The sequence below is a fragment of the Roseomonas indoligenes genome (genome assembly GCF_017813365.1).
GTDB lineage: Bacteria > Pseudomonadota > Alphaproteobacteria > Acetobacterales > Acetobacteraceae > Roseomonas > Roseomonas indoligenes.
In genome coordinates, this window is record NZ_JAGIZA010000003.1 from 266,691 (window position 1) to 374,789 (window position 108,099).

General features: G+C 70.2%; 115 protein-coding genes and 3 tRNA genes (2 of these 118 running past the window's edge). 42 read left to right on the plus strand and 76 right to left on the minus strand.

Annotation, left to right across the window (positions count from 1 at the left end):
• The 5 genes from J5Y10_RS06320 to J5Y10_RS27735 form a co-directional block, all read left to right on the plus strand.
• Window positions 1-656, plus strand: partial view of an acyl-CoA dehydrogenase gene (locus tag J5Y10_RS06320; RefSeq protein WP_408901574.1) — the 3' portion only. Its footprint begins 571 nt before the window's first position; the window shows 656 of its 1,227 coding nt (coding positions 572-1,227); its start codon lies off the left edge, out of view; it ends in the stop codon at window positions 654-656.
• A 71-nt stretch (window positions 657-727) separates the two neighbouring features.
• Entirely contained in the window at window positions 728-2,017 is a 1,290-nt protein-coding gene (locus J5Y10_RS06325) for a class I SAM-dependent RNA methyltransferase (RefSeq protein WP_209371928.1), read from the plus strand.
• Between the two features lie 52 nt (window positions 2,018-2,069).
• Complete coding sequence (locus J5Y10_RS06330; RefSeq protein ID WP_209371930.1) at window positions 2,070-3,053, plus strand: MBL fold metallo-hydrolase; 984 nt, start codon at window positions 2,070-2,072, stop codon at window positions 3,051-3,053.
• Window positions 3,054-3,229: 176 nt separating this feature from the next.
• Entirely contained in the window at window positions 3,230-4,021 is a 792-nt protein-coding gene (locus J5Y10_RS27730) for an enoyl-CoA hydratase (protein WP_245214363.1), read from the plus strand.
• A gap of 2 nt (window positions 4,022-4,023) precedes the next feature.
• On the plus strand, window positions 4,024-4,377 hold the full coding sequence (locus tag J5Y10_RS27735; RefSeq protein ID WP_342452864.1) for a CoA transferase: 354 nt from the start codon (window positions 4,024-4,026) through the stop codon (window positions 4,375-4,377).
• 31 nt (window positions 4,378-4,408) lie between these two features.
• On the opposite strand, the gene J5Y10_RS06340 is transcribed toward J5Y10_RS27735, so the two are convergent.
• On the minus strand, window positions 4,409-5,332 hold the full coding sequence (locus J5Y10_RS06340; RefSeq protein WP_245214364.1) for a LysR family transcriptional regulator: 924 nt from the start codon (window positions 5,330-5,332) through the stop codon (window positions 4,409-4,411).
• Between the two features lie 74 nt (window positions 5,333-5,406).
• On the opposite strand from J5Y10_RS06340, the gene J5Y10_RS06345 reads away from it, so the two are divergent.
• Window positions 5,407-6,270 (plus strand): NmrA/HSCARG family protein, encoded by an 864-nt coding sequence (locus J5Y10_RS06345; protein WP_209371932.1) that lies wholly within the window; start codon window positions 5,407-5,409, stop codon window positions 6,268-6,270.
• Window positions 6,271-6,302: 32 nt separating this feature from the next.
• Complete coding sequence (locus J5Y10_RS06350; protein WP_209371934.1) at window positions 6,303-6,776, plus strand: SRPBCC family protein; 474 nt, start codon at window positions 6,303-6,305, stop codon at window positions 6,774-6,776.
• 207 nt (window positions 6,777-6,983) lie between these two features.
• Here J5Y10_RS06350 and J5Y10_RS06355 read toward each other — a convergent pair whose 3' ends face one another.
• The 8 genes from J5Y10_RS06355 to J5Y10_RS06390 are packed head-to-tail and all read right to left on the minus strand — an operon-like array spanning window position 6,984 to window position 13,492.
• The gene (locus J5Y10_RS06355) at window positions 6,984-7,355 is read right to left on the minus strand and encodes a HesB/IscA family protein (protein ID WP_209371936.1); all 372 of its coding nucleotides are present in this window, start codon (window positions 7,353-7,355) and stop codon (window positions 6,984-6,986) included.
• Window positions 7,356-7,366: 11 nt separating this feature from the next.
• Window positions 7,367-7,729, minus strand: a complete 363-nt coding sequence (locus J5Y10_RS06360) for an SUF system Fe-S cluster assembly protein (RefSeq protein WP_209372251.1) — start codon at window positions 7,727-7,729, stop codon at window positions 7,367-7,369.
• 19 nt (window positions 7,730-7,748) lie between these two features.
• The gene (sufU, locus tag J5Y10_RS06365; RefSeq protein ID WP_209371937.1) at window positions 7,749-8,210 is read right to left on the minus strand and encodes a Fe-S cluster assembly sulfur transfer protein SufU; all 462 of its coding nucleotides are present in this window, start codon (window positions 8,208-8,210) and stop codon (window positions 7,749-7,751) included.
• Window positions 8,210-9,451: an aminotransferase class V-fold PLP-dependent enzyme gene (locus J5Y10_RS06370; protein ID WP_209371938.1), complete on the minus strand. Its 1,242-nt coding sequence runs from the start codon at window positions 9,449-9,451 to the stop codon at window positions 8,210-8,212. Before J5Y10_RS06370 ends, sufU begins: the two co-directional genes overlap by 1 nt.
• A complete protein-coding gene (gene sufD / locus J5Y10_RS06375) occupies window positions 9,451-10,740 on the minus strand; it encodes a Fe-S cluster assembly protein SufD (RefSeq protein WP_209371939.1) in 1,290 nt (429 codons plus the stop codon). Before sufD ends, J5Y10_RS06370 begins: the two co-directional genes overlap by 1 nt.
• A gap of 10 nt (window positions 10,741-10,750) precedes the next feature.
• On the minus strand, window positions 10,751-11,500 hold the full coding sequence (gene sufC, locus J5Y10_RS06380; RefSeq protein ID WP_209371940.1) for a Fe-S cluster assembly ATPase SufC: 750 nt from the start codon (window positions 11,498-11,500) through the stop codon (window positions 10,751-10,753).
• 23 nt (window positions 11,501-11,523) lie between these two features.
• Window positions 11,524-13,020: a Fe-S cluster assembly protein SufB gene (sufB, locus tag J5Y10_RS06385; RefSeq protein WP_209371941.1), complete on the minus strand. Its 1,497-nt coding sequence runs from the start codon at window positions 13,018-13,020 to the stop codon at window positions 11,524-11,526.
• Window positions 13,021-13,030: 10 nt separating this feature from the next.
• Entirely contained in the window at window positions 13,031-13,492 is a 462-nt protein-coding gene (locus tag J5Y10_RS06390; RefSeq protein ID WP_209371942.1) for an SUF system Fe-S cluster assembly regulator, read from the minus strand.
• Between the two features lie 216 nt (window positions 13,493-13,708).
• Between J5Y10_RS06390 and J5Y10_RS06395 the strand changes: the two genes are divergently transcribed.
• A complete protein-coding gene (locus J5Y10_RS06395; protein ID WP_342452854.1) occupies window positions 13,709-14,395 on the plus strand; it encodes an NUDIX hydrolase in 687 nt (228 codons plus the stop codon).
• 198 nt (window positions 14,396-14,593) lie between these two features.
• Here the strand turns inward: J5Y10_RS06395 and J5Y10_RS06400 are convergent, their stop codons facing one another.
• The 6 genes from J5Y10_RS06400 to J5Y10_RS06425 form a co-directional block, all read right to left on the minus strand.
• A complete protein-coding gene (locus J5Y10_RS06400) occupies window positions 14,594-15,490 on the minus strand; it encodes an MBL fold metallo-hydrolase (protein WP_209371943.1) in 897 nt (298 codons plus the stop codon).
• Window positions 15,487-16,383 carry a DMT family transporter gene (locus J5Y10_RS06405; RefSeq protein ID WP_209371945.1) on the minus strand — a complete coding sequence of 299 codons (897 nt, stop codon included), beginning with the start codon at window positions 16,381-16,383 and terminating at the stop codon, window positions 15,487-15,489. Before J5Y10_RS06405 ends, J5Y10_RS06400 begins: the two co-directional genes overlap by 4 nt.
• Window positions 16,383-17,324 (minus strand): DMT family transporter, encoded by a 942-nt coding sequence (locus J5Y10_RS06410; protein WP_245214365.1) that lies wholly within the window; start codon window positions 17,322-17,324, stop codon window positions 16,383-16,385. Before J5Y10_RS06410 ends, J5Y10_RS06405 begins: the two co-directional genes overlap by 1 nt.
• Window positions 17,317-18,144: an HTD2 family dehydratase gene (locus J5Y10_RS06415; protein ID WP_342452855.1), complete on the minus strand. Its 828-nt coding sequence runs from the start codon at window positions 18,142-18,144 to the stop codon at window positions 17,317-17,319. Before J5Y10_RS06415 ends, J5Y10_RS06410 begins: the two co-directional genes overlap by 8 nt.
• A gap of 102 nt (window positions 18,145-18,246) precedes the next feature.
• Window positions 18,247-19,884 carry a Na+/H+ antiporter gene (locus J5Y10_RS06420; protein WP_209371947.1) on the minus strand — a complete coding sequence of 546 codons (1,638 nt, stop codon included), beginning with the start codon at window positions 19,882-19,884 and terminating at the stop codon, window positions 18,247-18,249.
• Between the two features lie 9 nt (window positions 19,885-19,893).
• On the minus strand, window positions 19,894-21,525 hold the full coding sequence (locus tag J5Y10_RS06425; RefSeq protein WP_209371949.1) for a hypothetical protein: 1,632 nt from the start codon (window positions 21,523-21,525) through the stop codon (window positions 19,894-19,896).
• Between the two features lie 267 nt (window positions 21,526-21,792).
• Here J5Y10_RS06425 and J5Y10_RS06430 point away from each other — a divergent pair, with 267 nt between their 5' ends.
• From J5Y10_RS06430 to J5Y10_RS06445, 4 genes are all read left to right on the plus strand, one after another.
• Entirely contained in the window at window positions 21,793-22,518 is a 726-nt protein-coding gene (locus J5Y10_RS06430; RefSeq protein WP_209371951.1) for a class I SAM-dependent methyltransferase, read from the plus strand.
• Window positions 22,519-22,607: 89 nt separating this feature from the next.
• Window positions 22,608-23,591, plus strand: coding sequence for a glycosyltransferase family 2 protein (locus tag J5Y10_RS06435; protein ID WP_209371953.1), 984 nt, complete (start codon window positions 22,608-22,610; stop codon window positions 23,589-23,591).
• On the plus strand, window positions 23,588-23,923 hold the full coding sequence (locus J5Y10_RS06440; protein WP_209371955.1) for a DMT family transporter: 336 nt from the start codon (window positions 23,588-23,590) through the stop codon (window positions 23,921-23,923). The genes J5Y10_RS06435 and J5Y10_RS06440 overlap by 4 nt, the downstream gene beginning before the upstream one ends.
• Window positions 23,920-24,351, plus strand: a complete 432-nt coding sequence (locus tag J5Y10_RS06445; protein WP_209371957.1) for a DUF3574 domain-containing protein — start codon at window positions 23,920-23,922, stop codon at window positions 24,349-24,351. Before J5Y10_RS06440 ends, J5Y10_RS06445 begins: the two co-directional genes overlap by 4 nt.
• Window positions 24,352-24,390: 39 nt before the next feature.
• Here J5Y10_RS06445 and J5Y10_RS06450 read toward each other — a convergent pair whose 3' ends face one another.
• The 4 genes from J5Y10_RS06450 to J5Y10_RS06465 all read right to left on the minus strand — a co-directional run bounded on the left by J5Y10_RS06450 (window position 24,391) and on the right by J5Y10_RS06465 (window position 26,627).
• Window positions 24,391-24,603 (minus strand): hypothetical protein, encoded by a 213-nt coding sequence (locus J5Y10_RS06450; protein ID WP_209371958.1) that lies wholly within the window; start codon window positions 24,601-24,603, stop codon window positions 24,391-24,393.
• A gap of 327 nt (window positions 24,604-24,930) precedes the next feature.
• Window positions 24,931-25,152, minus strand: coding sequence for a DUF1150 family protein (locus J5Y10_RS06455; protein WP_209371959.1), 222 nt, complete (start codon window positions 25,150-25,152; stop codon window positions 24,931-24,933).
• A gap of 112 nt (window positions 25,153-25,264) precedes the next feature.
• Complete coding sequence (locus tag J5Y10_RS06460) at window positions 25,265-25,702, minus strand: Hsp20 family protein (protein WP_209371960.1); 438 nt, start codon at window positions 25,700-25,702, stop codon at window positions 25,265-25,267.
• A 142-nt stretch (window positions 25,703-25,844) separates the two neighbouring features.
• The gene (locus J5Y10_RS06465; RefSeq protein ID WP_209371961.1) at window positions 25,845-26,627 is read right to left on the minus strand and encodes a tetratricopeptide repeat protein; all 783 of its coding nucleotides are present in this window, start codon (window positions 26,625-26,627) and stop codon (window positions 25,845-25,847) included.
• Between the two features lie 119 nt (window positions 26,628-26,746).
• Between J5Y10_RS06465 and def the strand changes: the two genes are divergently transcribed.
• From def to truA, 3 genes are read left to right on the plus strand one after another with little or no spacing between them, the layout of a single operon-like run.
• Entirely contained in the window at window positions 26,747-27,286 is a 540-nt protein-coding gene (gene def / locus J5Y10_RS06470) for a peptide deformylase (RefSeq protein ID WP_209371962.1), read from the plus strand.
• Between the two features lie 20 nt (window positions 27,287-27,306).
• Window positions 27,307-28,212, plus strand: a complete 906-nt coding sequence (gene fmt, locus J5Y10_RS06475; protein ID WP_209372258.1) for a methionyl-tRNA formyltransferase — start codon at window positions 27,307-27,309, stop codon at window positions 28,210-28,212.
• Between the two features lies 1 nt (window position 28,213).
• Window positions 28,214-28,978, plus strand: a complete 765-nt coding sequence (truA, locus tag J5Y10_RS06480; protein ID WP_209371963.1) for a tRNA pseudouridine(38-40) synthase TruA — start codon at window positions 28,214-28,216, stop codon at window positions 28,976-28,978.
• A 40-nt stretch (window positions 28,979-29,018) separates the two neighbouring features.
• On the opposite strand, the gene J5Y10_RS06485 is transcribed toward truA, so the two are convergent.
• The 3 genes from J5Y10_RS06485 to J5Y10_RS06495 form a co-directional block, all read right to left on the minus strand.
• On the minus strand, window positions 29,019-29,723 hold the full coding sequence (locus tag J5Y10_RS06485; protein WP_209371965.1) for a PEP-CTERM sorting domain-containing protein: 705 nt from the start codon (window positions 29,721-29,723) through the stop codon (window positions 29,019-29,021).
• Between the two features lie 200 nt (window positions 29,724-29,923).
• Window positions 29,924-31,363 carry an NAD-dependent succinate-semialdehyde dehydrogenase gene (locus tag J5Y10_RS06490; protein WP_209371967.1) on the minus strand — a complete coding sequence of 480 codons (1,440 nt, stop codon included), beginning with the start codon at window positions 31,361-31,363 and terminating at the stop codon, window positions 29,924-29,926.
• Window positions 31,364-31,377: 14 nt separating this feature from the next.
• A complete protein-coding gene (locus tag J5Y10_RS06495; protein WP_209371969.1) occupies window positions 31,378-32,919 on the minus strand; it encodes an acetolactate synthase large subunit in 1,542 nt (513 codons plus the stop codon).
• A 205-nt stretch (window positions 32,920-33,124) separates the two neighbouring features.
• Here J5Y10_RS06495 and gabT point away from each other — a divergent pair, with 205 nt between their 5' ends.
• From gabT to mobA, 3 genes are read left to right on the plus strand one after another with little or no spacing between them, the layout of a single operon-like run.
• Window positions 33,125-34,474, plus strand: coding sequence for a 4-aminobutyrate--2-oxoglutarate transaminase (gabT, locus tag J5Y10_RS06500; protein WP_209371971.1), 1,350 nt, complete (start codon window positions 33,125-33,127; stop codon window positions 34,472-34,474).
• A gap of 4 nt (window positions 34,475-34,478) precedes the next feature.
• A complete protein-coding gene (locus J5Y10_RS06505; RefSeq protein WP_209371973.1) occupies window positions 34,479-34,877 on the plus strand; it encodes a hypothetical protein in 399 nt (132 codons plus the stop codon).
• A 34-nt stretch (window positions 34,878-34,911) separates the two neighbouring features.
• Window positions 34,912-35,481 (plus strand): molybdenum cofactor guanylyltransferase MobA, encoded by a 570-nt coding sequence (mobA, locus tag J5Y10_RS06510; RefSeq protein WP_342452856.1) that lies wholly within the window; start codon window positions 34,912-34,914, stop codon window positions 35,479-35,481.
• 20 nt (window positions 35,482-35,501) lie between these two features.
• Here the strand turns inward: mobA and J5Y10_RS06515 are convergent, their stop codons facing one another.
• Together J5Y10_RS06515 and mobB are read right to left on the minus strand one after the other, a co-directional pair.
• A complete protein-coding gene (locus J5Y10_RS06515) occupies window positions 35,502-36,482 on the minus strand; it encodes an aldo/keto reductase (RefSeq protein WP_209371975.1) in 981 nt (326 codons plus the stop codon).
• 61 nt (window positions 36,483-36,543) lie between these two features.
• Window positions 36,544-37,053, minus strand: coding sequence for a molybdopterin-guanine dinucleotide biosynthesis protein B (gene mobB / locus J5Y10_RS06520; RefSeq protein ID WP_209371977.1), 510 nt, complete (start codon window positions 37,051-37,053; stop codon window positions 36,544-36,546).
• A 130-nt stretch (window positions 37,054-37,183) separates the two neighbouring features.
• On the opposite strand from mobB, the gene J5Y10_RS28370 reads away from it, so the two are divergent.
• Window positions 37,184-38,185, plus strand: a complete 1,002-nt coding sequence (locus J5Y10_RS28370) for an NADP-dependent oxidoreductase (RefSeq protein ID WP_209371979.1) — start codon at window positions 37,184-37,186, stop codon at window positions 38,183-38,185.
• A 27-nt stretch (window positions 38,186-38,212) separates the two neighbouring features.
• The gene (locus J5Y10_RS06530) at window positions 38,213-39,649 is read left to right on the plus strand and encodes a M20 family metallopeptidase (RefSeq protein WP_209371980.1); all 1,437 of its coding nucleotides are present in this window, start codon (window positions 38,213-38,215) and stop codon (window positions 39,647-39,649) included.
• Window positions 39,650-39,751: 102 nt separating this feature from the next.
• Here the strand turns inward: J5Y10_RS06530 and J5Y10_RS06535 are convergent, their stop codons facing one another.
• From J5Y10_RS06535 to J5Y10_RS06550, 4 genes are all read right to left on the minus strand, one after another.
• Window positions 39,752-40,438: a hypothetical protein gene (locus J5Y10_RS06535; protein ID WP_209371981.1), complete on the minus strand. Its 687-nt coding sequence runs from the start codon at window positions 40,436-40,438 to the stop codon at window positions 39,752-39,754.
• Between the two features lie 44 nt (window positions 40,439-40,482).
• Window positions 40,483-41,958 (minus strand): amidase, encoded by a 1,476-nt coding sequence (locus J5Y10_RS06540; RefSeq protein WP_209371982.1) that lies wholly within the window; start codon window positions 41,956-41,958, stop codon window positions 40,483-40,485.
• Window positions 41,959-42,024: 66 nt separating this feature from the next.
• A complete protein-coding gene (locus tag J5Y10_RS06545) occupies window positions 42,025-42,501 on the minus strand; it encodes a DUF3429 domain-containing protein (RefSeq protein WP_209371983.1) in 477 nt (158 codons plus the stop codon).
• 77 nt (window positions 42,502-42,578) lie between these two features.
• Window positions 42,579-43,286 carry a pirin family protein gene (locus tag J5Y10_RS06550; RefSeq protein ID WP_209371984.1) on the minus strand — a complete coding sequence of 236 codons (708 nt, stop codon included), beginning with the start codon at window positions 43,284-43,286 and terminating at the stop codon, window positions 42,579-42,581.
• 299 nt (window positions 43,287-43,585) lie between these two features.
• Here J5Y10_RS06550 and J5Y10_RS06555 point away from each other — a divergent pair, with 299 nt between their 5' ends.
• The 5 genes from J5Y10_RS06555 to J5Y10_RS06575 all read left to right on the plus strand — a co-directional run bounded on the left by J5Y10_RS06555 (window position 43,586) and on the right by J5Y10_RS06575 (window position 48,086).
• Entirely contained in the window at window positions 43,586-44,266 is a 681-nt protein-coding gene (locus J5Y10_RS06555; RefSeq protein WP_209371985.1) for a DUF3833 family protein, read from the plus strand.
• Window positions 44,267-44,351: 85 nt separating this feature from the next.
• Window positions 44,352-44,873: a SixA phosphatase family protein gene (locus J5Y10_RS06560; RefSeq protein ID WP_209371986.1), complete on the plus strand. Its 522-nt coding sequence runs from the start codon at window positions 44,352-44,354 to the stop codon at window positions 44,871-44,873.
• 73 nt (window positions 44,874-44,946) lie between these two features.
• Entirely contained in the window at window positions 44,947-45,522 is a 576-nt protein-coding gene (locus tag J5Y10_RS06565) for a thermonuclease family protein (RefSeq protein WP_209371988.1), read from the plus strand.
• 269 nt (window positions 45,523-45,791) lie between these two features.
• A complete protein-coding gene (gene gltA, locus J5Y10_RS06570) occupies window positions 45,792-47,102 on the plus strand; it encodes a citrate synthase (RefSeq protein ID WP_209371990.1) in 1,311 nt (436 codons plus the stop codon).
• Window positions 47,103-47,531: 429 nt separating this feature from the next.
• A complete protein-coding gene (locus tag J5Y10_RS06575) occupies window positions 47,532-48,086 on the plus strand; it encodes a hypothetical protein (protein ID WP_245214366.1) in 555 nt (184 codons plus the stop codon).
• Window positions 48,087-48,122: 36 nt separating this feature from the next.
• On the opposite strand, the gene J5Y10_RS06580 is transcribed toward J5Y10_RS06575, so the two are convergent.
• From J5Y10_RS06580 to ffh, 10 genes are all read right to left on the minus strand, one after another.
• Window positions 48,123-48,199, minus strand: a tRNA-Arg gene (locus J5Y10_RS06580).
• A 34-nt stretch (window positions 48,200-48,233) separates the two neighbouring features.
• Window positions 48,234-48,310: transfer RNA gene (locus J5Y10_RS06585), tRNA-Arg, on the minus strand.
• 49 nt (window positions 48,311-48,359) lie between these two features.
• Window positions 48,360-49,472, minus strand: a complete 1,113-nt coding sequence (gene leuB / locus J5Y10_RS06590) for a 3-isopropylmalate dehydrogenase (protein ID WP_209371992.1) — start codon at window positions 49,470-49,472, stop codon at window positions 48,360-48,362.
• Window positions 49,473-49,489: 17 nt separating this feature from the next.
• On the minus strand, window positions 49,490-50,101 hold the full coding sequence (leuD, locus tag J5Y10_RS06595) for a 3-isopropylmalate dehydratase small subunit (RefSeq protein WP_209371994.1): 612 nt from the start codon (window positions 50,099-50,101) through the stop codon (window positions 49,490-49,492).
• On the minus strand, window positions 50,101-51,516 hold the full coding sequence (gene leuC, locus J5Y10_RS06600) for a 3-isopropylmalate dehydratase large subunit (RefSeq protein ID WP_209371996.1): 1,416 nt from the start codon (window positions 51,514-51,516) through the stop codon (window positions 50,101-50,103). The genes leuD and leuC overlap by 1 nt, the downstream gene beginning before the upstream one ends.
• A gap of 65 nt (window positions 51,517-51,581) precedes the next feature.
• On the minus strand, window positions 51,582-52,019 hold the full coding sequence (gene rplS, locus J5Y10_RS06605) for a 50S ribosomal protein L19 (RefSeq protein ID WP_209371998.1): 438 nt from the start codon (window positions 52,017-52,019) through the stop codon (window positions 51,582-51,584).
• Between the two features lie 24 nt (window positions 52,020-52,043).
• Complete coding sequence (gene trmD / locus J5Y10_RS06610) at window positions 52,044-52,784, minus strand: tRNA (guanosine(37)-N1)-methyltransferase TrmD (RefSeq protein ID WP_209372000.1); 741 nt, start codon at window positions 52,782-52,784, stop codon at window positions 52,044-52,046.
• Window positions 52,781-53,368 carry a ribosome maturation factor RimM gene (rimM, locus tag J5Y10_RS06615; protein ID WP_209372002.1) on the minus strand — a complete coding sequence of 196 codons (588 nt, stop codon included), beginning with the start codon at window positions 53,366-53,368 and terminating at the stop codon, window positions 52,781-52,783. The genes trmD and rimM overlap by 4 nt, the downstream gene beginning before the upstream one ends.
• An 18-nt stretch (window positions 53,369-53,386) precedes the next feature.
• Window positions 53,387-53,731, minus strand: coding sequence for a 30S ribosomal protein S16 (gene rpsP, locus J5Y10_RS06620; protein ID WP_209372004.1), 345 nt, complete (start codon window positions 53,729-53,731; stop codon window positions 53,387-53,389).
• 33 nt (window positions 53,732-53,764) lie between these two features.
• On the minus strand, window positions 53,765-55,165 hold the full coding sequence (gene ffh, locus J5Y10_RS06625) for a signal recognition particle protein (protein ID WP_209372006.1): 1,401 nt from the start codon (window positions 55,163-55,165) through the stop codon (window positions 53,765-53,767).
• Window positions 55,166-55,570: 405 nt separating this feature from the next.
• Between ffh and J5Y10_RS06630 the strand changes: the two genes are divergently transcribed.
• A complete protein-coding gene (locus tag J5Y10_RS06630) occupies window positions 55,571-55,771 on the plus strand; it encodes a hypothetical protein (RefSeq protein ID WP_209372007.1) in 201 nt (66 codons plus the stop codon).
• Between the two features lie 553 nt (window positions 55,772-56,324).
• Here J5Y10_RS06630 and J5Y10_RS06635 read toward each other — a convergent pair.
• The 9 genes from J5Y10_RS06635 to J5Y10_RS06675 form a co-directional block, all read right to left on the minus strand.
• Entirely contained in the window at window positions 56,325-56,558 is a 234-nt protein-coding gene (locus tag J5Y10_RS06635) for a helix-turn-helix transcriptional regulator (RefSeq protein ID WP_209372009.1), read from the minus strand.
• A 90-nt stretch (window positions 56,559-56,648) separates the two neighbouring features.
• On the minus strand, window positions 56,649-57,341 hold the full coding sequence (locus tag J5Y10_RS27750; protein ID WP_342452857.1) for a PEP-CTERM sorting domain-containing protein: 693 nt from the start codon (window positions 57,339-57,341) through the stop codon (window positions 56,649-56,651).
• Between the two features lie 612 nt (window positions 57,342-57,953).
• Window positions 57,954-58,029: transfer RNA gene (locus tag J5Y10_RS06645), tRNA-Glu, on the minus strand.
• A 48-nt stretch (window positions 58,030-58,077) separates the two neighbouring features.
• Window positions 58,078-58,773: a hypothetical protein gene (locus tag J5Y10_RS06650; RefSeq protein WP_209372011.1), complete on the minus strand. Its 696-nt coding sequence runs from the start codon at window positions 58,771-58,773 to the stop codon at window positions 58,078-58,080.
• 121 nt (window positions 58,774-58,894) lie between these two features.
• Window positions 58,895-60,688 carry a single-stranded-DNA-specific exonuclease RecJ gene (recJ, locus tag J5Y10_RS06655; RefSeq protein WP_209372013.1) on the minus strand — a complete coding sequence of 598 codons (1,794 nt, stop codon included), beginning with the start codon at window positions 60,686-60,688 and terminating at the stop codon, window positions 58,895-58,897.
• Window positions 60,689-60,695: 7 nt separating this feature from the next.
• Complete coding sequence (gene glpX, locus J5Y10_RS06660; protein ID WP_209372015.1) at window positions 60,696-61,703, minus strand: class II fructose-bisphosphatase; 1,008 nt, start codon at window positions 61,701-61,703, stop codon at window positions 60,696-60,698.
• Entirely contained in the window at window positions 61,700-62,986 is a 1,287-nt protein-coding gene (locus tag J5Y10_RS06665) for a homoserine dehydrogenase (protein ID WP_209372017.1), read from the minus strand. The genes glpX and J5Y10_RS06665 overlap by 4 nt, the downstream gene beginning before the upstream one ends.
• Window positions 62,983-64,209, minus strand: coding sequence for an LL-diaminopimelate aminotransferase (locus J5Y10_RS06670; RefSeq protein WP_209372019.1), 1,227 nt, complete (start codon window positions 64,207-64,209; stop codon window positions 62,983-62,985). Before J5Y10_RS06670 ends, J5Y10_RS06665 begins: the two co-directional genes overlap by 4 nt.
• A gap of 46 nt (window positions 64,210-64,255) precedes the next feature.
• A complete protein-coding gene (locus J5Y10_RS06675; protein WP_209372021.1) occupies window positions 64,256-64,765 on the minus strand; it encodes a hypothetical protein in 510 nt (169 codons plus the stop codon).
• Window positions 64,766-64,978: 213 nt separating this feature from the next.
• Here J5Y10_RS06675 and J5Y10_RS06680 point away from each other — a divergent pair, with 213 nt between their 5' ends.
• A complete protein-coding gene (locus tag J5Y10_RS06680) occupies window positions 64,979-67,246 on the plus strand; it encodes a PHA/PHB synthase family protein (RefSeq protein WP_432761249.1) in 2,268 nt (755 codons plus the stop codon).
• Window positions 67,247-67,258: 12 nt separating this feature from the next.
• Here J5Y10_RS06680 and J5Y10_RS06685 read toward each other — a convergent pair whose 3' ends face one another.
• From J5Y10_RS06685 to J5Y10_RS06700, 4 genes are all read right to left on the minus strand, one after another.
• Complete coding sequence (locus tag J5Y10_RS06685; RefSeq protein ID WP_209372023.1) at window positions 67,259-67,909, minus strand: hypothetical protein; 651 nt, start codon at window positions 67,907-67,909, stop codon at window positions 67,259-67,261.
• Window positions 67,910-67,958: 49 nt separating this feature from the next.
• Window positions 67,959-68,504, minus strand: a complete 546-nt coding sequence (locus tag J5Y10_RS06690) for a hypothetical protein (RefSeq protein WP_209372025.1) — start codon at window positions 68,502-68,504, stop codon at window positions 67,959-67,961.
• A gap of 164 nt (window positions 68,505-68,668) precedes the next feature.
• Window positions 68,669-70,015: an ATP-binding protein gene (locus J5Y10_RS06695; RefSeq protein ID WP_209372027.1), complete on the minus strand. Its 1,347-nt coding sequence runs from the start codon at window positions 70,013-70,015 to the stop codon at window positions 68,669-68,671.
• Between the two features lie 13 nt (window positions 70,016-70,028).
• Window positions 70,029-70,748 (minus strand): response regulator, encoded by a 720-nt coding sequence (locus J5Y10_RS06700; protein WP_209372029.1) that lies wholly within the window; start codon window positions 70,746-70,748, stop codon window positions 70,029-70,031.
• Window positions 70,749-71,001: 253 nt separating this feature from the next.
• Here J5Y10_RS06700 and J5Y10_RS06705 point away from each other — a divergent pair, with 253 nt between their 5' ends.
• Window positions 71,002-71,670 carry a DNA-3-methyladenine glycosylase family protein gene (locus tag J5Y10_RS06705; RefSeq protein WP_209372031.1) on the plus strand — a complete coding sequence of 223 codons (669 nt, stop codon included), beginning with the start codon at window positions 71,002-71,004 and terminating at the stop codon, window positions 71,668-71,670.
• Here the strand turns inward: J5Y10_RS06705 and J5Y10_RS28375 are convergent.
• Window positions 71,667-71,798, minus strand: a complete 132-nt coding sequence (locus J5Y10_RS28375; protein WP_280855061.1) for a hypothetical protein — start codon at window positions 71,796-71,798, stop codon at window positions 71,667-71,669. The genes J5Y10_RS06705 and J5Y10_RS28375 overlap by 4 nt on opposite strands.
• Before the next feature lie 192 nt (window positions 71,799-71,990).
• On the opposite strand from J5Y10_RS28375, the gene J5Y10_RS06710 reads away from it, so the two are divergent.
• The 4 genes from J5Y10_RS06710 to J5Y10_RS06725 all read left to right on the plus strand — a co-directional run bounded on the left by J5Y10_RS06710 (window position 71,991) and on the right by J5Y10_RS06725 (window position 76,546).
• Window positions 71,991-73,508, plus strand: coding sequence for a circularly permuted type 2 ATP-grasp protein (locus tag J5Y10_RS06710; RefSeq protein WP_432761250.1), 1,518 nt, complete (start codon window positions 71,991-71,993; stop codon window positions 73,506-73,508).
• On the plus strand, window positions 73,508-74,449 hold the full coding sequence (locus J5Y10_RS06715) for an alpha-E domain-containing protein (protein ID WP_209372033.1): 942 nt from the start codon (window positions 73,508-73,510) through the stop codon (window positions 74,447-74,449). The genes J5Y10_RS06710 and J5Y10_RS06715 overlap by 1 nt, the downstream gene beginning before the upstream one ends.
• Before the next feature lie 102 nt (window positions 74,450-74,551).
• Complete coding sequence (locus J5Y10_RS06720; protein ID WP_209372035.1) at window positions 74,552-75,550, plus strand: asparaginase; 999 nt, start codon at window positions 74,552-74,554, stop codon at window positions 75,548-75,550.
• Window positions 75,551-75,679: 129 nt separating this feature from the next.
• Window positions 75,680-76,546: a type 1 glutamine amidotransferase gene (locus J5Y10_RS06725; protein ID WP_209372037.1), complete on the plus strand. Its 867-nt coding sequence runs from the start codon at window positions 75,680-75,682 to the stop codon at window positions 76,544-76,546.
• 31 nt (window positions 76,547-76,577) lie between these two features.
• On the opposite strand, the gene J5Y10_RS06730 is transcribed toward J5Y10_RS06725, so the two are convergent.
• Both J5Y10_RS06730 and J5Y10_RS06735 read right to left on the minus strand, forming a co-directional pair.
• Window positions 76,578-78,902, minus strand: a complete 2,325-nt coding sequence (locus J5Y10_RS06730) for an FdhF/YdeP family oxidoreductase (protein ID WP_209372039.1) — start codon at window positions 78,900-78,902, stop codon at window positions 76,578-76,580.
• Window positions 78,902-79,996 (minus strand): catalase family protein, encoded by a 1,095-nt coding sequence (locus tag J5Y10_RS06735; protein ID WP_209372041.1) that lies wholly within the window; start codon window positions 79,994-79,996, stop codon window positions 78,902-78,904. Before J5Y10_RS06735 ends, J5Y10_RS06730 begins: the two co-directional genes overlap by 1 nt.
• Window positions 79,997-80,140: 144 nt before the next feature.
• Here J5Y10_RS06735 and J5Y10_RS06740 point away from each other — a divergent pair, with 144 nt between their 5' ends.
• On the plus strand, window positions 80,141-80,338 hold the full coding sequence (locus tag J5Y10_RS06740; protein WP_209372043.1) for a hypothetical protein: 198 nt from the start codon (window positions 80,141-80,143) through the stop codon (window positions 80,336-80,338).
• Between the two features lie 68 nt (window positions 80,339-80,406).
• Here the strand turns inward: J5Y10_RS06740 and alaS are convergent, their stop codons facing one another.
• From alaS to J5Y10_RS06755, 3 genes are all read right to left on the minus strand, one after another.
• Window positions 80,407-83,055: an alanine--tRNA ligase gene (alaS, locus tag J5Y10_RS06745; protein ID WP_209372045.1), complete on the minus strand. Its 2,649-nt coding sequence runs from the start codon at window positions 83,053-83,055 to the stop codon at window positions 80,407-80,409.
• 327 nt (window positions 83,056-83,382) lie between these two features.
• The gene (locus tag J5Y10_RS06750; protein WP_209372047.1) at window positions 83,383-83,991 is read right to left on the minus strand and encodes a transposase; all 609 of its coding nucleotides are present in this window, start codon (window positions 83,989-83,991) and stop codon (window positions 83,383-83,385) included.
• A 65-nt stretch (window positions 83,992-84,056) separates the two neighbouring features.
• Window positions 84,057-85,139, minus strand: coding sequence for a GTP pyrophosphokinase (locus J5Y10_RS06755; RefSeq protein ID WP_209372050.1), 1,083 nt, complete (start codon window positions 85,137-85,139; stop codon window positions 84,057-84,059).
• 282 nt (window positions 85,140-85,421) lie between these two features.
• Here J5Y10_RS06755 and J5Y10_RS06760 point away from each other — a divergent pair, with 282 nt between their 5' ends.
• Entirely contained in the window at window positions 85,422-86,618 is a 1,197-nt protein-coding gene (locus tag J5Y10_RS06760) for a M20 aminoacylase family protein (protein ID WP_209372051.1), read from the plus strand.
• A 110-nt stretch (window positions 86,619-86,728) separates the two neighbouring features.
• Here J5Y10_RS06760 and J5Y10_RS06765 read toward each other — a convergent pair whose 3' ends face one another.
• The 9 genes from J5Y10_RS06765 to J5Y10_RS06805 form a co-directional block, all read right to left on the minus strand.
• Window positions 86,729-88,315 (minus strand): ABC transporter substrate-binding protein, encoded by a 1,587-nt coding sequence (locus tag J5Y10_RS06765; protein WP_209372052.1) that lies wholly within the window; start codon window positions 88,313-88,315, stop codon window positions 86,729-86,731.
• A gap of 166 nt (window positions 88,316-88,481) precedes the next feature.
• Window positions 88,482-89,519 carry a recombinase RecA gene (recA, locus tag J5Y10_RS06770; protein WP_209372053.1) on the minus strand — a complete coding sequence of 346 codons (1,038 nt, stop codon included), beginning with the start codon at window positions 89,517-89,519 and terminating at the stop codon, window positions 88,482-88,484.
• Window positions 89,520-89,693: 174 nt separating this feature from the next.
• Complete coding sequence (locus J5Y10_RS06775) at window positions 89,694-91,217, minus strand: ATP-binding protein (RefSeq protein WP_342452858.1); 1,524 nt, start codon at window positions 91,215-91,217, stop codon at window positions 89,694-89,696.
• 47 nt (window positions 91,218-91,264) lie between these two features.
• Window positions 91,265-92,320, minus strand: a complete 1,056-nt coding sequence (locus tag J5Y10_RS06780) for an EscU/YscU/HrcU family type III secretion system export apparatus switch protein (RefSeq protein ID WP_209372055.1) — start codon at window positions 92,318-92,320, stop codon at window positions 91,265-91,267.
• Window positions 92,320-93,096, minus strand: coding sequence for a flagellar biosynthetic protein FliR (locus J5Y10_RS06785; RefSeq protein ID WP_209372056.1), 777 nt, complete (start codon window positions 93,094-93,096; stop codon window positions 92,320-92,322). Before J5Y10_RS06785 ends, J5Y10_RS06780 begins: the two co-directional genes overlap by 1 nt.
• 13 nt (window positions 93,097-93,109) lie before the next feature.
• Complete coding sequence (gene fliQ / locus J5Y10_RS06790; RefSeq protein WP_209372057.1) at window positions 93,110-93,382, minus strand: flagellar biosynthesis protein FliQ; 273 nt, start codon at window positions 93,380-93,382, stop codon at window positions 93,110-93,112.
• Entirely contained in the window at window positions 93,382-93,675 is a 294-nt protein-coding gene (gene fliE / locus J5Y10_RS06795; RefSeq protein ID WP_209372059.1) for a flagellar hook-basal body complex protein FliE, read from the minus strand. Before fliE ends, fliQ begins: the two co-directional genes overlap by 1 nt.
• Window positions 93,675-94,082 carry a flagellar basal body rod protein FlgC gene (gene flgC / locus J5Y10_RS06800; RefSeq protein WP_209372061.1) on the minus strand — a complete coding sequence of 136 codons (408 nt, stop codon included), beginning with the start codon at window positions 94,080-94,082 and terminating at the stop codon, window positions 93,675-93,677. The genes fliE and flgC overlap by 1 nt, the downstream gene beginning before the upstream one ends.
• Before the next feature lie 27 nt (window positions 94,083-94,109).
• A complete protein-coding gene (locus J5Y10_RS06805) occupies window positions 94,110-94,517 on the minus strand; it encodes a flagellar basal body rod protein FlgB (protein ID WP_209372063.1) in 408 nt (135 codons plus the stop codon).
• Between the two features lie 94 nt (window positions 94,518-94,611).
• On the opposite strand from J5Y10_RS06805, the gene J5Y10_RS06810 reads away from it, so the two are divergent.
• Genes J5Y10_RS06810 through fliP form a run of 3 tightly spaced genes read left to right on the plus strand, consistent with a single transcriptional unit; the run spans window position 94,612 to window position 95,837 of the window.
• A complete protein-coding gene (locus J5Y10_RS06810; protein ID WP_209372065.1) occupies window positions 94,612-94,869 on the plus strand; it encodes a hypothetical protein in 258 nt (85 codons plus the stop codon).
• A gap of 21 nt (window positions 94,870-94,890) precedes the next feature.
• Window positions 94,891-95,124, plus strand: coding sequence for a flagellar biosynthetic protein FliO (locus J5Y10_RS06815; RefSeq protein ID WP_209372067.1), 234 nt, complete (start codon window positions 94,891-94,893; stop codon window positions 95,122-95,124).
• 11 nt (window positions 95,125-95,135) lie between these two features.
• Window positions 95,136-95,837: a flagellar type III secretion system pore protein FliP gene (gene fliP, locus J5Y10_RS06820; protein ID WP_342452859.1), complete on the plus strand. Its 702-nt coding sequence runs from the start codon at window positions 95,136-95,138 to the stop codon at window positions 95,835-95,837.
• A gap of 230 nt (window positions 95,838-96,067) precedes the next feature.
• Here fliP and speE read toward each other — a convergent pair whose 3' ends face one another.
• The 9 genes from speE to J5Y10_RS06865 all read right to left on the minus strand — a co-directional run bounded on the left by speE (window position 96,068) and on the right by J5Y10_RS06865 (window position 103,932).
• A complete protein-coding gene (gene speE, locus J5Y10_RS06825; protein WP_209372068.1) occupies window positions 96,068-96,934 on the minus strand; it encodes a polyamine aminopropyltransferase in 867 nt (288 codons plus the stop codon).
• 72 nt (window positions 96,935-97,006) lie between these two features.
• Window positions 97,007-97,453, minus strand: a complete 447-nt coding sequence (gene speD, locus J5Y10_RS06830; protein ID WP_209372069.1) for an adenosylmethionine decarboxylase — start codon at window positions 97,451-97,453, stop codon at window positions 97,007-97,009.
• A 157-nt stretch (window positions 97,454-97,610) separates the two neighbouring features.
• On the minus strand, window positions 97,611-100,364 hold the full coding sequence (locus J5Y10_RS06835; protein WP_209372070.1) for a hypothetical protein: 2,754 nt from the start codon (window positions 100,362-100,364) through the stop codon (window positions 97,611-97,613).
• Entirely contained in the window at window positions 100,364-100,930 is a 567-nt protein-coding gene (locus J5Y10_RS06840) for a protein phosphatase CheZ (RefSeq protein ID WP_209372071.1), read from the minus strand. The genes J5Y10_RS06835 and J5Y10_RS06840 overlap by 1 nt, the downstream gene beginning before the upstream one ends.
• Window positions 100,923-101,303, minus strand: a complete 381-nt coding sequence (locus J5Y10_RS06845; protein ID WP_432761251.1) for a response regulator — start codon at window positions 101,301-101,303, stop codon at window positions 100,923-100,925. Before J5Y10_RS06845 ends, J5Y10_RS06840 begins: the two co-directional genes overlap by 8 nt.
• Window positions 101,304-101,319: 16 nt before the next feature.
• Window positions 101,320-101,949 (minus strand): MotE family protein, encoded by a 630-nt coding sequence (locus tag J5Y10_RS06850; protein ID WP_209372073.1) that lies wholly within the window; start codon window positions 101,947-101,949, stop codon window positions 101,320-101,322.
• Window positions 101,949-102,365: a DUF6468 domain-containing protein gene (locus J5Y10_RS06855; RefSeq protein WP_209372074.1), complete on the minus strand. Its 417-nt coding sequence runs from the start codon at window positions 102,363-102,365 to the stop codon at window positions 101,949-101,951. The genes J5Y10_RS06850 and J5Y10_RS06855 overlap by 1 nt, the downstream gene beginning before the upstream one ends.
• Window positions 102,362-103,405 (minus strand): flagellar motor switch protein FliM, encoded by a 1,044-nt coding sequence (gene fliM / locus J5Y10_RS06860; RefSeq protein WP_209372075.1) that lies wholly within the window; start codon window positions 103,403-103,405, stop codon window positions 102,362-102,364. Before fliM ends, J5Y10_RS06855 begins: the two co-directional genes overlap by 4 nt.
• Window positions 103,402-103,932: a flagellar basal body-associated FliL family protein gene (locus J5Y10_RS06865; protein ID WP_209372077.1), complete on the minus strand. Its 531-nt coding sequence runs from the start codon at window positions 103,930-103,932 to the stop codon at window positions 103,402-103,404. Before J5Y10_RS06865 ends, fliM begins: the two co-directional genes overlap by 4 nt.
• Before the next feature lie 171 nt (window positions 103,933-104,103).
• Here J5Y10_RS06865 and J5Y10_RS06870 point away from each other — a divergent pair, with 171 nt between their 5' ends.
• From J5Y10_RS06870 to flgH, 4 genes are read left to right on the plus strand one after another with little or no spacing between them, the layout of a single operon-like run.
• On the plus strand, window positions 104,104-104,850 hold the full coding sequence (locus tag J5Y10_RS06870; RefSeq protein WP_209372079.1) for a flagellar hook-basal body complex protein: 747 nt from the start codon (window positions 104,104-104,106) through the stop codon (window positions 104,848-104,850).
• A 23-nt stretch (window positions 104,851-104,873) separates the two neighbouring features.
• On the plus strand, window positions 104,874-105,659 hold the full coding sequence (gene flgG / locus J5Y10_RS06875) for a flagellar basal-body rod protein FlgG (RefSeq protein ID WP_209372081.1): 786 nt from the start codon (window positions 104,874-104,876) through the stop codon (window positions 105,657-105,659).
• A complete protein-coding gene (gene flgA / locus J5Y10_RS06880; protein ID WP_209372083.1) occupies window positions 105,659-106,594 on the plus strand; it encodes a flagellar basal body P-ring formation chaperone FlgA in 936 nt (311 codons plus the stop codon). Before flgG ends, flgA begins: the two co-directional genes overlap by 1 nt.
• Entirely contained in the window at window positions 106,594-107,340 is a 747-nt protein-coding gene (gene flgH, locus J5Y10_RS06885; RefSeq protein WP_209372085.1) for a flagellar basal body L-ring protein FlgH, read from the plus strand. Before flgA ends, flgH begins: the two co-directional genes overlap by 1 nt.
• Window positions 107,341-107,398: 58 nt before the next feature.
• Here flgH and J5Y10_RS06890 read toward each other — a convergent pair whose 3' ends face one another.
• Window positions 107,399-107,590: a CsbD family protein gene (locus J5Y10_RS06890; protein ID WP_245214369.1), complete on the minus strand. Its 192-nt coding sequence runs from the start codon at window positions 107,588-107,590 to the stop codon at window positions 107,399-107,401.
• A 107-nt stretch (window positions 107,591-107,697) separates the two neighbouring features.
• On the opposite strand from J5Y10_RS06890, the gene J5Y10_RS06895 reads away from it, so the two are divergent.
• Window positions 107,698-108,099 carry the 5' portion of an SOS response-associated peptidase gene (locus J5Y10_RS06895; RefSeq protein WP_209372087.1) on the plus strand. The gene runs 354 nt beyond the window's last position, so the window shows 402 of its 756 coding nt (coding positions 1-402); its start codon is at window positions 107,698-107,700; its stop codon lies off the right edge, out of view.

Here is a 108,099-nt window from a genome sequence, read left to right on the forward strand (position 1 = left end):
TCGCCGACGTCTTCGTCGTCTGGGCGAAGGACGACGAGGGCCTGCTGCGCGGCTTCATCCTGGAGAAGGGCATGAAGGGCCTCACCGCCCCGAAGATCGAGGGCAAGATGTCCCTCCGCCCCTCCGTCACCGGTATGATCATGATGGACGAGGTCTTCGTCCCCGAGGAGAACAAGCTGCCGGGCGTGAAGTCGCTCGCCGGTCCCTTCTCCTGCCTCAACCGGGCCCGCTACGGCATCGCCTGGGGCGTGATGGGCGCCGCCGAGGATTGCTGGCACCGCGCCCGCGACTACACCATGGGCCGCAAGATGTTCGGCAAGCCCCTGGCCCAGACCCAGCTGATCCAGAAGAAGCTGGCGGACATGCAGACCGAGATCACCCTCGGCCTGCAGGGCGTGCTGCGCCTCGGCCGGCTCTTCGACGAGCACAAGGCCGCGCCGGAGATGATCTCCATGATGAAGCGGAACAACTGCGGCAAGGCGCTCGACATCGCCCGGGTCTCCCGCGACATGCATGGCGGTAACGGGATCGTGGACGAGTACCACGTGATCCGCCACGTCATGAACCTGGAGACGGTGAACACCTATGAGGGCACGCACGACGTGCACGCCCTCATCCTCGGCCGCGCGCAGACCGGGCTGAACGCCTTCGGCTGATCCGCGCCGTCCATTGCGTTGAGAAGGGGCGGTCCCTCGGGGCCGCCCCTTCCTGTTTTCTGGAAGCCATCATGCGCGTGACAGTCGAGGCCATCGGCGCCGCCGCCGACGGGATCGCCCGCGACGAAGCGGGCCGCCCACTCTTCATCCCCTTCGCCCTGCCCGGCGAGACGGTGGAGGCCGCGCCAGGCCCCATGCGCGGCGAGGGCCGCACCGCCGCGCTGATCACGGTGGAGGCCCCCTCCCCCGATCGCGTCGCGCCCCCCTGCCCGCATTTCGGCATTTGCGGCGGCTGCGCCGTGCAGCACTGGGCGCCGCCCGCGGTCGCCGCCTGGAAGGCCGCGCGCGTATCGGAAGCCCTGTCCCGCGCCGGCTTTCCCGGGATCACCGTGGACCCGGCCGTCCCCAGCCCGCCGAACACCCGCCGCCGCGCCGACTTCGCGCTCCGCCGCCGTTCCCAGCAGGAGGGCAGCGGCATCACTGTCGGCTTCCACGCTCGCGGCAGCGCGGAGCCCTTCGACATGGCGACCTGCTTCGTCATCGACCCACGGCTGCTGGCCCTGGTGGCCCCGCTGCGGGCGATGCTGGCCGGCCTGCCCGCCCTGCGCCGCGCCGGCTCGGCCATGGTGAACCTGCTGGACAGCGGCCCCGACCTCTGGCTCCGCACCGACGGCGTGCTGACGCCGGCAGACCGCACGAAGCTCGCGGCCTTCGCCGAGGCGAACGGCATCGCCCGCATTGCCTGGTCGAAGGAGGGCACGCGCGACGTGCCGGAGATCGCCGCCCAGTCCGGCACGGTGCAGGCCAATCTTTCCGGCGTGGCGGTCACCCCGGCCCCGGGCGCCTTCCTCCAGGCCACGCCGCACGGCGAGGCCGCCATCGTCGCCGCCGTGCTGGCCGGCCTGCCGAAGCGCATGCCCGGCAAGCCCCGGATCATCGAACTGCATGCCGGCCTCGGCACCCTGACCTTCCCCCTCGCCGCGCGGGGACGGGTGGATGCCTTCGAAGGCGCACCGGAAGCCGCGGCCGCCCTCCACACCGCCGCAGGCCGCGCCGGCGCCAGGGTGAGGGCGGAGCGCCGCGACCTCGTCCGGCAGCCGCTTCTTCCCGCAGAGCTCAAGGGCGCCGCCGCACTGGTGCTGGACCCGCCTTTCGCCGGTGCAGCGGAGCAGGCCGCCATCCTCGCCCGCAGCACGGTGCCGCGCGTGATCTACGTGTCCTGCAACCCCGCCGCCCTGTCGCGGGACCTGGCGCCCTTCGCCCGCGCGCCGGGCTGGCGCGTCGAGAGCGCGGTGGCGGTGGACCAGTTCCTCTGGTCCACCCAGGTGGAGGCCGTCGTCACCCTCGCGCGCGGGCCTTGATAAAGCCACAGGCATCCAGAACTCTTCGGTTCCGCCCGAAGGATACGGACCCATGGATCGACGCGCGCTTCTCGCCGCCGGCCTCGCCGCCCCCGCCCTGATCGCGGAGGCGCGGGCGCAGACCCAGGGGGCTGCGCCGGTTGCCCCGCCGCCACCACAGCAAGCGCCGGGCTTCTACCGCTTCCGCGTCGGCGGGTTCCTCGTGACCATGGTTCATGATGGCCAGGGGGCGCGGCCCAACCCGACCCAGGGCTTCGTCCGCAACGCCTCCCCGGAGGATGTCGCCGCCTCCCTCCGCGCGCAGGGGTTGGACCCCGCGCAGATCACCATTCCCTTCACCATCCCGGTGGTCCGCACCCCGCGCGGCACGGTGATGTTCGATACGGGCAACGGCCCCCAGACGGCCGCGGACAGCCGCATCGGCCAGCTCCAGGCCAATCTGTCGGCGGCAGGGATCGACCCCGCCTCCATCGACATCATCGCCTTCACGCATTTCCACGGCGATCATGTCGGCGGCCTGCTGGACGGCGCCGGCAACGCCGCCTTCCCCCGCGCCCGCGTGGTGGTTCCGGAGAAGGAGTGGGCCTACTGGATGGACGAGACCCAGGCCAGCCGCGCGCCGGAGGCGATGCGCCCGGCCTTCGCCAATGTCCGCCGCCGCTTCGCGCCCTACGACGCCCGCATTGAGCGGATCGAGGACGGCGCCGAGGTCCTGCCCGGCATCCGCGGGCTGGAGACAGCGGGCCATACCCCCGGCCACATGTCGTTCCAGCTCTCGGATAACAACGCCTCGCTGTTGATCCTCGGCGACCTGACGAACCGCCCGGAACTGAACCTCACCAATCCCGGCTGGCACCTGGTCTTCGACATGGATCCGGCGATGGCGGAGGCGACCCGGCGCAAGGTCTTCGACCGCGTCGCGGCCGACCGGACGCCCTGCGTTTCCTACCACTGGCCCTTCCCGGCGCGCGGGACGGTGGTGAAGGAGGGGAATGGCTACCGGATGCTGCCTGCCGACTGGTCCAGCGTGGTGTAGCGACAGGGCGGGGGAGGCCCGGCCTCCCCTGGGGAAGGGTTGCGGAGAGCACGGGCTGAGTCCTGTACCGGCATCTGATCCATCCCATTCTGGGCTGGATGGATGCGGAGTATTGGTTTGTTCGGGGCCTGGTCGGCTCATAGCCTCGGCGCCCTGCCCTGTCGGAGAGGCCAAGAATGGACGCCACGGTCCCGAACTTCGCACACAGCGTGATCACGCGCGACGGGCGAGGCGTCTACACACTCCAGATCCACGGGGCGAAGCGCCTCAACATCCTGTCCACGCCGGTCATCACGGGGCTGACCGAGGCGGCCCGCTGGATTGGCGGGCAAGCGGATGCGCGGGCCGTCATCATCCGCGGCGCGGGGGACGACGCCTTCGTCGGCGGCGCCGACATCTTCGAGATGGCGGAACTGGATGTCGCGGGGGGCCGCGCCTTCATCACGCGCCTGCGCCGCCTGTGCGAGGCGGTCGCCGACATCCCGGTCCCGACCGTCGCGCGCATCCCCGGATTCTGCCTCGGCGGCGGGCTGGAGCTGGCGGCGGCCTGCGACATCCGGCTCGGCTCGCGCGACGGCATCTTCGGCATGCCGGAGGTCCGTGTCGGCATCCCCTCAGTCATCCATGCCGTGCTGCTCCCGGCGCTCATCGGGCCGGGCGCGACGAACTGGCTCCTGCTGACCGGCGAGACGGTCGATGCCGAGCAGGCGATGCGCTGGGGCTTCCTGCAGTTCGCCTGCAAGACGGGGGAGCTGGACGCCCTCGTGGAGCGCACGGTGGCGCCCATCGTGGCGAGCGGCCCTCGGGCGGTGCGCGCGCAAAAGCAACTGCTCCGCTACTGGCAGTCCTCCACGGTGGAAGCCGGGCTGGACCGCAGCGTGGAGGTCTTCGGCGATGCCTTCACGACTGCCGAACCGAGCGAGTACATGGCTCCGTTCCTCGCCCGCAGGAACGGCAAGGCGCCGTGACGGTGGGCGCCGACGTATTCGTCTCGAACGTGCGTCCCCAGGCGCTCGCCCGGCTCGGACTGGCGGCAGAGGCGCTCCTCCCGCGCAACCCGCGGCTGATCCATGCCGCCTTGGGCTTCGGGCAGGGTGGCCCCTATGCGGCGGCACCCGGCCCCGGCAGCACCCTCCCTCCCGGGCAATCCGGTGAGGGCGTTCGGGCGCACCCCAAGGCTCGGAGATGCCCGACCGGGAGGACAGGCCGCGTGTTCAAACGATCCGCCTCGGGGGTGGGATTGTTGCGGCTATCTCCAATGGTAACCAGCACCGAAAAGACGGTCCGGACAAGTTCCGGTCGAACATGGTCCGCACCGGCCTAGGCCGTAAAGGACCTGGAAACCCTCGGGTGCCTCAACCCCCGATATAGGCAGCCAGTTCGTCGGGAACCCCTTTCGGGAAAGCGTCCTTCAGGTGTTCGAGGAAGGCGGAGACACGCGCGCTCAGCAGCCGCCGCGATGGGTAGAGCGTCCAGAGCGCGATTTCCGGCGCGTCCGCATCGCCCCATCGGACCAGCCTTCCGGCCGCCAGGTCGTGGCTCACGAGCGAGACCGGAAGGCGCCCGGCGCCGACGCCCGCGCGGACGGCATCGCGGACCATGACGAGCGATGACAGGCCGAGGACCGCCTCGATGGCGATGCTCGATCGTCCGCCCGGCACCGTCACGTTCCAGGCCGCAGTCCGGTCGCCCGACCCGCGCACGACCGCCGGAACGGCCGAGCCGTCAGCCGGCCGGATGAGGGCCGGGTTGGCCACGACGACCAGCCGGTCGCGCAGGAAGACTCGCCCGACCAGGCTCTCGTCCGGATCCGGGTTCACGCGGATGACGAGGTCGTACCCCTCCTCCACCATGTCGACGGCCCGGTCCTCCGTCGTGACCTCGAGGCGGACCTCCGGAAATTTCAGCGCGAACTCCGCCGCCAGCCTGCCCATCGCAGTCTGGGAAAAGAGCAGCGGTGCGCTGATCCGCAGCCGGCCCCGAGGCCTGTCCACACCCGACGCGATCGCCGCCGCCGTCTCCTCCAGTTCCGTGAGCAGCGCCCCCGCCCGCTCGTGCAACGCCCGCCCCTCCTGGGTGAGCCTCAGCGCGCGCGCGCCGCGCTCGAACAGCCGCAGGCCGAGGCTTCCCTCCAGTTCCGTCACACGCCGGGACAGGGTCGCCTTCGGGCGCCCGCTGGCGCGCGCGGCCCGGCCGAACCCTCCATGCCGGGCGACGAGATTGAAGTCGGCAAGGGCGAGAAGGTCCATGTGTTCCACCGGCGGGACGGTCTGTCCCAATCTATCGTCTCCCGGGGCCGATGTGGACCGATCATCTTCGGACCGTCCACCGACACCAACCCGGAGTGATCCTCATGACCATCCTCGTCACCGGCGCCACCGGCAGCATCGGCCGCCACGTCGTCACCCAGCTCGCGGCCCGTGGCGCCGAGATCCGCGCCCTCGTCCACGATCCCGCGAAAGCGAACCTCCTCGCGGGCGTCGAGATCGCGCGGGGCGACCTGCTCGACATCGGCTCCCTGCGGCAGGCCCTCCAGGGCACCTCCACCCTCTTCCTGCTGAACGCTGTGGTGCCCGACGAATTCACCCAGGCCCTCGTCGCCCTCAACCTCGCCCAGGAGGCGGGCGTCGAGCGGATCGTCTACCTCTCGGTGATCCACAGCGACCTCTACGTGAACGTGCCCCACTTCGCCGCCAAGTTCGGCGTGGAGCGAATGATCGAGCGGATGGGCTTCTCCGCCACCGTCCTCCGCCCCGCCTACTTCATGCAGAACGACATGATGGTCCGCGACGTGGTGCTGAACCACGGCGTCTACCCCATGCCCATCGGCGGCAAGGGCCTCGCCATGGTGGACACGCGCGACATCGCCGAGGTCGCCGCGCTCGAGCTGCTTCGCCGGGACCGTGCCGCGGGTCCCCTTCCCTCCGACCGCATCAATCTCGTCGGGCCCGACACGCTGACCGGCTCCGAGGTCGCCGCCATCTGGTCGGAGGTGCTGCATCGCCCGGTGGCCTATGCAGGCGACGACACCGCCGGCTTCGAGCGGAACCTCCAGGGGTCCATGCCGCCCTGGATGGCCTACGACATGCGCCTGATGAGCGAGCGCTTCCTCACCGACGGGATGATCCCCGAGCCCGGCGACGTCGCCCGCCTCACCGCGCTGCTCGGCCGCCCCCTCCGCTCCTACCGCGACTTCGCCACCGAAGCCGCGGCATGACGCCACCCGATCCCGCAACAGGAACAGCCGCCATGATCTATTCGACCGCCACCGTCCCGGTGAACCCGGAAGGCGAGACCCCGCTGAGCCGCGCGCAGACCTGGGCCGGCCTCGTCCTCAAGGCCCGCGACGCCCGCCTCTTCCTCCCGCCCGGCCTTTGCACCCGCTGCGACGTGGTGGAGGAGAGCGCGACGCACATCGTGCGCGAGGCCACGATCGCGGGCGCCGACCTGCGCGAGATCATCGCCTTCGAGCCGGAGAGCAAGGTTACCTTCTTCCAGGCCACCGGCCCGCGCGAGGGCGTCATCGTCAACGAACTCTTCGAGGACGAGGCCGGCGCCCTGCAGCTCCGCTTTTACTGCTACCTCGGGCTGCGCGGCGGCGAGCCGGACGGCCCCGAGGAGAGGGCCGAGCAGGCGCAGTTCGACAGCGACAAGGGCTACAGGGCAGCCCTGCTCTCCACGCTGAAGCGCACCCGCGAATTGCTGGCCAAAGACCGGATCTGATTCCGGCGGCGTGTGCCGGCACGGGGCGGGACGGCTGCACCGGCCGTGGCAGAGGTTCCGCCCCTGCCTGGAGGAAGTTCAGAATGGACTACATCGACAGAGCCGGCACCTGGCTCCGCTCGTGCGAGCGGCTTGTCCTCCCCCGCGTGCAAGTCACCAAGCGACGGACCCTCGCCCGTCCGCATTGGGACCGACATCAAGGTCACGTCACACGTGGAAGCTCTCGCCGCAGCCGCAGCGGCCCTTCTCGTTCGGGTTGGTGAAGGTGAAGCCGGCCGACATCGCCTTCTTCTCGTAGTCCATCACCGTCCCGATCAGGAACAGGGTGGCCTTGCGGTCAACCAGCACGGTCACGCCCTTGTCGGTCACGGTCTCGTCGCCCGGCCCGGCGGCATCGACGAATTCCATCTGGTAGGACATGCCGGAGCAGCCCTTGGTGGAGACGGCAACGCGCAGCAGCTTCTTGCCGTCACCCTTCTCGTACATCGCGCGCAGCCGCTCCGCCGCCGTATCGGTCAGCGTCATCAGCGGCGGCAGGGCCCGGCGCGCCTTCGGGGCCTCGGTGGTCGTCGTTCCCATGGCTCCCTCCCTCAGTAAACGTTGAGTGCCAGCTTTGCGTCCTCGCTCATGCGGGACGGGTCCCAGGGCGGATCCCACACCACCTCCACCTTTGCGGAGGTGACGTTGGGCACGGTCTTCACCGCCTCCTCCACCATCCCCGGCAGTTCCTGTGCGGAGGGGCAAGAGGGCGTGGTGAGGGTCATGTCCACCTTCACCGCCCCATCATCGCCGATCTCCACGGCATAGATGAGGCCGAGCTCGTAGATATCCACGGGGATCTCGGGGTCGAACACGGTCTTCAGCGCGTCCAGCACCGCGACCTCGCTCACCCGCGTCGCGGGGATCGGGCCTTCGGGCGACCAGGCCTCGTGGGTCGTCCCGCCGTCGGTCATGCCCGAGGCTGCCATGGGTTCACTCACTGGAAGCCTCCTTCCCGCCATCGAGGGCGGTGTTGAGGGTGTGCCAGGCCAGCGTCGCGCACTTCACCCGGCTCGGGAACTCATGCACGCCTGACAGGGCCTGGAGGCGGTCCATCTCATCCTCCATCGCGGCGCCGCAATCCGGGCAGGTGCCGGTCATCGCCATCTCGCGGAAATGCGCCGCGAGATCGCGTGCCTCGGCCGCCGTCTTGCCACGCACCGTCTCCGTCATCAGCGAGGCGCTGGCGGTGGAGATGGCGCAGCCCCGCCCCTGGAAGGCCGCGTCCGCGATGCGGTCGCCATCCATGCCCAGGAACAGCTCGATCCGATCGCCGCACATCGGGTTGTCCCCGCGCGCGGATAGGTCGGGGGTTTCTAGCCGCCGAAAGTTCCGGGGCTTCCGCCCGTGGTCCAGGATCAACTCCTGGTATAGGTCGCGCAGGTCATCGAACATCAGGAGAAGAACCTCCTTGCCGAGGTGAGCGCCTCCGCCAGGAAGTCGATCTCCTCATGCGTCGTGTACATCCCGAAGGAAGCACGGCAGGTGCTGTCGTGCCCGATACGGACATGCAGCGGCTCCGCGCAGTGCCGGCCGGCGCGCACCGCAATGCCCACGCGGTCCAGAAGGGTGGACAGGTCGTGCGCGTGAGCGTTGCCGAGGGCGAAGGAGAAGACCCCGCCCCGGTCCTGCGCGCGCCCGATCACCGTCAGCCCCTCGATAGTAGAAAGCTTCGCCATGGCGTGGTCCACCAGCGCGCGCTCATGCGCCTCGATGGCCTCCATCCCGATCGCGGTGACGTAGTCGATCGCCGCGTGCAGACCGACGGCCTCCACGATCGGCGGCGTGCCCGCCTCGAACTTCGCCGGCACGGGCGCAGCGCGGAATCCCTCCCGCGTCACCTCGGAGATCATGTCGCCGCCGCCCATGAAGGGCGGCATGGCGTCCAGCAGCTCCATCCGGCCCCAGAGGACGCCAATGCCCGTCGGGCCGTAAAGCTTGTGGCCGGTGAAGACGTAGAAATCCGCGTCCAGCGCCCGGACGTCCACGCGCCGGTGCACCGCGGCCTGGGATCCGTCGAACAGCACCTTCGCGCCATGCGCATGGGCCAGTGCCGCGATGCGCGCCGCGGGCGTCACCGTGCCCAGCACGTTGGACATGTGGGTAATGGCAACCAGCCCGACCTTCCCGTCGGCCAGCTTGGCCTCCAGGTCCGCCATGTCCAGCTCGCCGGCATCCGTGACGTTGGCGATCCGCAGCTCGATCCCGTGGTCCTGCGCCAGCATCTGCCAGGGCACGAAGTTGGCGTGGTGCTCCATCTCGGAAACCACCACCGCCTGCCCGGGCTTCAGCACCCCGCGGCCGAAGGAATGGGCCACGAGGTTAATGGCGGCCGTGGAGTTGGAAGTGAACACCACCTCCCGCGCATCGCCCGCGTTCAAGAACCGCGCCACCGCTGCGCGCGCCGCCTCATAGGCGGCCGTGGAGGCCTCGCTCAGCTGGTAGGCGCCGCGATGCACGTTGGCGTAGCTCGTCTCGAACATCTCGCGCATGGCATCGATCACTGCGCGCGGCTTCTGGGCGGAGGCACCGGAGTCCAAGAACACCAGCGGCTTGCCATGCACCTTGGACGACAGGATCGGGAAATCCTGCCGGATCCGCTGCACGTCCAGCGCGGGTCTCAAGCTGCCATCCATCACGCGGCCTCCCCGTGCTGCGCCCACCAACCCGCGACGGCCTCGTCCAGCGCCTCGCGCGCGGCCTCGTCCGCCACGACCTCCACCGCCTCCTGCAGGAAGGCGCGCACCAGCATGGCGCGAGCCGGCCCTGCGGGGATCCCGCGGGAGCGGAGGTAGAACAGGCTGTCCTCGTCCAGCGCGCCGGCGGTCGCGCCATGGCTGCACTTCACGTCGTCAGCGTAGATCTCCAGCTGCGGCTTGCTGTCGATCTCCGCCTCCTCCGAAAGCAGGAGGGCCTGGTTCATCTGGTAGCCGTCGGTCTTCTGCGCCTCGCGCCGCACCAGGATCTTACCCTGGAACACGCCGCGGGAGCGCCCGGACAGCACCGTCTTCACCGTCTGCCGGCTGGCGCAGTTCGGCGCCGCATGGTCCAGCGCCGTCGTCGTGTCGGCCAGCTGGCCGTTCGCCACCAGCTGCGCGCCGTTCAGATGCGCGGCCGCCCGCGGCCCGAGCAGCGCCAGATGCGTCTCGCTGCGGCTGATCTTCCCGCCCGCGTTCAGCACGAAGCCGTCATAGGTGCCGCCCTCTGCCACGCGCACCCCGAGATGGGCGAGGTGATAGGCGCTCTCCGCCTCGCGCTGCACGCGGACATGGGTCAGCACGGCATCCTCGGCCACCTCGATCTCGAAGACCGGGTTGTGCAGATGCGCGGACCCGGCCGGTGAGAGCGCCGTCTCCAGCAGCACCAGCCGCGCACCGCGCGCGAGGCGGATGAGGTGGCGCGGATGCACCGTCGCGGCCGTCTCGCCGGAAACGAGGGACAGCAGCTCCACCCGCCCGGCATCCGTGCCCGCCGGAACTTCCAGGACTAGGCCATCCTCGAAGAGCAGCGTGTTCAGCGTCACCATCGGCTGGGAAGCGGAGGCCACGGTGTTCAGCCGCGGCGCCACAGTCTCGATCACCTCCGCCAGCGATCCCGCCACCAGCCCGTCCAGCGAGGAGAGGTCGGCGCGGAACCGCCCGTCCACGAACACGGCCCGCCGGTCGGCGCGCGCGGGCGGAAGCGCCACCGCCTCGTCCACCGGGGTCAGCGCCTCGCGGAACTCCCCGCGAAGCATCGGGGCGAGATCAGTGTAGCGCCAAGCCTCCAGCCGGCGGCTGGGCAGCCCGGCCGCGGTCAGCGTCTCGGCGGCCGCGTCGCGCAGCGCGCGCAGGGCGGGGATGTCGGCGCCCGGCAGGCGCCCGGCCAGTCCGGCATAGCGGTGCAGGAAGGCCGCCGCATTGCTGGTGGGGGAAACGCTGTTCATCGCATCCCCCTCAGGCGGCCTCGCCGAGAACGCCGGCGTAACCCTCGGCCTCCAGGCGATGCGCCAGCTCCGGCCCGCCAGAGGTCAGGATGCGGCCATCGGCCAGCACATGCACCCGGTCCGGCACGATGTGGTTCAGCAGGCGCTGGTAGTGGGTGATGACGAGGGCGGAGAAGTTCGGCCCGCGCATGGCGTTCACGCCGTCGGAGACGATCTTCAGCGCGTCGATGTCCAGCCCGCTATCCGTCTCGTCGAGGATCGCGATCTTCGGCTGCAGCAGCGCCATCTGCAGAATCTCGTTCCGCTTCTTCTCGCCGCCGGAGAAGCCGACATTCACGCCGCGCTTCAGCATGTCCTCCGGCATGGAGAGCTCCTTCATGCGGGCGCGCGCCAGCTTCAGGAACTGCATCGCGTCCACCTCCGGCTCCCCGCGCGTGCGGCGGATGGCGTTCAAGGCGGTGCGCAGGAAGTTAGCATTGCCCACGCCGGGCAGTTCCACCGGGTACTGGAAGGCCAGGAACAGGCCGGCGGCGGCGCGCTCCTCCGGCTCCATGTCCAGCAGGTCCTGCCCGTTCAGCGTCACGGAGCCGCCGGTGATCTCGTATCCCTCGCGGCCCGAGAGCGCGTAGGACAGGGTGGACTTCCCGGCGCCGTTCGGCCCCATGATGGCGTGGATCTCGCCATCCGGCACCTCAAGGTTCACGCCCTTGAGGATCGCTTTGCCATCGACCTCGGCGGTCAGGTTCTCGATACGCAGCATGTCTCTAACTCTCCGCGCCGGGCTTACCCGACGCTCCCTTCCAGGCTGATCTGCAGCAGCTTCTGCGCCTCGACCGCGAACTCCATCGGAAGCTCCTTCAGCACCTCGCGGCAGAAGCCGTTCACGATCAGGCCCACGGCGTCCTCCTGCGACAGCCCGCGCTGCCGGCAATAGAACAGCTGGTCCTCCGCGATCCGGCTCGTCGTCGCCTCGTGCTCGGTCTTGGCCGTCATGCAGCGGTTCTCGATGTAGGGCACGGTATGCGCCCCACACAGATCGCCGATCAGCAGGCTGTCGCACTGGGTGAAGTTGCGCGCGTTCGCTGCCTTCGGGCTGATCCGCACCAAGCCGCGATAGGTGTTCTGCCCCTTGCCCGCCGAGATGCCCTTGGAGACGATCGTGCTGCGGGTGTTCTTGCCCAGGTGGATCATCTTCGTGCCGGTATCGGCCTGCTGGTGGTTGTTGGTGATCGCCACCGAGTAGAACTCGCCCACCGACTCCTCGCCCTGCAGGATGCAGGACGGGTACTTCCAGGTGATGGCGGAACCCGTCTCCACCTGCGTCCAGCTCACCTTGCTACGGCGGCCACGGCAGGCCGCGCGCTTGGTGACGAAGTTGTAGATGCCGCCCTTCCCGTTCTCGTCGCCCGGGTACCAGTTCTGGACCGTGCTGTACTTGATGGAGGCATCGTCCATCGCGACAAGCTCCACCACCGCCGCGTGAAGCTGGTTCTCGTCTCGCTGCGGGGCCGTGCAGCCCTCCAGGTAGGAGACGGTCGAGCCCTCATCCGCGATGATCAGGGTGCGCTCGAACTGCCCCGTGCTCTTCGCGTTGATGCGGAAGTAGGTGGAGAGCTCCATCGGGCAGCGCACGCCCTTGGGGATGTAGACAAAGCTGCCATCCGTAAAGACCGCGCTGTTCAGCGCCGCGAAGAAGTTGTCGGTGTGCGGCACCACGGTGCCCAGGTACTTCCGCACCAGATCCGGGTGGTTTTGCACCGCCTCGGAGATGGAGCAGAAGATGATCCCCTCCTTCTCCAGCCGGCCCTTGTAGGTGGTGGCAACGGATACGCTGTCGAAGACCGCGTCGATCGCGATCGGCAGGCGGCCGTCGGACGGACTCTCGCCCGCGCCCTCCACGCCGGCCAGGATGGCCTGCTCCTTCAGCGGGATGCCGAGCTTGGCATAGGTCTTCAGCAACTCCGGATCGACCTCGTCCAGCGACTTCGGCCCGACCTTCTCCTTCGGCGCCGCGTAGTAATAGGCGTCCTGGTAGTCGATCGGCGGATAGGTCACGGCCGGCCAGCGCGGCTCCTCCATGCCCTTCCAGGCCTCAAAAGCGCGCAGCCGCCAATCCAGCAGCCAGGACGGCTCGTTCTTCTTCGCGGAGATGAAGCGGACGATGTCCTCGTTCAGCCCCTTGGGGGCGAACTCCATCTCGATGTCGGTCTCGAACCCCCACTTGTAGGCGCCCTGCGTGGCGTCCCGGACGGTATCGAGGGTCTCTTCGACGGCAGGCATGTCAGATCCCTTACTCGGCCGCCAGATGGGCGGTGGGGGAAACAGGGGCGCGGCGATGGGCATCCGCGCAGGTGGGCCGGGCCAGGTCGGCGATGGTCACGGCGGAGAGCGCGGCGCGCACCGCCTCGTTCACGGGGTTCCAGCGGCCGTGGATGGGGCAGTGCCCCTCCGCCTCGCAGCCACCGGTGCCACCCTCCACGCAGGCCGTCAGGGCGATCGGGCCGTCCATCGCCACCACAACCTCGGCGAGGTTGATGGCGGTGATCGCGCGCGCCGCCCGGTGCCCGCCCCGTGCCCCGCGCTGGGCCTCGACGAGCCCGGCCTGGGAGAGGATGCGCAGCACTTTCGCCACCGTCGGCTCGGCTATGCCGGTCGCGGCGGAAAGGGAGGGGGCGGTGTGCAGCCCGCCCTCCTGCCCCAGCCGGGCGAGGAGGACGACCGCGTAATCCGCGAGTTTGGACAGGCGAAGCACGGTGATGTCGGACCGGAGAATGGATACCAGACCCCAGCGGTCCGGTATGGGGTGGAAATGCGTCCTCGCCCGCACACTGTCAAGGAGCCCGCGCCGGCGTGCCCGGCAAAAACAACGACTTGCGAGTGATTCGCGGCTGGCATGCGGCGGCGCCATGCCTTCCGCCCCGCCGACCCGCGGCCTAGAAGAGCGGGAAGAAGCGTACAGGCAGGCCCCGTGACGGAATCCATGCGCCCCACCGACTTCACCGCCGCCGGTGAGGCCCCTCCCACCAAGCCCGTCCACCCCAGGGATGCCGCCACGCTCCTGCTCTGGCGCGAATCCGGCGGGCACCTTGAGGTGCTGATGGGCGTGCGCAGCGTGAAGCACCGCTTCATGCCCAGCCGCCTCGTCTTCCCCGGCGGCCGCGTGGACCTGGAGGACCGCACGACCCCCGTCCTCTCGGACCTGCACCCCCCTACCCGCCGCGCCCTGGAACACCGTGCCCCGTCCCGGCTGGCCCGCGCCATCGCGGTTGCCGCCGCGCGGGAGCTGATGGAGGAAACGGGCCTTCTCCTCGGCCGTATGGAGAATGGCCGCCTCCACGCCGACCTCGCCCCGATGCGATACCTCTGCCGCGCCGTCACCCCGGCGATGAGCCCGGTCCGATTCAACGCCCGGTTCCTGATGGCCCCGGCCGAAACCGTCAGCGGCGAACTGGCCGGCTCCGGCGAGCTGGAGCACCTGGAATACCACCGCGTGGATTCCACCCCGGCCCATGACATGGCACCGATCACCGCGAAGGTGCTTGGCGAGTTCCGGGACCTCATGGCCCTGCCCGAGGCGGAGCGGGAAACCCGCCCCCTGGTCTGGTACCAGGGCCGCGACACCCGCCGGCTGGAACGCGCCCAGGCCGGCGGCTAAAGCCGGCGCGCCGCCCCGTCCCCGGGAGTACCAGTCAGCCTTCCGGCAACTCCCCCACCGCGATCCGCCGCAGCGCCTCACCCAGGTCGAAGCATTCCGTCGCGCCTCGTGGGATGGGCCAGCCAGACCTTCCGGCGCGCGCAGAAGGCCTCGAAGGCGGTCTGCCAGGTCAGGGTGAAAGGTAGCGCAACGCCATCCTCAGGCCACCGCCCGGAACTGCCCTTCCTCCTCCCGCGCCGCCCCTTCCCGCGCCAGCTTCAGCAGGTGCGCCAGCAGGCTGCGCGCCGCCGCCGGCACCAGCCGTTCCTCCAGGGACGAGCCGTAGACCGTCCGCACCAGCTCCGTCGCGGAGACCGGCCCCGGCGCCGCGCGCAGTGCCGAAAGCACCGCCGCCTCCCGCTCCCGCCGATGCGCGATGAGCGCGGCGATATAGGTGCCGGGATCGTCCTGCGCCGGCCCGTGCCCGGGCAAAAGCAGGCTGTCGCCGCGCGCCGCCACCCGGTCCAGCGAGCGCATGTAATCCGCCATGTCGCCATCGGGCGGGGAGACGATGCTGGTGGACCAGGCCATCACATGGTCCGCGCTGAACAGCACCCCCGACGGCGCCAGCGCCGCATCCGCCTCCAGCGCGAAGCAGAGGTGGTTTGCGCAATGGCCGGGCGTGTGCAGCGCCGTCAGCCGCCAGCCCTCCCCCTCCACAACGGCGCCGTCGGCCAGGCGGGTGTCGGGCGAGAAGTCGTGGTCGCCGCCCTCTCCCTCGGATGGCGGGGTCAGGTGCGGCCCGAAGCCCAGCGTCTCCGCCCCTGTCACCGCCTTCAGCGGCGCCGTGCCGGGCGAGTGGTCCCGGTGCGTGTGTGAAACGAGGACCCGCGTCACCCGCTCCCCCGCTGTCGCTGCCAGCAGGGCATCCAGATGTGCCGCATCCACCGGGCCAGGGTCCAGCACCGCCACCTCGCCCCGCCCGATGAGGTAAGTGTTGGTGCCGCGGAAGGTGAAGGGCCCGGGGTTGTTGCAGATCACCCGCCGGATGCCCGGCGCGATCCACTCCACCTCTCCAGGGACCAGGGGATCGTCACGCCGGAACACAGGGTTCATCGCGCCCTCCTGAACTCGCTGCGGAGGATCAGGACACCTGCCCCCACGATCAGAACGCTGCCCGCCAGCATAGGCAGGCCGGGCAGCTCGCCCCAGAGCATCCAGCCCAGCAGCGCCGCCCAGAGCAGCCCCGTATAGGTGTAGGGCCCGAGGGAGGAGACCTGCGCGCTGGCGAAGGCCTCCGTATTCAGCACCTGGCCCACCCCGCCGATCACCCCGATCAGCACCAGCATCCCCAGATCCGGCCAGGAAGGAGTGGTCCAGAAGAAGGGGAGCGCCAGCCCCGTCATCGCCGTCATCATCAGGGCCTGCCAGAGCACGATGGTGGTGCTCGCCTCCGTCGCCGAGAGCTGCCGCACCAGCATGGTGGAGAGCGCGGCGAAGAACCCGCCCATCGCCGCCGTCAGATAGCCCACCAGCATGCCCGATCCGCCGGTGGTACCGGTGCCCGCGCCGAGTTCCGCCCCCTTGCCCGCCGCGATCGCCAGCACGCCGAGGAAGCCGATGATCACCGCACCCCAGCGCGCCGGCCCTGGCCGCTCCCCCAGCCAGGGGATGGCGAGGAGGATGACGAAGAGCGGCTGCGTGTAGTTCAGCGCCGTCTGCTCCGCGAGCGGCAGGAACGACAGCGCGAAGAAGGAGCAGCCCATGGCCACCATGCCCGTGAAGGCCCGCCCGGCATGCCCCACCAGCCGCCGCGTCCGCAGCAGCGCCCCCATCCGCAGCCCCGCCACCAGCACGATGGGCAGGGAGAAGAAATTCCGGAAGAACATCAGTTCCAGGAAGCTGTATCGCGGGCTCAGCGCCTTCACGCAGGCGCCCATGACCGCGAAGCAGGCGGTGGCGCCGAGCATCATCAGCGCGCCGCGGCGGGCATCGTGCCGCAACGGCATCAGCCCACCCCTGCCAGGCCGGGGCGGGCGGCGATCTCCGCCGCGCGCGCCAGCCGCGCCCGCACCCTCTCCCGGTATAGGTTGTACAGCCCTGCCGCGACCACCACGGACGCGCCCAGCACGGTCGTCGTCGCCGGCACGTCGCCCCAGACCAGCAGCCCGACCACGGTGCCCATCACCAGCGTCGAGTACTCGAAGGGCGCCAGCAGACCCACCGGCGCCAGCGCGAAGCCCCGGGCGAACAGGAAATGCGCGCAGGCGTTGCCGAAGCCGAGGATCAGGATCGCCACCACCCCGCCCGCGGAAGGCCAGCCCAGCGGGGGGAACAGCGGCAGCACCGCGATCCCCACGGGCACATGCGCCACCATCAGCCAGAAGGTCACGCCCGCCGGACGATCCGTGCGCGCCAGCACGCGCATCCACAGCCGCGTCAGCGCCATCAGCCCGACGCCCGCCAGCAGCACCCCCGCTTCCCATCGCCAGAGGTCGCCGCCCGGCCGCACCATCACCAGCACGCCGAGGAAGCCCGCGAAGGTGGAGAGCCATCGGCGCCACCCCACCGCCTCCCCCAGAAGCGGGATGGCCAGCAGCGTCATGGCCAGCGGCGCCATGGCCGCCACGGCGTAGCTGTCCCCCAGCGGCATGCCGCGCACCCAGGCGAAGTAGAAGGTCACCGTCACCACGCAGTGCAGGAGGCACCGCCAGAGCATCAGGGACCGGTTCACCGGCCGCACCCGCCCCGGCGCCCGCCAGGCACCGGTGAGGAGCAGGATGGCGATCGTCCCGATGATCCCTCGCAGGATCATCGCCACCGCCACCCCGATCTCCGGCAGGACCCATTTCACCGCCGCATCGGAGACGGTGACGATGGCGAAGCCCGCGGCCACGCAGCCGATGCCGCGCAGCGCGTCGTCCGGGCGCGCCGTGACAGGTTCAGGCAAAGGTGGCCTCGGCCTCCTGGCAGGTCGCGCCGTCCTCGTCCCGCGTCTCCAGCCGGATCACGCCCTCCGCGTCGCGCCGCCCGAGCAGGAACAGGCACCGCCCGTCGAAGCAGGGCCGCTTGCCGCGATAGGCAAAGCGCGCCAGCGCCGCGCCGGGGCCTGCCAGGTCAAGGGCATGCCGCGCCAGCAGCGTCGCCTGCAACGGACCGTGCACGACGAGGCCGGGATAACCCTCCTCCCCCGTAACATAGGGATGGTCGTAGTGGATGCGGTGCCCGTTCCCCGTCAGCGCGGAGTAGCGGAACAGCATCACCGGATCCGGGATGAGGGAGGCCTCCAGCGCACCGTCCATGGCCGGCGCGGCGGAGGCGGCTTTCACCGCCGCCCCCTCGGTGCCGCGATAGACGATGTCCTGCTCCTCCTCGACCAGCACGCCCCCCGGCCCGTGCAGCACGTGCCCGACGGTGACGAAGACGAGGCGCCCCGACCCTCCGGACTTTTCCTTCACGGAGAGGATGGTGCTGACGCGCCGCAGGGCGTCGCCCGTCCGCACCGGCGCATGGAAGGTCACGCGCCCGCCCGCCCACATGCGGCGCGGCAGGTCATGGACCGGCGGCAGGAAGCCACCGCGGCGGGGATGCCCGTCCGGCCCCAGCCCGTCCGGCATCCGCCAGTCCTGGAACAGGGTCCAGTGCCACAGCGCCGGCCATTCCGGCCCTTCCAGCGGGCGCCCCAGCGTTGCCGCCATACCCTCGGCCAAGCGGGAATCCGCGCGGTCCTCGCGCTCCTCCTGCCGGCCGACATACTCCTCGAACGCCACGTCCCTTGCCCCCTCCCCGGTCCCGGCGGGCAACTTAAACCGCTTTCATGTCGGCGATAGGGCGCCCGGGCCGCGAAGTCGGCATGGCCGACAGGTCCGGCCTCAGCCGTCGTAGCGCAGTTCCAGCAGGTCCACCTCCCGCATCAGCCGCGCCGCCGTCTCCGTCCCGATCCGGCGGCGGCGGACGAGGTCCTGGATCGTCGCGCGCTCGGCCCGCAGCGCGGCGAGCAGCATGGCCCGCTCGGCCGCCTCGCTGCGCCGCGCCAGCCCGTCGGCGGCGCCGTCGCCGGTCCGTCGGTCGATGCGCGCGCGGTAGTAGTCCATGACGCGTCCAGCCGCCTCGACATAGAGGTAGGCGTCGGCCCGGCCCTCCGCCAGCCCGTGCTCCGCCCGCTCCACCGCCCGGATCGCCGCCTCCGCGGCCGCCACCCGCGCGCGGTCCTCCTCATCCGCATGCCCGGGCTCGGGCGGCATCTCCAGCCCGCGCAGCAGCAAGGGCAGACCGATGCTGGCCGTGACGAGGGAGAGGATGATCACCCCCATCGCCAGCAGGATCGCCAGGTCCCGCGCCGGGAAGGGTTCCCCGTCCGACAGGGCGAGCGGAAGGGTCAGGATGCCCGCCAGGGTGATGGCGCCGCGCACCCCGGCCAGGGAGGTGGCAATGAGCAGCCGCCCGCTCGGCCGCTGCACCACCACTCCCCGCAGGTTGGCCCGGAACAGGAAGAAGCGGAGGGAAACCCAGACCCAGGCGAAGCGCAGCGCCGCCAGGGCCAGATTGATGGCCACCACGTAGCCGACGAGCCAGATCGGCTCGTGGTGCCCGGTCAGCTCCACCGTCTCCGCCGCACGGCCGAGGATGCCCGGCAGCTGCTCGCCCAGCAGCACGAAGATGATGCCGTTCGCGACGAACTGGATCGTGTCCCAGACCGTGGCCCGCTGCATGCGTGTAGAGGCCGCGGCCGGCCCCCTTGCCTCGGCGAAGCTCATCGTGACCCCCGCAGCCACCGCGGCCAGGATGCCGGAGCAGTGCAGGTGCTCCGCCAGCAGGTAGGAGCCGAAGGGAATGAGGAGGCTGACGACGATCTGCGTGCCCGCCTCCTCCCCGATGCGGCGGGCGATCCAGGTCTTGGCCCGGGTGACGGCGAGCGTCACCAGCAGCCCCACCCCGATCCCGCCCAGCGCCACCCAGAGAAAGCTCAGCGCCGCGTCATAGAGGGAGAAGGCCCCCGTCATCATCGCCGCCACCGCGAAGCGAAGGCAGACAAGGCCGGATGCGTCGTTGAGGAGGGATTCCCCCTCCAGGATATGCATCAGCCGCTTCGGGATGGGCACGCGCGCGGCGATGGATGTGACGGCGATCGGGTCGGTGGGGGATAGGACGGCCGCCAGCGCGAAGGCGACGGGGAGCGGCATGGCCGGCACCAGCCAGTGGATGAACAGCCCGACGCCCAGCACGGTGAAGACGACGAGCCCGAGTGCCAGCTCCAGGATCGTCCCGGCATCCCGCAGCATCTCCTCCTTGGGGATGCGCCAGCCATCGAGGAACAGCAGCGGCGGGAGGAAGAGGAGGAAGAAGACCTCCGGATTCAGGTCGACCCGGAGGTCAGCGGCCAGCCCCACCAGCCCGCCGAGGGCGATCTGCACGAGGGGCCTGGGTATGGGAACCGGAAGGGCCCGGCTCACCCACCCGCTCACCACCACGGTGAGCAGGAGGATCAGGACAACCGCGATGCTTTCCAAATGCCTGTCTCAATCCTCTCGGACGTAGAGCTTGTAGCCCTCGATCTCGCCCTGCTGCCGGTAGTGCTGGAACGCCTCGGCGAAGAGAGGGTGGCGGCTGAAATACTCGATGAAGTCGAACTCCTTCCCGCACCAGGGAATGCCGACATGCCGGGTCACCAGCACCGCCGATGGCGGGGCGGCCGCGAAGTCCTCGGCCACCGTGCGATAGACGAAGAACTCGGCCCGGGACATCTCCCAGGGCTCGCGATAGCGCTCCCCGCTCTCGGGGCAGCGGCCGTTCACGCCCTGCAGCAGCCACAGGTTCATGAAGCGCAGCGTGGACTGGCTGTGGGCGTAGTTCAGCGCCGGGTAGATCGGCCAGATATCCGGCGTCAGGATCAGCAGCCGCTCGTTCCAGGCGTGCTCCTTCAGCCAGGCCGTCAGGCGGCCGGCCTTCGCGCTCTCGAACTCCAGTTCCCGGAAGGGCGCCTCTCCCCCGCGCACCATGCCCAGGCACAGCGCGGCCGCCAGCAGGGCGGAGAGGACCGGCGCCGCCCGCCGGGCGCGCGCGGCCGGCAGGGCGCCGTCCAGCCAGCGCGCAGCCATCAGCCCGCCCGTCAGCCCGCCCAGCATGAAGGTCGGCGCCACGTGATAGGTCCAGCCCTTGTGCTGCACCCAGGCCGCGAGAAAGGCCCCGCCCATCGCCGCCCAGAGCGCCAGCACCAGCGGCCCGCCCCGCCGCAGCAGGCAGACGCCCGAGACCAGCGCGAGCGCCAGCGCCGCTACCGCCATGTTCGGCGTCATCAGCGCGCTGAAGGCGGAGAGCCCGCCGAGATCGACGTAGTAGTCCCAGACCAGCGGCAGGACGTGGCCGAAGAAGTCCGGAAAGAAGACGGGGATGGAGGCAAGGTAGAGCAGCCAGACCCCCGCCATTGTCCAGGGCACCGGGTCCTTCAGCGCCGCAACGGCCCGCGGCATGCCCCCGGCCACGGCGCCGCGCAGCAGCACCGCCGCCTCCACCAGCAGCGGCACGCCGAGGAAGTGCGGCTTCAGCGCGAAGCCCAGCGCCGCCAGCACCGCAACCCCGAAGGTCATCCGGCGCCCGGTGGGCAGTCCCAGCATGCGCCGGGCGGCCAGCACGGCAAAGGGGATAGCGACGGTGCCCATCAGCACCTCCCGCTGGCCGAAGTCGTAGCCCGGCAGCACCAGCGCCAGCGGCACCAGCGCACCCAGCGCCGCCCGCTCCACCGGCCCGAGCGGCATGTCCCGCGCCATCCGCGCCACGAGCCACCAGCACAGGCCCGCCAGCCCCACGAGGCAGAGGAGAAGCGCGCTGACCCCATCCAGCGGCGTCCATTCCGCGAGATAGCCGGGGATGAGGTTCAGCACGAAGATCAGCGGCGGGTTGACGTCGATCAGCTCGGAATACAGCCGTTCCCCAGCGATCCAGCGCTGCGTGAAGTTCAGCACCGCCGAGACGTCGTGGTTCAGCGGGGGAGAGAGCACCACCGCCAGGAAGAAGGCCGCCGGCAGCAGCGCCGCCGCCCGCCAGAGCCGGGAAGCCAGGGCAGGCGTGACGAGCGAGGTCAGCGGCCGGCGACGCCCGATGGAGAGGCCGGGTGCCTGGCCCGGTAGGGAGGGGGGAACCGGAGCGTTCATGCCGGAGAGGTCTGCGGTCGCATGCTGGGTGGCCATCCTGGGTAGGCTTGGCGGGCGGCGCAACCGGCGCCGGCCGCCCGACGGGGCTTCTACCCCCGAACCCCTTAACAATGGTGAGGGATTGCGGCAGCCCCTGGGCGGGCCTGCCTTGTCCCTGCCGCAGCCCGCTGCCACAAGCGGCGGGCCTCGTTTCCCTGGGCGGAGCCCTCTCCCCGCCCCATCTCACCCCCTCCTCGTCGACGGGCACCGCCGCCCGTGGAGCCGCGCTTGGAAGACGCCGAATACGACCTGATGGACGCTGCGGAGGACAGGATGTGGTGGTACCGCGCCGTCCACGCCCGCCTCCTCGACGTGCTGGAACGCCGGCCGGGCCGCCCTGCCCTCCCTGTCCTGGACGCCGGCTGCGGCACGGGCGGCTTCCTGCGGCGCCTGGCCGACGCCAGCCCCCGCCGCGCTGTCGGGCTGGACTACAACCCCCGCGCCGCCGGCCGCGCGGCCGCCAAGTCCGGCCTTCCCGCCACCGGCGGCACGGTGAACGCCCTGCCCTTCCCGGATGCCAGCTTCGGCGCCGCCGTCTCGGTGGACGTGATCTGCCACGCCGGCGTGGATGAGGCGGCCGCGCTGGCGGAACTCCACCGCGTGCTTGCACCCGGCGCCACGCTGGTGCTGAACCTGCCCGCCTATGCCTGGCTTCACTCCGCCCATGACCGGCGGGTGCACACCGCCCGCCGCTACACCGCCTCCTCCGCCGCCCGGCTCCTGCGCGGGGCCGGCTTCGCCGAGGTCTCGGCCGGGTACTGGAACAGCCTCCTCCTCCCGCTCATGGTTCTCCAGCGGAAGGTCCTGGCCCGGGGGGACGACCATGCGAGCGACGTGGCGGAGTTTCCGCGCTGGCTCGACCGCGTTCTGCACGGCGCGACAGAGGCCGAGCGCCGCCTTCCCATCTCGTTCCCAGCCGGCGGGTCCGTGCTAGTTGCCGCAACTCGCCCCTGATGCGCCATTCTCCCGGCGCATTCGTTCACCCAACTGAATGGACAGATCCCGCCGGGAACTTGCCCGCCACGCGGAACCAGGAAGGCCCCATGCCCAGCGTCGCTCCCTTCGCCGAGACGGTCGGCCTCTCCATCGTTGTTCCCGTCTATCGGGGCGCGGCAACGATCGGCACCCTCGTCGCCGCCCTGTCCGAGCTGCGGCCGGAAGGCGGGATCGAGATCGTGCTGGTGAACGACGGCTCGCCCGACAACTCCGGCGAGGTCTGCCGGCGGCTGGCCGAGACTGCCACCGTGCCCCTCACCTATGTCGAGCACGCCCGGAACTTCGGGGAACACAACGCGGTCATGTCCGGCCTCCGCGTCGCGCGCGGCAGCTACGTCATCACGATGGACGACGACCTGCAGAACCCGCCGGAGGAGGTGATCAAGCTCTACGACCACGCCCGCCTCGGCAACTACGACGTGGTCTACACCCGCTACGCGGTGAAGGAGCACGAGGGCTGGCGCAACCTCGGCAGCCGCTTTGCCAACGGCGTGGCGGACCTGCTGATCGACAAGCCAAAGGGCCTCTACCTCTCCTCCTTCCGCTGCATGTCGGCGCTGGTGGTTCGGGAGATCACGCGCTACGCCGGCCCCTACCCCTATATCGACGGCCTGATCATGCAGGTGACGCAGCGCATCGCCTCCATCGAGGTGCGCCACCTCAAGCGCGTCGAAGGGCACAGCAACTACACGCTGCGGCGCCTCGTGCGGCTCTGGCTGAACCTGGCGACCAACTTCTCCCTGCTGCCCGTGCGCCTCGCCGTCTTCGCGGGCGCCGCCATGGGCGTGCTCGGCGTCGTCGCGGCCCTTTTCGTGATCGCGGAGGCGCTGACGGGCGACCCGCCCTCCGGCTGGGCCTCCACCATGACGGTGACGCTGCTGATCTCCGGCGTGCAGTTCCTCATCCTCGGCGTGCTCGGCGAATATGTCGGCCGCGCCTTCCTCTCCGCGAACGGCACGCCCCAGGGCGTGGTGCGCGACGTGGTGCGCGCCCGCCCCGCGGCGGAAGCCCGGGTGGAGGACGCGGCATGACCCTGCACTGGATGATGCTGGCGGCCGCCATCCTCACCTCGCTGGCCGGGCAGGTCCTGCTGAAGTCCGGCGCGGTGGCGGAGGGCGGCTTCATCGCCCAGCTCTTCCGGCCGCAGACGATCCTCGGCCTCGGCTTCTACGGCGGCGCGGCGCTGCTCTACATCGTGGCGCTTCGGAAAATCCCGATGTCCGTCGCCCTACCCTGCACCGCGGCCTCCTACGTCGTGGCCGTGCTGATTGGCCACTTCGCCTTCGGCGAGGCCCTGGGCGCGCAGAAGATCGCCGCCATCGCCCTGATCAGCGCCGGCGTCGTCGTCCTCGCCACGGCATGAGGGGCCTGGCAGCCCTGCTGCTCCCGGCCATTCTGCAGCTGGCCGCGTGCCAGGCGGGTGGAGCCCCGCCCGCCTGCCCCGCCGGAACCGCCCCCGCCGCCGTCGCGGAGCTCGCCTTCGGGCGCAACGGCCCGGCCGGCTCGCTCCGTGTCACCGACCCCGACTGGGACGCTTTCCTGGCGGAGGAGGTCACGCCCCGCTTTCCGGACGGCCTGACATCCTTCGATGCCATGGGCCAGTGGCGCGGGCGCGATGGCCGCACGGCCCGCGAGCCGTCGAAGCTCCTCTGGCTGGTGGTTCCCGACACGACACTCGAGGAGGCGGGCAGCCGAACGAGGCCCATCGCCGCGGCCTACCGGCGCCGCTTCGGGCAGGAGGCCGTTCTGGCCGTCTATCGTGGCGGGTGTGCGGCGGTGCTGGGGAACTGAAGGGCATCCGTCCCGGCATCACGTCCGCGTCGGCGAGGCTCAGTCGCCCTCGTCGAGGGGGCCGAAATGGCGGCTGAAGCTCGCGGCAAGCTGGGACCGAACCTTCAGGTCCGCCACCGCCCCGCCGCTGACCGGCGCCTCGGTCAGGCATCGCTGCAATTCCCGGCGCAGCCGCCTTATCATCTCGCGCCGCCTCTCAGGCGGCACCTCGCTCAGGACCGACCGGACGGCGGAATCCACCACCGTGTCCATGCTTTGAAATGTCAGTACGACAGGGTGCTGAGAGCCCATCATTACCCCGCATCCCAAGAGAGTTCGGAAAGGCAGGACAACTTACAGCCGCAGCGGCACGAAGCCACCCGTAATGTTGCAGATTCGTACGAATTAGCGAGCCGGCGGTGCTCAAGGTCACGAGCGGCCGAGATCAGGGCCGCCTCCGGGGATGCGGCACCATCTGTAATCGAATGATTGCGCTCTCCCCGATGGAAAAGACGCCCGAGGCCTGGCGGGAGCGGGCCCGAAGGCCGGCTCCCTGGTCCGGTTTAGCCACCAAGCGCCAGATCGCAGCGCCCACGCGCCTCAGTGCACGAGGACCGGCGCCATCTCATGCTGGAGGATGGCGGCAATCGCCAGCGCCTCGGTCGGGGCCGCACCGATCGGGGTTCCGTCGGCGGCATGGATGGCGACAGCCTGGGTGCCGTTCACGGTCACCGGGCGGATATAGGCCATCTCCTGCGCGCCAAACTGCGCCCAGTCCACGGACGACAGGTTGCGAAGGGTGGTGTTCGGGGTCGGGTTCATCACTCTGCTCCTCGCCCGCAGCCGGAATGGCCTGCAGGCTGATAACGCCCGTCGCGCATCCCGGTTCGGCGATACGCTTCGGGCGGGGAAGGTTAGCCGGGGCCGTCGGGCCTCAGGCCTCTCCGTCCACCATGGGGCGGGTGCGGCCGTTGATCTGAATGGTCCTGACACGGACCTCGGGTTGCGGACGCCGCAATTCAACGTGCAACAGGCCGTTGTCGAGCCAGGCGCCCTCGATCTCGATGCCCTCCGCGATCACGAAGGCCCGCTGGAACTGGCGGGCGGCGATTCCGCGGTGCAGGAAGATCCGGCCGTCGGCATCATCCTTCTGCCGCCCGCGGATCACCAGCTGGTTGTCCTCCTGCGTGATCTGCAGGTCGTCCATGGCGAAGCCGGCGACGGCGAGGGTGATCCGCAGCCGATCGGCGGCGATCTGCTCGATGTTGTAGGGCGGGTAACCATCCGAGCTCTTCTGCACGCGGTCGAGCATCTGCTCGAGGTGATCGAAGCCCAGGAACAACGGCGATCCGAAGACCGGCGAGCGCGACATAGGGCGGCATCCTTGACGAAGCGAGGCCACTGGGAACGGCCCATGGAGGCACCGTCCCGAGAGCCCAAATATTGGCAAGGAAGGGCGAAGTTGCAAGCCGTTAACCCCGGCCAGGCGGGTAGCGGCGCGGTGCGGATGTGCCTCAAGCCGCCGCCAGCATCGCCTCCACCTCAGCGAGCACAGCCCGGATCTCCGGCTCCTGCCGCTCCGCGAGCCGGGTCAGCATGGAGCGCCGGAAAGTGGCGTTGGCGAGCCGCGCCGACGCCCGGAACCAGTGCACCGCCTCCGCGATCTGCCCCTCATCCGTCAACAGGGTTCCCAGGTTGAACTGCCCGCGGAAGTCGCCGCGCTCGGCGGAGAGGCGGTAGAGCCGCACGGCGCCCGCCGGATCAGGCGGCGCGTCCCAGCCCTCCTCCATGGCGCGTGCGACCACGTTGATGGACTTCGCATGCCCCTGCGCCGCGGCGGCGCGGTACCAGCGCAGCGCCGCATCGCGGTCCCGCGCCACCCCGTCGCCGCGCATCAGCATGTTCGCGAGGTTATACTGCCCCCAGTCGAAGCCCAACTCGGCCGAGCGGCGGAAATGGTAGACCGCCGCCGCGTAGTCCACCGGCGTTCCCCATCCCAGCTCGTGGCAACGGCCGAGCATCGTCATGCCCTCCGCATCGCCGGCGCCCGCCGCAGCCTTGAACCAGGCCAGGGCGGCGCGCTCGTCCTTCGGAACGCCCAGTCCCTCCAGCAGCATCTGCCCCCAGCGGGTCTGCGCGCCCGCGATCCCGTAGCGGGCCGCGGCCTCCACCCAGGGCGCCGCCTCCTCCGGCGGGGCGGCGAAGGCGGCCGCCAGAGATTCGGGGGAAGCGGCAGTGAGTTCGGTGAAGGTGATGCTGCGGCGCCGGGCCGGGGCGCCGCGGGATGAGGCGGGCATGGCAGGCTGCATCGCACGCCTGCGAACGGCTCGCAACATCCAGCTGGGCCGGGATGCCAGCCTTCCGGCCTTCCCGCAATTCCACTCCGCCGGGATCGGCCCTACATGACGCCCACGCCATGACCGACGATGCTCTCCTCCTCCCCATCCTGCTCCACCCCGCGCCGATCCTCCGCGCCAAGGCCCGTGCCGTGGGCGAAGGCGACGGTGACCGGGTGCGCGACCTCGGATCCCGCATGCTCGCCACCATGTACAAGGCCCCCGGCATAGGCCTGGCCGCGCCCCAGGTGGGCGAGGGCCTCCGGCTCGTCGTGATCGACGTGGCGCGGGAGGGGGAGCCGCCGGCCCCCATGGTCCTGGTGAACCCCGAGATCGTGGCCGAGAGCGAGCAGCGTGCGGTGCGGGAGGAAGGCTGCCTCTCCATCCCCGGCCTCTACGCCGACGTGGAGCGCCCGGCGCGGGTGAAGGCCCGCTGGCGCGAGCTGGATGGCACCCGGCGCGAGGTGGAGGCCGACGGGCTGCTGGCCACCTGCCTGCAGCACGAGATCGACCACCTGGACGGCGTGATGTTCACCGACCACCTCAGCGCGCTGAAGCGGAACATGCTGCTCAAGAAGTTCCTGAAGGAGCAGAAGCTCAAGGCGCGGGAGGCGATGTGAGCACTCCCTCCACCGGGAAGCTGCGCCTTGCCTTCATGGGCAGCCCGGGCTTTTCCGTGCCGGCGCTGCGGGCGCTTCACGCCGCGGGGCACGAGATCGCCATGGTCTACGCCCAGCCGCCCCGCCCGGCCGGGCGCGGGCAGCGGGAGACGCCCTGCCCCGTGCACCAGGCCGCACTGGATCTGGGTCTGCCCGTCCGGACGCCTGCGCGCGTCCGCAAGGACATGGCCGAGCACGAGGCCTTCGCCGCCCTGGACCTGGACGCCGCCGTCGTCGCCGCCTACGGCCTGATCCTGCCGAAGCCGATGCTGGACGCCCCCCGCCTGGGATGCCTGAACATCCATGCCAGCCTGCTGCCACGCTGGCGCGGGGCCGCCCCGATCCAGGCCGCCGTGCTGGCGGGCGATGCGGAGACGGGCATCACCATCATGCGGATGGACGAAGGGCTGGACACCGGCCCGATGCTGCTGCGGGAGACCCTGCCCCTCGGGCCGCGCGCGACGACGCCGGAAGTGCACGACGCGCTGTCCGACATGGGCGCGCGCCTTATCCTTCGCGCGCTGGAGGAGGCCCCCTCCCCCGTCCCGCAGCCCGAGGAAGGCGCGGCCTATGCGCCGAAGCTCGGCAAGGAGGACGGGCGGCTGGACTGGTCGGAGCCGGGTTTGGCGCTGGACCGGCGGGTGCGGGCGATGAATCCCTGGCCTGGCGCCTTCACCGCCTGGAACGGCGAGGTCCTGCGGGTCCTGGCCGCGGAGCCGGCGGAAGGGCATGGCGCGCCGGGCACGGTGCTGGACGACGCGCTGCTGGTCGCCTGCGGCGAAGGCGCGCTGCGGCTGACGCGCGTGCAGCGCGCCGGCAAGGCGGCCATGGCCGCCCCCGACTTCCTGCGGGGCACCCCGGTGCCGCCCGGAACGGCTCTCGGCTGAGATGCCGCGCTACGCCCTGTTGATCGAGTATGACGGGACACCCTTCGTCGGCTGGCAACGCCAGAAGGACGGTCTGTCCGTCCAGCAGGTGCTGGAGGAGGCCGCGGCGCCGCTGAACGGGGGCATCGAGCCGGTGATCGGCGCCGCCGGGCGCACCGATGCCGGGGTTCACGCCGAGGGGCAGGTCGCACAGGTCGATCTTTCCGCCGACCTGCCGGTGGAACGGGTGCGGGAGGCGCTGAACACCCGCTCGCGGCCGCACCCCATCTCCGTGCTCTCCGTCACGCGGCCGCCCGAGGACTGGAGTGCCCGCTTCTCCGCCGTGCACCGATCCTACCGCTACCGGATCCTGAACCGCCGCGCCCGCCCGGGGCTGGATCTCGGTCGGGTCTGGCACGTGCCGCAGCGGCTGGACGCGGCGGCGATGCACGCGGCGGCGCAGGGCCTGCTGGGCTACCACGACTTCTCCGCCTTCCGCGCCGCCGCCTGCCAGGCGAAGGACGCGCTCCGGACGCTGGACCGGCTGGACGTCTCGCGCGAGGGAGAGGAGGTCGTGGTGCGGGTGGAGGCGCGGAGCTTCCTGCACCACCAGGTCAGGAACATGGTCGGCACGCTGGCCCAGGTGGGGCGCGGGCTGCGCCCGGTGAACTGGCCCCGGCAGGTGCTGGATACACGGGACCGTGGGCGCGCCGGGCAGACGGCACCGGCGGACGGGCTATGCTTCGTCTCCGTGCGCTACGCCCCGCCACTGGATTGGGGCGCTTGAGCCGGGGAGGCAGGACCTCCCCGGCTCGTCGGGCCGCCGATCAGGCCGCCTTGTCGGTCCGGCGACGGCGGACATAACCGAGGCCGAGCAGGCCGGCGCCGAAGAGCGCCAGCGACGCAGGCTCCGGCACGGCCACCTGAAGGACGGAGGGCGTGCCGTTCTGCCGGCTGTAGTAGAGCGTGTAGGTGCCGGCGGCGAGGTTGTTGAAGGTGTCCGTCACGACGCTGGTGGGGCCGCTGACGCCGCCGGCGACACGGGTGCCGTTCCGGTATAGGCTGATACCGTCGTCATGGGTGATGGTCAGGCTGGTGCCGGCGGCAAGATTGCCGAGCGAGATGTTGTACCACGAGCCGTAGCCATAGCCGGCGACGCTGCCGCTGGAAGACAGGAAGCCCGCCAGCGTCCCGAAATTGGCGACCTGCGTGCCCTGGTAGGTCACGGTGCCACTGCCCGAATAAGCCGAAACATTGGCGGCGCTGAAGCCGAAGGAGCTGTTCAGGTCGCCCGGCGGGTTGGACGGGTTGTTCTGCGGCGCCGAGTTGTTGAAGCTCAGACTGCCGTTGTAGGTGAAGCTGGCCGAGGCCGTCGATCCCGAAAAGGCCGGCGGGGTGCTCAGCGTGTCGAAGCCGCTGCCGCCCGACAGGCCGGTGATGACCGAGACCGAGTAGGAAGCGGCCTGGGCGCCTCCGGCTGCCAGTGCGGTGAGCGCGATGCCCACCATCAGGGCTTGTTTGAATGACCGCATGATCGTTCTCCCATTCCCGCCTTTTGCCGGCGGGTAGGGGCGTACTGGCAAGGCGCGTGCCGGCGGAAAAACTTGCGTTTATTTAGGACCTTATCCGGCGCTTTCGCCCAACCTGATCGCTCTTCGTAATGAACTTCGACGCGCCGCCCGTCAGACGTTCGGCCGGGGCGGGCCGGGAAACCCCGTCCCGCCCCTCGGGCTCAGAGACCCGCCTGCGTCACGAACTTCGTAACGAGATAGGCCTCGAGCGCCTCCGACCCGCCCTCGCTGCCGTAGCCGCTGTCCTTCACGCCGCCGAAGGGAACCTCGGGCAGCGCCAGGCCGAGATGGTTGATCGTCATCATCCCCGTCTCCACCCGCGCGCCGATCGCCTGGGCCGTGGTGGCGGAGCCGGTGAAGGCATAGGCGGCGAGGCCGAAGGGCAGGCGGTTGGATTCGCTCACCACCTCGTCCAGGTCCGAGAAGCGGTTCACCAGGGCGAGCGGACCGAAGGGCTCCTCGTTCATCGCGCGGGAATCCAGCGGCAGGTCGGAGATGACCGTAGGCTCGTAGAAGTAGCCCTTGTTGCCGATCCGGTTGCCGCCCGTCTGCAGCTTCGCGCCCCGGCCGACCGCATCCTGCACCAGCGCCTCGATGGAGGGCACGCGCCGGTCATTGGCGAGCGGGCCCATCGTCACGCCCTCGTCCATGCCGTTGCCGACCTTGATGGCCTTGGCCGTGGCGGTGAAGGTCTCCAGGAACTCGTCGAAGCTGCGCTCCTGCACCAGGAAGCGCGTGGGCGAGACGCAGACCTGGCCGGCGTTGCGGAACTTGGCGGTGGCGAGGGTCTTCGCGGCCTTCTGGACATCGGCGTCGTCGAAGACGATCGCCGGGGCATGGCCGCCCAGCTCCATCGTGGCGCGCTTCATGTGCTGGCCCGCGAGGCCGGCGAGCATCTTGCCCACGGGGGTGGAGCCCGTGAAGGTGATCTTGCGGATGACCGGGTGCGGGATGAGGTAGCTGCTGATCTCGGCGGGCACGCCATAGACCAGCTGCACCACGCCCTTCGGCACGCCCGCGTCGATGAAGGCGCGGATCAGCTCGGCGGGGGAGGCCGGGGTCTCCTCCGGCGCCTTCACGATGATGGAGCAGCCCGTGGCCAGCGCCGCGGAGAGCTTGCGGACCACCTGGTTGATCGGGAAGTTCCAGGGCGTGAAGGCGGCGACGGGGCCGACCGGCTCGCGCAGGGAGAGCTGGTAGACGCCCTCGGCCCGCGCCGGGATCACGCGGCCATAGGCACGGCGGCCTTCCTCGGCCATCCAGTCGATGATGTCGCCGGCGGCCAGCGTCTCCATCTTCGCCTCGCCGAGGGGCTTGCCCTGCTCGGCCGTCATCATGGCGGCGATGGAATCCGCGCGGCCGCGGAGGATGTCGGCGGCCTTGCGCATCATCTTGTAGCGGTCGAAGACCGAGGTCTTGCGCCACACCTCGAAGCCGCGCTGCGCGGCCGCCAGCGCCTCGTCCAGATCCACCTTCTCGGCATGGGCGACCGTACCGATCACCTCCTCGGTGGCGGGATTGATGATCTCGATCGTCTTGCCGGAGCGCGCGTCGCGCCACTCGCCGTCAATGTGAAGCTGAACCTTCGGGTATTCGGCCATGGTCTGCGTCTCCGTCAGATGACGAGTTCGATGAGGAAGGGCCCAGGGCGGCTCATGCTCTGGGCGAGGAGGTCGGCCAGGGTCTCCAGGGTGGTGGCCTGCGCGGCCTCCACGCCCATGCCCTCGGCGATCTTCACCCAGTTGAGGTCCGGATTCCCCAGATCAAGCATGTTCATCGCCGTTGGGCCGGGATTGGCCCCGACACCCGCATATTCCCCGATGAGAATCTGGTACTTGCGGTTCGAGAGGATAATCGTCGTGACCGGCAGCTTTTCCCGCGCCTGCGTCCAGAGCGACTGCAGGCTGTACATGGCCGAGCCGTCGGCCTGGAGGCTGATGGTCCGGCGCTGCCCCCCGGACCCGATCGCGGCCCCGGTCGCCACGGGCATGCCGTCGCCGATCGCCCCGCCCGTGAGCTGGAGCCAGTCATGCGGCGGGGCGACATGGGTCAGCGGGAAGAAGCCGCGGCCGTAGGAGACGCTCTCGTCGGAGATGATGGCGTTCTCGGGCATCAGGGCGGCGACGACGTTCGCGACGCCCTCCGGGCTCGGGGCACCGCGCGGGGCCTCCGGGCGGGGACCGGGATCGGGGATGGCGGCCTCCGGGGCGCCCATCTCGTCCGCCAGGGCGGCGAGCGCGGCCCCGGCATCGCCCTCCAGCCGGGTCAGGACATGGAACACCGCGTCCTCCCGGTTATGGAAGGACGGCTTCCCGGGATAGGCAAAGAAGGAGACGGGCGGCTTCGCGTTCACGAGAACGATGTGCTCGAGGGACGCAAGGGCCTTGCGGGCGACCTCACCGACATAGGGCACCCGGTCCAGCTGCGGCCGCCCCCGCCCGCGGGCGATGCGGGCGTTGGAGCCCTCCGCCAGCAGCTTGGCGCCGGAGGCCTGGGCGATGCGCCAGGCCAGGGCCTGGTTCTCCGCGCAGAGCGCGGGGCCGCCGAGGAGGATCAGGACATTCCGCTTCTCGCGGAGGAGCTTGGCGACCTTCCCGATCGTCGCCGGATCCGGCGCGACGGCGGCCGGGACCGGCAGCGCCTCCGCCACCAACCCGCCCTCGTCCCAGGAGGCGTCGGAGGGAAGGATCAGAGTGGCGATGCCGCCCGGTGCGGTCCGCGCTTCCTGCACGGCCACGGCGGCGTCCCGCCCGACATCGGCGGATTTCGTTGTGGTGCGGACCCAGGCAGAAACGGGCCGGGCCCAGCCCTCCGTATCGGCCGTCAACTGGGCGTCGAAGGGCCGGTGGTAGGTGGCCTGGTCGCCCACGATGTTGACGATCCCGCTGCGGGCCCGCCGCGCGTTGTGCAGATTGCCCAGTCCATTGGACAGGCCGGGGCCGCAGTGCAGCAGGGTGCAGGCCGGCTTCCCGGCAAGGCGGAAATACCCGTCCGCCATGCCGGTCACCACGTTCTCCTGCAGGCCGAGGACGCAGCGCATGCCGGGGATGGTGTCCAGCGCCGCCACGAAGTGCATCTCGCTGGTGCCGGGATTGGCGAAGCAGGTGTCCACGCCGGATTTCAGCAGGGTATGGACAAGGCTCTGGGCACCGTTCACCGGCTTCGACTCCCCCTTCAGGCGGGGCGCAAGTTGCGCGCGGCGGGCGGCCGCCGCAAGCCGGGGCGGGGCCGCGCCGTTCGAAAAGGCGAGCGTTCTCACGGGGAATACAGCGGAAATCCCGCCGGGCGGGGCGCCTTCAGCCTTGCCCCGGAGGTCTCCCCGGCGCAATTTCCGGCCTCCGCGCGCGAGGGGCATTGGAACCATGGGCACCACGATTTCCGGCGAGACGACGGCCGACATCCCGGAGGGCCCGACCAACGCCGCCCTGCAGAAGCGGCGCGAGGCGGCCGTGCCGCGCGGCCTCGGCATCTCCCTCCCTGTCTATGCCGCCAAGGCGCAGGGCTCCGAGATCACGGATGTCGAGGGCAAGCGCTACATCGACTTCGGCGGCGGCATCGCCGTGCTGAACACCGGCCACCTGCACCCGAAGGTGAAGGCCGCCGTGCAGGCGCAGCTGGAGAACTTCTCCCACACCTGCGTCCAGGTGACGCCCTATGAGAGCTACATCCGCCTCGCGGAGCGGCTGAACGCCATCGCGCCGGTCCGCGGCACCGCCAAGACCATCTTCCTGACCACCGGCGCCGAGGCGGTGGAGAACGCGGTGAAGATCGCCCGCGCCCATACGGGCCGCCCGGGCGTGATCGCCTTCTCCGGCGCCTTCCACGGCCGCACGCTGCTCGGCATGGCCCTGACGGGCAAGGTGGTGCCCTACAAGGTGGGCTTCGGCCCCATGCCGGCCGACATCTACCACCTGCCCTTCCCCGTGGCCTATCACGGCAAGGAAGTGGCGCAGACGCTGGACGCCATCGAGACGCTGTTCAAGTCCGACATCGACCCGAACCGCATCGCGGCCTTCATCATCGAGCCCGTGCAGGGCGAGGGCGGCTTCTACCAGGCGCAGCCTGAGCTGATGCAGGGCCTGCGCAGCATCGCCGACAAGTACGGCATCCTGCTGATCGCGGACGAGGTGCAGACCGGCTTCGCCCGCACCGGCAAGATGTTCGCCATGGAGCATACCGGGGTAAAGGCCGACCTGGTGACAATGGCGAAGTCCCTCGCCGGCGGCTTCCCGCTCTCCGCCGTCTCCGGCACCGCCGAGATCATGGACGCTCCGAATGTCGGCGGCCTCGGCGGCACCTATGGCGGCTCCCCGCTCGGCTGCGCCGCGGCCAATGCGGTGCTGGACGTGATCGAGGAGGAGGGCCTCATCGAGCGCGCCAACTCCATCGGCGACCTCATCGTCTCCCGCATCAAGGAGCTGCAGAACAGCAACTCCCTGAAGGGCATCATCGGCGACATCCGCCAGGTGGGCGGCATGGTCGCGATGGAGCTGGTGGCCGACGGGAACGCCGACAAGCCGGACCCGGACCTGACCCGCGCGCTGGTGGCGCGCGCGGCGGAAAAGGGGCTGGTCCTGCTCTCCTGCGGCGTGCGGGCGAACGTGATCCGCTTCCTCTGCCCGCTCACCACCTCCGACGCGCTGGTGAACGAGGGCATGGACAAGATGGCCGAGGCGCTGCGCGAGTGCGTGGCGGAACGCGCCCAGGCCTGATCCCGTGATCGAGGATTTCCGCAGGGCGCTGCTGTTCGGGGCGCCCTGCGGCGCGGTCTCCGTCATCGTCTTTCGCGACTCGACGCTGTTCCTGCTGCATCACCTCTTCAAGGTGATGCCGCTGGCCGCCTACATCCAGACAGTGGGCACGCACGGCCTGCCCTGGGTGTGGTGGTTCGTGCTCTGGGGCGCGCTGGGCGGCTTCATCATCGGGCTGGTGCTGCGGCTGCTGCCCTTCGCGGATCTGCTGACGGGCGCGGTGCTCGGCGTGGCTGCGGCCTACCTGCTGCCGCAGCGCCTGCCCGCCGCCACACCGGCCTGGGTTCTGCCCTTGATCGGGGCAGCCTGGGGCTGGGGCAGCGCCTTTCTCATGCGGCCCCTGGCGCTGCGTGGGCGGGACTAGGCCCGGCCTCCCCGGCCCTGGAATCCTCGGGGTCGTGCTGGCCGGCGGCCTGGCGCGGCGCATGGGGGGCGGGGACAAGGCGCTGCTGCCGCTGGGCGGGCGGCCGATGCTCTCGATCCTGCTGGATAGGCTGGCGCCGCAGGTCGCGGCGCTGGCGATCAGCGCGAACGGCGACCCGTCGCGCTTCGCGGATCTGGCGCCGGAAGTGCCCGTCCTCCCGGACTCCCTGCCCGACTATCCCGGCCCGCTTGCCGGCGTGCTGGCGGGGATGCAGCACGCCGCGTCACTCGGGCTGGAAATGGTGCTCACGGTGCCCGGCGACACGCCGCTGGTTCCATCGGACCTCGCCGCGCGGCTGCTGGAAGCCGCGGCGCCGATCGCCTGCGCGGCCTCCGAAGGGCGGGCGCACCCGCCGGTCGCGCTCTGGCCGGCGTCACTGCGGGACCACCTGCGCGCGGCGATCGCATCAGGCGAGGGAAAGGTCAGCCGCTGGGCGCAGAGGCAGGGCTGCACCGTGGTGGAATGGGCGGGGGAGCCGTTCCTGAATGCCAATGCGCCGAAGGATTTGGCCGCGCTGGAGGCGGCGCTGGCCCGGGGTACCTAGGCTCCCCGGGCCAGGATGGATCACGCGGGGGTCGGTGCGTTCTCCGGCAGGACCTTCTCGCGCTTCAGCTCCGCCCAGAAGTCGGACGGGATGGGCTGGCGCATCAGCTCCAGGTTCTCGCGCACGCGTTCCGGCTTCTTCGTGCCGGGAATGACCGAGGCCACGACCGGATGCGCCGCGCAGAACTGCAGCGCCGCCGCCCGCAGGTCCACGCCATGCCTCTGCGCGATGGCCGCCAGCCGGTCCCGCGCCTGCACCTTGTCGGAGGATGCGGTCTGGTACTCGAAGGTGCTGCCACCGGCGATGAGGCCGGAATTGTAGGGACCGCCGACCACCACATGCACGCCCCGCTCCTCGCAGCGCGGGAAGAGCGTCTCCAGCGCCGGCTGGTTCAGCAGGGAGTAGCGGCCGGCGAGCAGGAACACGTCCGGGTCCGCCTGCTCCAGCGCCATGACGCAGGGCTCCACCCGGTTCACGCCGAGGCCCCAGGCACGGATCACGCCTTCCTCGCGCAGCCGCGTCAGCGCCACGGCCGCCCCCTTCATGGCAATGTCGAACACTTCCAGCCAGCGGTCGCCATGCGCGTCCTCCGCGCAGTCGTGGATATAGGCCACGTCGATGCGTGCGATGCCCAGGCGCTGCAGGCTGTCCTCGATGGAGCGGCGCACGCCGTCGGCGGTGTAGTCGTAGTCCACGCGGAAGGGCAGGCCGGCGACGAAGGGGCCGTGCTTGCCGCCCTTCGTCGCATCGGCGCGCAGCAGCCGGCCGACCTTGGTGGAGAGAACATACTCGTCCCGCGGCTTGTTCCGGAGGACATGGCCGAAGCGGTGCTCGGAAATGCCGGGGCCGTATTCCGGGGCGGTGTCGAAGTAGCGGATGCCGGCGTCCCAGGCGGCGTTGAGGGTCGCCTCGGCGTCGGGATCGGACACGATCTCGAACATGTTGCCGAGCGGGGCGCCGCCGAAGCCAATCGGGCCGGGGGGGGCGTAGTGCTGCGTCATAGGGGGCCTTCCAAGCCGTTCCCCCCTTAGGTGCGCCGCAGCGCCGCCCGTTCCAGGGGGCTCACGCGGCTGGGAGGGGCCAGGGCATGGCGTGGGCCAGAATCAGGTTGCCGACCGCGGCGATATCGTCCAGCGCGGCGTGCGGCAGGCTGCCGGAAGGCGGGATATCGGCGGCCACGGCGCGGATCGCCGGATCCTCGAGATGCAGCCAGGGTTTGGCGTTGGCGGCGCGATGGACCTCGATCTTCGGAATGGGGTCGCGCTTGAACCCCTCCACGATCACGAGGTCCACCGGGTCCAGATGGGCCAGCAGCTCCGCCAGGGAGGGCTCCGGCGCCCCGCGCAGCTCCGTCATCAGCGCCCAGCGGTTTGCGGAGGCGACCAGCACCTGGGAGGCGCCGGCCTGGCGGTGCGTGTGGCTGTCCTTGCCGGGCTTGTCCACGTCGAAGGCATGATGGGCGTGCTTGATCGTGGAGACGGTCAGGCCCCTGCCCTTCAGCCAGGGGATCAGGGCGGCGAGCAGGGTGGTCTTGCCGGCCCCGCTCCAGCCGGCGAGGCCGATCACCCGCATGGCTGTTCGTGGGCGGTCATGGCGGGGCTGTAGATCGCCCGGGCGGGGTGCGCCAGGGGGATGGCCGGCGGAACCGGGTTGTCCGGGCGGGGGCGCGGCCCAACTCTGGCTGCGAACAGGAGACCGCCCGATGGCCGAGACCAACCTTCGCGTCCTTCTTCGCGCCCGCCCCGAGGGGAAGGTGGGCCCCGAGCACTTCGAGGTGAAGGAGGAGGGCCTCCCCTCCCCCCGGCCCGGCGAGGCGCTGCTGCGGAACCGCTATCTCTCCCTCGATCCCTACATGCGCGGGCGGATGAGCGCCCGGAAGTCCTATGCCGCGCCGGTGGAGATCGGCGGGGTCATGGTCGGCCAGACCGTGGCGGAGGTGGTGGAGGACCCGACGGGCACCTTCAGGCCCGGCGACATCGTGCTCGGCGGCTCCGGGTGGCAGCGCTTCTGCTGCGTGCCCGTGGCCGGGCTGCGGAAGCTGAACCCCGAGGCGGCGCCGCTGACCACCGCGCTCGGCGTGCTCGGCATGCCCGGCACCACCGCCTGGGTGGGCGTGACGGAGATGTCGCCGCCCAAGCCCGGCGAGACCTATGTCGTCACGGCCGCCTCCGGCGCCGTGGGCGGGGTGGCCGGGCAGATCGCGAAGCGGATGGGTGCGCGGGTGGTCGGCATCGCCGGCGGGCCGGAGAAATGCGCCTTCGTGACGGGCGAGCTGGGCTTCGACGCCTGCGTGGACCACAAGGCGCCGGACTTCCCGGAGCTGCTGGCGGAGGCCTGCCCGGACGGCATCGACGGTTATTTCGAGAATGTCGGCGGCGCCGTGCAGAAGGCGGCCTGGCCGCTGATGAACGAGTTCGGCCGCATGGCCTTCTGCGGCTCCATCGCCGAGTACGAGGACAAGGAGCCGGCGCCCGGCCCGAATCTCGGGCAGATCAACCGCAAGAAGCTCAGCCTCCGCGGCTTCATCGTGAGCGACCACCCCCGCGCCTTCGTGGAGTGGCGGCGGATCGGGTCCCGCCTGGTGAAGGACGGGTCTCTGAAGTACCGCGAGGACGTGGTGAAGGGCCTGGAGAACGCGCCGGAGGCCTTCATGGGCCTGCTGGCCGGAAAGAACTTCGGCAAGCTCGTCATCGATCTGGGCTGAGACGGCGGGCGGGCGTAGAGGGAGGGGATGAAGAACGACCCCATCGCCCTCGACCGCCTGTCCGACGCCGTTGAAGCCAAGGCGCCGGCCTTCACCGAACTGTCCGACCGGATCTGGGAGATGCCGGAGCTGCGCTTCGCCGAAACGCGCTCCGTCGAGGCCCAGATCGCGCTGCTGGAGGCGGAGGGGTTCCGGGTGACGCGCAACGTCGCGGGAATCCCCACCGCCTTCATGGCCGAGAGCGGCGACGGTGGCCCCTTGATCGGCTTCCTCGGCGAATTCGACGCCCTGGCCGGGCTCTCGCAGGAGCCGGGGGTGGCCGAGCAGCGGCCGCTGGAGGCGGGCGGCAACGGGCATGGCTGCGGGCACAACCTGCTGGGCGCGGGGGCGATGCTGGCCGCCGTCTCCGCCCGTGACGCGCTGCGCGAGTCCGGGATGAAGGGCCGCGTGCGCTACTACGGCTGCCCTGGCGAGGAGGGCGGATCGGGCAAGACCTTCATGGCGCGGGAAGGCGCGTTCGACGGGCTGGACGCCGCCGTCACCTGGCACCCCGGCGCCTTCAACGCGGTCATGTCGATCCGCAATCTCGCGAACTACCAGGTCTATTTTCGCTTCAAGGGCAAGGCCGCGCACGCGGCCGGTTCCCCGCATCTCGGCCGCTCCGCGCTGGACGCGGTGGAGCTGATGAATGTCGGCGTGAACTACCTGCGGGAACACATGCCGCAGGAGGCGCGGGTGCACTACGCCATCACCAACTCCGGCGGTGTCTCCCCCAACGTGGTGCAGGCCGAGGCGGAGGTGCTCTACCTCATCCGCGCCCCGAAGGTGACCGAGGCGGCGGCGCTGTTCGAGCGGGTGAAGGCCTGCGCGGAAGGTGCCGCGATCATGACGGGCACCAAGTGGTCCTTCGAGATAGACAAGGCCTGCTCCGAGGTGGCGCAGAACCGCACGCTGGAGACGGTGCTGCACGGAAACTTCCAGTCGCTCGGCGCGCCAGCCTATGACGAGGCGGACCAGCGCTTCGCCGCCGAGATCCGCCGCTCCCTCAGCGCGGAGGATATCGCCTCCGAGGTGGCGAGCTTCGGGGCGGATGCGGCGCTGGAAGGCGAGGCCCTGCATGACGGCGTGCTGCCCTTCGACGGCACCCCGATCACCCAGGCCGGCTCAACCGATGTGGGCGACGTCTCGCAGATCGTGCCGACGGTGCAGGCCTGGGGCGCCTGCTGGGCGGTGGGCACGCCCTTCCACACCTGGCAGGCCGTGGCGCAGGGGCAATCGGCCCACGCGCACAAGGGCATGGTGCAGGCGGCGAAGGTGATGGCCGCCACCGCGCTGGACGGGTTCCGCGACCCAGAACTTCTGGCACGGGCGAAGGCGGAACTGGCGCAGCGGCGGGGCGGGAAGCCCTATGTCAGCCCGATCCCGGCGGAGGTGCTGGCGCCGCCGTTGCGGAAGGCGGGCTGAAGCAGATCGGCCGACCGGCACGGCTCGGACGCCGAGAGCCTGCTCACTGGGTCAGGGGTCCGTGCGTTTGCGGTCGGCGCAGGCGGGCCGGAAAGGCTCGGGTCAGCGCCCCGGCCGATCCGGCGCGGCCTCAAGAGCCGGGTCGGGAGGCGCTTCGCGCTCAGGAAAGATCTGGCCGGAGTCCTGGGCAGGCGTCGCCCGAACATCCCCTGCTGCCGGACGCTGGGGCGCGGCGCGGCTGAGATACCCGAACAGGCGCACCGCCATGTGCGCGGCGTAGATGGTCCGGTCGCGGCCGCTGCCGCGGATGCCGCCGACGGTGATCCACGCCCGGGCAGCCTGCCCCGAGACGATCGCGAGGCAGATAGCCTCCAGGGATGGCGGTTCGGAGACGGGCGCGATGATGCAGGTGGTCTCCGAACCGGGTAGGCGTGAGCGTGCCCTGACACGGGCGAGGCCGGGCACCTCCCCCCGGCGCAGCAGCTCGGTGCCGAGGGCGCGGTTCGCGCGCTGCAGATGCGGCCGGAGGACGTCCTCGGGGGCACCATTCGAAAACCCGGCCAGGGCGGGGTCGGGGGTAAGGTAGAGAGCCGTGCGATTGCCACTGGGCGAGGCGTAACGGACGAGGAAATCAGGTGTAGGGTCGCCGCCGCCCTGGCGACGCTCGTCATAGACGAGCTCTGGCATCCGCGCCGCGATTTCGGGCGCTGAATAGGGTTGCTGGGCGCAGCCGGCCAGCAGGGCGAGAAAGGGAAGTGGGCGAATCGAGCGTATCGCCTCCCATGCCATGTTCGTTTCTGCGGCGGTGCAAGGGGACGCCCGCCAGTAGCAAATCAGCCCTGGGCTACATGGACCCCCGGCCGGCGCCCGTCATTCCACTTCCCCCCGATCGCACGCTCCACCTGCGCCGCGAGCTGCAGCAGCAGCCCGTCCCCCGCCTGCCGCGTCTGCGCCTGGATGCCCAGCGGCAGCCCGCTCTCCTGCCAGCCCAGCGGCAGCGAGATCGCGGGGATGCCGCAGAGGTTCGAAAGCGGCGTATAGGCGAAGTTGCGCCAGAGATTGGCGAACCAGTCCTGGACGTCAGGGTTGTCGCTGACGGTCAGGTACTCGGTGGTGCCGATCACCGGCGTGGGCAGGGCGGTGATCGGGGTGAGGATGATGTCCCACTCCTCGAGGAAGGTCCCGAACGCGCGGGAGGTGGCGTTGAACACCGCCTGCATCCGCGCCCGCTCCGTGTAGGAAGTGTGCAGCCCCGCCTCCCAGATGCGGATGTTGACGGGCTCCACGAGGTCGGCGGGCGGGCGTTCCAGGCCGAGTGCACCGACTAGGTTGTTCACGGTCTGCGCGAAGTTGCTGATGTAGCAGGTGGTCTGCGCGGCGAAGGCGGCCCGGAAATCCACCTCCGGCACCGCCCAGTCCACCTCGTGGCCGAGGGATTCCAGCAGCCGCCCCGCGCGCTCCAGCTCCGCCACGAAGTGCGGCACCGCGCGGTAGTCGCCCCATTCATGCGAAAGGGCGATCCGGAGTCGCGGCGGGTCTCGGCGGACGAGGTCCGCATAGGATTCGGGCGCGGTCCAATAGGGCATGAACTCGCCGGGCGCGCCGCCGCGGCAGGCGTCCACGAAAGCGGCGGTGTCGCGCACCGTGCGGGTGTGGCAGCCCTGGATAGAGACGAGCCCCGTCAGGTCGGAGGCATAGGGCGCGATGGAGAAGACGCCGCGCGACGGCTTGAGCCCGATATTTCCCGTCGCACCGGCGGGGATGCGGATGGAACCGCCGCCATCCGTCGCGTGGGAAATGGGCAGCACCCCGGCCGAGACGGCGGCGGCGGTGCCGGCCGAGGATCCGTTCGTGGTGTAGCCGGTGTCCCAGGGATTGCGCGTGACATAGACGGCCGGGTTCTCGGCAGAGGAGCAGCAGCCGAATTCCGGCGTGGTGCTGCGCCCGATGATGTTGAGCCCGGCGGCGCGGATCTTCCCGGCCAGGAAGCTGTCGGCGGGCGCCCGGTTTCCGCGCATGAGAAGGGAGCCCATCTCCTGCAACCGCCCCTTCAGCGTGGGGCCGAGATCCTTCATCAGATAGGGCACGCCGGCGAAAGGCCCGTCCGTGTTCGTGCCGTTCGCGCGCGGGTCCGCCACCGCGTCCTCGAAAAGCTCGACCACGGCGGAGAGGGTGGGGTTCACCTTCGCGACCCCGGCGGCAGTCTGGGCGGCCAACTCGGCGGGCGTTACCTCGCCGGCGCGGACGCGCCCGGCCAGGGCCGTCGCGTCGTGGCGCGCCCACTCATCCCAGCTCATCGCCAGCGTCATGCCGCTCTCCGCCCCGTGGTGCGGGTGGAGGCTAGATCAGGGGGGTGGCCGGTCAAGGCCAGCCCGCTATCCCAGCAGCTTCGGGAGAAGCGCCGCGACGCCCGCGAGGGCCAGGAGCAACTGCACCGGGCGGAGGCGCGCGAAGTAGCGAGGCGCCTCGCCGCGCCGGGCGGCGATGGGATCCATCACCAGCATGATGCCGTATCCGGCGAGGGCAAGGAGGGCGGCGGCGAGCGGCCAGGGCGAGAGCAGCGACAGGATGCCGAGGCTGAAGAACAGAAGGGTCGCGACCAGCTGCACCACCGTCGCGCCGCCGGGCTGGCGGAAGCTCAGCCCGCGCCGGACGCCGGAGAAGAAGCACAGCAGGGCACCGGCCCAGGTGAGGGTCGCCCGCAGTGCGAGGGCGTCCGACGGCGCGGGGAGGAGCCAGGCCGCCGCGGCCCCGGCGAGGAGAGGCAGCATGGCGGCATAGGCCAAGCCAGCGCTGATGAGCGGCGCGCTGTCTCGCGCATCCTCGGTGTCGGCAAGGGAGGGGTTCGGCACGGATTTCATCCCGCGCTAACGGCCGTCGACCGCGCGCGACGGCAGCGGGGAACGGCCGCGCCGCCCCCCACCGTTCTTCAAGCCGCCACCTCAACCAGCACCAACTCCGCCTCCTCCTCCGCGGTTACGGTGATCTCCGCCTCGTCGCGGATGGCCGCGCCGTCGCGCTCGCTGAGCGCGACCCCGTTCACCGTCACGCGCCCCTTGGCCGGGACGAGGTAGGCCCCCCTCCCCGCGTCCAGCCGCAGCGTGGCGCTCTGGCCCGGCGAAAGGGTGGCGGCCAGCACCGCGCCGTCCGCGTTCAGGCGCAGTGCATCGCTTCCCGCATCGGCGGCGCGGCCGGAGGCGAGAACCTCGAACCCGCCCTCGCGCGCCGCCTTCGGGAAGGCCTTCGCGCCCCAGCGCGGGGCCTGGCTGCGGCGATCGGGCAGGATCCAGATCTGGAAGATGCGCGTCTTTACCGGCTCAAGGTTGTATTCGGCATGCACGATGCCGGTGCCGGCGGACATGACCTGAACGTCCCCCGCTTCGGTGCGGCCCTCATTGCCGAGATTGTCGCGGTGGGTGATCGCGCCTTCCCGGACATAGGTGATGATCTCCATGTCGCGGTGCGGATGGGCGTCGAAGCCCGTACCGGGGGCGATCTCGTCGTCGTTCCAAACGCGCAGCCGGCCCCAGCCCGGCCGCCCCTCGTCGCGGTAGCCGCCGAAGGCGAAGTGGTGGCGGGCATTCAGCCAGCCGTGGTCGGCGTGGCCGAGAGTGCCGAAGGGGCGGATGTCGATCATGGCGGGGATCTCCGGGGGCGGCGCGGGGCAGCGCCCTTGCTTCGATGGGGAAGATGGCCCGCGACCTCCTTCGCGGCCATCGCGCGCCCGCCATCGCGGCGATCACGCACGTGAATGAGTTCCCGAGAGCGGGGAGGTGAACGGACCGCAGGAGAAGATCGTGACAGGCCCCCGCGCGACAGGCCTGGCCGGGACTCCCCCGCGCCCGCTCGCATTGTCCCTGGCGGGTGCGGAATGGGCGGCGCTGTGGCCCCGGCGCCCCTGGGCAGGCGCGGAATCCTGCGGGATGGTCCGCCGCCATGACCGCCCGCCGCTCGCTCCTCCTCGCCCTTCCCGCCCTCGGCGCGGCCGGAGCCCTCGCGGGTTGCGGCACCTCCCCGGAGACCTTCGAGGGCAAGGGCCCGCCCTTCCGCCCGGAGGAGTTCTTCGCCGGCAAGATCAAGAGCTACGGCGTCTTCACCACGCGCCTCGGCGCCATCGAGCGCTGGTTCCGCGCGACGACCGTGGGGGCCTGGGACGGCACCACCCTGACCTTCGACGAGATCTTCCATTACGAGGACAGCTTCGAGGACCGACGCTTCTGGAAGCTGCGGCGCGACCCGGCCGATTCCGCCGCCTGGATCGGCGAGGCGACGGACGTCACCGGGCCCGTGCGCGGCCGCGTGGCCGGCAACGCGTTCCACCTGGAGCACGAGCTGGACATGCTCACCCTCTCCGGCGACCGGCGCCGGCTGGGCTTCGACCAGTGGTTCGTGCGGATGTCGGACGACATGGCCCTTTCGCGCGCCGCCGTGTCCTGGCACGGGATCCAGGTCGGCACCGCGCAGGTGGCCTTCCAGCGCGTCAGCGTCGGCGTGACGGAAGGCTCCGTCTATGCCGGCGCGGCAGCGCGGGAAGAGCCGGTGCCGCCGCGCGGCGTGCCGACGGGAACCGGCGGGCGCGATCCCGGGCGGCTGATGAACGCCCCGCCCCGGCGCTGACCCCGATCCATCCGGACCCAGCCCCGACCGAAGGGCTACGGCCCCACCCGCGACAAGCCCCGGCGGCTGTGGCAGGGTGCCGCCCATGCGTCAGTTGCTGCTGCTGCGTCACGCCAAGTCGGCCTGGGATGACCCCGCCCTCTCGGACCATGCCCGTCCCCTGAACGCCCGCGGCCGTCGCGCCGCGGCGGCCATGGCGGGCGCCATGCGCTCCCTCGGGCTTCGGCCGGAGCTGGTGCTCGTTTCCTCCTCCCGCCGAACACTGCAGACGCTGGAGGGGCTGGGGACGCTGGACGGCCCGCCCAGGGTGGAACCGACCGACGATCTCTACCTCGCCCCTTGGACCCGGCTGCTGGACGCCCTGCGAGAGGTGCCGGAGGAGGTGCGGAGCGTGATGCTGATCGCGCACAACCCCGGCCTGCACGACCTGGCGCTGAACCTCGCCGCACCGGATTCGGGGACCCCCGGACAGGCGCTGGCTGAGGCCTATCCCACGGCTTCCCTTGCGGAATTCGCCGTGGCGGAGCCCTGGGCCGCACTCGGCCCGCTTGGCGCGAGGCTCGTCCGGTTCCTGCAACCGAAAGATCTGCCGGAGATGGCGGGGTAGCACCCCGCCAGCGATACCGGGCCGCACGGGGCGGCTTGTGCCGGGGCACCCGGCCTTGCTAGGCAGGCTTGCAGTGCTTCCTCGTCGCCGCATCTTCCGCCCTGCCCCCTCCCCCCGCGCCTGGCGCGGGCCGTTGCTGCTGCTCGGCCTCGCGGCCGGCACGGCGACCCTGATAGGGCTGGGCGGTCCCACCCAGCTCTTCGGCAACTCCCCGCGTGAGCAGGACTGGGCCGCCGGGCCCGCCGAAGTGCGGGTGGTGGATGGCGAGACCTTGCGCCTGGCCGATCGCATCGTGCGGCTGCGCGGGCTCGACGCCCCAGCCCGCGGCCAGGCCTGCCGCGATTCCGCCGGGCGGGAATTCGACTGCGGCGCCGGATCGGCCGAGGCCCTCTCCCGCCTGCTGGGCGGGCGCGGCGTGGCCTGCCGCGTTCGCGGGCGGGACCGCTTCGGGCGGGGGCTCGGCCAGTGCTCCACCCTGGCGGGCACAGATGCGGCGGGCATGGAACTGAACGGCGCCCTTGTCTCCGCCGGCTGGGCCCTGGCGGAGGACGAGGGGCTGGCCGGGATGGAAGGCGCAGCCCGGGCCGCCGGGCGCGGCCTCTGGGCCGCCGGCGCCCGCGCGCCCGAGGGCTGGGCCGGGCGCCACTAAGGCGCCTCCGGCGACCCATATTTACATCGCTTTTCCTGGTCCGACCTGGTCCATTCCTGAAGTTATTCCCCCATGCGCGCTCCGCCCGGCGGCGGCGCGCCCCGGTGGATGGACAAGGGCGCGGACCGGCCTATCTTGCGCCGCATCATCCCCCAAGGTTTGGCCCTGGGGATGGGACCGGCCGGCGCGACTGCAGCACACGCGGCTGCAGCACCGGGCGGCCCGGCTTCCACCATACGGCCGGCCCCACCGGCTGCGAGGACCAGCGCATGAGCGAACCGACCACCTCGGGTTCCGTCACGATCACGCTCGACGGAACCAACAAGTCCTCCAGCGCGCCGCTTGTGCAAGCGAGCGTCGGCCCGGCCGTGGCGGACATCCGCAAGCTCTACGCCGACCTCGGGGTCTTCACCTTCGACCCGGGCTTCGGCATGACCGCGGCCTGCGAGAGCAAGATCACCTACATCGACGGCGACCAGGGCATCCTGCTGTATCGCGGCTACCCGATCGAGCAGCTGGCCGAGCGGTCCGACTTCGTGGAGGTCTGCCACCTCCTCCTCCACGGCGAGTTGCCGACGGGGCCGGAACTCAAGGAGTTCCAGCACAACATCACCACGCACACGATGGTGCATGAGCAGATCCGCCATTTCTTCCAGGGCTTCCGGCGCGACGCGCACCCGATGGCGATCCTCTGCGGCGTGGTCGGCGCGCTCTCGGCCTTCTACCACGACAGCCTGGACATCAATGACCCGCGCCAGCGGGAAGTCGCGGCGTTCCGCCTGATCGCGAAGATCCCGACCATCGCTGCCATGGCCTACAAGTACTCGATCGGCCAGCCCTTCGTGTACCCGCGCAACGACCTCAGCTACGCCGAGAACTTCCTTTACATGCTGAACGCCGTGCCGGCGGAGGAGTACAAGGTGAACCCGATCCTGGCCCGCGCCATGGACCGGATCCTCGTGCTGCACGCCGACCACGAGCAGAACGCCTCCACCTCCACCGTGCGTCTGGCCGGCTCCACCGGCGCCAACCCATACGCCTGCATCGCGGCCGGCATCGCGGCGCTCTGGGGCCCCGCCCATGGCGGCGCGAATGAGGCGGTGCTGAAGATGCTGGGTGAGATCGGCAGCCCGGAGAACATCCCGGACTTCATCAGCAAGGTGAAGGACAAGAACAGCCACGTGAAGCTCATGGGCTTCGGGCACCGGGTCTACAAGAACTTCGACCCGCGCGCGAAGATCATGAAGGAAACCTGCCACGAAGTGCTCGCGGAGCTCGGCATCAAGGACGAGCCGCTGCTCGACATGGCGATGGAGATGGAGCGGATCGCGCTGAGCGACGACTACTTCGTTTCCCGCAAGCTTTATCCGAACGTGGACTTCTATTCCGGCATCATCCTGAAGGCGATGGGCATCCCCACCCACATGTTCACGGTGCTCTTCGCAGTGGCGCGCACCGTGGGCTGGGTGAGCCAGTGGAAGGAGATGATCGAGGACCCGGCGCAGCGCATCGGCCGCCCGCGGCAGGTCTACACGGGCGCAACGACCCGTGACTACAAGGACGTGGCCGCTCGGGGCTGAGCCCCCGTCCCCGGCCGAGGACTCCGCCAAACACCGGGGCTCTGGCCCGCTTCCTGGAAGACCCGCCTCGCGAGAGGCGGGTCTTTTCTTTTCAGTGCCGCTCTATTCGCACGCGGGCTCAAAGAACTCATGCAGCATGATGAAGATATATCGAAAGTAGCCCAAGTGAACCGGACGATCGCAAATTAAGCTGCCAGTCAACTGGGTTAACTTAATTCACCCCTGGTTGAGGAGTTAGGCATCATTCCCGCTCTGTTCTCTTGATAACGAGAGCGTGAAAGCTTTCTCCACGCGAAGTTGTAGACCTGAGGGTAACCACCCGTGATCACTGCAGATCGCACGCGGCCCAGCTTCGCCCCATCGGCCGATGAACTGGTCCGACGCAGCCTGCGTCAGTGGCCGCAGAAGCCCCCTGGCACCCCCAGCAACTTGAAGCAGCCGGGAACTTGGCTGCGGGCCCGGCCAGGGGAGGCGCGCACGGCCAACCAGCCCTTCCTGAAGCTGCCCGGCACGAACCGCCTGCGGACGTTGCCTGACGGGCTGTGGCTGCATTTCTCGCCGGATCCCTCGGACCCCTACGCGGACATCCTGTGCATTGAGGCCTGCTCCAGCCTCCAGAACCTGCTGGACAAGCGCTCGCGCTTCGCTCCCTCCACCACGTCTCTACTGGCCGTGTGCCCGGTCCCCTGGCTCCTGAACCCTTGCCAGCCGAACGACCCGACGCCGCGCTGGCGCCTGATCCGGCTGCTGCGAACCGAGCCGGTGGATTCGCTGGTGCTGCCGGTGCGCGACGTGCGCGTGCTCTACGGCCTGAAGTCACGGCAGTACGAGGGTTTCGCCCGAACGCAAATGCCGCAGGCGCACGAGTACTTCTGCCCGATGGAGGCACTGACGGCAGAGAAGGGGGATGAAAACCCGGCGATGCGCGCGCTGCTGGCGAGAGCCAGCGCGGCGGCGAACTTCATGCACCTTCCAGGGTCATAATGGCGCAGCGGTCCAGCGATGTGCGGCGCGGGAAGATGGCGCGCCCGAAGAGATTCGAACTCCTGACCCCCAGATTCGTAGTCTGGTGCTCTATCCAGCTGAGCTACGGGCGCATCGCAACAACAAAGAACGGCTAGGCGGCGGAGATGGCGCGCCCGAAGAGATTCGAACTCCTGACCCCCAGATTCGTAGTCTGGTGCTCTATCCAGCTGAGCTACGGGCGCTCTCCGTTCGGCGGGGGATAGCGCCTGGGTGTCCCAGGCGCAACCCCTTTCACGCCGCGATCTTGTCGAGTTCGCGCACCACCGCCTCACCCATCACGCTGGTGCCGACGCGGGCCGCGCCGGGCACCATGATGTCCGCGGTACGCAGGCCGCCGGCCAGCACCTTCTCCACGGCTTTCTCGATCAGCTGGGCATCCTCATCCATGCCGAAGGACCAGCGCAGTAGCATCGCGAAGGAGAGCATCTGCGCGCAGGGATTGGCGATGCCCTTGCCCGCGATGTCCGGCGCGGAGCCGTGGATGGGCTCATAGAGGGCGTGGCGGCGGCCGCTCGCGTCAGGCGCCCCGAGCGTCGCCGAGGGCAGCATGCCAAGGCTGCCGGTGACGGCCGCGGCCAGGTCCGAGAGCACGTCGCCGAAGAGGTTGCTGGCGAGGATGACGTCGAACTGCTTCGGCCGGGAGGCGAGCTGCATGGCACAGTTGTCGGCGTACATGTGGGAGAGCTCGACATCCGCGAACTCCGCCTTGTGCACCGCCGTCACGATCTCCCGCCAGAACCGGCCGGACTGCATGACGTTCGCCTTCTCCACGCTCGTCAGCCGGTTGCTGCGCTTGCGCGCCAGCTCGAAGCCCACGCGCGCGACGCGCGTGATCTCCTCCTCCGTGTAGGACTCGGTGTCGAAGCCGCGGCGCATGCCGTTCGCCATCGTCTCGATCCCGCGGGGCTCGCCGAAATAGATCCCGCCCGTGCTCTCGCGCACGATCATCAGGTCGAGCCCGTCCACAAGGTCCGCCTTCAGCGAGGAGGCCTGCGCGAGAGGGGACCAGACGATCGCCGGGCGCAGGTTCGCGAAGAGGCCGAGATCCTTGCGCAGCCGCAGGATGCCAAGTTCCGGACGGTTCTCGAAAGGCAGGCTGTCCCATTTGGGGCCGCCCACGGAACCGAAGAGGATCGCATCCGCGCGCTGCGCCTTCTCCATCGTCGTGTCCGGGCAGGGATGCCCCTCCGCGTCGATGGCGGCACCTCCGACCAGGCCCTCCTCGATGTCGAAGGTCACGTGCCGGCGGCGGTCCAGCCAGTCCAGCACGCGGCGCACCTCGCGCATGACCTCGGGGCCGATGCCGTCACCCGGCAGCACCAGCAACTTCTTGTTCGCGGGCATGCGGACTTTCCTGAAGCTCAGCCGTAGAGCCAGGGCTGCGCGGCGCGCTGCCCGTTCTCGAAGTTCTCGATGGCGGAAGCGCGCTGCATCGTCTCGCCGATGTCGTCCAGGCCGTTCAGCAACCGATGCTTTCGGAGCGGATCGACCTCGAAGGGGATCTCCTCCCCGTTCGGGCGAATGACGATCTGGCGCGCGAGGTCGACGCTGATCCGGGCATTGGCGCCCATCTTCGCGTCCTCCATCAGCGTGTCGCAGATCTCGCGCGACAGCTTGATCGGCAGGATGCCGTTCTTGAAGCTGTTGTTGAAGAAGATATCGGCGAAGTCCGGCGCGATCACGCAGCGGATGCCGAAATCCAGCAGCGCCCAGGGCGCGTGTTCACGCGAGGACCCGCAGCCGAAGTTCTCGTGCGCGATCAGGACCTCGGCATGGCGGTAGGGCTCCTGGTTCAGCACGAAGTCCGGCTTCTCGGAGCCGTCGTCGTTGAAGCGCATGTCGGCAAAGGCGGCGCGGCCCAGCCCCTTGCGCTCGATAGTCTTGAGGAAGCGCGCAGGGATGATCTTGTCCGTGTCCACGTTCGCCATGGGCAGCGGCGCGGCAACTCCGGTCAGCGTCGTGAATGCCCGCATCAGACCAGCTCCCGGACGTCGGTCAGGTGCCCTGTGACAGCCGCCGCGGCCGCCATGGCGGGGGAGAGGAGGTGCGTGCGCCCGCCCTTGCCCTGCCGCCCCTCGAAGTTGCGGTTGGAGGTGGAGGCGCAGCGCTGTCCTGGCCCGATCCTGTCGGGGTTCATGCCCAGGCACATGGAGCACCCGGCCTCCCGCCACTCGAAGCCCGCTTCCTTCAGGATGACGTCCAGCCCCTCCTGCTCCGCCTGCTCCTTCACGAGGCCGGAGCCGGGGACCACCATCGCGCGCACGCCCGCGGCGACCTTGCGGCCGCGCACCACCTCGGCGGCGGCACGGATGTCCTCGATGCGGCCATTGGTGCAGGAGCCGACGAAGACGGCGTCCACCTTCAGCTCCTGCAGGCGCTGGCCGGGCGTCAGCCCCATGTAATCCACCATCCGCCGCAACTGGGCCCGACGCGCCTCGTCACCCGCCGCCTCAGGGTCCGGCACCGTGCCGGTGATCGGCAGCACGTCCTCGGGCGAGGTGCCCCAGGATACCATCGGCGCGATCGTGGAGGCGTCGAGGGTGACCTCCCGGTCAAAATGCGCGCCCTCGTCGGTCGGCAGCGTGCTCCACCAGGAGATCGCACGCTCCAGCGCCTCGCCCTTCGGTGCCATGGGGCGCGTGCGGACATATTCGAAGGTCGTCTCGTCAGGCGCGATCATGCCGGCGCGGGCACCGGCCTCGATCGACATGTTGCAGACGGTCATGCGGCCGGCCATGTCCAGCGCCCGGATCGCCTCGCCGGCATACTCGATCACGTGGCCGGTTCCGCCCGCCGTGCCGATCTTGCCGATGATCGCCAGCACGATGTCCTTCGCCGTGCAGCCGAAGGGCAGCACCCCGTTCACCGTGACGCGCATGTTCTTCGCGGGCTTCTGCAGCAGCGTCTGGGTGGCCAGCACGTGCTCCACCTCGGAAGTGCCGATGCCGAAGGCCAGCGCGCCCATGGCGCCGTGGGTGGAGGTGTGGCTGTCGCCGCACACGATCGTCATGCCCGGGAGCGAGATGCCCAGCTCAGGCCCGATGATGTGGACGATGCCCTGCCGCTTGTCATTCAGTGGGATGTAGGTGACGCCGAAATCGACGACGTTCTTCTCCAGCGTCGCGACCTGCAGCGCGCTTTCCGGCTCCTGGATCCCGGTGAAGCGGGTCGCATCGGTCGGCACGTTGTGATCGGTCACGGCGAAGGTGCCGTCCAGCCGGTGCACGGGGCGGCCGGCGGTGCGCAGGCCCTCGAAGGCCTGCGGGCTCGTCACCTCGTGCACGAGGTGGCGGTCGATGTAGAGGAGGGCTGTCCCGTCGGGGGACGTCTCGACAACGTGGGCATCCCAGATCTTGTCGAACAAGGTGCGCGGCTTCGTGGCCGACATCGGTCTTCCCTCCTCACGCCATTTCGAGAAAGGCCCGCCGGATGATCCGGCGGGCCTTTCCCGTCTTACGCCTGCTGATCGCCCGCAGCAGCCGGGGCCTCGGCTGCCGGAGCGGCCGCAGCACCGGCAGCGGCCTTGACGCGCGGGCTGGTGGCCTCCTGGATGCGGGCGGACTTACCCGTGCGGCCGCGCAGGTAGTACAGCTTCGCGCGGCGAACCTTGCCGCGGCGCACCACCTGGATCTCCGCCACGTTCGGGGAGTAGAGCGGGAACACGCGCTCCACGCCCTCGCCGTAGGAGAGCTTGCGGACGGTGAAGTTGCTGTTCAGCCCGCGGTTGGAACGGGCAATGCACACGCCCTCATAGGCCTGGGTGCGGATGCGCTCGCCTTCCTGCACCTTCACCATCACGCGCACCGTGTCGCCGGCGGCGAACTCGGGGGTGGCACGGGCGCCCGACAAGCGGGTCATCTGCTCGTGCTCGAACTGCTGCAGCAGGTTCATCGTTAGGGTCCTTTCCAGTCTCGTTTAGGCGGGGCTTGCCGCCGGATGCAACGGCGCGCCCGCCGTGGATCCCGGGCGCCCCTGTTCAGTGAGGAGGTCTGGACGACGCTCGCGCGTCACCGCCTCGGATCGTTCCCGCCGCCAGCGCGCGACCTCCGCGTGGTGGCCGGAGAGGAGAACCTCCGGCACGCGCAGGCCGCGCCACTCGGCGGGGCGGGTGTAGTGGGGATATTCGAGCAGGTTGGAGCTGAAGCTCTCCTCCTCCGCGCTCTCGGCCGCCCCCATTACGCCGGGAATGAGGCGCACGCAGGCATCGAGGAGCACCATCGCCGCCAGCTCGCCGCCCGAGAGGACGTAGTCGCCGATGGAAACCTCGATCATCCCGCGCGCCTCGACCACGCGCTGGTCCACCCCCTCGTAGCGGCCGCAGAGGGCCACCACGCCGGGACCGGCGGCGAGCTGCCGCACCAGCGACTGGCGCAGCGGCACCCCGCGCGGGGTCAGGAACACCAGCGGCCGCGCATCGCCCTCCGGCACCGCCGCGGCAATGGCGGCATCCACCACGTCCGGGCGCAGCACCATGCCGGCGCCACCCCCGAAAGGCGTGTCGTCCACCGTGCGGTGGCGGTCGGTGGCGGCGTCGCGAATGTCGCGCGCCTCCAGCGACCAAAGGCCGCGTTCCATCGCGCGCCCGGCCAGCGAAGTGCCGAGCGGGCCCGGGAACATGCCGGGGAAGAGGGTGAGGACGGTCGCGTTCCAGCTCATGCCGCGTCCCGGCCGCCGCTGCGGCGGCGCATGGAGGGGCGGCGCGGGCGGGGCGTGTCCACCGACTCCGCCTCGCCCGGCTGAGGCGGAACCTCCACCTCCCCGGGCGGAACGATGACGATGCGGCCCTCCGACACCTCCACCACCGGCACGACAGCCTTGGTGAAGGGCAGCAGCGTCTCCCGCCCGTTCGCGTCCCGCAGCGTCAGCACGCTGCCGGCTCCGAAATCCTCGAGCGCGGCGACCGTGCCGAGGACTTCGCCCGCTTCCGTCTCGGCGCGAAGGCCGATCAGGTCCGAGAGGTAAAACTCGTCCTCCTCGGGCTCGGGCAGCGCGTCGCGGTCGACGTAGAGCTTCGTGCCGGTGAGCTTCGCGGCCGCGTCGCGGTCCGTGACGCCCTCAACCTGCACCAGCCCTTCGGCCAGCCACTTCAGCACGAAGCGTCGCGCCCCGCCCTCATCCGAGAGCGGGCCGTAACCGGCGATGGCGGCCGGCTCCGCGGTGTGGGAGCGCAGGTGAACCAGCCCCCTCACCCCGTGCGGGCGGCCGAATTCGCCGACCAGGATGCGACGCGACGCGGACATGGCGGAGTGCCGTTATCCTCAGGCGTTCGTCGCAGCAGCGGCCGCGGCGGCACGCTCCTGGGCGCGCTTCTTCGGCGCGGACTGCTTCGGCTGCTCCGGGAACACGGGCATCGGAGCCAGCTCGGCCTTGCCGAGGAACTTCGCCACGCGGTCCGTCGCCACGGCGCCCTGGCTCAGCCAGTGCTTGATGCGCTCGTCGAAGAGGCGCACGCGCTCGACGTGGTCGGACGGCAGCATCGGGTTGTAGGAACCCAGGCGCTCGATGAAGCGGCCGTCGCGCGGCGAGCGGCTGTCGGCAACCACGATGTGGTAGTAGGGGCGCTTCTTGGCACCGGCGCGCGCGAGGCGGATCTTAAGGCCCATCGATCGTATCCTTAGTCTGTTTCCAACGGTGGTTCAGAAGGGGCGCTTGCCGCCCCCCATGCCAGGCAGGAGCGCGCCGAGACCGCCGCGCATCAACCCCTTCTGGCCGAGCTTGTTCATCCGCTTCATCATCGCGGACATGTCGTCGAACTGCTTCAGCAGCCGGTTCACATCCTGAACCGTGACACCGGCACCCGTGGCGATGCGCTTCTTGCGCGACGCCTTGATGATGTCGGGGTTCTTCCGCTCCTTGCGCGTCATCGAGGAAATGATCGCGGACTGCCGCCCGATCATCCCGTCATCGATCTTCGCGTTGGCGATCTTGTCCTTCATCGCGCCCAGGCCGGGCAGCATGCCGAGGATCCCCGAAAGGTTCCCCATCTTGCCGACCTGCTTCAGCTGCGACGCGAAATCCTCCAGGTCGAACTGACCCTTCTGCATCTTCGCGGCGAGCTTCTCGGCCTCGTCGCGATCGATCGTCTCCGCCGCGCGCTCCACGAGCGACACGATGTCGCCCATGCCGAGGATGCGCCCGGCGATGCGGGAGGGGTGGAAGTCCTCCAGCGCATCCAGCTTCTCGCCGGCGCCCAGCAGCCGGATCGGCGCGCCCGTCACGGCCCGCATCGACAGCGCGGCGCCGCCGCGGGCGTCGCCGTCCACGCGCGTCATGACGATGCCGTTCACGCCCACACGGTCCTGGAAGTTCCGCGCGGTGTTCACCGCGTCCTGGCCGGTCATGGCGTCCACGACCAGCAGCGTCTGGTGCGGCTTCGTCGCGGCCTTCACCGCGGCGACCTCGTCCATCAGCGCGTCGTCGATCGACAGGCGGCCGGCGGTGTCGAGGATCACGACGTCGTAGAGCTCGCGCCGGGCCGTCTCCATGGCGCGGGCCGCGATCTCCAGCGGGGTCTGGCCGGGGATGATCGGCAGGCTGGTCACGCCGGTCTGGTTCGCCAGCGTCTGCAGCTGGAGCTGCGCCGCCGGACGCTGCACGTCCAGCGAGGCCAGCAGGACCTTCTTCTTCTCCCGCGTCCGCAGCCGCAGCGCGATCTTGCCGGAGGTGGTCGTCTTGCCCGAGCCCTGGAGCCCGACCATCAGGATCGGCACCGGCGACGGCGCGTTCAGGTCCAGGCCCGGTGTGAAGCCATTGGGGGCCTCGGTCCCCTCCCCGCCCCCGAGCGCCTCGACCAACGCGTCGTTGACGATCTTGATGACCTGCTGGGCGGGCGAGACGCTGCGGATCACCTCCGCGCCCACCGCCCGCTCCCGCACCTTGTTGATGAGGTCGCGCGCCACCGGCAGGGCCACATCCGCCTCAAGCAGGGCGATGCGGACCTCGCGCAGGGCCTCGTTCACGTCGGCCTCGGACAGGGACCCGCGGCGGCGGAGCTTGTCGAAGACGCCGTTCAGGCGGGAGGAGAGCGCCTCGAACATACGGGCGGGGTTGACCTCATTCTTGGAACACGCCCATGACCGATCGCGCCGCTGCGCGAGCCTTCGCGGAGCGGCGGAGCCGGCACCCTGGGGATGGCCGACCGGCGGACGGGACGTGTCCCGGGAGCGGCGCCCTTAAACCGCGGGGCCAGCGCCGTCAAGCGTGATGCGCCCGCCACAGCCCGGCACGGAACCCATGCTGCACCGCACGACGCAATGTTCACACCCCTAGAATTCTCCTAGAGGTTGCATAACTTACATTGCATCGCAACCAGAACGCCGATCCGATGTTCAGGTTCTGATTAGGTAGAACTGTCCGGAGTTTCGGTGGTTCCAGGATAGTTGCACGGATGAGTTGTGGCCGGCAGCTACAGCCGGCTGCCACGGTAAGCGGAGCTGTCAGAGATGCAGGATTTGGATACCCCTCCCGATCCGCGCGCTGGAAGACCAGCGCGTGGCTTAGCCCCGAACGTGGTTCTCACCGCAATCAGGGATCTGGTGCAGCACGCCCGTGCTGCGGAGCTCCCCTTGGCAGACGAGTTGCTGACCGACATTCTGGCCAAGCTTTGCGGCTGGCCGGTGGAAGAGCTGAACCGGCTTCGCTGAGCTGCAGCCTCCTTCGGTATGAAGGTCAGGATCCGCATCCAGAGGGGTATCGGTACCCTGACTGGATGCCGAGGAAGGACAGGGTGGGTGACGAGCCTCCTCCTTAGCACCGGCTCCCCGGGTTGCGTGGGTGCCCCGTTCCCCCTCGACGATTTGCTGCCTTAGTTGACGCCGCAGTTCGGCCAATCTTGATCGGCACACACCGCACCGAGTCTTGCTGCGCGGGAGTAGGAAGAGTGAATACGGAACGTGACCCGTCTGACAACTCGGCCGCTGGAGTTGCGCTGGCTGCCCTGAGACGGATCGTCGATGACCGCGCCGATCGGGCTGAGTTGCTCCGGCGCTGGGACCTGCTGGATCGGGAAGAGCGGAAGCACCTCCTGGCGCTCACGCGGACGATGGCTGGAGGTGAATAGCCACGCGCGGCGTTCGTAGGGCCAAAGAAGCCAGCTACAAGGCCTCCACCCCGATCGCAGCTGTCCACCTGCCACAATGCATTCGATTTCGGGAGGCGTATCCCTAGGACAGCGGGACTGGTCGGAGGGTACGTCGCCTACAAAGCCGCCTTCCTCAGTCTTATCCCGGCCCCACCGGCCTCAGGTTCCGTAAACTCGACCCCAGCGGCCCCGAGGGCGGAGCGGATCGCGACGACGGTGGCGCCATAAGGTCGGTTCCGACCGCTCTCCAGGTTCACGATCGTCTGCCTGGAGCACCCTGCTATCGTTGCGAGATATTGCTCACTCCACCCCAGCAACTCGCGGGCTTGTCGGCATAGCTCAGGCGTCATGCAACCACCCTCTTGAGACGCGGGTAAACCCTGCCCTGTTTTCGGCCGAAAGTCCGACGCCGCCCCATCTCCGGAGCGGCGTCGGGTGCACTACACCGCGATCTTCGCCCTACGCCGCCGGACGAGACCTAGGCCAAGGAGGCCGGCACCAAGCAGAGCGATGGAGGCCGGCTCCGGCACGGCGACCACCGCGGCTTCGAAGTTGTATGTCGTCGTTCCCGAGGTCCGCCCGAGCACCACGTTGTCAGCGAAGGCGTGGTAGGCGTTCGAGAAGCCCGATCCCACTCCAACGCTGATGGCCGACACGTAGGCGTTCGCGCTGTAGCTGTTCTTCCAATCCTGGACGGTCTGGTTGACCTGCGAGCCGTTCTGGAGCGTCACGCCGGAGCCGGAGACAAACTGGTAAAACAGGTCGTTGAAGGTCGTGGTGTACCAGGTGTCGCGAGAGGTGTTCCCGTAGGTGCCGTTGTACACGCCTTCCCAGATCAATTCGCTCCGGCGCCCGTTGTCGTAGATGTGGAGGCGGAGAGCCGGCGTTTGATCGGAGTTGTAAGCACCGCTGCTGTTCGCCGCGACCAGCCAATCGAACGAAATCCCCAGCACCGTGCTCAGCAGGCCGAGATTGCTGGCTGGGTTATAGTAATTCCCTAATGAATAACGAGTTCGGTCGCCGAACATCTCCACCGACCCATTGCCGGATCGCGGAACCGTCGATGTGATAGTGCTGGAACCGCCGCCGCTATTCTCGCCGGGAATGGTGCCCCAAGTCGTGTTGGGAAGCACGACATCCGCATGCGCTGCCCCTCCCCAACAAGCCACCGCCACTCCCGCCAACAGTAAAGCTCGCATCGAGCCTGCCCCCACAATCTCCAGCCTTCAAACGGCTGCGCAGTTGGAATGGCAAGTTGCGTGCCCCCAGCGAAACCCTTTGTTTTACAACGATTTGGACTCAACAAAACCTTCGGAAATGCATCAAACGTTAAGTTCTTCGACGCGAAGGCATTGGTGCTGTGTCACCTCGCCCGAGATTTCCACCGGCCCATCAGGCAGGACAAAAAAGCGCCTCACCGAGCACTCCCGAGCCTCGGCCAGGGCCTCTCATGGTCCGATACGGCATTTCGAGACCAGACCTAGCTTGGGCCAGCCGGACATGATGAGCTGACGCTGCGTTCTTCAGCCGCAGCGTAAACCGGGTAATCCATCCAGCGACTATCACTGTACCTGCTGCACCCGTGCAGCACGGACGAAAAATCCTGCAACGTCACAAAGCCTGACGTCCGCGTCCGATTGATCCTGCTTCCAATTACGGCCTGAACAGCAGTTCAAATACCGGGGTAAAGGAATAGTGGGCCGCAGCCGGCAGTAACACCGATAATCAGTGAAGCCGCTGAGAGATGGCGTCCCCTACGGGATTCGAACCCGTGTCGCCGCCGTGAAAGGGCAGTGTCCTAGGCCTCTAGACGAAGGGGACAAGCGCGGCCGGTCCTTACAACGCCTCGCCCTCCCCGTCCAGCACCCCTCAAAGGGCCAGTGGCGCCTCCGGCGGAACCAGCGGCGCGCGCGGCGAAGGTGGCGCGTCCGCGCTCGCCGGCGCTGCGGGCGGAAGCTCCGTCCGCGTCGGCGCCTCGGTGCGCGGCACGGGATTGCCCGGCGGCGGGCCGCCAGTCCCCCCCGCCTGGGGCGGATCGGCGCGCACGGGCCCCTCTACCCGAGATGGCGCCTGCTGGCCCGGCGGTACGGCCGCCGCAGCCGCAGCCGCGTCCGGCACGGTGTAATCCGGCACGATCCGCGCCTGGGCCCCGGCAATCACCAGCACCTTCTGCCCTATCGGCAGTGGCGGCACGTCGCGCTGGGTGACGTTCACCAACTCCCCGTTCGTCTTGCGGACGATGTACTCGGTGGCCCGATTATCATTGATCACGCGCTCGGTCGCCGAGCCAAAAAGGCCGCCGACGAGCCCACCGCCGACTCCGGCCAGGGCAGAGGTGAGATTGCTGCCCGGCGTCGCGCCCCCGACGATGCCGCCCGCCGCCGCGCCTACCGCCGCGCCCGTCGTACCATCCGACGAAATCTGGATATCCCGCGCGCCGATGATCACGCCCTGCTGCACCGGGTTGGCCTGCTGAACCGCCCGGGTCGAGTAGGTATCGGCCGAGTAGTCGCTACCACAGCCAGCGAGGAGAAGCAGGGGGAGGAGAAAGCGGCAGGGATGCATGAAAGCTCCGCGTTGTCCGGCGCGCAGGGGCGGGTCCATCGGGCCGCCCCGGAGACCTTGCGCGGCCAGTTAAGGGCCACGGCGGCGCTGCACAACCCACCAGCTTCCCGGCCGGGACAGGTCAGGCCGGCGCTGCATCCTGCACGTGAAGGCAGGCCGAGACCTCGCCATTCCAGCTTTCCGCCCGCAGCGCACCGCAGAGATGCAGCGGCACGCCGCGGGACCGGAGGAGGAGGTCGGCCAAGGGCCCTTCCTTCGCGCGGAAGCACACGGCCTTTAGCCGCCCGCCCCCCTCCCCTTCCAAGAAGAGGCGGATGGTTCCGCCCTCTTTTCCAACCCTGTCGGCCCGCACCACGCGCGCGCGGCGCACGGCAAACAACGGCTCGTCATTTCCCGTTCCAAAAGGCGCCAGGCGGGCCACCTGCTCCGCCAGTGCGGTGTTCGCGGCGGCGACGGAGAGGGTTCCCTCCACGACCAGCGCGACCGAATCCGGCAGATCCGCCGCACGCGCGAGCCGCTCCTCGAGAAAGGCTCGCACCGCAGCCAGCCGCTCCGCCCGGAAGGAGAAGCCGGCCGCCATGGCGTGCCCGCCCCCTATCTCCAGGAGCCCCGCCTGCCGCGCCGCGATGATCGCCGCACCCAGGTCCAGCCCGGCCACGGACCGCCCGGAGCCCTTGGCCATCCCGTCCGCCACCCCCGCCACCAGGGCCGGCCGGTTGAACCGCTCCTTCACCCGCCCTGCGACGATGCCGACCACGCCGGGATGCCACCCCTCCCCGAGGATCAGCAGCACCGGCCGCCCCTCGGCGGCCTGCATCTCGGCCATGGCGAGGGCGGAGCCCAGCACCTCGGCCTCCACCTCCTGGCGCCGGCGATTGGTGGAATCCAGGCTCTCCGCCTTGGTGCGCGCCTCCAGCGGATCATCCTCAACCAGCAGCCGAAGGGCCAGGTCGCTCTCCCCGATCCGGCCGGAGGCGTTGAGCCGAGGGCCGATCCCGAAACCCAGGGAGAGTGCTGTCGGGGCGTCCTTCACCCCCGCCACCTCCAGCAGCGCCGCGATCCCCGGCCGCCCGCGCCGCGCCATCACCCGCAGCCCTTGCGCGACCAGCGCCCGGTTCAGCCCGGTCAGCGGCATCACGTCGCAGACCGTCGCCGTCGCGACCAGGTCCAGCAGGTCCAGCAGCGGCGGCTCCGCCCGCCCCTCGAAGAAGCCGGCCTTCCGCAACGCCCGGTGAAGCGCCACCGCCGCCATGAAGCAAACCCCGGCGGCGCAGAGCCCGCGCAGCCCGGAATCGCAGTCCAGCCGGTTGGGATTCACCGTCGCGAGGATCGCTGGCGGCGGACCTTCCGCCTTGTGGTGGTCCAGCACCACCACGTCCGCCCGTCCGCGGGCCGCCTCCAGCGCCTTGTGCGCCGCGATCCCGCAATCAACGCATACGATCAGCCCCGCCCCCCCATCGCAGAGGGCCGCGATGGCCGGCGCATTGGGCCCGTAGCCCTCCTTGATCCGGTCCGGAACGTAGTGGCTGGCGGACACGCCGAGGTCCCGCAGCACGCGCAACATCAGCGCCCCGGCACAGGCCCCGTCCGCGTCGTAGTCGGCGAAGATCGCCACCTTCTCCCCGGACCGTACCGCCTGGGCCAACCGCCCGGCCGCCACGTCCATGTCCTTCAGAGAGGAAGGGTCAGGCATCAGGGCCCGCAGCCGCGGCTCCAGGAAATCCGCCGCTGCCTCAAGGCCCACGCCGCGCGAGGCCAGCATCCGCCCGACGATCTCCGGAACGTCCAGCCGCTGGGCAATGGCCAGTCCCGTGCGCTCGTTTCCTTCCCGCCAGACCCAGCGGCGGCCGGTCGCGCTCCGGGAGACGCCGAGAACGGCCTCCCCCGCTTCTTCCGTGACGGGCGTCTCCGTCATCAATCCATCAGGCAAGGTAGGTGTTCGGCTTGACCGTGAAGTTGTGGTGCCCCTCCACGTAGCGCACCGTCCCCGTCTTGCTCCGCATGACGATGGAGTGCGTGACCGCCGAGGTCGCCGTGCGCCGCACCCCGCGCAGCATCGCGCCCGAGGTGACGCCGGTCGCGGAGAACATCACGTCGCCCTTCGCCATCTCCTCCACGCTGAAGATCTTGTCCGGGTCCGTGATCCCCATGGACTTGGCGCGCTCGCGCTGCGTCTCGTCCTCGTAGATCAGCCGGCCCTGCATCTGCCCGCCGATGCAGCGCAGCGCCGCAGCCGCCAGCACGCCCTCCGGCGCCCCGCCCCAGCCCAGGTAGATGTCGACCCCCGCCTCGGGCTGCGAGCAGGCCACCACGCCCGCCACGTCGCCGTCCGGGATCAGCATGATGCGCGCCCCGGCCTCGCGGCAGGCGCGGATGATCTCCTTGTGGCGGTCGCGGTCCAGCGTGCAGACCACCAGGTCCTCGATCGCGCACTTCTTCGCCTGGGCGAGGTTGCGAAGGTTCTCCTTCGCGCCGGCATCGATGTGCACCACCCCGTCCGGCAGGCCCGGGCCCACCGCGATCTTGTCCATGTAGATGTCGGGGGCGTGCAGGAAGCCGCCCTTCTCCGCCACGGCCAGCGTCGCGATCGCGTTCGGCATGCCGCGCGCGCAAATGGAGGTGCCCTCCAGCGGGTCCACCGCGATGTCCACCTCCGGCCCGCCGGCGCCCACCTTCTCGCCGATATAGAGCATCGGCGCCTCGTCCATCTCGCCCTCGCCGATCACCACCGTGCCGGCAATGGCCACGCTGTCGAAGGCGCGGCGCATGGCGTCCACCGCCGCGCCGTCGGCGGCGTTCTTGTCGCCCCGGCCGATCCAGCGGGAGGAGGCGATGGCCGCCGCCTCCGTCACGCGCACCAGTTCAAGCGCCAGGTTGCGGTCGCTCTGCAGGGGGGCATCGGGGTTGATGCCGGCGCGGGTGATGCTCATGGGCTCTCGATCCGGATAAGGGCGGGGGATTCCAGCACGGCGTCCAGGGCGGAGATGCGGGCGATCGCCTCGCGCATCGCGCCCTCACGCGCTTCATGGGTGGTGAGGACAACGGGCACCGCCTCCCCGGGTGAGCGCCCGCGCTGGAGCATGGATTCCAGGCTGATCCCGGCGTCGCGCAGCGCGCCCGTCACGTCCGCGATCACGCCCGGCCGATCCACCACCATCAGGCGCAGGTAATAGGCGCCGGAATGCCGCTCCATCCCGATCGAGGGCACGGCGGAGAAGGACTCCGCCCCCCAGACCGGGGTGTGGCGCCCCCGCGCGATGTCGATCAGGTCCGACACCACGGCGGAAGCGGTCGGCCCCGCCCCGGCGCCACGGCCCACCAGCACCACGCGGCCGACATGGTCGCCCTCCGCCACTACGGCGTTGAACACGCCGTCCACGGTGGCCACGGGATGCGAGGCGGGCACCATGCAGGGATGCACCCGGGTCTCCACACCGTTCTCGGAACAGGAGGCGATGCCCAAGAGCTTGATGCGGTAGCCCAGCTCCTCCGCCAAGCGGATATCGAGGGCGGAAATCTGCCGGATGCCCTCCACATGCACCGCGTCGAAGTCCACGGGCCGTCCGAAGGCCAGGGCGGCCAGGATCGCCAGCTTGTGCGCGGCGTCGATCCCGTCCACGTCGAAGGTCGGATCCGCCTCGGCATAGCCGAGCTTCTGCGCCTCGCTCAGCGCCTCCGCGAACTCCCGCCCGCGCTCGCGCATCTGGGTCAGGATGTAGTTGCAGGTTCCGTTGAGGATGCCGGTCACGCGGGTGATGCGGTTCCCTGCCAGCCCCTCGCGGATCGCCTTGATAGCGGGGATGCCGCCGGCCACCGCCGCCTCGAAGGCCAGCGGAGCGCCCGACTTCGCCGCAAGTTCCGCCAGCTCCGCCCCATGCACCGCCAGCAGCGCCTTGTTCGCCGTGACGACGGGCTTCCCCGCCGCCAGCGCCGCCTGGATCAGCGCGCGCGCCGGCCCTTCGCTGCCGCCAATCGTCTCCACCACCACGTCAATGGCCGGATCGTTCGCCAGCGCGGTGGGATCATCATACCAGCGCAGCCCTTCCAGGCTGATGCCGCGGTCCCGCGTGCGGTCGCGCGAGGAGACGGCCGTCACGGCGATGCCGCGGCCGGCGCGTGCCGATACGATATCGGAGTTCTGGCGCAGCAGGCTGAGCACACCCGCGCCCACCGTGCCGAGCCCGGCGACGCCAACAGCAAGCGGGCGGGTCATGCGCGAACGGCGTCCTCTTTGTGCTCGTCCATATGCGGGGCGGCGTTATCGCCCTGCAGGAAGCTTTTGATACCGCGAAGCGCCTGCCGGATGCGGTGGTTGTTCTCCACCAGCGCGATGCGGACATGGTCGTCACCGTGCTCGCCGAAGCCGACGCCAGGCGCCACCGCCACCTTGGCGCGGGCCAGCAGCAGCTTGGAGAACTCGACGCTGCCCAGGTGCCGGAACCGCTCGGGGATCGGCGCCCAGAGGAACATGGAGGCGTCCGGCGACGGCACGTCCCACCCTGCCCCGTGCAGCCCCTTCACCAGCAGGTCGCGCCGCTCCTTGTAAAGCTTCCGCATGTCCTCGATGCAGTCCTGCGGCCCGTTCAGCGCCGCCGTCGCCGCCACCTGGATCGGCGTGAAGGCGCCGTAGTCCAGGTAGGACTTCACGCGCGTCAGCGCCGCGATCAGCTTCGGATTCCCCACGGCGAACCCCATGCGCCAGCCCGGCATGTTGTAGGTCTTGGACATGGAGGTGAACTCCACCGTCACGTTCTTCGCCCCCTCCACCTCCAGCACCGAGGGCGGCGGGGTGTCGCCGTAATACAGCTCCGCATAGGCGAGGTCGGAGAGGATGAAGATCTCGTGCTTGCGGCAGAAGGCCACCAGCTCGCGGTAGAACTCGATGGAGGCCGTCAGCGCCGTCGGATTGGACGGGAAGTTGACGATCACCGCCGTCGGCTTCGGCACGGAATGCCGCACCGCGCGGTCGATCGCGCGCAGCATCTCGTCATCCGGCGTGTAGGGAATGGAACGGACGCTGGCCCCGGCGATCAGGAACCCGAACTGGTGGATCGGATAGGACGGGTTCGGCACCAGGATCGTATCCCCCGGCGAGGCGATGGCCTGCGCCAGGTTCGCCAGCCCCTCCTTGGAGCCAAGCGTCGCGATCACCTCCGTCTCCGGGTCCAGCTTCACCCCGAAGCGACGGGCGTAGTAGGCGGCGTGCGCCTTCCGCAGCCCGGGGATGCCCTTGGAGGCGGAGTAGCGATGCGTGCGCGGGTCCTGCACCGCCTCGATCAGCTTCGCCACGATGTGCGGCGGCGTCGGGCTGTCCGGGTTGCCCATGCCGAGGTCCACCACGTCCTCTGCCGCTGCCCGCGCCTTGGCCTTCGCCGAGTTGACCTCGGCGAAGACATAGGGCGGCAGGCGGCGGATGCGGTGGAACTCGTCGGTCATGGCACGGGTGCTCGGCGTTCTTCTAATGACAGGATAGCGGCAGCGGTCAGAGGCCGCGAGGCGCGATCCGGGGAAAGCTGGGCGTCGCCGAGAGATCCGGCGGCGGCGGGGCCGTCATCTCGGCCGGCGGGGCGGATGGCGCCTCGGGCGGGATCTCCGGCACGGCCTGCGCCTCCCCGCCACCGGGCAGGAGAAGTGTGGCCGGGCCGGCCCCGATCGGCGGCGCCGGCACCAGGCGCGGCGGCGCGGGCGGGGCGGCGGGCACGGCGGCCAGCCCCTCGGTGGCTGGGCGATCCGGAACCGGGGCGCCGGGGGTGGGCGGATTGGCCGCGGCCGCCCGGTTGGCCGCCAGCAGGGTGGAGAGCTCCGCGCGCTGGCTCGCCGGCCCCCGGTCCGGCCGCCCGGGCACGGTGCCGAGGTTCGGGCGCGGCTGGTCCAGGCCCGGCGGCATCGGCCGCCCCTCCAGCGCCTTGCCGGTCAGCTGGCGATAGAATTCGAAAGGGCTCTCGCCCGGGGAACCGACGCAGCCGGCCAGCCCCAGGCCTGCGGCAAGCACAAGGGAGAGCCGCGCGAGGGGGGCACGCGCTTGTCGTCCCTCGTCCCGGTCCCTAGCTTCCCTGTACCGGATGGAATCCGGCCGGGACGGCATGGCCTGCTCTCGCATCGCACGCTCCTCTCCCCGGGGGGTTTGCCTGAGAATGACGACCGGCGGAAGCCACGGAAGGGACGCCGCAGCAAGCGGACGCCCGGCCAGAGAGGGAGCGCAGGGATGAGCGAGAAGCGTCGGAACGGCCGGACCCCACCCGAGGTGGCGCAGGCCGGGGCCGAGGCGCTCGGCGGCCCGAACGAGGGCAGCCCGCCGGCAGCGCCGAAGGTGACCGTGAAGACGGGGGCCGAGGCACGGCAGGGCAAGGCGACGTCCCGGCGCGTGCTGGAATCCGGCACGGCCCTCGGCACGGTCGCCGCCGCCCAGCAGCTCCCGCCCGACATCGCCCCGCCGTCCAAGGCCGGAACTGCGAAACCGACGGACACGGATGCCGGGAACGCGGCGGTCGCGCGCCCGAGCGCCGGGCCGGCCGAAGCTGCGGCGCCCGCCGCCAGCACCGCGGGGCCTGCGCCCCAGATCGAACCGGCGGCTCCCCCGGCAGCAGAACCCGCCGCGGCGCCCCCCTCCGATCCGCCCGCGCCCCCTTCGTCCGGGGTGCCTCCCCAACCCGACCCCGGCGCGACACCGCCCCCCGCAGCCGAGGCGCCCGCCTTCCGCCTGCCCGACCCCGCCCTTGTCGGCCGCACCATGGCGGACGTGGCAGAGCGCGGGCAGCGGATCGTGCGCGAGTTCCTGCGCCGCCAGGGCGAGGGAGACGGCACGCCCAGCCCGGACCCGCTGAACATCGGCAACGCCTTCATGGAGATGACGGCGCGGCTGATGACCAACCCGGCCAGCGTCGTGCAGGCCGGCATCGGCTTCTGGCAGGACTACCTGACGCTCTGGCAGAACACCGCCCGCCGCATGCTGGGCGGCGAGGTAGCCCCCGTCATCACGGAGCGGCGCGGCGACAAGCGCTTCAAGGACGACGCCTGGCGCGAGAACGAGGTCTTCGACTTCATCAAGCAGTCCTACCTGCTCTCCTCCCGCTATGTGACGAACGTGGTGCACGGGGCGGAGGGGCTGAACCCGAAGACGGCGCAGAAGGTGGATTTCTACACGCGCCAGTTCACGGACGCGATGAGCCCGAGCAACTTCTGGCTCACCAACCCCGAGGTGCTGCGGAAGACGGCCGAGACAGGCGGCGAGAACCTGCTCAAGGGCCTCTCCAACCTGCTGTCGGACCTGGAGCGCGGGCACGGCAAGCTGCGAATCAACATGACGGACGAGAGCAAGTTCCGGATCGGCGAGAACATCGCGGTCACGCCGGGCAAGGTGGTGTACCGCAACGCGCTGATGGAGCTGATCCAGTACACGCCCAGCACGGAGACGGTGCTGAAGCGCCCTCTCCTCCTCCTGCCGCCCTGGATCAACAAGTTCTACATCCTCGACCTTCGCCCAAAGAACTCCTTCGTCCGCTGGGCCGTCAGCCAGGGCCACACCGTCTTCGTCTGCTCCTGGGTGAACCCGGACGAGACGCTCGCGGAGATGGGGTTCGACGACTACATGCGCCTCGGCCCCTACGCCGCGCTGGAAGCCATCGAGAAGGCCACCGGCGAGCGGCAGGTGAACGCTATCGGCTACTGCCTCGGCGGCACGCTGCTGGCCTCCACCCTCGCGCACATGGCGAAGCGCAAGGACGACCGCATCGCCTCCGCCACCTTCTTCACGACGATGCTCGACTTCGAGGAAGCCGGGGAGCTCGGCGTTTTCATCGACGAGGAGCAGCTGCAGGCCATCGAGGCGAAGATGAGCAAGCGCGGCTTCCTGGAGGGGTCGGAGATGGCCGACACCTTCAACATGCTCCGCGCCAATGACCTGATCTGGTCCTTCGTCGTGCAGAACTACCTGCTGGGGCAGGAGCCCTTCCCCTTCGATCTGCTGTTCTGGAACGGCGACAGCACCCGCATGCCGGCGAAAATGCACAGCTTCTACCTGCGCCGCATGTACCAGGCGAATGACCTCGTGAAGCCCGGTGGCATCGAGCTGGACGGGGAAGCGCTGGACCTCCGCGACATCCGCCTGCCGACCTACGTCCTGGCCACGCGGGAAGATCACATCGCGCCCTGGAAGAGCAGCTACAAGGCCACGCAGATCTTCTCAGGCCCCGTCCGCTTCGTCCTCGCCGCCTCCGGCCACATCGCGGGCGTGGTGAACGCGCCGGACAGCGGCAAGTACAGCCACTGGGTCGGCACCGAGGATGCCCCCGCCGATCCCGCCGAGTGGTTCGAGCACGCGACCGAGTTCGCCGGCTCCTGGTGGCCGGACTGGCACCGCTGGATCCTCGGCCATGACCGCAGCACTGTCCCCGCGCGCCAGCCCGGCGAGGGCGGGCTGCCCGCCCTGGAAGACGCGCCCGGCAGCTACGTGAAGGTGATGGCGGGGGACTGACCCCGCCTTCTCTCAGATCCCGAACGGGGTCGGCCCGCGCCCGCCACGGTCGGCGGGCACGGGGGTGTCGAAGTCGGTGTCCCAGCCGCTCCGCTCGTCCAGGCTGCGGACGGCCTCGGCCAGTGCGGTTGCCGCGATCTCTCCCTGGGGCAGCGGCCCGGGATCGGCGAGGCGCCCGAGCACCGCTTCCCCTCCGCGCGGGAACAGGTTGGTTCCCAAGGCACCCGCGGCCGCCCCGCGGTTCCCGGCCGCCAGGGCCCGCGCCGCCGCCGCCAGTGCCGCCGCCATCGCGGGAGAGGCGGCCAGCGGATCCGCCCCCAGCGCGCCCCGCATCTCGTCGCGCGCCTGCCCGATGGCCGCCTTCGCCTCCGCGGGCACCGGCGCCCAGCGCGGGTTGGTGGTCAGCTCCACCGCCAGCCATTCCAGCAGTGCCGCCGCGCGGGCCACCCGTACCGGCTGGCCCCGAAGTCCGGTATTCGCCCCCTGCATGTCGCGGGTGAGTGCGGCGATCGCCGCGCGCCCCGGCTCCTGCTCCGGCGGCAGCAACCCTGCCGGGACGGACCAGCCAAGGTTCGGCCGGCGAAGCTCCTCGCAGCCCCCAAGGGCCCCCAGGACAAGAAGGCCGGCCAGCGCGCGGCGGGAGAGGGTGGGAATCGGGCTCATGCGCCGAGCAGGATGCCCGTCCCGACCGGCCCCGTCACGCGACCTCCCCTCACCGCTCGTCTCGGTCCTCATCGCGGCCGAACTCGATGTCGCGCCGCGCCTTCTGGGTCGCCTGGTTTGCCTGCGCCAGGCGCGGCAGGCTCGCCAGCCGTTCCAGCGTGTCCGGCGCGAAGGTGGGAGCCGGGAGGGCGGCGCGGGCCGCCTGGGTATTTCCGGCACTCAGGGCGGTCGCCGCAGTTTCCATGGCGTTCATCACCACGACGGGCCGGGCATCCTGCGCGATGCCGAGCGCCTGGCGCACCTCGTAGCGGGCGGCCGTCACGGACGGGCCGGTGATCGTGCTGAAGTTGAAGAAACTGCGATCTGCCGGAATGGCCACCGCCTCCCATTCCAGGCGGCTGACGGCAACAGCGGCGTCGGCGGGACGGCCGGCCAGGACCGCCGGATTGGCGAAGGCCGTGGCCGCGCCCTCGATCGCATTATAGGCCGGGCTGCCCGTTCCCTGCCCCGCCAGGGGCGGAACGGGCGGCACGGCGTTGTCCTGGGCGGCACAGGCCCCCAAGGCGAGGAGAATGGCAAGGGCAGCGTTCCGCATCGGACTTTCCTGGAACGGGCCGCAACTGGATGGAAGCACCCGGCCTGCGCCCGTTTCTTCCTTAACGATGCAGGCCGCGCCACGTTTTCCCTCGGGAAACGCCGGACTGGCTTACCATCATAACAGGGCCCGCCCGGCGAGGCGCGAGCAGCCCTCCCCTTCTTTCAGGCCGGCAAAACCACCGCGGCGGAGAGCCCCCCGCCCGGGCGGTTCCGCAGCGTCACGTCCCCGCCATGCGCGCGCAAGATGTTACGCGCGATCGGCAGGCCCAGCCCCACCCCGCCGGTTTCCCGGTTTCGGCTCACCTCCAGCCGGCGGAAAGGCTGGAAGACGGCCTCCTGGCTTTCCGGCGGGATACCCGGCCCATCATCCTCCACGAGGAGCAGGATGCTCCCGTTTCGCGGCGGCTCCAGCAGGATCCGGGCGACGCCGCCGTAATTCGCCGCGTTGGTCACGAGGTTCGCCAGCGCCCGCTTCAGCGCGATCGGCCGCCCACGCACCGTCAGCCGCTCCGGACCGTCATAAACGAAGGCGTCCGCATCCACGTCCGGCCGCGCATCCGCCGCCTCGTCCAGCACGGTGCGGCACAGCGCCGCAAGGTCCAGCGGAACGGAGGGCTCGGCCGCGGCGTCGTCACGGGCGAAGGCGAGGGTGGCGTTCACCATCGCCTCCATCTCCTCCAGGTCGGACAGCATCTTCGCCCGCTGCTCGTCGTCGTCCATGAACTCGGCCCGCAGCTTCAGCCGGGTGATCGGCGTGCGCAGGTCATGCCCGATCGCGGCCAGCATCTGCGTGCGGTCCCCCACGAAGCGCCGGATGCGCTCGGCCATCGTGTTGAAGGCATGGGCGGCGGTGGCCACCTCCAGCGGCCCGTCCTCGGGCATGGGTGGCGCGTTCACGTCGCGCCCCAGCGCATTGGCGGCCCGCGCAAGGTCCCGCACAGGCCGCGTCAGCCGCCGCACCGCCCAGAGGATCAGGGAAGCCGCCGCCGCCGTCATCAGCACGAAGGCGATCAGGAAGGTTTCGGAATGCCAGGGCCGCAGCGGCGGGGCATGGACCGCCATGTTCAACCAGGCCGAGCCGTCCGGCAGCATCATGGAAAGGTTCAGCGTGCCGAACCCCATCCCCGCCTGGATCTCGCGGGGGCGCAGGCGGGGCGGGGCGCCCATCAGCAGCTCCGGCCGCACCATCCGCAGCACGGGGGGCGGCGCCGGCGGCATCCCCAGCCGCACGTTCGGCCGCTCGTCCAGCGTGGCCTCAAGCCCCTGCGGCAGGTCGATGTCAGAGAGCAGCGCGCCGCGCCGTTCCGGCAGCGCCAGCACCACCGCGCGCCACAGCCCGAAGACGCGGGAGGACATCTCCCGCTCCATCGCCGCGCGCTGCAGGTCCACGCGGTCCAGCGCGTGGATCGTCAGCCCCGCCGCCTGGACTGCCATCAGCGCCACCAGCAGGAACAGCGCCGTGCGTGCCGCGAGGGTGCGCGGCAGCACGCGCCGGATCAGCGCGTTCATGAACGGAGCAGGGTCAAGCCGCCCGTTCCACATCGGCCGCCAGCACGTAGCCGCCGCCCCTCACGGTCTTGATGAGACTGGGATTGCGCCCGTCATCCTCCAGCTTCCGCCGCAGGCGGGAGACGGCGACGTCGATCGCCCGGTCGAAGGGCCCGGCCTGCCGCCCGCGCAGCAGGTCCATCAGCATGTCCCGGGTCAGGACGCGGTTGGGACGCTCCACCAGCACGGTCAGCAGCTCATACTCGCCGCCGGTCAGAGAGACCTCCACCCCGTCCGGGTTCAGCAGCCGCCGCCGCTGCGGCTCCAGGACCCAGCCGCCGAAGCGGATGGCGGAGGGCAGCGGATCCCGCCGCGCCCCCTCCCCGTGCGCGCGCCGCATCACCGCCCGGATTCGTGCCAGCAGCTCCCGCGGGTTGAAAGGCTTGGCGACGTAGTCGTCCGCGCCGAGCTCAAGCCCGACGATCCGGTCCGTCTCCTCGCCCATCGCCGTCAGCATGACGATCGGCACGTCGGACTGTCCGCGCAGCCAGCGCGCGAAGTCCAGCCCCGATTCGCCCGGCATCATCAGGTCCAGGACGACGATGTGGTAGCGGCCCAGCGGCCAGGCCCGCCGGGCTTCCCGCGCCTCCCGCGCCGTGGTCACGCGGAATCCCTGCTTCTCGAGGAAGCGGGCGAGAAGCTCGCGGATCTCGCGGTCGTCATCGACCACCAGGATGTGCGGGGCTGGTTCCATGGCCTGTTACATAGCGCGGACCGCGCGGCCATGCGCGCCCGCTTGTTACAATCCATGTCGAAACGGCCCCGCGTTGCCCGCCGTTTCACCAGCCCGTTATCGCGCCTTGGATCGGAGCCCGGTCGGGGCCAGCTAGGGACGGTCGGCGCCTCCCTTCCCCCCCAAATCCTCGGGGCGGCGCCGCGGATACGGCGGCGGGTCGGTTGCATCCCCCCTCTTGTGGCAGCCCCCGCCGCCGTTCCATCCCACTCCCATGCAGATCCAGCCGCCGCCCGCCCCGCCGCCAGCCTGGGTGGAGAACGGCCTCGCTGCCTTCGCCGCCTCCGATCCTGCCCTGCACGGGGTGATCGCCCGTTGCGGCCCCCTGCCCTGGCGCCGGCGCGCGCCCGGCTTTCCCGGGCTGCTGCGCGCCATCTGTGGCCAGCAGATCAGCAATCGGGCGGCCGGCGCCATCTGGGCCCGCCTTCGTGCCCTGCCAGGCGCGTTGGAGCCTGCCGGCCTGCTGGCGCTCGACGACGACGCCCTCTGCGGCATCGCCGGCCTCTCCCGTCCCAAGGCCGCCCATGCCCGGAGCCTCGCGGCCGCAATCCTCGCGGGTGACCTCCGCCTGGACGACCTCCACGCCATGCCGGACGAGGAGGCAGTCGCCCATCTCTGCGCCGTCCGGGGCCTCGGCCGCTGGACGGCCGCCGTCCACCTCCTCTTCGCCGAGGACCGCCAGGACATCTTCCCGGAGGGTGACCTGGCTCTTGCCGCCTCGCTCGCCAGCCTCCGCGGGCTCCCTGAACGCCCGACGCCAAGGGCCCTCACGGCTCTGGCCGGGGAATGGCGCCCCTACCGGTCCCTCGCCGCGCGCCTGCTCTGGCACCATTGGCGCCACGCAACCGGCCGCCCGGGCGCCGACCCGGAGGACGACGGCTAGTAGCCCAGAGCCACCGCCGCCTCCGCCAGCGCCCAAACGGCGGGGAGAGCGATGACGAAGGCCAGCATGGCCTCCCGGATCTCGTCATGGGGGATGATGGGGCGCGTCGCCGCGTGAAGGTAGCGCATGCCGGCAGTGAACAAAACATGAACAGGAGCCGCAAGGGGTGAGTCGCCCGGCCGGCGTCTCCCGGTTCGACCGTGTCCCTCGCGCACCACCTCTGTCACCTGACATTGCGGACCACCCCCCTCCCCCGGCACGCGACTTGCTGCAACGATGGGCGCTGCGGCCCGTTCCGGCCGCACGACACGGAGGACAGGGTGCCGGCCTTCGACGAAATGAATGACGGGGGCGGGATCCGCCCCGCCTATGCAGGCATCGCCCGCTACGTCCAGTCGGCGGGCGGCGGTGCGCTGGAGGCGAAGCGACGCGAGGCGGAGGTTCTGTTCCGCCGCATCGGCGTGACCTTCGCCGTGTACACGGAGGGTGGCGACCCGGAGCGCCTGATCCCCTTCGACGTGATCCCCCGCATCCTCGCGCGGGGCGAGTGGGACAGCCTGCGCCGCGGGCTGGAGCAGCGCGTCCGCGCCCTCAACGCCTTCCTCGCCGACGTCTACGGCGACCGGCGGATCCTGAAGGAGGGTCTGGTCCCCGCCGAGTTGGTCCTGAATAACGAGGGCTACCGCGCGGTGATGGAGGGCTTCACGCCCCCCGGCGGCGTCTACACCGTGATCTCCGGCATCGACCTCGTCCGCACCGGGCCCGAGGCCTTCTACGTGCTGGAGGACAATTGCCGCGTCCCCTCCGGCGTCTCCTACATGCTGGAGAACCGGGAGGCGATGATGCGCCTCCTCCCCAACCTCTGCGCCGCCCACCGCATCGCCCCGGTCAGCCACTACCCCGAGGAATTGCTGGACACGCTGAAGTCCCTGGCGCCCCCGGCCTGCCAGGGCGACCCCACCGTGGTCGTGCTAACCCCCGGCCCCTTCAACTCCGCCTACTACGAGCACTCCTTTCTTGCTGACGAGATGGGCGTGGAGCTGGTGGAGGGTGCCGACCTTTTCGTCCGCGACGACACGGTGTTCATGCGCACCACCGCCGGCCCGCGCCGCGTGGACGTCATCTATCGCCGCATCGACGACGAGTTCCTGGACCCGCAGGCCTTCCGCCCGGACTCCGCCCTCGGCGTCCCCGGCCTGATGAAGGCCTACCGCGCCGGCCGCGTGACGCTGGCCAATGCCCCCGGCGCCGGCATTGCGGACGACAAGGCCGTCTATCCCTTCGTTCCCGCCATGATCCGCTTCTACCTCTCCGAGGAGCCGATCCTGCAGAACGTGCCGACCTATATGTGCGAGCGGGATGAGGACCGTGCCTACGTCCTCGACCACATGGAGGAGCTGGTTGTAAAGCTCGCCAGAGGCTCCGGCGGCTATGGCATGCTCGTCGGCCCGCACAGCACCGCTGAGCAGCGTGCCGACTTCGCCGCCCGCATCCGCGAGAAGCCGGGCGACTACATCGCCCAGCCCACCCTGGCCCTCTCTACCGTCCCGACCCTCAGCGAGGGTGGCATGGCCCCGCGCCACGTCGACCTCCGCCCCTTCGTCCTGTTCGGGAAGAATCAGGTCCGCATCGTCCCCGGTGGCCTCACCCGCGTCGCGTTGCGGGAGGGATCGCTGGTGGTGAACTCCTCCCAGGGTGGCGGCACGAAGGACACCTGGGTGCTGGAGAGCGATCCGCCGCCCATGTCGCAATCCATGGGCGCGGAAGGCATGACGCAGACCATGGGCGGAATGACCCAGAGCCTGGGCAAGATGGATTTCGGCGGGACGAAGGACTGATGCTCGCACGCACCGCCGACAGCCTCTTCTGGCTGGGCCGCTACATGGAGCGCGCGGGCAATGTCGCCCGCAGCCTCAACGCCACCCTTCGCATGGCCTCCCTTGCCACGCCGCGCGGGACGGAGGCCGACGAGTGGGACGGCATTCTCCGCGCCACCGGCACGGCGGAGCACTACCGCCAGCTCTACGGCGATCCCGTCCCCGAGCAGGCCGCCCGCTGGCTGACGATGGACACCCTCAATCTCTCCTCCGTCGCCGCCTGCTTCGAGGCCGCGCGCCGCAACGCCCGCGCCGTCCGCACCGCGCTCACCGTGGACATGTGGGAGGCGGTGAACGACACCTGGATCGACCTCCGAAAGCTCGACGCCAGCAACGCCGACGGCGACCGCCTGATGGGCTTCAACGACTGGGTGATCGCCCGCACCGTCCTGTTCAACGGCGCCGCCATGGACACGATGCTGCGCGACGACGCCTGGCGCTTCGTCCGCCTCGGCACGATGCTGGAGCGCGCGGACAACACCGCCCGCCTCCTCTCCGCCCGCCAGGCCGCCTTCATGCCCGGCGCCGAGGAGAACACGGAGAACCACGCCCAGTGGCAGGGCCTACTCCGCTCCGTCTCCGCGCTGCGCGCCTACCAGCACCTGTTCCGGGAACGCCTGCGCCCCTCCCGCGTGGTGGAACTGCTGCTGATGCGCCCGGAGCACCCGCGATCCGTCACCGCCTGCTACGAAGAGGTGAACGACATCCTCAGCGTCCTCGCGATGCATGAGGGCGACGACCGCGTGTCCTGCCGCCGCCTCGCCGCCGCGCTGCGCGGCCGCTGCGTCGCGCACAGCCCCGCCTACCTGATGGATGGAGGCCTCTCCTCCATCCTGGCGGAGATCATCGAGGGCAATGGCCGTCTCGGCGTCTCCATCGGCAAGTGCTTCCTCAACGGCTGAGGGAAGCACCGGGCGGCCGCCCCCTCTTCAACGCCGGCGGCCGCCCACCCATACCGCAGTCCTGAACATCGCCGCGGTCCGGCACCGCGCAGGAGCACGCTCATGAAGCCCCGCGTCGCCTTCATCGGAACGGGCGGCACCATCGCCTCCCAGGGCGCCGGCCCGCTGGACACCACCAATTACGGCTCCTCCGGCAATCCCCAGCTGGACGCCGCGCAGCTCGTTGCCCGCTTCCCCGAGTTGGCTGAGGTCGCGGAGGTGATCCCCGTGCCCTTCAGCGCCGTTCCCAGCCCGCAGATCCAGTTCCCCACCTGGAAGGCCCTGGTGAGCCTTTGCGACCAGCTTGTCGCGGAGGACCCCGACCTCGCCGGCATCGTCATCGGCCACGGCACCGCGACGCTGGAGGAGACAGCCTACGCCCTCCACCTCACCGCGAAGGTCCGGGTTCCCATCGTCGTCACCGGCGCCCAGCGCCCCTCCTCCGCGCTCTCAACCGATGCCGGGCTGAACCTCGTCAACGCCGTCCGCACCGCCGCCCATCCGGACGCGCGCGGCCTTGGCGTCCTGGTCCTGCTGAACGACGAGATCCAGGCCGCGCGGGAGGTGACGAAGACATCCACCGGCCGTATGCAGACCTTTCGCTCCCCCGATTTCGGCGCGCTCGGTCAGGCCGACGGCGACAGCGTGAACTTCTACCGCCGCCCCATCCGCCCCGGCGCCCCCGACACGCCCTTCGACCTCCGCGCGCTGGATGCCCTGCCCCGGGTGGACATCGCCTATTCCTACGCCGGCGCCGACGCCACCGCCGTGCGCGCCTTCCTTGCGGCCGGCGCGAAGGGAATCATCTCCGCCGGCTTCGCGCCCGGCTTCTGCACGCCGGAGGAGTTCAGCGCGCTGCGTGAGGCCGCGTCCTCCGGCACGATCGTCATGCAGTGCACCCGCGCCGGTTCCGGCCGCGTCTTCCCCACCACGAAGCTGCGCGAGGCCGGGTTCCTCACCACCGACAACCTCAACCCCCAGAAGGCGCGAATCCTCCTCGCCCTCGCCCTCACCGTCACGCAGGACCGCGACGAAATCGCACGCATCTTCGCCACATACTGAGGACGCAAGGCTGTGCCGTCGTGACCGCTCGGCGACGCCATCTTACGAGAAGGCAAATCATCCCCAACTGCTCCTGCCGGGTGGCCCGATCACGCCGCCGCTCCGCCAGGACCGCGCTTGGGGACCCGAATGACCGCATCTTTCCGTTTTCTTGTGGCCGAGAGCGAAGGACCGGAGGAACGGGAGGAGCGACGCGAGAGCGTCGGCCGCAGCTCGGGCGAAACCTACGCGAAAACGCTCCGTGAACTCGCCCCAGGAGCGACCTGCGACCGACTGAAGCCCGCGGAGGAGAGCAGCCCGGTGCAGCGGCCGGAGGTCCTGGCCGGCTACGACGCGGTCTTCCTCTGCGGTTCCCCGATGCATGTCTATGACGACACACCGGAAGTTCGCCGCGTGCTGGACTTCATGCGCGCCGTCTACGCCTCTGGCACGCCGTCCTTCGGCTCCTGCGCCGGGCTGCAGGTAGCCGTCGCAGCCGCCGGCGGGAAGGTCGGGCCGAGGAAGGACGGCAACGAGGCCGGCTTCGCCCGTCGCATAGCCCCGACGGAGCAGGGGCGCGGCCATCCCCTGCTTTCCGGCCGCCCGCTGGCCTTCGACGCGCCCGCGATCCACTCCGACGAGGTGAAGGAATTACCGCCCGGCGCCGTGCTGCTGGCGACCAACGAGACCAACGCCGTCCAGGCCGCGGAAATCCGCTCGGGCAAGGGCATATTCTGGGGCGTTCAGTACCACCCCGAGCTCTCGCTCCACGAGGTTGCCGAGGCTCTGCGCCACCAGGCCGACAGCCTCGTCGAGCAGGGCCTCGCCGCGGATCGCGAGGCGCTCGAGCACCACGCGGTCCGGATCGATGCGCTGGATCGCGAGCCGGCGCGGCGTGACCTTGCTTGGCAACTCGGCCTCAACCACCAGGTCACCGATCCCGCACTACGCCGGCTCGAGCTGATGAATTTCATCCAGCATCTGGCCGGACCGCGGCGTACCCGCCGCGAGGGATAACCCGCCAGAGAGGCCCCTCCCCCGCGCGGCCCTACTCCGCCGCCATCACCGCCCGCTTCTCCAACTCCACCCGCACGGGAATCGCCTTCGCGGCGGGCACCTTGCTGTCTTCGGCATAGTGCCAGAGCGGCATGAGCGGGTTGCACTCCGGGTAGTAGCCGCCGATCGCGCCGCGCGGGATGTCGTAAAACACCACCTGCAACCCGCGCACCTGACGGCGGATGCCGTCATCCACGGCCGTGGCAAGCGCCACCGTGTCGCCCTCCCCGAGCCCGCGCGCCTCCGCATCGGCGCGGTTCATCAGCACCACCTGCCGGGTGCCGCTGATGCCTCGGAAACGGTCCTCGTATCCGTAGATCGTGGTGTTGAACTGATCGTTCGAGCGGAGGGTGACGAGTTGCAGGATCTCCCCGTCGTCCAGGTCCGTCTCCAGGTCCGTGCGGAACCCACCGGGCACGAGGAAGTTCGCCTTCCCCGTCTCCGTCTTCCAGTCGCGCTGCCGCGCGGGCAGCGGTCGCGGGAAGCCTCCGGGTTCGTGAACGCGCTTGTTGTAGTCCTTGAACACGCTCGGATAGCTCGCCTCGATGGCGTCGCGAACCTTGGAGTAGTCCCCGACCCAGTCGTCCCAGGGAACCTTCGGGTTCGGCTCCAGCGTGGACTTCGCGATCCCCGCGACAATCGCCGGCTCCGAGAGAAGGTGCGGCGAGGCCGGCGCCACCTTGCCCCAGGAAGCATGGATATGCGTCATCGTGTCCTCGCAGGACACCATCTGCGGCCCGCTCGCCTGCACATCCTCCTCGATGCGGCCGAGGCAGGGCAGCAGGTAGGCCACCTGCCCGTTGATCAAGTGACTGCGGTTCAGCTTCGTCGCGATCTGCACCGTCAAACGGATCGTGGGCCAGGAAGCCTCCATCCGGTCCGTGTCCGGCACGGCATGCACGAAGTTCCCGCCCAGCCCGATGAAGGCCTGGACGCGGCCCTCGACGATCGCCTCGCAGGCCTCGACGGTGTTCATGCCCGTGTCCCGCGGCGGCTCGAAGCCGTACTGCACCGCCAGCCCGTCCAGCGGCACCAACTCCGGCTTCTCGGAGATGCCGACGGTGCGCTGCCCCTGCACATTGGAATGGCCGCGCACCGGCAGGATCCCCGCGCCGGGCTTGCCGATGTTCCCGCGCAGCAGGAGCAGGTTCACAAGCATCCGAACGTTGTCCACGCCCTTCTTGTGCTGCGTCAGCCCCATCCCGTAGATGCCCATCGCCGTGGGCGCGGCGGCATAGACGCTTGCCGCGTCCTGCATCGCCTGCCGCGTCAGGCCCGACCAGCGCTCGATCTCCGACCATTCCTGGGCACGACACCAGGCAGCGTAGCTGTCGAAGCCATGCGTGTGCTGCTGGATGAAGGCGTGGTCCAGCAGCGGCGCGCGACCTGCCGCCATCGCCAGGTCGTCCGCCTCGATCAGCGCCTTGCTGACCCCGGTGATCGCCGCGATATCGCCGCCAGCCCGGAGCTGGTGGTACTGGGAGGCGATGCGCGTCTCCTTGCGCGTCAACATTTCCACCGGGCTCTGCGGATTGGTGAAGCGTTCCCAGCCCCGCTCCCGCAAGGGGTTGAAGACGATGACGGGCACGCCGCGCTTCGCGCAGCTCTGCAGCGGGTGCAGCATCCGTGGCGCATTGGAGCCGACATTCTGCCCGAAGGAGAGGATGCAGGCGGTCTTGTCGAAATCCTCCAGCTGCACCGTGCCGACGGGTGCACCAATGGCCAGGGGCAATCCCACCGAGGTGCTCTCGTGGCACATGTTCGAGCTGTCGGGCAGGTTGTTGTGCCCGTAGAGCCGCGCGAAGAGCGCGTACATGTAGCTCGTCTCGAGCGAAGCGCGGCCCGAGGAGTAAAAGACCGTCCGCTTCGGATCCATGCCGCGCAGTTCGGCACCGATCTCGCGGAACGCGTCCTCCCAGGCCACGGGCACCCATCGGTCCCGCTCCCGGTCGAGCCGCATCGGATGTGTCAGCCGCCCGATCTTCTCCAGATCGTAGTCCGACCACTTCAGCAGCTCGCTGATCGTGTGCCGCTCGAAGAAGTCCGTTCCGATGGACTTGCGGGTGATTTCCCAGGACGTCGCCTTCGCGCCGTTCTCGCAGTACTCGAAGGGGTACGGCACCTTCGGTTTCGCCCAGGAGCAGGAGACGCAGGAATATCCCTCCGGCTTGTTCTGCCGCAGCAGCACCGCATTCCCCGTCGCCACCCGCTCCTCCTTCAGGAGCATGGACTCGACCGAGCGCAGCGAACCCCAGCCGCCTGCCGGGCCGGAATAGGGCTGCACGCTCGCGGGGCGCGGCTTCCTCGTATCTGGCATCAGATCGGCACCTCTTCTGCGTGCTTAGGCTCGATCATCGGGCAGCCGCTGTGGCCGGCGCGGAAGCCCGACGACATCTCATAGGCCGGCTTGCGCGCCCGGTTGATGGAGCCGAGCGGACGGTGGACAGCCAGGCCGTGCCAGGGGCTGAAGGACATGCCGAGGTCGACCGCCCGCGAGCGCGCCTCGTCCCAGGAGGGCTGGCGGCCAACCTTCAACCGGGCCACGGTGACGTAGGGGCTTTCCTTCTCCGGCCACTCCACCGAGGAGTCCTCGATCGGCATACGCTCGAGGTTTGTGCAGAGCTGCACGCGCAACTCCCACTCGGCGTCGTTCTCCGCAAAGAAGGCGAGCACCTCCTCGCGCAGCGCCTCAGGGCGACCGGAAACATCCACCTTCTTGTCCGTCAGCGCCTTCAACGCCGGTGTCATTGGAGCGACGGAGAACTTCGCGATGTACGGGCCGAAGAGGAAGGGCGTCGCGCTGTAGAAGGTCTCGCCGAGAATGTGGGTGTTCGGGTGGCCGCCCAGCTGTTTGAGAGTCGCGCTCTCCCCACCCACTGCCTCGATCACCGTCTCCGTGCCGCGCAGCACGGCGGAGATGGCCTTCTTGAAGCCTTGCGGGATGTCGGTGGTCTTGGCCAGCAGCTTGACGTTGCCCAGGAACTTCTTTGCCGTTGGCGCGGCGAAGGCCGGCGCGTTCACCATCACGAAGTCCTGGGTGGACTCTCCCTCAGAACCGGGAAGACGGTCGCCCTCCACGCCCACCACCTTCAAGGCAAGGCCGCGCGGGACGGAGACGCTGTCGTCGAGCAGGTCCCCGGGGTTGGTGGAGAAGCGCATCACCACGGGGTAGGTGCCGGTCTTGCCGAACAGGCCCTGGCGATAGGCGGGGGCGGTGTCGCCTGCCACGCGCAGCTCACCGCGGAGCAGGCCGTGGCTCTTCGCGTGGACGGCGCGGACGGGGTAGCCGTAATCCTTGTAGGTCGTTTCGACGATGCCGCGCATCGCCTCCACCAGCTCCTTCGTCGTCCCCTCCTCGCCTTCCTCCAGGTGCTCGAAGGCGGGTTCGTAGCGTATGGGGCTGGTGGCCATGCTGGTCTCCTTATTCTCCGGAGAACGCCCGCCATCATGCGTTGTTTCCTGCGGAACGCAGTGGTGTGACCGCACTGCAACAAGGGCGGTCTGAAACATCACGTGAGCGTGAAACTTCGAAGGAGGAGCGCTAGCGTTTCCTCCATGAGCAGCTTCCGAGCCCAGGCCATTGCTGGCCGCGTCGTCCTGATCCACGACATGGCGGATCAGGTTGTCGTTTCCGAATTCGATGCCGTGGAGGCATCGACCCTTGTCCGCCAGCTGGAGGACGCGCTGGCGCAGGTCGTCCGGGGCCTCGCCCAGCAGGCGAGCGGGCCGATGAGCCCGGAGATGGTGGGCTAGCCGCCTCTTTCGGACGAATGGCGGGCGGGCCGCGCCGGGAGGTTCCCGGCGGCGGCCCACCCACGGGGTCATGCCGCGAGGGCGCCGCGGATGGCGGCGAGGGCCTCGGCGGACTTGTCGCCCTCCGGGCCGCCGGCCTGGGCCATGTCGGGGCGGCCGCCGCCGCCCTTGCCGCCGACCGCCGCGGAGGCGGCGCGGACGAGGGCTACGGCGTCGGCCTTGCCCTTCGCGGCTTCGCCGACGGCGACGACGATGCTGGCCTTGCCTTCGGCGCTGGAGACGAGGGCGACCACGTCGGCAGTGCCGCCCTTGAGGATGGCTTCCGCCAGGCCCTTCAGGTCGCGCGGGGGGACTTCGCCGAGGTCGCGGAGGGCGACGCGGAGGTCTCCGATCTGCTCCGCCTCGGCCGCGGAGGCGCCGGTGGCGAGCTTGCGGCGGAGGTCGGCGACTTCGCGCTCCAGCTTGCGGCGGTCCTCCACCAGGACGGCGATGCGGGCGGGGAGCTCGGCGGCGGGGACCTTCAGGGTGGCGGCGGCCTCGCGGAGGGTGCGCTGCTCGTCCTCGATCAGGGCCAGGGCGGTGGCGCCGGTGACGGCTTCCACGCGGCGGACGCCGGCGGAGACGGCGCCCTCACCCACGATCTTGAAGAGGCCGATGTCGCCGGTGCGGGCGACGTGGGTGCCGCCGCAGAGCTCCAGCGAATAGACGCCGTGCTTGGAGGTGGCCTCGGGGTCGTGGCCCATGCCGACGACGCGGACCTCGTCGCCGTACTTCTCGCCGAAGAGGGCCATGGCGCCGGCCTTCACGGCCTCGTCCGGGGTCATTAGGCGGGTGGTGACCTCGCCGTTCTGGCGGATGCGGTCGTTCACCTCGGTCTCGACCCAGGCCAGGTCCTCGGGGGACATGGGGGTGGGCTGGGAAACGTCGAAGCGGAGGCGGTCCGGGGCGTTGAGGCTGCCCTTCTGGGCGACGTGGTCGCCGAGGCGGCGGCGCAGGGCCTCGTGCAGGAGGTGGGTGGCGCTGTGGTGGGCGCGGATGGCGCCGCGGCGGGCGTGGTCCACCTCCGCCACCACGGGGGCGTTGGGGTGGGCGATGCCGGACTCAACCTTGCCGATGTGGATAAAGAGGCCGAGCTTCTTCTGGGTGTCGCGGACCTTGATCTCCATGTCGCCGGGGCCGCGGATGGTGCCGGTGTCGCCGACCTGGCCGCCGCTCTCGGCGTAGAAGGGGGTCTGGTTCAGGACGACCGAGACTTCCGTGCCGGCGGTGGCTTCCTGGACTTCCTTGCCGTCGGCGACGATGGCGAGGATGGAGGCCTCGGCACGTTCGGTGTTGTAGCCCTGGAATTCGGTGCCGGTGCCGAGCTTCTCCTTCAGGTCGAACCAGAGGGATTCGGTGGCGGCGTCGCCGGTGCCGGACCAGGCGGCGCGGGCGCGGCGGCGCTGCTCCTGCATCGCCGTCTCGAAGCCCGCCGTGTCCACGGGGCGGCCCTCGGAGCGGAGGGCGTCCTGGGTGAGGTCGAGGGGGAAGCCGAAGGTGTCGTAGAGGCGGAAGGCGACTTCTCCGGAGAGGGGCTGACCTTCGCCGAGCTTCGCCGTCTCCTCCGCGAGGAGGCCTAGGCCGCGTTCCAGGAGGCTGCGGAAGCGGGTTTCTTCGAGGCGAAGGGTTTCGGTGGTGAGGGCCTCGGCGCGGACGAGCTCGGGGTAGGCGGCGCCCATCTGGCGGATGAGGACGGGGACCAGGCGGGGGAGCAGCGGGTCCCGCGCGCCCATCATGTGGGCGTGGCGCATGGCGCGGCGGAGGATGCGGCGGAGGACGTAGCCCCGGCCCTCGTTGGAGGGGAGAACGCCTTCGGCGATGAGGAAGGCGCCGGAGCGGAGGTGGTCCGCGACGACGCGGTGGCTGGCGCGGAAGGGGCCGTCCGGGTCCTGGCCGGTGGCTTCCGCGCTGGCGAGGATGAGGGCGCGGAAGGTGTCCGTGTCGTAGTTGTCGTGGACGCCCTGGAGGATGGCGGTGAAGCGTTCCATCCCCATGCCGGTGTCGATGCTGGGACGCGGGAGGGGGCGGCGGGTGCCGGGGGGCCCTTCCTCGTACTGCATGAAGACGAGGTTCCAGATCTCGATGAAGCGGTCGCCGTCCTCCTCCGGGGAGCCGGGGGGGCCGCCGGGGATCGCCTCGCCGTGGTCGTAGAAGATTTCGGAGCAGGGGCCGCAGGGGCCGGTATCGCCCATGCGCCAGAAGTTATCGGAGGTGGCGATGCGGATGATCTTCTCATCCGGGAGGCCGGCGATCTTCTTCCAGAGGGCGGCCGCGTCCTCATCCTCATGGTAGACGGTGACGAGGAGCTTTTCCTTGGGGAGGGCGAAGTCCTTCGTCAGCAGGGTCCAGGCATGGGTGATGGCCTGTTCCTTGAAGTAGTCGCCGAAGGAGAAATTCCCCAGCATCTCGAAGAAGGTGTGGTGGCGGGCGGTGTAGCCGACGTTGTCCAGATCGTTGTGCTTGCCGCCGGCGCGGACGCATTTCTGGGCGGTGGTGGCGCGGTTGTAGGGGCGCTTCTCCGCGCCGGTGAAGACGTTCTTGAACTGCACCATGCCGGAGTTGGTGAAGAGCAGCGTGGGGTCGTTGCGGGGCACCAGCGGGCTGCTTTCCACGACGGCGTGGCCGTTGCGGGCGAAGTAGTCCAGGAAGGTGGCGCGGACGTCGTTGCTGCTGGTCATGGTGCGACTTTTATTCCGATTCCTCGCGGGAACGCGACCGGGGCGTTTAGCCCGTGGGAGGCGAGGGAGCCAAGCCCGGCGAGGCGAAGCCTTGCGGGCTGGGCTGCCCTGCCTCCCGCGAGCGGGGCGCGGAGCGCCATCGCCCGGGTGGGATGCGGCGGCCGACACCAGGGCGATGCGAAGCATCGTCCCGCCCCGCCCGCGATGCAGGGGCGTCGGGCGCGCGGGTGGGGCGGGACAACGCTGCGCGTTGCCCTGGCGGTGTGCCGGCAGTGCCGGGGGGCGACGGCGCTTGGCGCCTCGCGCTGAGACGATGCTTCGCATCGCTCAGGGCCAGCCGAACCTGACCACTCGGGGCATCGATCGGCGGCCCAACGCCGCCTTTTCCAGCCAAGCGATGGCTTTCAGCCGGGGTTTGAGAGCCGCCAGCGCCGCCCGGGTGGTTGGAAGGCGGGTTGGGAGCGCCCTGGCGAGCATTTCGGACAAAAGGGGGTCCGGGAGGAGCCAGGGCGGGCCGTTGAGGGCGGTGCGGAGGCCGAGCTTACGGATGAGGAGAAGGAGGGGCATGCCTCCGAGGCGGGCGGCGCGGCGGGTGGCGCGGCAGATGGCGTATTCGATGGCGCGGAGAGGGTGGTTGGGGGCGAGGGCCGGGTCCGCGAGGGTTTCAAGGAGGCGGTGCCAGAGGCCGGCGTGGGTGAGGCGGCGGAAGTAGCGAGCGATGGTTTGGGCGCTGCCGTATTCGGGCGGGAGGGTGCGCCAGGGATCGCCCGGGGTGCTGGCGAGGTGGAAGATGGCGTTCATGCGGGCGCGGAGGTCGGCGATGCGGCGGCCCTGCGGGGAGCAGGGGAAGACGTAAGGGAGAAGGGCGACCCAGGCGTCGTCGGTGAGCGGGGTCCAGGGGCGGGGTGGGGTGAGACCAGCTGAAGAGTGACTCATTGCCTCAACCTCCTGGAAAGGCTCCCCTCTACCGGCAAACATTCCGCATATCAAGGATTATTTTGCTATTCGCGAATTTCTCCACCTAGTAAGGTCATGATCGCGTCCGAAACTTTTTTAGTGAAAGGAATGTTTTCAAGAACCTTTTTCGCGTCTTCCTTCGATGATGTGGCAAGAAGGAAAATTCGAACCAGGGTAACTCTACTTATTACATCAAACCGTTCGCTTCCCATTGGCTCGCCAGCTTTTACTAGGCCTCGAAATTTTCTAAGAACTGCCTCAGAAGAACGGACTTTAAGGGCCAACCGCCTTTCAAGGTTGTCGATATCTGTTATCTTTAGCAACTCCATCGTTCCTAGAAAACCGTCCATCGGATGAGTGTTCAGTGTCTGAGCGGCACGCACCCGGAAACCGAGGCGCCTGGCCGATGCCGCAATCTTATTTGCCGTCACGCTCTGTTTCAAAAAAGCGATTGCCGATTCCCGATCCAACGCAATCGCCAAGTTTCCGGACTTGATCTTCTTGCTATAAGCATTACGGATGCTACCGGTTTCCGCTTTGACGCGGGAAAAATCCTCGTCAGCGCCCTCTAAGAGAGCGCTAATCCTATAAAGGCGACGCAAAACTGGCTCCGGAATGCCAGTCTGTCCCTTATATCTAATCTTCCAATCAACAGCTGCCCAAGCATGTTCAAGCACAGTCTTAACTTGGATTTCCGCCTTATAGTTTTTGTATTTGGAAAGCTCCGGAAGCTTTAATCGTTCAGGGCTCAGCGAAATCACAATGTGATCTGCCCGATAACCGAGACGGTCAGCCGCAAGAAATTCATGACGATACTTCGAATTCTTTATATCAATCGTGAAATGATCGGCAAGCAATTTTGAAACACGCTGGGCCTCTTCGTGTAGGTAGCAAACCAAGCGCAAGCCCGAGAGATCTGTAACATCTTCACATTTTTTGTACTTCTGCTTCTTCTCAGGACGATCAACCTTTCCCCGAAAACTATCAACTCCTTTAGTGCGAGCTTCGAGCGCCGCCAACTCGATACCTGCATGCTCCAGCAACTTTCGAAGTATGCTCTCAAGATCTGCAGTGAAGGAAACAAAGTTCTCCCTCGCGGATTCGAACTGCTTCGTGAGAGCGTCCACGTAGTCGGGCTGGGGCTGGCCTGCTTTCGCTGCAGTCCTTCGTTGCGTCAAAGTGGTCGCCCTTCGGAGATGAAAACAGCGCCGCGAGCCAGGATCGTATCCCTCCAATCCCTCGGTCGACTCCGGCGATGCCTGCATGATCGGACTTTGTGCTCACAATCGTCCAGCGCGGCGCTCAATTTACGAAGCACCGTTAAGCATCCCGCTTCAGACATCGCTAGGCACAGCCTATTCGGGAGATCACACTCCCAGTTCCCCTCCCCAGAACCGGACCCCTCCCCCATGGACGACACCGCCCGCGCCGCGATCAAGGCCCTCCAGCCAGAACTCACCGCCATCCGCCGCGACATCCACGCGCACCCGGAGATGGGGATGGAGGAGGTGCGGACCTCCAAGCTGGTGGCCGACACCCTGCGGGGCTGGGGGCTGGAGGTGACGGAGGGCGTCGGGAAGTTCGGGGTGGTGGCGACGCTCAAGGGGCGGCTGCCGGGGCAGCGGGCGATCGGGCTGCGGGCGGACATGGACGCGCTGGCGATCGAGGAGGCGACGGGGCTGCCGCACGCCTCCACGACGAAGGGCACGATGCACGCCTGCGGGCATGACGGGCACACGACGATGCTGCTGGGGGCGGCGCGGCACCTCTCGCAGAACCCGGATTTCGGGGGGACGGTGCAGTTCATCTTCCAGCCGGCGGAGGAGGGGCGCGGGGGCGCCAAGGCGATGCTGGCGGACGGGCTGTTCGAGCGGTTCCCCGTGGATGCGGTGTACGGGCTGCACAATGAGCCGGGGTTGCCGGTGGGGCAGTTCGCGACGCGGACGGGGCCGGCGCTGGCGGCGGCAGACCGGTTCACCGTGACGTTCCGGGGGACGGGCGGGCATGGCGGGGCGGCGGCGCATCTTTCCACGGATGTGACGGTGCTGCAGGCGCAGTTCGTGCTGGCGTTGCAGACCATCGTTTCGCGGAACATCGCGGCGGTGGACACGGCGGTGGTGAGCGTGGGGGCGATCCATGGCGGGTCTATGGAGTCGCTGAACGTGATGCCGGCGGAGCTGGTGCTGGGGGGGACGGCGCGGAGCTATACGCCGGCGGTTCGGGACACGATCGAGCGGCGGATGGGGGAGTTGGCGCAGGCGCTGGCTTCGGCCTTCGGGTGCTCGGCGGAGGTGTCGTACCGGCGGGGGACTTCGCCGCTGTTCAACCATGCGGAGCAGACGGAGGTGGCGAAGGCCGCGGCCGGGGCGCTGGTGGGTGAGAGCGCGGTGGAGGGGAATGCGCCGCTGGTGCTGGGGGCGGAGGATTTCTCCCAGATGCTGGAGGCGCGGCCGGGGGCCTTCATGTTTATGGGGAATGGCGGGGGTGGGGCCACGAGCGAGGGGCTGCACACGCCGAATTACGACTTCAACGACGAGGCCATTCCGTATGGGGTGGGGTACTGGGTGAGCGTGGTGGAGCAGGAGTTGGGGAGCGTGGGGGCGTAAGAGCCCCCTTCCCTGCTGGTGCGGGCGTTGGCGGGGTTCCGCGGCAGCCTGCTGGAAGAAGATGATGGGGGTTCCAAGGGGGAAGAATTCGTTCTTCCCCCTTGGGGTGTTCAGGCCGGGCGCACGTCCATGGCGAGGGTCATCTCGTCGGCGCGCGGGGTGTGGGTGTAGCCCTGGCGCATGGCCCAGATGTTCTTCTGGACGTGGAGGGGGATCCAGGCGACGTCGGCGGCGGCGATCTTCGTGGCGTCCTGCATGAGTTTTTCGCGGGCGGCGTCGTCGTTGGTGGCCATGGCCTGTTCGAGGACCTGGTCGTAGCGCGGGTTGCTGTAGCCGGTGCGGTTCACGGTGCCCCAGCCCTTCTCCATGTCGCGGGTGCCGAGGAGGCCGCGGAGGCCGGAGGAGGGCTCGCCGTTGGAGTTGGCCCAGCCGCCGAGGGAGACGGAGTTGTCGAGCCGGGCGACGCGCTGGGCGACGACGGAGAAGGGCATGGTGTCGACCTTCGTCTTCACGCCGATGCGGGTCCACATCTGGCCGATGCTCTGGGCGACGCCGGCGTCGTTCACGTAGCGGTCGTTGCTGGCGAGGAGGGTGAGGGAGAAGCCGTTGGGAAGGCCGGCTTCCTGGAGGAGCTTGCGGGCTTTCTCGGCGTCGAAGGGTGTGGGGGGGAGGTCGGGGACGTAGCCGTAAGCGCCGGGGGGCATGAACTGGGCGGTGGGGAGGGCGGCGCCGGCCATGATGCGGTCGGCGATGGCGGGGCGATTGATGGCGGTGGTGAGGGCCTGGCGGACACGGAGGTCCGTCATGGGGTTGCGGATGGGCTCGTTATTGGGGCCGGTGACGTAGGGGGATTCGGGGCGGAAGTCCGTGCGGAGGTAGACGGAGCGGAGGCTGGTGATCTCCGAGATGCGGAGGCGGGATTCGGTGCGGAGGCGGGCGAGGTCGGCGGTGGGGACGGCGTCGATGAAGGCGACGTCGCCGGCCTGGAGGGCGGCGGTGCGGGCGCCGTCGTTGGCGATGATGCGGTAGTTGACCTTCTGCCAGGCGGGCTTTTCGCCCCAGTAGGATTCGTTGCGCTCTAGCTCCACCACGTCTCCGCTGCGGAAGGCGATGAGGCGGTAGGGGCCGGTGCCGATGGCGTTCTTGCCGTTGTTGAAATCGCCGGTGTTGGGGGCCTCGCCGAGGCTGCGGGGGATGATGGTGAACTGGGAGGTGTCGGCGGGGAGGAGGGGGTAGACGCCGGCGGTCTTCATGCGGATGCGGTGGGGATCCACCACCTGCATGGACTGGATGGCCTTGGTGAAGACGACGAAGGAGCCGGGGCTGTTCACGACCTTGGGGATGCGGTTGACGGTGTAGACCACGTCCTCCGCGGTGAAGGGCTCGCCGTTGTGGAACTTCACGTCCCGGCGGAGCTGGAATTCCCAGGTGGTGTCGTCCACCAGGCGCCAGGATTCGGCGAGGCCGGGGATGAGGCGGCCGTTCGCGTCGCGGTGGACCAGGCAGTCGAAGATGTGCTGGGCGAGGGCGTTGTTGGGGGTGAGGGTGTAGTAGTGCGGGTCCACCGAGCTGGGCGGGGCGCTGACGGCGAGGTTCAGCGTGGCAGTGGAGACGGGCTGGGCCTGGGCGGGGTGGCCTCGGAGCGTGAGGAGCGCGGGGGCGGCGCCAAGGATGAGGCGGCGGGGGATGGCGGGCATGCGGGGGCTCCTCCGGTGCTGGGCCGGGTGGTGCGGTGGCATCTTCCTCGAGTGTCAGCGAACCAGCGGGGGGAGCGGGGTGTCAAGCGTGCGGGGCCGGAACGAGAAAGGGCCGCACCCCGGGGGGAGGGTGCGGCCCTTCCTTCGTTCGGTGCTGCTGCGGGGATTACTCGGCCGCGGCGGCCTCCTCGGCGTCCGGGGTGGTCATCATGGCGTTGGCCACGACGCCGGCCTGGGCGCGGATGCGCTGCTCGACGCTCTCGGCCATCGCGGGGTTGTCGCGCAGGAACTGCTTGGCGTTCTCGCGGCCCTGGCCGATGCGCTGGCTGTCGCAGGAGAACCAGGCGCCGGACTTCTCGACCACGCCGGCCTTCACGCCGAGGTCCAGAAGCTCGCCGACCTTGGACACGCCCTCGCCGTACATGATGTCGAACTCGACCTGCCGGAACGGCGGGGCCATCTTGTTCTTCACCACCTTCACGCGGGTCTGGTTGCCCGTGGTCTCCTCGCGCTCCTTGATCGCGCCGATGCGGCGGATCTCCATGCGGACGGAGGCGTAGAACTTCAGCGCGTTGCCGCCCGTGGTCGTCTCCGGGTTGCCGAACATGACGCCGATCTTCAACCGGATCTGGTTGAGGAAGACCATCATGCAGTTGGAGCGGGAGATGGAGCCGGTGAGCTTGCGCAGCGCCTGGGACATCAGGCGGGCGTGCAGGCCGACATGGCTGTCGCCCATCTCGCCCTCAAGCTCCGCGCGCGGAACCAGGGCGGCGACGGAGTCGATCACCAGCACGTCGATGGCGCCGGAGCGCACCAGCGTATCGGCGATCTCGAGCGCCTGCTCGCCAGCATCCGGCTGGGAGATGAGGAGGTTGTCCACGTCCACGCCGAGCTTGCGGGCGTAGCCGGGGTCCAGCGCGTGCTCGGCGTCGATGAAGGCGCAGGTGCCGCCCTTCTTCTGGGCCTCAGCCACGACCTGCAGGGCGAGGGTGGTCTTGCCCGAGGATTCCGGGCCGTAGATCTCGATGATGCGGCCCTTGGGGAGGCCGCCGATGCCGAGCGCCAGGTCGAGGCCCAGCGAACCGGTGGAGATGACCTCCACCTCCTCGTTCATCTGCTTGCCGCCCATCCGCATGATGGAGCCCTTCCCGAAGGAACGCTCGATCTGAGAGAGAGCGGCCTCGAGAGCCTTGTTCTTTTCCATACTGGAAAGGTCCCTTGCGATCGATGGACGCCGTTTCGCGTGCCACCGGCGGATGAAGGAGCGGCTTTTCCGGCCGTTACCTCACGCGCTTGTTAACCGGCCGGGTCGACTGCGCACAAGCGCCAAACACGACCGCGGTCCGGGATGTTCATATTACGTTCTCGGCAGGAAAGTTCAAGCCCCAAGACGTTCGGGGAGGCGCGAAACGAGCGCCACGAGCTGGGCTGGGCGATAGGGCTTGGGGAGGAACACAACTCCTTCCCGGCCCATCTCCTGGCCCAGCGCCGCCTCGGCGTAACCGCTGACGAGCACGACCGGCATATGGGGGAGGATGGCCCGGGTTGCACGGGCCAGGGCGACGCCGTCGAGGCCGGGCATCGTGATGTCGGAGACGAGGGCGGCGGGGCGGAGGCCGTCCTCGATCATCTCGAGCGCCGTGTCGCCGTCCTCCGCCTGGGTGACCTGGTGGCCGGCGCGCTCCAGCGCCACGGCCGCGAGGCGACGGAGGGGGGCCTCGTCGTCCACCAGGAGGATGTGGCGGCCGGATGTGGCTGTGGACGCGGGTTCTGGCGAGGGGGACGACTCCGGCTCGCCCTCATGCCTGGGGAGGTGAATCCGGAAGCGGGTGAGGCCGGGGCGGCTCTCGATCCGCAAGGCGCCGCCGGACTGGCGGACGATGCCGTGGACGGTGGCGAGGCCGAGGCCGGTGCCACCTTCCGCGGCGCGTGTGGTGAAGAAGGGCTCCACGATCCGGGGGAGGATGTCCGGCGGGATGCCTGGGCCGGTGTCCGTGACTTCCAGCACGGCCCAGCGGCCGGGCGGGAGGGGGTCGGGGTAGCCGGGCTCCTCCCGCAGGGCGAGCGCGGTGTCGGTGGCCACGGTCAGCGCGCCCGCCCCGCCCATGGCGTTGCGGGCATTGGCGGCGAGGTTGAGGAGGACCTGGTCCAGCTGCACGGGATCGACGCGGACGCGGCGGCCGAGGGCGCCGGGGCGGATCTCCAGGGCGATGGCGGGGCCGAGGAGGCTGCGGAGCATGGGGGTGGCGGCGGAGACGGCCTCGTCCAGGTCCAGCACGCGGGGCTCGAGGTGCTGGCAGCGGGCGAAGGCAAGAAGGCGGCGCACGAGGGCTGCGCCGCGGGCGGCGGCGTCCTGGGCCGGGCGCAGCTCCTCCCGCGCCGCGGGGGTGGCGAGGATGGCGGCGTCCGTCGCACCGAGGATGATGGAGAGGAGGTTGTTCACGTCGTGCGCGATGCCGCCGGCGAGGCCGCCGATGGCGCGCAGGCGCCCATCCGCCTCAGCTTCCTCGCGGCGGCGGGTGCGTTCCGACAGATCCTCGGCCAGGAGGGCGCGGGTGCCGTCCGGGAGGGGGACCAGCCGCAACAGGACGGGGATGGGCCCCCTCCCCTCCTCCGCGACGAGTGCGGCCTCGAGCGGCGGCGGGACCGGCGCCTCGAGCCAGGCCCCGACGGATTCGCGGGTGGCGGGATCGACGAGCGAGAGGGCGTCGGTGCCCGGGCGGATCGGCACCGCGGGGCCGAGCATCGCGCGGAGAGCGGGATTGGCGCGGAGCAGGCTGCCGCCGGCGTCGAGCAGGGCGGCGCCGGAGGGTAGCGCTTCGAGCAGCGCCGCGAGGCCTGCTTCCCCGGGCGCCTCGGCGCGGGCGGGGGGACCGAGGAGACTCCGGATACCGCTTGTCACGGGCCAGAGCCTAGCGCGCGGCCGGGGCGCGTCCATCGCCGTCCCCTTCAAGCCTGTCGGCGGGCGCGGGCGCGCCAGACGAAGGCGATAATCTCGGCCACCGCGCCGTAGTGCTCCGCGGGGATCTCGGTCTCCAGCTCCAGCCGGAAGAGGGCGCGGGCCAGCGGAGGGTTGGAGACCAGCGGCACGCCAGCCTCCCTCGCCTTCTCGCGAATGCGCGCGGCGACCTCGTCCGCGCCCTTGGCGAGGATCTTCGGGGCGGCGTTGGAGCCTTCCTCATAGCCGAGGGCGACGGCGTAGTGGGTGGGATTGGTGATGACGACGGCGGCCTTCGGGACGGCGGCCATCATGCGTCGGCGCGCCACCTTCTGGCGGAAGGCCTTCTGCTTCGCCTTCACATGCGGGTCGCCCTCCGAGTCCTTTGCCTCCTCCTTCATGTCCTGGCGGCTCATCCGCAGGCGGCGGAGGTGGCGGAAGCGGACGACGAAGAGGTCGGCGCCGGCGAGGAGCGCGAAGGCGACAAGGGTGCCGGCGACGAGGCGGAGGGCACCATCCGCGATGGTGCCGAGCAGGAGGGCGGCGGGCTGGTGCATCACCGCCTCCAGCAACTCCGGCGCGCCGCCGGCATGCCAGATTGCGCCGCCCACGAGGGCGATCTTCAGCAGGGTCTTCAGGAACTCGACGAGGGATTCGGGGCCGAGGATCCGCTTCAGCCCGGCCAGCGGCGAGAGGCGGGAGAACTGGGGGGCGAGGCCCTTGGCGGAGACGAGGCCGCGGGTCTGCAGGAGGGTGGCGGCGGCGGCGCCGAGGGCGGCCGCGCCGAGGATTGGAAGAAGGAGCGTGGCGGAGGGCAGCAGCACCTCCAGTGCCGCGTGCGGGGTGAGCTCATGCCCGCGCTCCAGGATGCCGCGCAGGGCGCGCAGGAGGTCGCGGCCGAGGGCGGGCATGGCGGTGGCGGCGGCGAGGACGGCGAGGAGCAGGGCGGCGAAGCCGGAGGCCTCCCGCGAGTTCGGGACTTGGCCGTCCTGCCGCGCCTTGTCGAGGCGGCGCGCGCTGGGGGATTCGGTCTTGTCCTCGGCCTCCTCGCCGCCTTCCTCCGCCATCAGCGCAGCCCCGGGAGGTCGGCCCAGCCGGACGCCAGGGCCCCCTGGAAGGTGGCGAGGAGCGGGGGCGCGAGGAGGGCCAGCAACGCGAGGCCGGCGACGATCTGGCCGGGTGCCGCGACGAAGAAGACCTGGATCGACGGCGCCACGCGGGAGACGAGGGCCATCGCGAGGTTGATGGCGACCGCGACCACGACGAAGGGCCCGGCGAGGCGGAGCGCGAGGGACAGCATGGCGGCCCCTGTCGCCGCCATCTCATCCGCCGCGGCACCGGCGGGCCAGGGCGTGCCAAGCGGCATCAAGGAGTAGGATTCCGCGAGGGCACGGAGCGGCAGCGCGTAGAGGCCGGTGGAGAGGACGAGCACCGCCGCGGCGAGGGTGCCGAGGCGGCCGAGGGCGGAGGCGCCGCTGCCGATGCTCGGGTCCTGAGCGAGGATGTTGCCGAGGCCGAGCAACGAGGCGGAGGCCTGGAGCGCGACGGAGAGGGCCATGGCGAGCAGCCGGGCGAGGCCGCCGATCCAGAAGCCGGTGGCGACCTCCAGCGCGATCAGGCGCAGCGTCTCGGCGGCGGTGTCGGGCGCTGCCGGGAGGGTCGGGGCGAGGACGGGGAGCAGCACGGGGACGAGGGCCAGGGCGATGCCGAGGCGCAGCGGCGCGGGGATGTCGGCCTCGCCGAGGCCGGGCAGGATCATCGCGGCGGCGCCCATGCGCGCGAGGACGAGCGCCGCCCCGAAGGCCAGGGCCGGGAGCGCGGCGAGGAAGGCCGCTTCCGTCATGGCCGGCTCCGCCTCAAAGCCCACCCAGCGTGACCATGCGGTCGAAGAGGGTGACGGTCCAGTCGTGCAGCACGCCGACCATGAAGGGGCCCAGCAGCAGCAGCGCGCCGCCGGCGACCGCCAGCTTCGGCAGGAAGGCGAGCGACTGTTCCTGGATCTGTGTCAGGGCCTGCAGGATCGACACGGCGAGGCCGACGACGAGCAGCGCGATCAGCAGCGGCGCGCCGATCTGGAGGGTGATCCAGAGGGAGTCGCGCATGGACTGGGCGACGAGGTCGGTCTCCATCAGATCGGCATTCGCATGATGTCCTGGTAGGCGGAGACCACGCGGTCCCGGACGGCGACGGCAGTCTGCAAGGCGAGTTCCGCCTGGCTCACGGCGAGGACGGTATCGGTGACGCTGACGCTGCCGAGCAGGGCGCCGGTGCTGGCGGCATCGGCCTGGCGGCCGGATTCCACCGCGCCCTCCATCGCGCGCTTGAGGGCGCCGCCGAAGCCTTCCGCGGCGTTGGTGGCGGGGGCTGCGGCAGCGCTGCGGTAGGCGGCGGCCGCGCCGGCGGCACCGATGGGCGCGGGCATCAGCGCAGCGCCTCGATGGCGCGGGTGAGCATGCCGCGCGTGGTTTCCAGCACGGAGAGGTTGGCGCTGTAGCTGCGCTGGGCCTCGCGCATGTCCATTACCTCGATGAGGCTGTCCACGTTCGGGGTCTTCACGTAGCCGGTCGGGTCTGCGGCGGGGTGCGAGGGATCGTAGTGGCGGGGGAACTCGCCGGGCGCCTGCCCAATGCGGTTGACGGCGACGGCGCGGGTGCCGGTCTCGCGGTCCAGGCGATCCGCGAAGGAGACGGTGCGGCGGCGGTAGGGATCGGCGCCCGGGCTCTCGCCGGTGCTGTCGCGGTTGGCGAGGTTTTCCGCTACCACGCGCAGCCGCGTGGACTGCGCGGCCATGCCGGCGGCGGAGATGCGGAGCGCCTTGTCCAGGTCCATGCGGTCTCTCCGTTATGGCGTGGGGTTTCAGCCGTTGCGGCCAAGGGCGGTGCGGAACATGCCGGTCCAACTCTTGTAGAGGCCCATGGCAAGGGCGTGGGCCGAATCGGTGTCGGCGACCTTCAGCGCCTGCTCGTCCAGGCTGATGGCGTTGCCGTTGGGGGAGACTTCCTCGGCCGGGGCGGTGCGGGCGGCGGGGTCGCCGGAGCCGGCAGGGGTCAGGTGCCGGGGATCGGTGCGCGACATGGCGCGGGGGGCGGTGGCGCGGGCGAGGTGTGCAGCGAAGGGCGCGAGGTCGCGGGCGCGGTAGCCGGGGGTGTCCGCATTGGCGATGTTGCGGGACAGAACCTCCTGCCGCCGGTCCAGCCAGCGGAGGCGGGTCTCGGCGAGGTTCATGGGGCTGGTGACGGACGGTGTTTTGCCGGTGATCTCCATGCCGGCATCTTCGGCCGGTGTTCCTAAGGTTCGGTGAACGGGACGGCCGGCGGCGTTAACGGACCGGAAGGGGTTCGGGGGCATCCTCGGCGGCATGACAAGCACGCCGCAAAATGCCGTGCTCGCCGCCGTCGATGAGTTGCACGGCGTGCTGAGCCTCGCCGAGGCCCTTCTCCAGGGGGGACGGGACCTCGATCTGCAAGGGCTGGAGAGAGAGGTGGGCACGCTGTGCGACGCCGCCCTGGCGCTGCCGCGGGAAGAAGGGCGTGCGACGCGGCCGGCGCTGGCGGGGCTGCTGGCGCAGGTCAACGGGCTGCGGTCGCGGATGTCCCGCGCCGGCTCCGGCGCATGAGGGCGAATGGTGGACGGCGGGATGGGGCAGTGGTTAACGGCCGTGGGCGCGCTGGCGCTGGTGCTAGGGCTGCTGTGGCTGGCGGCGCGGCTGGCGCGGCGGGGCGGGCTGGCGGTGGCGGGGCCGAGGCGGCTGCGGGTGGTGGAGGTGACAGCGATCGATTCGCGGCGGCGGGCAGTCATCCTGCGCGTGGACGGGCGGGAGGCGCTGGTCGTGACGGGAGGGCCGCAGGACAGCTTCCTTGGCTGGCTCTGATCGTCGGGGCGTTGCTGCTGGTGCCGGGCGTGGCGCTGGGGCAATCCGTGTCGCTGGATCTCGGCGGGTCGGGTTCCGGCAGCACGGCGCGGCTGGTGCAGCTGACGGCGCTGATCGGGCTGCTCTCGCTGGCCCCTTCCCTGCTGGTGATGGCGACAGCTTTTGCGCGAATCGTGATCGTGCTCTCGCTGCTGCGGAGCGCGATCGGGGCGCAGGGGACTCCGCCGAACCCCGTGCTGATCGGACTTGCGCTGTTCCTGACGTTTTTCGTGATGCAGCCGGTGGTGGAGGCGAGCTGGACGCAGGGGTTGCAGCCGATGTTGGCCGGGCAGATGGCGGAGCTGGACGGGCTGGCGGCCTCGGCGGAGCCGTTCCGCAAGTTCATGACGGCGAATGCGCGGGAGACGGACCTGGCGCTGTTCCTGGATCTGGCTGGGCTGCCGGCGCAGGCCGCGGCGGATCAGGCGCCTTGGCGCGCGCTGGTGCCGGCCTTCATGGTGAGCGAGTTGAAGCGGGGGTTCGAGATCGGGTTCCTGATGTTCCTGCCGTTCCTCGTCATCGATCTTGTCGCGGCGTCGCTGCTGATGTCGCTGGGCATGATGATGCTGCCGCCGAGCGTGGTGGCGCTACCGTTCAAGATCATCTTCTTCGTGATGGTGGACGGGTGGCGGCTGGTGTCGGCGAGCCTGGTGCAGGGCTTCGCCGGAAACTGAGAACGGCCGCCATGCCCCCGCGCCCCCAATCCGTCACCGCACGCCCGTCATCGTCCTGATGACCGGGCGGGCGACGGCCAAACCGGGGGGCCGGTGGAGCATGGCGGCCGAAGAGAGAAACGGCCGCCGCGGCCCCGTGTTCCCAATCCGTCACCGCGCGCCTGTTGAGGCGGGCGACGGGCAAACGGGGAACCGGTGGAGCGCGGCGGCCGTAACCGCAAGTCCCTGCCCTAGCTGGGCAGGTGCTTCGCGATGTACGGGGGCAGGTTGAAGGAGCCCACGTGGATCTCCGGCGTCCAGTAGCCGGTCTTGCCGAGGATGCCGGCCGTCTCGGCGCGCGCACGGATCTCGCCAGCGCCAAGCTTGCGCATCGACGCGTCTTTCGCGGCCCAGCCGAGGGTCATGTAGCCGCCGACATAGGTGGGGACGGCGGCGACATAGGCTGAGATGTCCGGGAAGGCCTTTCCGCGGCGGATCGAGGTCTCGGCTAGTTCGTCGGCCTGCATGGCAGGCACGCCGCACTGGTTCACGATCAGGCCACGATCCGAGAGCAGACGCGCGGCGTTGGCGTAGAACTCGTCCGTGAAGAGGACCTCGCCGACGCCGATCGGGTCGGTGCTGTCCACGATCACGACATCGAAGGAGCCGTCGGCGGCCTTGCGGACGTAGTCGATGCCGTCGGCGACAAGGACTTCCGCGCGCGGGTCGTTCCAGGCATCGCCAGCGACGCCGGGCAGGAACTCCTTCGCCAGGCGGATCACCTCGCCGTCGATCTCGACCATGACGGCCTTTTCGACATTCTTGTGCTCCAGCACGCGGCGGAGGACGCCGCCGTCGCCGGCACCGATGATGAGGACGCGCTTCGCGTCGCCATGGGCGAGCAGCGGCACGTGCGTCAGCATCTCCTGGTAAACGAACTCGTCCATCTCGGTGATCTGGACGACGCCGTCGAGCAGCATGACGCGGCCATGCGTCTCGGATTCGAAGACCATGATGTCCTGGAAGTCGGACTTCACGCGGGCGAGCTCACGCGCGACGCGGAAGCGCTGGCCCCAGGCCTCGTAGAGTGTCTCGTTCACCCAGGAGTCGGTCGTCATCGAAGGTCTCCGGACAGAAGAAGGGGGCGGACCCTAGGGCCCGCCCCCGGTCTCGTGCGTGACGTTCTGGTGTCAGGCCTGCATGCCGCGGCGGTGTTCCGCCAGCTGCACGCGCTCCGGCAGGAAGCCGCGCTTCAGCACGGGGATCGCGAGATACGGATCGCAGACGCCGCAGACAAAGATGTCGAGCGCGGCGTAGGACTTCTCGGGCCAGGTGTGGATCGAGACGTGGCTCTCCGCGAGCACGAGCACGCCGCTCACTCCGCCATTCGGCTGGAAGTGGTGGAAGTGGCCGTGCAGGATCGTGGCGCCGGTCTCGATCGCAGCCTCGCGCAGCACCTCATCGATGTGCGCGGGATCGTCGAGGTTCGTGGCACCCCAGAGATCAATAATCAGGTGAGTCCCGGCGAAGCGAACGCCGTTCTTCTCGACGAAGTAATCCTTCGCCTCTTCAGTGAACTGGGCTTCGCTCGGGCTTGCATCCGAGACCATCCCCAGCGGAGCAACGTGAAAGTCCATTTGGGCCCCCATTCCTCGACCGGCAGATGACCAGGACGATCGGAAATTCGATCAGGTCAACGCCGGCGCATATGAGGCACGCGGCCCCCTATCGCAAGTGAAATCGAGAAATTCCGGCCGAAAAAAACGCGGCTCCCCCCCGCGTTCGGCGCGTGGCTTACCTTGAAGAAGCCGCTGCGGTCCGGAAGGCCTCCAGCCTCTCCGGAAATCCCCGGAAAAGGTCCAGTTCACGCTGGAGCCTTGGCAGGTCCGAGAGGCCGCGCAGCGGATCGGCGGTCAGCAGGCCGACGGCGTCGGCGAGGGCGCCGGTGCCGAGCTTCGGCAGCCATGTCGCGCGGATCGCGGCGAGACGGGGCGGATCGCCGGCCAGGGCGGCGAAGGCGGTTGCGCGGAGAAGATCGGGGGCCGTCGATGGGTCCTCAGGCCTGGCGGCCGCCAGGGCGAGGAGGGCGTCCGAGGCACCGGGCCAGTCCTGGCGCTCGGACAACAGGTTCGCGAGCGCGGGCAGGCCGGGGGTACCCAGGCCGCGCAGAACGGCCAACGCTTCCTCCGCCGAGCCCTGGGCTGTCTTCGCGCGGGCGAGGAGAAGGCCGTGCTCGACGGCTTGCCCGGGGGTCGGCGGCGCCTTCTCGATCGTGGCGACGGCGCCGGGCGCGTCACCCGCAGCGAGGCGGAGGGCGGCGAGCCGGAGCGCGAGGGCCGGGCGCGCCTCGCCCGGGGCGCGGTCAACGGCCTGGGCGGCGAGGGCGGCGGCGCGGTCGGGCAGCTCCATCGCGCCGAGACGCTCGGCAAGGGCCAGGAGGGCATCGGCTCCACGCGCGCCTGCTGGCAGGAGGGCGGTGTTCGCCTCGACGAGGGCGGCCGCGAGGGTGGGCGGTTCCCCGGCCATGACCTGCAGCAGCGCGGCCTCCTGTAAGGGGCGGAGCTGCTCGAGGCGGTCGGGATAGGTCTCGGCCGTCTCCTTCAGCAGGTCCAGGGCGCCGCGGCCGTCCCCGGCGGTCTGGCGAAGGGCAGCGATGCGGAGGCGGGTGCCGAACTCCTCCAAGTCGCCGCGCCAGGCGAAGAGCGATGCCTCCAGCGACGCGGCCGCGGCGGCAGGGGTGATGGCGCCACCGGCGAGGCGGATCTCCGCCTGTCGGCGAAGGGCCTGGGCGCGGGCGAGGCGGTCGCGGCCTTCGGCGATTCGGGACAGCCGGTCCAGGGCCTCTTCCGTGCGGCCTTCGGCCTCGGCGAGGCGAGCGGTGGCGAGGGCGAGATCCGGGCGCTCGCCGGCGGCGCGCAGCAGGCGGCGGCCGGCGGGAAGGTCGCCGCTCTCCAGCAGGGAATTCGCGGCGAGCGGGAGCAGGCGGGCACGGAGCGGCTCGGGATAGGCGAGGAGAAGGGGCAAGGTGGCGGCGAAGTCCGGTGCGGCGGCCGAGGCCTCACCGGCCGAGGCGGCGAGCGCGGCGCGCCACAGGGCCACCTCATCATTGGCGGGCAGGGTCGTACCGCGGAGGGCCTGGGCCTCTCCGGCGCGGCCGGCGAGCAGGGCAGCGGCAGCATGGACGAGGAGACTGCGGGCGTCGGTGGATGAGCGCGGGTCCTCCTGGAAAGCCAGGCGCATCATGGACTGGGCCTCCTGGGCGAGGCCGAGGGCCAGGAGGCCTTCGGCGGCGGCACGGCGCAGAGGGAGGCGGGCCAGGGGCGGCGCGGCGGCAAGGCTCGCGGCCTGGGCGCGCAGCCTTTCCTGGGACGGGCCGGGCTGGAGGGCGGGCAGGTCCATGAGGCGTGTCATGGTGCCCGCCTCGGCGGTGAGATCGGGAAGGGTGGCGCCGGTGGCGCCGGAAAGGACGAAGCGGTCCCCGGCGCGGCGGAGGGCGACGGAATCGGCGCGCGCGAGGGCGGCTATTCCGAGTTGCGTGGGAATCAGGTCCGTCTGCGCGAGGCTGCGCGCCAGCGGCACCGCCTGGCCGGGCTCGCGCACCGTGCCCAGGAGGAGAGGCAGGCCCGTCTCGGGGTCCAGCACGGGCACGGGGCGGCCGGGCGCGGCGGCGCGGAGCACGACGCGGCCCTCCTCCGGCTCGGCCAGAATGGAGCGTTCCCGCCGGGCGGCGGAGACGGGGGTGATGAGCCACAGGCCGTCCTGGCGCCGCGCCGCGAGGCCAGCAGGGGCGGCCATGGGGAGGGTGAGGAGGGTGGCCTCGGGAAGACGCTGCACGCGGAGGCCGGCGAAGACCGGATCATCCCGCAGCGGCGACGGGTCGAGCGGGTGGGGCCCGTCCAGCACCAGCAGCAGCAGCTCTCCGCGGCGCAGGATGGCGAGGCCGGCCGCCTCGGTGCCGGGGAGCAGCAGTGCGCGGCCGCCCTCGGCAGCAACGGTCCGGAGCGGAAGGCCTGCCGGGACCTCCGGCGCGACGGGTGCCGGCGCGGCGGAGGGGGCGGCGGGTCCTGCGGGCGCAGGTGGCGGCGGCGCCGGGGCCGTGGCCAGGCGCGGCGGGGCGGGCTCCGGCATCGCGAGCCGGGCGGGAGGCAGGGCGGCTGAGGGCTGGGGCGTGGCGATCCGCGCGGGAGGGGGTTGGGACGTGGCGGCGTCCAGCACGTCGAGCACGAGGCGGTTGCCGAGCCGATAGTGGCGCAGGCGGGTACCGGGGCGGGTGCGGAGGCGCAGGCCCTCCCCCGTGGCTTCCAGCGTGGTCACGTTGCGCGGGGGCCGGCGGGCGGCGGCGAGGTCCGCCTCCAGCCCCGGGGTGAGGTGGAGGAGGGCGCCGTCCGGCCCTTCCTCCACCCGATAGGCGACGTTCGGCGCGGCGAGGTCCAGCACGATGCGGCCGTGGCCGGGATGGCTGCCGACCCGCACCGCCACCCGCTCCGCCAGAGCGGGGGCGGTGAGGAGCAGCGGGCCGCACAGTGCGAGGAATGCCGCGCCGCGCATCAATCGAAGCTCGCCAGCAGCGCGTCGATCTCCGCCTGGGAGGAGGCGGCGGCGGTGGACTGCGGTCCGTTGGCCAGTCGCTCGCCCTCCGTCCGTGCCGGGGCGTGGCGGGCCGGAAGCGCGTCCGATCGGGCGAAGCGTCCCGTGGTCTCCCGCACCCGGTGCTCGATCTGCTTCAGCGCGTTCACCACCTTTCCGATCCGCTGGCCCGTAATGTCCTGGAAGGCGCAGGCCTCGTAAATGCGGGTGACGCAGGTGGCGACCGTGTCCGCCGCCTCGGCGTCGAGCTTCGGCTGGAGGTTCTCCAGCGTCTCGCAAACGTCGAGGATCTCGTTCGCGGCGTTGGCGGTGGACTTCACCACCTCGTCCAGCTCGTCGGTGGCGGCGGGGAGGTGCGTGGCGTCCACGTTCTCCACGCGCATCGCCGCGATCTCCTCCTTCGCGGCGGCGACCATGCGGCCGAGCGATTCGAGCTCGGCCAGCAGTGCGGTCTCGGTGCGGTTCAGGTTGGACATGACCTGGAGGGCGATCTCCGGGCGCACCATGTCGGCGGCGGACTCAGGCATGGGCCATCACCTTCTCGATCTTGTCGCGCAGCGTCTCCGCGTTGAAGGGCTTGACGATGTAGTTCGAGACGCCGGCGGCGCGGGCGGCGACCACGTTCTCCGTCTTGCTCTCGGCGGTGATCATGATGAAGGGGGTGGATTTCAGCCGGGCGTCGGCCCGCACCTCCTTCAGCAGGTCGAGCCCCGTCATCGGCTCCATGTTCCAGTCGGAGATGACGAGGCCGAAATTGCCGGCGCGGAGCTTGGAGAGGGCCTCCTGCCCGTCCGTCGCCTCCTCGACGTTGTTGAAGTCGAGTTGCTTCAAGAGGTTCCGGATGATGCGCAGCATCGTCTTGTAGTCGTCGACGATCAGCACGTTGGTGTTCTTGTCCATCGGCATCGCTCTCCTTTCAATCCGTCCTGTTGTCGGCCGCGCGGAGCCTGGCGAGCTCCGCCGTCAGCGTGCGGGCCCGATCCGGGCGCATGGCGCCGAGGATCGGGGCGGTCTTCGCTTCCCGCATCCGATGGACGATCTGTACGAGCACAGAGATTTCCAAATCGTCGAAAACGGTGGCGGCATCGCGCGGGCGCATCGATTCATAGGTCTTCACCAGGCCGCGCCAGCCGGCCTCCTCGCGCTCCCCCCTGCCCCGCTCCAGCGCCTCCAGGCGGGACTTCAGGGCGGCCATCTCGTCGAGGCGTGCGGTCAAACGGCGCTCGGCGGCGGCGAGGACGGCCTCGCGTGCGGCGATGGCGGCCTCGCGGGCCTCCATCTGCGTGCGGCGCTCCCGCAGGTTGCCGAGGAGGTCGCGCTCGGCCTGGTCCACGGGATTGGCGGGCGGAGGTGTCGGCGCAGGCGGGGGAGCGGCGGGCTTCGCAGGCGCGGGTGGCGGGGAGGAGGCGACGGCGCTGGCGACCAGAAGCCCCTCCCCCGGCGCTGCCTGCCAGAGGGAGCCTGCCTTCACCAGAGCGAGGCCGGCACAGGCGACGAGGATGGCCGGGACCAGTCGCGGGTGCGGGATGCGCGGGAGCGGGGGCATCAGCGGGCCATCCGAAGGGCGCGGAGCAGGTCGCGCTCGGCCTGGCTTCGGGGGGCGGCTTCCTCCGCCGCCGGGATCGGGGCGTGTGCTGGCACAGCGGGCGGGCGGCCCTGGCGGATGAGGGTGTCCAGGCGGTCGGCGAGGCTTTCCGCGCGCTCGACGAGGAAGCGCAGGTCGTCGCGCAGCGATTCGGCGCTGGCGGACTGGCGGGCGCCGGTCTCCAGCGCGACGCGCAGGCCGGAGAGGGTGGACCCGGCCTCGCGCGCGGCGAGTTCGAAGCCGCGGGTGCCCTCGGCCATCGCGGCGCGGTCCTGGCACAGGGCGGAAAGGCCGCGTTCAAGCCGAAGAATGAAAGGCAGCGCGGCGAGCAGGAGCAGCAGCAGGGTGCCCTGCACGCACCATTCGAGCGCGGTCATGCCGCCTCCTCCGTTCCCGCGCGCTTCAGCTCGCGCTCGATCCGCACGGCCAGGCGGTTCTCGCGACGGCCGAGCATGGCCTCGAAGAGGGGGACCTCGCCGCAGCGGAGGCGCACGGGGGCGCCGGGGCCGACATTGAGGGTGATGCGGTCGCCGGGCTTGAGGTTGACGACCGTGGAGAGCGGCAGCGGCTGCTCGTCCAGCACCACGTCGAGGGCGACGTCGGTGTGGCGCAGCTCGTCCGCGAGGTGGTTCTCCCAGATGGAGTCGCGGCCGAACTTCTCGCCCATGAACTGCTGCAGGAGGAGCTCGCGGACGGGTTCCAGCGTGGCGTAGGGGAGGAGCAGCTCCACCTTGCCGCCGCGGTCCTCCATCTCAACGCGGAGCTTCACGAGGATGCAGGCGTTGGAGAGGCGGGAGATGGCGGCGAAGCGGGGGTTCACCTCCAGCCGCTCGAACTGGAACTCCACGGGACAAAGGGGGTCGAAGGCGGCGGAGACGTCGCGCAGGATGACGGTGATGAGGCGCTCCACCAGCGTGCGCTCGATGGTGGTGTATGGGCGGCCCTCGATGCGCATGGCGGCCGTGCCGCGGCGGCCGCCGAGCAGCACGTCCACGACGGAGTAGATCATGGCGGAGTCGACGACCATCAGGCCGTAGTTGTCCCATTCGCGCGCCTTGGTGACGGCGAGCATGGCGGGGAGCGGGATGGAGTTGAGGTAGTCGCCGAAGCGGAGGGAGGTGATGCCGTCGATCGACACCTCCACGTTGTCGGAGGTGAAGTTGCGGAGCGTCGTGCTCATCAGCCGCACGAGGCGGTCGAAGACGATCTCGAGCATCGGCAGGCGCTCGTAGGAGACGAGGCCGCTGCCGATGATGCGCTCGATGGCGGATTTCGAGTCGTCGACCCGCTCGCTGTCGAAGCCGAGGAGGCTGTCGATCTCGGCCTGGTTCAGGACGCGGGCGGAATCGGCGCTGGCGGGGGCTTCCTCCTCCAGCGAGGCGCCCCAGGCGGCGGCGAGGTCGTCCTCCTCACTCACTGGACGATCATCTCGATGAAGAGGACGTCCTGGATTTTGGCGGCGCTGGCCGCGAGGGAGGCGCGGTTCCGCAGTTCCTCCCGCAGGCGATAGGTGCCCTGGCTGCCGCGCAGCTCCTCCGGCCGCATCTCCCGCAGGTAGGTCTGGAAGAGATCGAGCAGGCGGGGCATGGCGGCCTGGACGGCCGCGGCATCGGCCTCGGAGGCGAGTTCCAGCTTCGCCTTCAGGCGGATGAAGGTGGCGCGGCGGCCGGTGACGTTGAGGTTGGTCAGCACCTCCGGCAGGTCGAGGAAGACGGGGGGCCTGGCGGCTTGCTGCGGGAGTGCGGGGGCGCCGTGTCCGGCAGGGGCGGCGGCGTGCTCCTCTCCGTGCTCGGCGGCCTTGCCGAAGGGGAGGAGGCCGCTGAACCAGAGGCCGGCGCCGGCGCCGCCGAGCAGCAGTGGCAGGGCGAGGAGGACCAGCTTCTTCCTGCCGCCCTTCTTCGGGGCCGCCGCTCCGTCCGCCGAGAGTGCCGCCGCATGGGCCATAGGGTCGGGTGCTTCCTGCCGTTCCGATGGGGCGAGTGTGGTGGGGACGGGTTAACGGAGCGTTGCCGGGCGGCAGGTTTTGCCGGTTCGCGGGGGATGGGCGCGGGCAACGCTTTGGTAAGCATCCCCGGGCATGCTCCCGGTCCGGACGGCAAGAGGCTAGCGGCGCGGATGGACAATCCTGGCTACATCGCCCTCTCGCGGCTGGTGGCGCAGAACCGCGCGGTGGACGTGCTGGCGCACAACATGGCGAATGCGGAGACGCCGGGGTTCCGCGCGTCGCGGCCGGTATTTACCGCCTATCTGGAGCGGCAGCGCGAGGCGGCGGCGGTGCCGGGCGGCGAGAGCGCGTACTTCACGCAGGACCGGGCGACCTGGCGCGAGGAGGCGCCGGGGCCGGTGCAGACGACAGGGAATCCGCTGGACGTCGCTATCTCCGGCGCGGGCTTCTTCGCGGTGCAGACGCCGCGCGGGGAGCGCTACACGCGGGCGGGCCGGTTCTCGCTGGGGCCGGAGGGGACGGTGGTGGACATGGAGGGGAACGCGCTGCTGGGCGCGGGCGGAAACCCGCTGCAGATGGCGCCGGGCGACACGCGGCTGGTGATCCGGGGCGACGGCACGCTGCGGAGCGAGAACGGCGAGATCGGGCGGATCCGGGTGGTGCGCTTCGAGGATGGGCAGGACCTGGTGGCGGAGGGGAGCCGGCTTCTCGCCGCGTCACCTGGGCAGGCGCCGGAGCCCGTGGAGCGGCCGGCGCTGGTGCAGGGTGCGGTGGAGGGCAGCAACGTGCAGCCGGTGTCGGAGCTGACGCGGCTGACGGCGGAGATGCGGGAATTTCAGTTCATGGCGCAGTTCGCGGAGAAGGAGGGCGATCGGCTTTCCGGTGCCGTGGAGCGCATCCTGCGGAAGCGAAGCTGATGCGGGTGGGAGGGGTTTAGGCGATGCGCGCGCTCTGGACGGCCGGCACGGGCATGATGGCCCAGCAGACGAATGTCGAGGTCATCTCCAACAACATCGCGAACATGAGCACGACGGGATTCAAGCGCCGGCGGGCGGAGTTCCAGGACCTGATGTACCAGAACATGCGGCGGGTGGGGTCGCAGTCGTCGGACACGGGGACGACACTGCCCTCCGGCGCGCAGGTGGGGTTGGGGGTGCGGACAGCGGGTGTGTACCGCATCCACGAGCAGGGCAGCCTGCAGCAGACGGAGAACAAGTTCGACATTGCCATCCGCGGCAACGGGATGTTGCAGGTGCAGCTGCCCTCCGGCGAGACGGCCTATACGCGGGACGGGACATTGGGGCTTTCGCCGGAGGGGACGATCGTGACGGCGGAGGGGTATCCGGTGATGCCGGGCGTCACCATTCCCGCCAATGCGACGGATGTGACGATCAACGGGAACGGCGAGGTGCTGGTGAAGCTGGCCGGGCAGACGGCGACGCAGAATATCGGGCAGTTCCAGCTGGCGATCTTCGCGAACGAGGGCGGGTTGGAGGCGGTGGGGGACAACCTGCTGCTGGCCTCGGCCTCATCCGGCGCGCCGCAGCAGGGGGCGCCGGGAGCGCCGGGATTCGGGAACATCATGCAGGGGTTCATCGAGACCTCGAACGTGAACGTGGTGCAGGAGATCACGAGCCTGATCACGGCTCAGCGCGCCTATGAGATGAACAGCAAGGTGATCACGGCGAGCGACGAGATGCTCAGCACCATTGCGCGGCTGAAGTGATGCGGGCGCTGCTGCTGGCCGCCGCGCTGCTGCTGCCGGGGGTGGCGCGGGCGGATCTCGCGGTGTTGCGGCCGTTGGCGGTGGTGGAGGATTCGGTGATCCGGCTCTCCGACCTGTTCGACGGGGCGGGGGCGAATGAGGGGCGCGTGGTCGGGCCGGCGCCGGCGCCGGGGCGACGGATCGTGGTGGAGTCGGCGCAGCTTCTGGCCATCGCGCGGGGAAGCGGCGTGGTGTGGCGACCGCTGACGGCGGCGGACACGGTGGTGGTGGAGCGTCCCGGGCGTGCCGTGCCACGGGACGAGGTGATGGACCTGCTGCGCGGCGTGCTCGGCCGGATGGGGTTGGATCCGCTCGCGGAGTTGGAGCTTCCGGGATTCCAGTCGCCGATGGTGCCGCTGGCGGCCTTCGTCCAGCTGGCGCTGGAGCAGACAGTGTTCGAGGCGGCGACGAACCGGTTTGCTGGCACGCTGGTGGTGGTTGCGGAGGGGATGCCGACGCTGCGGGTGCGGCTGGCAGGGCGGGCGGTGTCGACGGCGGCGGTGGTGGTGGCGACGCGGCGGCTGGGCTTGGGCGAGGTGGTGGCGCCCGGCGACCTGCGGCTGGTGCGGCAGCGGGTGGAGCGGGTGCGCGCGGGGCTGGCGAGCGATCCCGGGCAGGTGGTGGGCAAGGCGCTGCGCCGGCCGATGGGTGAGGGCGTGGGGTTCGCGCTGGCGGACCTCTCGGCGCCGCCGGTGATCGAGAAGAACGCGGTGGTGACGATGCTGGTGGAGGGTCCGGGAATGAGCATGAGCGCGCAGGGACGGGCCATGGCGCCGGCGGCGCGGGGCGAGACGGTGCCGGTGATGAACCTCTCCTCCCGCACCGTCGTGGAAGCCGAGGCGATCGGGCCGGGCCGGGTGCGCGTGGCCTTTGGCAGCGTGCCGGTGGGCCGCTGATGCGGGCCGTGGCGAAGGGCTCGGCGCTGCTGGCGGTGCTACTGCTGGCGGGGTGCGGGACGGCGGAGCGGCTGGCGCGGATCGGGCACGCGCCGGAGATGGCGCCGATCGCCGATCCGACGCGGAATCCGGATTACCGGCCGATTTCGATGCCGATGCCGGCGCCGCAGGATTCGCGCAACCTGGTGGCGAACAGCCTGTGGCGGCCGGGGAGCCGGACCTTTCTGCGGGACCAGCGGGCGGCGGCGGTGGGCGATCTGATCACGGTGCTCGTCTCGATTAACGACAACGCGGCGCTGTCGAACAGCACGGGGCGGAGCCGCGACAACTCGGAGAACATGGGGATCCCGCGACTGCTGGGGCTGGACGCATCCTATGCGCGGTTCCTGCCGAACGGGATCGATCCGTCGAAGCTGCTTGAGGCGTCCTCGGCGAATTCCTCGGTCGGTAAGGGAGAGATCCGGCGGACGGAGGCGGTGACGATGCGCGTCGCGGCGACGGTGACGCAGGTGCTGCCGAACGGAAATCTCGTGGTGAGCGGGCGGCAGCAGGTGCGGGTGAACCAGGAGATGCGGGATCTGAGCATCGCGGGGATCATCCGGCCGCAGGACATTGCCAGCGACAACACCGTGCAGCACGACCGCCTTGCGGAGGCGAGGATCGCCTATGGCGGGCGGGGAACGGTGAGCGACGTGCAGGCGCCGCGCTACGGACAGCAGGTGCTGGACGCGATCCTGCCCTTCTGAACGGAAGAAGGGCGGGGGCCTGCCGGCCGCCCGCCCTTCCCTTCCGATCCGCGGTGGATCAGGCCTTGTCGGCGGCGTCCCGCACCGCGTCCTTCACGCCGCCAGCGGCATTCTGAACCTTGCCTTCGGCGCGCTTGGCAGCGCCCTCGGCCTCCATCTTCTTGTCGCCGACGGCGGCACCCAGGTTCTCCTTGATGGCGCCCCCGGCCTGCTTCAGGGAACCCTCGACGCGGTCCTTGTCGATCGCCATGGCGTTGTCTCCTTGCCGTGTTGCTCTGGGTTAAGAACGTGGGCGGTTGGGCGCGGTTGCCCCCCTGCCCCGGCGTGGTGGATGACGGATTGCAACGGAGGGGCGCGATGTGCGGACGGTATTTTCTCCAGCGGAACCCGACGGGGCTGCGGGACTATTTCGCCGTGCCGGACGCGGCAGCGCTGCCGAACTTCGCGCCGAACTGGAATGTCGCGCCGACGCAGGACGGGGTCGTGCTGCGGCGGAATCCGGAGACGGGGCAGCGCCAGATGGACCTGCTGCGCTGGGGACTGGTGCCCCACTGGGCGAAGGATGCGAAGGACGGGGCGCGGCTGATCAATGCGAGGGCGGACGGGGTGGCGGAGAAGCCTTCCTTCCGCGACGCCTTCGCGAAGCGGCGCTGCCTGGTGCCGGCGGATGGGTTCTACGAGTGGCTCTCACCGAAGGAGGCGCAGGGGACGGCGAAGACCCGGGACCCGAAGCAGCCCTTCGCGGTGGCCCTGGCGAGA

What these genes read in the sequence shown, in the direction of transcription:
- J5Y10_RS06325 (WP_209371928.1), top strand. Translation starts at nt 728, where the DNA reads ATGCGCGTGACAGTCGAGGCCATCGGCGCCGCCGCCGACGGGATCGCC.
- J5Y10_RS06330 (WP_209371930.1), top strand. Translation starts at nt 2,070, where the DNA reads ATGGATCGACGCGCGCTTCTCGCCGCCGGCCTCGCCGCCCCCGCCCTG.
- J5Y10_RS27730 (WP_245214363.1), top strand. Translation starts at nt 3,230, where the DNA reads ATGGACGCCACGGTCCCGAACTTCGCACACAGCGTGATCACGCGCGAC.
- J5Y10_RS06345 (WP_209371932.1), top strand. Translation starts at nt 5,407, where the DNA reads ATGACCATCCTCGTCACCGGCGCCACCGGCAGCATCGGCCGCCACGTC.
- J5Y10_RS06350 (WP_209371934.1), top strand. Translation starts at nt 6,303, where the DNA reads ATGATCTATTCGACCGCCACCGTCCCGGTGAACCCGGAAGGCGAGACC.
- J5Y10_RS06355 (WP_209371936.1), bottom strand. Translation starts at nt 7,355, where the DNA reads ATGGGAACGACGACCACCGAGGCCCCGAAGGCGCGCCGGGCCCTGCCG.
- J5Y10_RS06360 (WP_209372251.1), bottom strand. Translation starts at nt 7,729, where the DNA reads ATGACCGACGGCGGGACGACCCACGAGGCCTGGTCGCCCGAAGGCCCG.
- sufU (WP_209371937.1), bottom strand. Translation starts at nt 8,210, where the DNA reads ATGTTCGATGACCTGCGCGACCTATACCAGGAGTTGATCCTGGACCAC.
- J5Y10_RS06370 (WP_209371938.1), bottom strand. Translation starts at nt 9,451, where the DNA reads ATGGATGGCAGCTTGAGACCCGCGCTGGACGTGCAGCGGATCCGGCAG.
- sufD (WP_209371939.1), bottom strand. Translation starts at nt 10,740, where the DNA reads ATGAACAGCGTTTCCCCCACCAGCAATGCGGCGGCCTTCCTGCACCGC.
- sufC (WP_209371940.1), bottom strand. Translation starts at nt 11,500, where the DNA reads ATGCTGCGTATCGAGAACCTGACCGCCGAGGTCGATGGCAAAGCGATC.
- sufB (WP_209371941.1), bottom strand. Translation starts at nt 13,020, where the DNA reads ATGCCTGCCGTCGAAGAGACCCTCGATACCGTCCGGGACGCCACGCAG.
- J5Y10_RS06400 (WP_209371943.1), bottom strand. Translation starts at nt 15,490, where the DNA reads ATGAACCCTGTGTTCCGGCGTGACGATCCCCTGGTCCCTGGAGAGGTG.
- J5Y10_RS06405 (WP_209371945.1), bottom strand. Translation starts at nt 16,383, where the DNA reads ATGCCGTTGCGGCACGATGCCCGCCGCGGCGCGCTGATGATGCTCGGC.
- J5Y10_RS06425 (WP_209371949.1), bottom strand. Translation starts at nt 21,525, where the DNA reads ATGAACGCTCCGGTTCCCCCCTCCCTACCGGGCCAGGCACCCGGCCTC.
- J5Y10_RS06435 (WP_209371953.1), top strand. Translation starts at nt 22,608, where the DNA reads ATGCCCAGCGTCGCTCCCTTCGCCGAGACGGTCGGCCTCTCCATCGTT.
- J5Y10_RS06440 (WP_209371955.1), top strand. Translation starts at nt 23,588, where the DNA reads ATGACCCTGCACTGGATGATGCTGGCGGCCGCCATCCTCACCTCGCTG.
- J5Y10_RS06445 (WP_209371957.1), top strand. Translation starts at nt 23,920, where the DNA reads ATGAGGGGCCTGGCAGCCCTGCTGCTCCCGGCCATTCTGCAGCTGGCC.
- J5Y10_RS06450 (WP_209371958.1), bottom strand. Translation starts at nt 24,603, where the DNA reads ATGGACACGGTGGTGGATTCCGCCGTCCGGTCGGTCCTGAGCGAGGTG.
- J5Y10_RS06455 (WP_209371959.1), bottom strand. Translation starts at nt 25,152, where the DNA reads ATGAACCCGACCCCGAACACCACCCTTCGCAACCTGTCGTCCGTGGAC.
- J5Y10_RS06460 (WP_209371960.1), bottom strand. Translation starts at nt 25,702, where the DNA reads ATGTCGCGCTCGCCGGTCTTCGGATCGCCGTTGTTCCTGGGCTTCGAT.
- J5Y10_RS06465 (WP_209371961.1), bottom strand. Translation starts at nt 26,627, where the DNA reads ATGCCCGCCTCATCCCGCGGCGCCCCGGCCCGGCGCCGCAGCATCACC.
- def (WP_209371962.1), top strand. Translation starts at nt 26,747, where the DNA reads ATGACCGACGATGCTCTCCTCCTCCCCATCCTGCTCCACCCCGCGCCG.
- truA (WP_209371963.1), top strand. Translation starts at nt 28,214, where the DNA reads ATGCCGCGCTACGCCCTGTTGATCGAGTATGACGGGACACCCTTCGTC.
- J5Y10_RS06485 (WP_209371965.1), bottom strand. Translation starts at nt 29,723, where the DNA reads ATGCGGTCATTCAAACAAGCCCTGATGGTGGGCATCGCGCTCACCGCA.
- J5Y10_RS06490 (WP_209371967.1), bottom strand. Translation starts at nt 31,363, where the DNA reads ATGGCCGAATACCCGAAGGTTCAGCTTCACATTGACGGCGAGTGGCGC.
- gabT (WP_209371971.1), top strand. Translation starts at nt 33,125, where the DNA reads ATGGGCACCACGATTTCCGGCGAGACGACGGCCGACATCCCGGAGGGC.
- J5Y10_RS06515 (WP_209371975.1), bottom strand. Translation starts at nt 36,482, where the DNA reads ATGACGCAGCACTACGCCCCCCCCGGCCCGATTGGCTTCGGCGGCGCC.
- mobB (WP_209371977.1), bottom strand. Translation starts at nt 37,053, where the DNA reads ATGCGGGTGATCGGCCTCGCCGGCTGGAGCGGGGCCGGCAAGACCACC.
- J5Y10_RS28370 (WP_209371979.1), top strand. Translation starts at nt 37,184, where the DNA reads ATGGCCGAGACCAACCTTCGCGTCCTTCTTCGCGCCCGCCCCGAGGGG.
- J5Y10_RS06530 (WP_209371980.1), top strand. Translation starts at nt 38,213, where the DNA reads ATGAAGAACGACCCCATCGCCCTCGACCGCCTGTCCGACGCCGTTGAA.
- J5Y10_RS06535 (WP_209371981.1), bottom strand. Translation starts at nt 40,438, where the DNA reads ATGGCATGGGAGGCGATACGCTCGATTCGCCCACTTCCCTTTCTCGCC.
- J5Y10_RS06540 (WP_209371982.1), bottom strand. Translation starts at nt 41,958, where the DNA reads ATGACGCTGGCGATGAGCTGGGATGAGTGGGCGCGCCACGACGCGACG.
- J5Y10_RS06550 (WP_209371984.1), bottom strand. Translation starts at nt 43,286, where the DNA reads ATGATCGACATCCGCCCCTTCGGCACTCTCGGCCACGCCGACCACGGC.
- J5Y10_RS06555 (WP_209371985.1), top strand. Translation starts at nt 43,586, where the DNA reads ATGACCGCCCGCCGCTCGCTCCTCCTCGCCCTTCCCGCCCTCGGCGCG.
- J5Y10_RS06560 (WP_209371986.1), top strand. Translation starts at nt 44,352, where the DNA reads ATGCGTCAGTTGCTGCTGCTGCGTCACGCCAAGTCGGCCTGGGATGAC.
- gltA (WP_209371990.1), top strand. Translation starts at nt 45,792, where the DNA reads ATGAGCGAACCGACCACCTCGGGTTCCGTCACGATCACGCTCGACGGA.
- leuB (WP_209371992.1), bottom strand. Translation starts at nt 49,472, where the DNA reads ATGCCCGCGAACAAGAAGTTGCTGGTGCTGCCGGGTGACGGCATCGGC.
- leuD (WP_209371994.1), bottom strand. Translation starts at nt 50,101, where the DNA reads ATGCGGGCATTCACGACGCTGACCGGAGTTGCCGCGCCGCTGCCCATG.
- leuC (WP_209371996.1), bottom strand. Translation starts at nt 51,516, where the DNA reads ATGTCGGCCACGAAGCCGCGCACCTTGTTCGACAAGATCTGGGATGCC.
- rplS (WP_209371998.1), bottom strand. Translation starts at nt 52,019, where the DNA reads ATGAACCTGCTGCAGCAGTTCGAGCACGAGCAGATGACCCGCTTGTCG.
- trmD (WP_209372000.1), bottom strand. Translation starts at nt 52,784, where the DNA reads ATGAGCTGGAACGCGACCGTCCTCACCCTCTTCCCCGGCATGTTCCCG.
- rimM (WP_209372002.1), bottom strand. Translation starts at nt 53,368, where the DNA reads ATGTCCGCGTCGCGTCGCATCCTGGTCGGCGAATTCGGCCGCCCGCAC.
- rpsP (WP_209372004.1), bottom strand. Translation starts at nt 53,731, where the DNA reads ATGGGCCTTAAGATCCGCCTCGCGCGCGCCGGTGCCAAGAAGCGCCCC.
- ffh (WP_209372006.1), bottom strand. Translation starts at nt 55,165, where the DNA reads ATGTTCGAGGCGCTCTCCTCCCGCCTGAACGGCGTCTTCGACAAGCTC.
- J5Y10_RS06630 (WP_209372007.1), top strand. Translation starts at nt 55,571, where the DNA reads ATGCAGGATTTGGATACCCCTCCCGATCCGCGCGCTGGAAGACCAGCG.
- J5Y10_RS06635 (WP_209372009.1), bottom strand. Translation starts at nt 56,558, where the DNA reads ATGACGCCTGAGCTATGCCGACAAGCCCGCGAGTTGCTGGGGTGGAGT.
- J5Y10_RS06650 (WP_209372011.1), bottom strand. Translation starts at nt 58,773, where the DNA reads ATGCATCCCTGCCGCTTTCTCCTCCCCCTGCTTCTCCTCGCTGGCTGT.
- recJ (WP_209372013.1), bottom strand. Translation starts at nt 60,688, where the DNA reads ATGACGGAGACGCCCGTCACGGAAGAAGCGGGGGAGGCCGTTCTCGGC.
- glpX (WP_209372015.1), bottom strand. Translation starts at nt 61,703, where the DNA reads ATGAGCATCACCCGCGCCGGCATCAACCCCGATGCCCCCCTGCAGAGC.
- J5Y10_RS06665 (WP_209372017.1), bottom strand. Translation starts at nt 62,986, where the DNA reads ATGACCCGCCCGCTTGCTGTTGGCGTCGCCGGGCTCGGCACGGTGGGC.
- J5Y10_RS06670 (WP_209372019.1), bottom strand. Translation starts at nt 64,209, where the DNA reads ATGACCGACGAGTTCCACCGCATCCGCCGCCTGCCGCCCTATGTCTTC.
- J5Y10_RS06680 (WP_432761249.1), top strand. Translation starts at nt 64,979, where the DNA reads ATGAGCGAGAAGCGTCGGAACGGCCGGACCCCACCCGAGGTGGCGCAG.
- J5Y10_RS06685 (WP_209372023.1), bottom strand. Translation starts at nt 67,909, where the DNA reads ATGAGCCCGATTCCCACCCTCTCCCGCCGCGCGCTGGCCGGCCTTCTT.
- J5Y10_RS06690 (WP_209372025.1), bottom strand. Translation starts at nt 68,504, where the DNA reads ATGCGGAACGCTGCCCTTGCCATTCTCCTCGCCTTGGGGGCCTGTGCC.
- J5Y10_RS06695 (WP_209372027.1), bottom strand. Translation starts at nt 70,015, where the DNA reads ATGAACGCGCTGATCCGGCGCGTGCTGCCGCGCACCCTCGCGGCACGC.
- J5Y10_RS06700 (WP_209372029.1), bottom strand. Translation starts at nt 70,748, where the DNA reads ATGGAACCAGCCCCGCACATCCTGGTGGTCGATGACGACCGCGAGATC.
- J5Y10_RS06705 (WP_209372031.1), top strand. Translation starts at nt 71,002, where the DNA reads ATGCAGATCCAGCCGCCGCCCGCCCCGCCGCCAGCCTGGGTGGAGAAC.
- J5Y10_RS28375 (WP_280855061.1), bottom strand. Translation starts at nt 71,798, where the DNA reads ATGCGCTACCTTCACGCGGCGACGCGCCCCATCATCCCCCATGACGAG.
- J5Y10_RS06715 (WP_209372033.1), top strand. Translation starts at nt 73,508, where the DNA reads ATGCTCGCACGCACCGCCGACAGCCTCTTCTGGCTGGGCCGCTACATG.
- J5Y10_RS06720 (WP_209372035.1), top strand. Translation starts at nt 74,552, where the DNA reads ATGAAGCCCCGCGTCGCCTTCATCGGAACGGGCGGCACCATCGCCTCC.
- J5Y10_RS06725 (WP_209372037.1), top strand. Translation starts at nt 75,680, where the DNA reads ATGACCGCATCTTTCCGTTTTCTTGTGGCCGAGAGCGAAGGACCGGAG.
- J5Y10_RS06730 (WP_209372039.1), bottom strand. Translation starts at nt 78,902, where the DNA reads ATGCCAGATACGAGGAAGCCGCGCCCCGCGAGCGTGCAGCCCTATTCC.
- J5Y10_RS06735 (WP_209372041.1), bottom strand. Translation starts at nt 79,996, where the DNA reads ATGGCCACCAGCCCCATACGCTACGAACCCGCCTTCGAGCACCTGGAG.
- J5Y10_RS06740 (WP_209372043.1), top strand. Translation starts at nt 80,141, where the DNA reads ATGAGCAGCTTCCGAGCCCAGGCCATTGCTGGCCGCGTCGTCCTGATC.
- alaS (WP_209372045.1), bottom strand. Translation starts at nt 83,055, where the DNA reads ATGACCAGCAGCAACGACGTCCGCGCCACCTTCCTGGACTACTTCGCC.
- J5Y10_RS06750 (WP_209372047.1), bottom strand. Translation starts at nt 83,991, where the DNA reads ATGAGTCACTCTTCAGCTGGTCTCACCCCACCCCGCCCCTGGACCCCG.
- J5Y10_RS06760 (WP_209372051.1), top strand. Translation starts at nt 85,422, where the DNA reads ATGGACGACACCGCCCGCGCCGCGATCAAGGCCCTCCAGCCAGAACTC.
- J5Y10_RS06765 (WP_209372052.1), bottom strand. Translation starts at nt 88,315, where the DNA reads ATGCCCGCCATCCCCCGCCGCCTCATCCTTGGCGCCGCCCCCGCGCTC.
- recA (WP_209372053.1), bottom strand. Translation starts at nt 89,519, where the DNA reads ATGGAAAAGAACAAGGCTCTCGAGGCCGCTCTCTCTCAGATCGAGCGT.
- J5Y10_RS06780 (WP_209372055.1), bottom strand. Translation starts at nt 92,320, where the DNA reads ATGGCGGAGGAAGGCGGCGAGGAGGCCGAGGACAAGACCGAATCCCCC.
- J5Y10_RS06785 (WP_209372056.1), bottom strand. Translation starts at nt 93,096, where the DNA reads ATGACGGAAGCGGCCTTCCTCGCCGCGCTCCCGGCCCTGGCCTTCGGG.
- fliQ (WP_209372057.1), bottom strand. Translation starts at nt 93,382, where the DNA reads ATGGAGACCGACCTCGTCGCCCAGTCCATGCGCGACTCCCTCTGGATC.
- fliE (WP_209372059.1), bottom strand. Translation starts at nt 93,675, where the DNA reads ATGCCCGCGCCCATCGGTGCCGCCGGCGCGGCCGCCGCCTACCGCAGC.
- flgC (WP_209372061.1), bottom strand. Translation starts at nt 94,082, where the DNA reads ATGGACCTGGACAAGGCGCTCCGCATCTCCGCCGCCGGCATGGCCGCG.
- J5Y10_RS06805 (WP_209372063.1), bottom strand. Translation starts at nt 94,517, where the DNA reads ATGGAGATCACCGGCAAAACACCGTCCGTCACCAGCCCCATGAACCTC.
- J5Y10_RS06810 (WP_209372065.1), top strand. Translation starts at nt 94,612, where the DNA reads ATGACAAGCACGCCGCAAAATGCCGTGCTCGCCGCCGTCGATGAGTTG.
- J5Y10_RS06815 (WP_209372067.1), top strand. Translation starts at nt 94,891, where the DNA reads ATGGGGCAGTGGTTAACGGCCGTGGGCGCGCTGGCGCTGGTGCTAGGG.
- speE (WP_209372068.1), bottom strand. Translation starts at nt 96,934, where the DNA reads ATGACGACCGACTCCTGGGTGAACGAGACACTCTACGAGGCCTGGGGC.
- speD (WP_209372069.1), bottom strand. Translation starts at nt 97,453, where the DNA reads ATGGACTTTCACGTTGCTCCGCTGGGGATGGTCTCGGATGCAAGCCCG.
- J5Y10_RS06835 (WP_209372070.1), bottom strand. Translation starts at nt 100,364, where the DNA reads ATGCGCGGCGCGGCATTCCTCGCACTGTGCGGCCCGCTGCTCCTCACC.
- J5Y10_RS06840 (WP_209372071.1), bottom strand. Translation starts at nt 100,930, where the DNA reads ATGCCTGAGTCCGCCGCCGACATGGTGCGCCCGGAGATCGCCCTCCAG.
- J5Y10_RS06845 (WP_432761251.1), bottom strand. Translation starts at nt 101,303, where the DNA reads ATGGACAAGAACACCAACGTGCTGATCGTCGACGACTACAAGACGATG.
- J5Y10_RS06850 (WP_209372073.1), bottom strand. Translation starts at nt 101,949, where the DNA reads ATGCCCCCGCTCCCGCGCATCCCGCACCCGCGACTGGTCCCGGCCATC.
- J5Y10_RS06855 (WP_209372074.1), bottom strand. Translation starts at nt 102,365, where the DNA reads ATGACCGCGCTCGAATGGTGCGTGCAGGGCACCCTGCTGCTGCTCCTG.
- J5Y10_RS06865 (WP_209372077.1), bottom strand. Translation starts at nt 103,932, where the DNA reads ATGGCCCATGCGGCGGCACTCTCGGCGGACGGAGCGGCGGCCCCGAAG.
- J5Y10_RS06870 (WP_209372079.1), top strand. Translation starts at nt 104,104, where the DNA reads ATGGACAATCCTGGCTACATCGCCCTCTCGCGGCTGGTGGCGCAGAAC.
- flgG (WP_209372081.1), top strand. Translation starts at nt 104,874, where the DNA reads ATGCGCGCGCTCTGGACGGCCGGCACGGGCATGATGGCCCAGCAGACG.
- flgA (WP_209372083.1), top strand. Translation starts at nt 105,659, where the DNA reads ATGCGGGCGCTGCTGCTGGCCGCCGCGCTGCTGCTGCCGGGGGTGGCG.
- flgH (WP_209372085.1), top strand. Translation starts at nt 106,594, where the DNA reads ATGCGGGCCGTGGCGAAGGGCTCGGCGCTGCTGGCGGTGCTACTGCTG.
- J5Y10_RS06890 (WP_245214369.1), bottom strand. Translation starts at nt 107,590, where the DNA reads ATGGCGATCGACAAGGACCGCGTCGAGGGTTCCCTGAAGCAGGCCGGG.